General features: G+C 60.0%; 107 protein-coding genes and 1 riboswitch (2 of these 108 cut by a window edge). Of the genes, 42 read left to right on the top strand and 65 right to left on the bottom strand.

The window, feature by feature from the left end; translation table 11 throughout:
- From glgX to QP909_RS00790, 4 genes are all read left to right on the top strand, one after another.
- A protein-coding gene (gene glgX / locus QP909_RS00805) for a glycogen debranching protein GlgX (protein WP_284765788.1) crosses the window boundary here: on the top strand, positions 1 to 648 show its final stretch. 1,551 nt of this gene lie to the left of the window's left edge; the window shows 648 of its 2,199 coding nt (coding positions 1,552-2,199); its start codon lies beyond the left edge, outside the window; it ends in the stop codon at positions 646 to 648.
- 13 nt (positions 649 to 661) lie between these two features.
- Positions 662 to 1,993 (top strand): exonuclease domain-containing protein, encoded by a 1,332-nt coding sequence (locus QP909_RS00800; RefSeq protein ID WP_284765787.1) that lies wholly within the window; start codon positions 662 to 664, stop codon positions 1,991 to 1,993.
- Positions 1,994 to 2,073: 80 nt separating this feature from the next.
- Complete coding sequence (locus QP909_RS00795) at positions 2,074 to 2,691, top strand: hypothetical protein (protein WP_005328828.1); 618 nt, start codon at positions 2,074 to 2,076, stop codon at positions 2,689 to 2,691.
- A 10-nt stretch (positions 2,692 to 2,701) separates the two neighbouring features.
- Complete coding sequence (locus QP909_RS00790) at positions 2,702 to 3,700, top strand: GTP pyrophosphokinase (RefSeq protein ID WP_239228149.1); 999 nt, start codon at positions 2,702 to 2,704, stop codon at positions 3,698 to 3,700.
- Positions 3,701 to 3,722: 22 nt separating this feature from the next.
- On the opposite strand, the gene QP909_RS00785 is transcribed toward QP909_RS00790, so the two are convergent.
- From QP909_RS00785 to ilvA, 4 genes are read right to left on the bottom strand one after another with little or no spacing between them, the layout of a single operon-like run.
- The gene (locus QP909_RS00785; RefSeq protein WP_023021235.1) at positions 3,723 to 4,112 is read right to left on the bottom strand and encodes an RNA-binding S4 domain-containing protein; all 390 of its coding nucleotides are present in this window, start codon (positions 4,110 to 4,112) and stop codon (positions 3,723 to 3,725) included.
- Positions 4,113 to 4,352 (bottom strand): hypothetical protein, encoded by a 240-nt coding sequence (locus tag QP909_RS00780; protein ID WP_204608410.1) that lies wholly within the window; start codon positions 4,350 to 4,352, stop codon positions 4,113 to 4,115.
- Between the two features lie 2 nt (positions 4,353 to 4,354).
- On the bottom strand, positions 4,355 to 4,993 hold the full coding sequence (locus QP909_RS00775) for a YigZ family protein (protein WP_284765786.1): 639 nt from the start codon (positions 4,991 to 4,993) through the stop codon (positions 4,355 to 4,357).
- On the bottom strand, positions 4,993 to 6,261 hold the full coding sequence (gene ilvA / locus QP909_RS00770) for a threonine ammonia-lyase IlvA (protein ID WP_239277367.1): 1,269 nt from the start codon (positions 6,259 to 6,261) through the stop codon (positions 4,993 to 4,995). Before ilvA ends, QP909_RS00775 begins: the two co-directional genes overlap by 1 nt.
- Before the next feature lie 99 nt (positions 6,262 to 6,360).
- Between ilvA and QP909_RS00765 the strand changes: the two genes are divergently transcribed.
- Together QP909_RS00765 and QP909_RS00760 are read left to right on the top strand one after the other, a co-directional pair.
- Positions 6,361 to 8,226, top strand: coding sequence for a choice-of-anchor I family protein (locus QP909_RS00765; protein WP_284765785.1), 1,866 nt, complete (start codon positions 6,361 to 6,363; stop codon positions 8,224 to 8,226).
- A gap of 62 nt (positions 8,227 to 8,288) precedes the next feature.
- Positions 8,289 to 8,774: a hypothetical protein gene (locus QP909_RS00760; RefSeq protein WP_284765784.1), complete on the top strand. Its 486-nt coding sequence runs from the start codon at positions 8,289 to 8,291 to the stop codon at positions 8,772 to 8,774.
- A gap of 49 nt (positions 8,775 to 8,823) precedes the next feature.
- On the opposite strand, the gene QP909_RS00755 is transcribed toward QP909_RS00760, so the two are convergent.
- Positions 8,824 to 10,014, bottom strand: a complete 1,191-nt coding sequence (locus QP909_RS00755; RefSeq protein WP_284765783.1) for a cobalamin-independent methionine synthase II family protein — start codon at positions 10,012 to 10,014, stop codon at positions 8,824 to 8,826.
- A 72-nt stretch (positions 10,015 to 10,086) separates the two neighbouring features.
- A complete protein-coding gene (dnaE, locus tag QP909_RS00750) occupies positions 10,087 to 13,659 on the bottom strand; it encodes a DNA polymerase III subunit alpha (protein ID WP_239277363.1) in 3,573 nt (1,190 codons plus the stop codon).
- Positions 13,660 to 13,704: 45 nt separating this feature from the next.
- Between dnaE and rarD the strand changes: the two genes are divergently transcribed.
- Positions 13,705 to 14,556, top strand: a complete 852-nt coding sequence (gene rarD, locus QP909_RS00745; protein WP_040425232.1) for an EamA family transporter RarD — start codon at positions 13,705 to 13,707, stop codon at positions 14,554 to 14,556.
- Here the strand turns inward: rarD and QP909_RS00740 are convergent.
- From QP909_RS00740 to lspA, 5 genes are read right to left on the bottom strand one after another with little or no spacing between them, the layout of a single operon-like run.
- A complete protein-coding gene (locus QP909_RS00740; RefSeq protein ID WP_284765782.1) occupies positions 14,543 to 14,812 on the bottom strand; it encodes a permease in 270 nt (89 codons plus the stop codon). The genes rarD and QP909_RS00740 overlap by 14 nt on opposite strands.
- A 9-nt stretch (positions 14,813 to 14,821) precedes the next feature.
- Entirely contained in the window at positions 14,822 to 15,865 is a 1,044-nt protein-coding gene (locus QP909_RS00735; RefSeq protein ID WP_284765781.1) for an HNH endonuclease signature motif containing protein, read from the bottom strand.
- 60 nt (positions 15,866 to 15,925) lie between these two features.
- On the bottom strand, positions 15,926 to 16,462 hold the full coding sequence (locus QP909_RS00730; RefSeq protein WP_284765780.1) for a hypothetical protein: 537 nt from the start codon (positions 16,460 to 16,462) through the stop codon (positions 15,926 to 15,928).
- Positions 16,459 to 17,385 (bottom strand): RluA family pseudouridine synthase, encoded by a 927-nt coding sequence (locus QP909_RS00725; protein WP_284765779.1) that lies wholly within the window; start codon positions 17,383 to 17,385, stop codon positions 16,459 to 16,461. Before QP909_RS00725 ends, QP909_RS00730 begins: the two co-directional genes overlap by 4 nt.
- Entirely contained in the window at positions 17,378 to 17,869 is a 492-nt protein-coding gene (gene lspA, locus QP909_RS00720; protein ID WP_005324557.1) for a signal peptidase II, read from the bottom strand. Before lspA ends, QP909_RS00725 begins: the two co-directional genes overlap by 8 nt.
- 41 nt (positions 17,870 to 17,910) lie before the next feature.
- Here lspA and QP909_RS00715 point away from each other — a divergent pair, with 41 nt between their 5' ends.
- Positions 17,911 to 18,852, top strand: a complete 942-nt coding sequence (locus tag QP909_RS00715; RefSeq protein WP_284765778.1) for a hypothetical protein — start codon at positions 17,911 to 17,913, stop codon at positions 18,850 to 18,852.
- Here the strand turns inward: QP909_RS00715 and QP909_RS00710 are convergent, their stop codons facing one another.
- Positions 18,853 to 19,503, bottom strand: coding sequence for a WKL family lipoprotein (locus QP909_RS00710; protein ID WP_049377625.1), 651 nt, complete (start codon positions 19,501 to 19,503; stop codon positions 18,853 to 18,855).
- A 108-nt stretch (positions 19,504 to 19,611) separates the two neighbouring features.
- Here QP909_RS00710 and QP909_RS00705 point away from each other — a divergent pair, with 108 nt between their 5' ends.
- Positions 19,612 to 20,505 carry an asparaginase gene (locus QP909_RS00705; protein WP_284765777.1) on the top strand — a complete coding sequence of 298 codons (894 nt, stop codon included), beginning with the start codon at positions 19,612 to 19,614 and terminating at the stop codon, positions 20,503 to 20,505.
- Here the strand turns inward: QP909_RS00705 and QP909_RS00700 are convergent.
- On the bottom strand, positions 20,502 to 21,890 hold the full coding sequence (locus tag QP909_RS00700) for a DNA polymerase IV (RefSeq protein WP_284765776.1): 1,389 nt from the start codon (positions 21,888 to 21,890) through the stop codon (positions 20,502 to 20,504). The two genes, QP909_RS00705 and QP909_RS00700, sit on opposite strands and share 4 nt — an antisense overlap.
- 158 nt (positions 21,891 to 22,048) lie before the next feature.
- On the opposite strand from QP909_RS00700, the gene QP909_RS00695 reads away from it, so the two are divergent.
- The 6 genes from QP909_RS00695 (at position 22,049) to QP909_RS00670 (ending at position 28,319) form a co-directional block, all read left to right on the top strand.
- Entirely contained in the window at positions 22,049 to 23,029 is a 981-nt protein-coding gene (locus QP909_RS00695; RefSeq protein ID WP_284765775.1) for an ABC transporter ATP-binding protein, read from the top strand.
- A gap of 9 nt (positions 23,030 to 23,038) precedes the next feature.
- Positions 23,039 to 24,100 (top strand): ABC transporter substrate-binding protein, encoded by a 1,062-nt coding sequence (locus QP909_RS00690; RefSeq protein ID WP_150851776.1) that lies wholly within the window; start codon positions 23,039 to 23,041, stop codon positions 24,098 to 24,100.
- 3 nt (positions 24,101 to 24,103) lie between these two features.
- Complete coding sequence (locus QP909_RS00685) at positions 24,104 to 25,768, top strand: ABC transporter permease (protein WP_284765774.1); 1,665 nt, start codon at positions 24,104 to 24,106, stop codon at positions 25,766 to 25,768.
- The gene (locus tag QP909_RS00680; RefSeq protein WP_284765773.1) at positions 25,758 to 26,381 is read left to right on the top strand and encodes a metallophosphoesterase; all 624 of its coding nucleotides are present in this window, start codon (positions 25,758 to 25,760) and stop codon (positions 26,379 to 26,381) included. Before QP909_RS00685 ends, QP909_RS00680 begins: the two co-directional genes overlap by 11 nt.
- 64 nt (positions 26,382 to 26,445) lie before the next feature.
- Complete coding sequence (locus QP909_RS00675; protein ID WP_239278939.1) at positions 26,446 to 27,090, top strand: GntR family transcriptional regulator; 645 nt, start codon at positions 26,446 to 26,448, stop codon at positions 27,088 to 27,090.
- Complete coding sequence (locus tag QP909_RS00670; RefSeq protein ID WP_284765771.1) at positions 27,087 to 28,319, top strand: MFS transporter; 1,233 nt, start codon at positions 27,087 to 27,089, stop codon at positions 28,317 to 28,319. Before QP909_RS00675 ends, QP909_RS00670 begins: the two co-directional genes overlap by 4 nt.
- 71 nt (positions 28,320 to 28,390) lie before the next feature.
- Here QP909_RS00670 and ileS read toward each other — a convergent pair whose 3' ends face one another.
- Entirely contained in the window at positions 28,391 to 31,561 is a 3,171-nt protein-coding gene (ileS, locus tag QP909_RS00665; protein ID WP_284765770.1) for an isoleucine--tRNA ligase, read from the bottom strand.
- A 288-nt stretch (positions 31,562 to 31,849) separates the two neighbouring features.
- On the opposite strand from ileS, the gene QP909_RS00660 reads away from it, so the two are divergent.
- On the top strand, positions 31,850 to 32,851 hold the full coding sequence (locus QP909_RS00660; RefSeq protein WP_284765769.1) for an HNH endonuclease signature motif containing protein: 1,002 nt from the start codon (positions 31,850 to 31,852) through the stop codon (positions 32,849 to 32,851).
- A 75-nt stretch (positions 32,852 to 32,926) separates the two neighbouring features.
- Here the strand turns inward: QP909_RS00660 and QP909_RS00655 are convergent, their stop codons facing one another.
- The 21 genes from QP909_RS00655 to QP909_RS00555 form a co-directional block, all read right to left on the bottom strand.
- Positions 32,927 to 33,148, bottom strand: a complete 222-nt coding sequence (locus QP909_RS00655) for a hypothetical protein (protein ID WP_049377639.1) — start codon at positions 33,146 to 33,148, stop codon at positions 32,927 to 32,929.
- 99 nt (positions 33,149 to 33,247) lie between these two features.
- Positions 33,248 to 34,411, bottom strand: a complete 1,164-nt coding sequence (locus QP909_RS00650; protein ID WP_284765768.1) for a DivIVA domain-containing protein — start codon at positions 34,409 to 34,411, stop codon at positions 33,248 to 33,250.
- A 203-nt stretch (positions 34,412 to 34,614) separates the two neighbouring features.
- On the bottom strand, positions 34,615 to 34,908 hold the full coding sequence (locus QP909_RS00645; RefSeq protein WP_150850916.1) for a YggT family protein: 294 nt from the start codon (positions 34,906 to 34,908) through the stop codon (positions 34,615 to 34,617).
- A 76-nt stretch (positions 34,909 to 34,984) separates the two neighbouring features.
- Positions 34,985 to 35,437, bottom strand: coding sequence for a cell division protein SepF (locus tag QP909_RS00640; RefSeq protein WP_005328906.1), 453 nt, complete (start codon positions 35,435 to 35,437; stop codon positions 34,985 to 34,987).
- Positions 35,438 to 35,541: 104 nt separating this feature from the next.
- The gene (locus tag QP909_RS00635; protein ID WP_284765767.1) at positions 35,542 to 36,240 is read right to left on the bottom strand and encodes a YggS family pyridoxal phosphate-dependent enzyme; all 699 of its coding nucleotides are present in this window, start codon (positions 36,238 to 36,240) and stop codon (positions 35,542 to 35,544) included.
- Complete coding sequence (pgeF, locus tag QP909_RS00630; RefSeq protein WP_284765766.1) at positions 36,240 to 36,971, bottom strand: peptidoglycan editing factor PgeF; 732 nt, start codon at positions 36,969 to 36,971, stop codon at positions 36,240 to 36,242. Before pgeF ends, QP909_RS00635 begins: the two co-directional genes overlap by 1 nt.
- Before the next feature lie 24 nt (positions 36,972 to 36,995).
- Positions 36,996 to 38,315 (bottom strand): cell division protein FtsZ, encoded by a 1,320-nt coding sequence (gene ftsZ / locus QP909_RS00625; protein WP_284765765.1) that lies wholly within the window; start codon positions 38,313 to 38,315, stop codon positions 36,996 to 36,998.
- A 313-nt stretch (positions 38,316 to 38,628) separates the two neighbouring features.
- Complete coding sequence (locus QP909_RS00620) at positions 38,629 to 39,300, bottom strand: cell division protein FtsQ/DivIB (RefSeq protein ID WP_284765764.1); 672 nt, start codon at positions 39,298 to 39,300, stop codon at positions 38,629 to 38,631.
- Complete coding sequence (gene murC / locus QP909_RS00615; protein WP_225746725.1) at positions 39,300 to 40,763, bottom strand: UDP-N-acetylmuramate--L-alanine ligase; 1,464 nt, start codon at positions 40,761 to 40,763, stop codon at positions 39,300 to 39,302. The genes QP909_RS00620 and murC overlap by 1 nt, the downstream gene beginning before the upstream one ends.
- Positions 40,764 to 41,864, bottom strand: a complete 1,101-nt coding sequence (gene murG, locus QP909_RS00610; protein WP_284765763.1) for an undecaprenyldiphospho-muramoylpentapeptide beta-N-acetylglucosaminyltransferase — start codon at positions 41,862 to 41,864, stop codon at positions 40,764 to 40,766.
- Between the two features lie 23 nt (positions 41,865 to 41,887).
- Entirely contained in the window at positions 41,888 to 43,282 is a 1,395-nt protein-coding gene (locus QP909_RS00605) for an FtsW/RodA/SpoVE family cell cycle protein (RefSeq protein WP_284765762.1), read from the bottom strand.
- Between the two features lie 29 nt (positions 43,283 to 43,311).
- A complete protein-coding gene (gene murD / locus QP909_RS00600) occupies positions 43,312 to 44,703 on the bottom strand; it encodes a UDP-N-acetylmuramoyl-L-alanine--D-glutamate ligase (protein WP_284765761.1) in 1,392 nt (463 codons plus the stop codon).
- Positions 44,704 to 44,744: 41 nt separating this feature from the next.
- Entirely contained in the window at positions 44,745 to 45,851 is a 1,107-nt protein-coding gene (mraY, locus tag QP909_RS00595) for a phospho-N-acetylmuramoyl-pentapeptide-transferase (RefSeq protein ID WP_239278954.1), read from the bottom strand.
- 30 nt (positions 45,852 to 45,881) lie between these two features.
- On the bottom strand, positions 45,882 to 47,411 hold the full coding sequence (locus QP909_RS00590) for a UDP-N-acetylmuramoyl-tripeptide--D-alanyl-D-alanine ligase (RefSeq protein ID WP_284765760.1): 1,530 nt from the start codon (positions 47,409 to 47,411) through the stop codon (positions 45,882 to 45,884).
- Between the two features lie 2 nt (positions 47,412 to 47,413).
- A complete protein-coding gene (locus tag QP909_RS00585; RefSeq protein WP_284765759.1) occupies positions 47,414 to 48,949 on the bottom strand; it encodes a UDP-N-acetylmuramoyl-L-alanyl-D-glutamate--2,6-diaminopimelate ligase in 1,536 nt (511 codons plus the stop codon).
- 9 nt (positions 48,950 to 48,958) lie between these two features.
- Positions 48,959 to 50,830 (bottom strand): peptidoglycan D,D-transpeptidase FtsI family protein, encoded by a 1,872-nt coding sequence (locus QP909_RS00580; RefSeq protein WP_436232058.1) that lies wholly within the window; start codon positions 50,828 to 50,830, stop codon positions 48,959 to 48,961.
- Positions 50,831 to 51,025: 195 nt separating this feature from the next.
- Complete coding sequence (gene ftsL / locus QP909_RS00575) at positions 51,026 to 51,820, bottom strand: cell division protein FtsL (RefSeq protein ID WP_284765758.1); 795 nt, start codon at positions 51,818 to 51,820, stop codon at positions 51,026 to 51,028.
- A complete protein-coding gene (gene rsmH / locus QP909_RS00570; RefSeq protein ID WP_284765757.1) occupies positions 51,817 to 52,857 on the bottom strand; it encodes a 16S rRNA (cytosine(1402)-N(4))-methyltransferase RsmH in 1,041 nt (346 codons plus the stop codon). The genes ftsL and rsmH overlap by 4 nt, the downstream gene beginning before the upstream one ends.
- Before the next feature lie 158 nt (positions 52,858 to 53,015).
- Positions 53,016 to 53,450, bottom strand: a complete 435-nt coding sequence (gene mraZ / locus QP909_RS00565) for a division/cell wall cluster transcriptional repressor MraZ (RefSeq protein WP_005324499.1) — start codon at positions 53,448 to 53,450, stop codon at positions 53,016 to 53,018.
- Between the two features lie 450 nt (positions 53,451 to 53,900).
- The gene (locus QP909_RS00560; RefSeq protein WP_239278959.1) at positions 53,901 to 54,299 is read right to left on the bottom strand and encodes a DUF3040 domain-containing protein; all 399 of its coding nucleotides are present in this window, start codon (positions 54,297 to 54,299) and stop codon (positions 53,901 to 53,903) included.
- Between the two features lie 109 nt (positions 54,300 to 54,408).
- On the bottom strand, positions 54,409 to 54,840 hold the full coding sequence (locus QP909_RS00555) for an SAV_6107 family HEPN domain-containing protein (RefSeq protein ID WP_284765756.1): 432 nt from the start codon (positions 54,838 to 54,840) through the stop codon (positions 54,409 to 54,411).
- Positions 54,841 to 55,067: 227 nt separating this feature from the next.
- Here QP909_RS00555 and QP909_RS00550 point away from each other — a divergent pair, with 227 nt between their 5' ends.
- The 3 genes from QP909_RS00550 to QP909_RS00540 are packed head-to-tail and all read left to right on the top strand — an operon-like array spanning position 55,068 to position 58,251.
- Positions 55,068 to 55,622: a GNAT family N-acetyltransferase gene (locus QP909_RS00550; RefSeq protein ID WP_284765755.1), complete on the top strand. Its 555-nt coding sequence runs from the start codon at positions 55,068 to 55,070 to the stop codon at positions 55,620 to 55,622.
- A 50-nt stretch (positions 55,623 to 55,672) separates the two neighbouring features.
- On the top strand, positions 55,673 to 56,752 hold the full coding sequence (locus QP909_RS00545) for a polyprenyl synthetase family protein (protein ID WP_284765923.1): 1,080 nt from the start codon (positions 55,673 to 55,675) through the stop codon (positions 56,750 to 56,752).
- A gap of 8 nt (positions 56,753 to 56,760) precedes the next feature.
- Positions 56,761 to 58,251 carry an alpha-(1->6)-mannopyranosyltransferase A gene (locus tag QP909_RS00540; RefSeq protein ID WP_284765754.1) on the top strand — a complete coding sequence of 497 codons (1,491 nt, stop codon included), beginning with the start codon at positions 56,761 to 56,763 and terminating at the stop codon, positions 58,249 to 58,251.
- Here QP909_RS00540 and QP909_RS00535 read toward each other — a convergent pair.
- Positions 58,220 to 58,624 (bottom strand): Rv2175c family DNA-binding protein, encoded by a 405-nt coding sequence (locus QP909_RS00535; protein WP_080970387.1) that lies wholly within the window; start codon positions 58,622 to 58,624, stop codon positions 58,220 to 58,222. The two genes, QP909_RS00540 and QP909_RS00535, sit on opposite strands and share 32 nt — an antisense overlap.
- A 10-nt stretch (positions 58,625 to 58,634) precedes the next feature.
- On the opposite strand from QP909_RS00535, the gene QP909_RS00530 reads away from it, so the two are divergent.
- Positions 58,635 to 59,987 carry a protein kinase domain-containing protein gene (locus tag QP909_RS00530; RefSeq protein WP_284765753.1) on the top strand — a complete coding sequence of 451 codons (1,353 nt, stop codon included), beginning with the start codon at positions 58,635 to 58,637 and terminating at the stop codon, positions 59,985 to 59,987.
- Here QP909_RS00530 and QP909_RS00525 read toward each other — a convergent pair.
- Positions 59,984 to 61,372 carry a class II 3-deoxy-7-phosphoheptulonate synthase gene (locus tag QP909_RS00525; protein WP_225746712.1) on the bottom strand — a complete coding sequence of 463 codons (1,389 nt, stop codon included), beginning with the start codon at positions 61,370 to 61,372 and terminating at the stop codon, positions 59,984 to 59,986. The genes QP909_RS00530 and QP909_RS00525 overlap by 4 nt on opposite strands.
- A 44-nt stretch (positions 61,373 to 61,416) precedes the next feature.
- The gene (locus tag QP909_RS00520) at positions 61,417 to 61,926 is read right to left on the bottom strand and encodes a polyadenylate-specific 3'-exoribonuclease AS (protein WP_284765922.1); all 510 of its coding nucleotides are present in this window, start codon (positions 61,924 to 61,926) and stop codon (positions 61,417 to 61,419) included.
- Positions 61,927 to 62,000: 74 nt separating this feature from the next.
- On the opposite strand from QP909_RS00520, the gene QP909_RS00515 reads away from it, so the two are divergent.
- Positions 62,001 to 63,182 carry a glycosyltransferase 87 family protein gene (locus QP909_RS00515; RefSeq protein WP_284765752.1) on the top strand — a complete coding sequence of 394 codons (1,182 nt, stop codon included), beginning with the start codon at positions 62,001 to 62,003 and terminating at the stop codon, positions 63,180 to 63,182.
- On the opposite strand, the gene QP909_RS00510 is transcribed toward QP909_RS00515, so the two are convergent.
- The 12 genes from QP909_RS00510 to ctaC form a co-directional block, all read right to left on the bottom strand.
- Complete coding sequence (locus tag QP909_RS00510) at positions 63,088 to 64,182, bottom strand: acyltransferase family protein (protein WP_284765751.1); 1,095 nt, start codon at positions 64,180 to 64,182, stop codon at positions 63,088 to 63,090. The genes QP909_RS00515 and QP909_RS00510 overlap by 95 nt on opposite strands.
- Before the next feature lie 62 nt (positions 64,183 to 64,244).
- Positions 64,245 to 64,985, bottom strand: a complete 741-nt coding sequence (locus tag QP909_RS00505; protein ID WP_284765750.1) for a lysophospholipid acyltransferase family protein — start codon at positions 64,983 to 64,985, stop codon at positions 64,245 to 64,247.
- Between the two features lie 23 nt (positions 64,986 to 65,008).
- The gene (locus QP909_RS00500; protein ID WP_225746707.1) at positions 65,009 to 65,941 is read right to left on the bottom strand and encodes an ROK family protein; all 933 of its coding nucleotides are present in this window, start codon (positions 65,939 to 65,941) and stop codon (positions 65,009 to 65,011) included.
- Between the two features lie 38 nt (positions 65,942 to 65,979).
- Positions 65,980 to 67,083: a glycosyltransferase family 4 protein gene (locus QP909_RS00495; protein WP_284765749.1), complete on the bottom strand. Its 1,104-nt coding sequence runs from the start codon at positions 67,081 to 67,083 to the stop codon at positions 65,980 to 65,982.
- Complete coding sequence (locus QP909_RS00490; RefSeq protein WP_284765748.1) at positions 67,084 to 68,127, bottom strand: C40 family peptidase; 1,044 nt, start codon at positions 68,125 to 68,127, stop codon at positions 67,084 to 67,086.
- A gap of 114 nt (positions 68,128 to 68,241) precedes the next feature.
- A complete protein-coding gene (locus QP909_RS00485) occupies positions 68,242 to 68,871 on the bottom strand; it encodes a C40 family peptidase (RefSeq protein ID WP_284765747.1) in 630 nt (209 codons plus the stop codon).
- Between the two features lie 954 nt (positions 68,872 to 69,825).
- Positions 69,826 to 71,448, bottom strand: a complete 1,623-nt coding sequence (qcrB, locus tag QP909_RS00480; RefSeq protein ID WP_284765746.1) for a cytochrome bc1 complex cytochrome b subunit — start codon at positions 71,446 to 71,448, stop codon at positions 69,826 to 69,828.
- The gene (gene qcrA, locus QP909_RS00475) at positions 71,448 to 72,668 is read right to left on the bottom strand and encodes a cytochrome bc1 complex Rieske iron-sulfur subunit (protein ID WP_198491715.1); all 1,221 of its coding nucleotides are present in this window, start codon (positions 72,666 to 72,668) and stop codon (positions 71,448 to 71,450) included. The genes qcrB and qcrA overlap by 1 nt, the downstream gene beginning before the upstream one ends.
- Positions 72,665 to 73,552 carry a cytochrome bc1 complex diheme cytochrome c subunit gene (qcrC, locus tag QP909_RS00470; protein ID WP_225746703.1) on the bottom strand — a complete coding sequence of 296 codons (888 nt, stop codon included), beginning with the start codon at positions 73,550 to 73,552 and terminating at the stop codon, positions 72,665 to 72,667. Before qcrC ends, qcrA begins: the two co-directional genes overlap by 4 nt.
- Before the next feature lie 53 nt (positions 73,553 to 73,605).
- A complete protein-coding gene (gene ctaE, locus QP909_RS00465) occupies positions 73,606 to 74,217 on the bottom strand; it encodes an aa3-type cytochrome oxidase subunit III (protein ID WP_448341695.1) in 612 nt (203 codons plus the stop codon).
- 547 nt (positions 74,218 to 74,764) lie between these two features.
- Positions 74,765 to 75,196, bottom strand: coding sequence for an aa3-type cytochrome oxidase subunit IV (ctaF, locus tag QP909_RS00460; protein ID WP_005328946.1), 432 nt, complete (start codon positions 75,194 to 75,196; stop codon positions 74,765 to 74,767).
- Positions 75,197 to 75,215: 19 nt separating this feature from the next.
- Positions 75,216 to 76,289 (bottom strand): aa3-type cytochrome oxidase subunit II, encoded by a 1,074-nt coding sequence (ctaC, locus tag QP909_RS00455; protein WP_005324460.1) that lies wholly within the window; start codon positions 76,287 to 76,289, stop codon positions 75,216 to 75,218.
- A gap of 390 nt (positions 76,290 to 76,679) precedes the next feature.
- On the opposite strand from ctaC, the gene asnB reads away from it, so the two are divergent.
- Positions 76,680 to 78,602 carry an asparagine synthase (glutamine-hydrolyzing) gene (gene asnB, locus QP909_RS00450; RefSeq protein WP_284765745.1) on the top strand — a complete coding sequence of 641 codons (1,923 nt, stop codon included), beginning with the start codon at positions 76,680 to 76,682 and terminating at the stop codon, positions 78,600 to 78,602.
- A 64-nt stretch (positions 78,603 to 78,666) separates the two neighbouring features.
- Here asnB and QP909_RS00445 read toward each other — a convergent pair whose 3' ends face one another.
- Entirely contained in the window at positions 78,667 to 79,011 is a 345-nt protein-coding gene (locus QP909_RS00445) for a HesB/IscA family protein (RefSeq protein ID WP_005324455.1), read from the bottom strand.
- 141 nt (positions 79,012 to 79,152) lie between these two features.
- On the opposite strand from QP909_RS00445, the gene QP909_RS00440 reads away from it, so the two are divergent.
- Positions 79,153 to 79,845, top strand: a complete 693-nt coding sequence (locus QP909_RS00440; protein ID WP_284765744.1) for a DUF3043 domain-containing protein — start codon at positions 79,153 to 79,155, stop codon at positions 79,843 to 79,845.
- A gap of 11 nt (positions 79,846 to 79,856) precedes the next feature.
- Positions 79,857 to 80,651 carry a nicotinate-nucleotide--dimethylbenzimidazole phosphoribosyltransferase gene (locus tag QP909_RS00435; RefSeq protein WP_284765743.1) on the top strand — a complete coding sequence of 265 codons (795 nt, stop codon included), beginning with the start codon at positions 79,857 to 79,859 and terminating at the stop codon, positions 80,649 to 80,651.
- A 7-nt stretch (positions 80,652 to 80,658) separates the two neighbouring features.
- On the opposite strand, the gene QP909_RS00430 is transcribed toward QP909_RS00435, so the two are convergent.
- Positions 80,659 to 81,756: a branched-chain amino acid aminotransferase gene (locus QP909_RS00430; protein WP_502868548.1), complete on the bottom strand. Its 1,098-nt coding sequence runs from the start codon at positions 81,754 to 81,756 to the stop codon at positions 80,659 to 80,661.
- A gap of 104 nt (positions 81,757 to 81,860) precedes the next feature.
- On the opposite strand from QP909_RS00430, the gene QP909_RS00425 reads away from it, so the two are divergent.
- From QP909_RS00425 to thiC, 3 genes are all read left to right on the top strand, one after another.
- Entirely contained in the window at positions 81,861 to 83,348 is a 1,488-nt protein-coding gene (locus QP909_RS00425) for a leucyl aminopeptidase (RefSeq protein WP_284765741.1), read from the top strand.
- A 38-nt stretch (positions 83,349 to 83,386) separates the two neighbouring features.
- Complete coding sequence (locus tag QP909_RS00420; RefSeq protein WP_284765740.1) at positions 83,387 to 83,923, top strand: isochorismatase family protein; 537 nt, start codon at positions 83,387 to 83,389, stop codon at positions 83,921 to 83,923.
- A gap of 315 nt (positions 83,924 to 84,238) precedes the next feature.
- Positions 84,239 to 84,349: riboswitch (TPP riboswitch) on the top strand.
- Positions 84,348 to 86,129, top strand: a complete 1,782-nt coding sequence (gene thiC / locus QP909_RS00415) for a phosphomethylpyrimidine synthase ThiC (protein ID WP_284765739.1) — start codon at positions 84,348 to 84,350, stop codon at positions 86,127 to 86,129. Its footprint overlaps the riboswitch before it by 2 nt.
- On the opposite strand, the gene QP909_RS00410 is transcribed toward thiC, so the two are convergent.
- The gene (locus tag QP909_RS00410) at positions 86,121 to 86,531 is read right to left on the bottom strand and encodes an oxidoreductase (RefSeq protein WP_284765738.1); all 411 of its coding nucleotides are present in this window, start codon (positions 86,529 to 86,531) and stop codon (positions 86,121 to 86,123) included. The genes thiC and QP909_RS00410 overlap by 9 nt on opposite strands.
- A gap of 125 nt (positions 86,532 to 86,656) precedes the next feature.
- On the opposite strand from QP909_RS00410, the gene sucB reads away from it, so the two are divergent.
- From sucB to QP909_RS00375, 7 genes are all read left to right on the top strand, one after another.
- The gene (gene sucB / locus QP909_RS00405) at positions 86,657 to 88,702 is read left to right on the top strand and encodes a 2-oxoglutarate dehydrogenase, E2 component, dihydrolipoamide succinyltransferase (RefSeq protein ID WP_284765737.1); all 2,046 of its coding nucleotides are present in this window, start codon (positions 86,657 to 86,659) and stop codon (positions 88,700 to 88,702) included.
- A gap of 293 nt (positions 88,703 to 88,995) precedes the next feature.
- Positions 88,996 to 91,839 carry an aminomethyl-transferring glycine dehydrogenase gene (gene gcvP / locus QP909_RS00400; RefSeq protein ID WP_284765736.1) on the top strand — a complete coding sequence of 948 codons (2,844 nt, stop codon included), beginning with the start codon at positions 88,996 to 88,998 and terminating at the stop codon, positions 91,837 to 91,839.
- Between the two features lie 2 nt (positions 91,840 to 91,841).
- Positions 91,842 to 92,954 carry a glycine cleavage system aminomethyltransferase GcvT gene (gene gcvT, locus QP909_RS00395; protein ID WP_284765735.1) on the top strand — a complete coding sequence of 371 codons (1,113 nt, stop codon included), beginning with the start codon at positions 91,842 to 91,844 and terminating at the stop codon, positions 92,952 to 92,954.
- 36 nt (positions 92,955 to 92,990) lie between these two features.
- Entirely contained in the window at positions 92,991 to 93,383 is a 393-nt protein-coding gene (gene gcvH, locus QP909_RS00390) for a glycine cleavage system protein GcvH (RefSeq protein ID WP_005324433.1), read from the top strand.
- An 80-nt stretch (positions 93,384 to 93,463) separates the two neighbouring features.
- A complete protein-coding gene (gene lipB, locus QP909_RS00385) occupies positions 93,464 to 94,267 on the top strand; it encodes a lipoyl(octanoyl) transferase LipB (RefSeq protein ID WP_284765734.1) in 804 nt (267 codons plus the stop codon).
- A gap of 127 nt (positions 94,268 to 94,394) precedes the next feature.
- Positions 94,395 to 95,459, top strand: a complete 1,065-nt coding sequence (lipA, locus tag QP909_RS00380; protein WP_284765921.1) for a lipoyl synthase — start codon at positions 94,395 to 94,397, stop codon at positions 95,457 to 95,459.
- Positions 95,460 to 95,540: 81 nt separating this feature from the next.
- Complete coding sequence (locus QP909_RS00375; protein WP_239273549.1) at positions 95,541 to 96,326, top strand: DUF4191 domain-containing protein; 786 nt, start codon at positions 95,541 to 95,543, stop codon at positions 96,324 to 96,326.
- Positions 96,327 to 96,401: 75 nt separating this feature from the next.
- Here the strand turns inward: QP909_RS00375 and QP909_RS00370 are convergent, their stop codons facing one another.
- Positions 96,402 to 96,875, bottom strand: a complete 474-nt coding sequence (locus QP909_RS00370; RefSeq protein WP_049377713.1) for an RDD family protein — start codon at positions 96,873 to 96,875, stop codon at positions 96,402 to 96,404.
- Between the two features lie 118 nt (positions 96,876 to 96,993).
- Between QP909_RS00370 and glnA the strand changes: the two genes are divergently transcribed.
- The 5 genes from glnA to QP909_RS00345 all read left to right on the top strand — a co-directional run bounded on the left by glnA (position 96,994) and on the right by QP909_RS00345 (position 101,417).
- Positions 96,994 to 98,427, top strand: a complete 1,434-nt coding sequence (gene glnA, locus QP909_RS00365; RefSeq protein WP_284765733.1) for a type I glutamate--ammonia ligase — start codon at positions 96,994 to 96,996, stop codon at positions 98,425 to 98,427.
- Between the two features lie 337 nt (positions 98,428 to 98,764).
- Entirely contained in the window at positions 98,765 to 99,670 is a 906-nt protein-coding gene (locus tag QP909_RS00360; protein ID WP_284765732.1) for an Abi family protein, read from the top strand.
- 173 nt (positions 99,671 to 99,843) lie between these two features.
- A complete protein-coding gene (locus QP909_RS00355) occupies positions 99,844 to 100,815 on the top strand; it encodes a TDT family transporter (protein ID WP_284765731.1) in 972 nt (323 codons plus the stop codon).
- Between the two features lie 18 nt (positions 100,816 to 100,833).
- Entirely contained in the window at positions 100,834 to 101,043 is a 210-nt protein-coding gene (locus QP909_RS00350) for a hypothetical protein (protein WP_284765729.1), read from the top strand.
- Entirely contained in the window at positions 101,043 to 101,417 is a 375-nt protein-coding gene (locus QP909_RS00345) for a hypothetical protein (protein ID WP_284765728.1), read from the top strand. Before QP909_RS00350 ends, QP909_RS00345 begins: the two co-directional genes overlap by 1 nt.
- A gap of 2 nt (positions 101,418 to 101,419) precedes the next feature.
- Here the strand turns inward: QP909_RS00345 and QP909_RS00340 are convergent, their stop codons facing one another.
- The 4 genes from QP909_RS00340 to thrC are packed head-to-tail and all read right to left on the bottom strand — an operon-like array spanning position 101,420 to position 104,398.
- The gene (locus QP909_RS00340) at positions 101,420 to 101,965 is read right to left on the bottom strand and encodes an NUDIX hydrolase (RefSeq protein ID WP_284765727.1); all 546 of its coding nucleotides are present in this window, start codon (positions 101,963 to 101,965) and stop codon (positions 101,420 to 101,422) included.
- A gap of 29 nt (positions 101,966 to 101,994) precedes the next feature.
- Positions 101,995 to 102,795, bottom strand: a complete 801-nt coding sequence (locus tag QP909_RS00335) for a trypsin-like serine protease (RefSeq protein ID WP_284765726.1) — start codon at positions 102,793 to 102,795, stop codon at positions 101,995 to 101,997.
- 10 nt (positions 102,796 to 102,805) lie between these two features.
- Positions 102,806 to 102,952: a hypothetical protein gene (locus QP909_RS00330; protein WP_204608261.1), complete on the bottom strand. Its 147-nt coding sequence runs from the start codon at positions 102,950 to 102,952 to the stop codon at positions 102,806 to 102,808.
- 3 nt (positions 102,953 to 102,955) lie between these two features.
- Positions 102,956 to 104,398, bottom strand: coding sequence for a threonine synthase (gene thrC / locus QP909_RS00325; RefSeq protein WP_284765725.1), 1,443 nt, complete (start codon positions 104,396 to 104,398; stop codon positions 102,956 to 102,958).
- Positions 104,399 to 104,437: 39 nt separating this feature from the next.
- Between thrC and QP909_RS00320 the strand changes: the two genes are divergently transcribed.
- Positions 104,438 to 105,745, top strand: coding sequence for an MFS transporter (locus QP909_RS00320; protein ID WP_284765724.1), 1,308 nt, complete (start codon positions 104,438 to 104,440; stop codon positions 105,743 to 105,745).
- 14 nt (positions 105,746 to 105,759) lie between these two features.
- On the opposite strand, the gene QP909_RS00315 is transcribed toward QP909_RS00320, so the two are convergent.
- From QP909_RS00315 to QP909_RS00290, 6 genes are all read right to left on the bottom strand, one after another.
- Positions 105,760 to 106,467 (bottom strand): AAA family ATPase, encoded by a 708-nt coding sequence (locus tag QP909_RS00315; RefSeq protein ID WP_284765723.1) that lies wholly within the window; start codon positions 106,465 to 106,467, stop codon positions 105,760 to 105,762.
- A 10-nt stretch (positions 106,468 to 106,477) separates the two neighbouring features.
- The gene (locus QP909_RS00310; protein ID WP_284765722.1) at positions 106,478 to 106,696 is read right to left on the bottom strand and encodes a hypothetical protein; all 219 of its coding nucleotides are present in this window, start codon (positions 106,694 to 106,696) and stop codon (positions 106,478 to 106,480) included.
- A gap of 145 nt (positions 106,697 to 106,841) precedes the next feature.
- On the bottom strand, positions 106,842 to 107,291 hold the full coding sequence (locus QP909_RS00305; RefSeq protein ID WP_239279126.1) for a hypothetical protein: 450 nt from the start codon (positions 107,289 to 107,291) through the stop codon (positions 106,842 to 106,844).
- A gap of 10 nt (positions 107,292 to 107,301) precedes the next feature.
- Entirely contained in the window at positions 107,302 to 107,646 is a 345-nt protein-coding gene (locus tag QP909_RS00300) for a Cgl2226 family protein (RefSeq protein WP_284765721.1), read from the bottom strand.
- 97 nt (positions 107,647 to 107,743) lie between these two features.
- Entirely contained in the window at positions 107,744 to 110,815 is a 3,072-nt protein-coding gene (locus QP909_RS00295; protein WP_284765720.1) for a bifunctional [glutamine synthetase] adenylyltransferase/[glutamine synthetase]-adenylyl-L-tyrosine phosphorylase, read from the bottom strand.
- A gap of 7 nt (positions 110,816 to 110,822) precedes the next feature.
- Positions 110,823 to 112,160 (bottom strand): glutamine synthetase family protein, encoded by a 1,338-nt coding sequence (locus QP909_RS00290; protein WP_225746672.1) that lies wholly within the window; start codon positions 112,158 to 112,160, stop codon positions 110,823 to 110,825.
- Positions 112,161 to 112,352: 192 nt separating this feature from the next.
- Between QP909_RS00290 and QP909_RS00285 the strand changes: the two genes are divergently transcribed.
- Positions 112,353 to 113,411, top strand: coding sequence for a DUF2786 domain-containing protein (locus QP909_RS00285; protein WP_284765719.1), 1,059 nt, complete (start codon positions 112,353 to 112,355; stop codon positions 113,409 to 113,411).
- Between the two features lie 133 nt (positions 113,412 to 113,544).
- On the top strand, positions 113,545 to 115,272 hold the full coding sequence (locus QP909_RS00280; protein ID WP_284765718.1) for a CYTH and CHAD domain-containing protein: 1,728 nt from the start codon (positions 113,545 to 113,547) through the stop codon (positions 115,270 to 115,272).
- A gap of 59 nt (positions 115,273 to 115,331) precedes the next feature.
- Here QP909_RS00280 and QP909_RS00275 read toward each other — a convergent pair whose 3' ends face one another.
- Positions 115,332 to 115,343, bottom strand: partial view of a hypothetical protein gene (locus QP909_RS00275; RefSeq protein ID WP_284765717.1) — the end only. Its footprint extends 177 nt past the window's final position; 12 of the gene's 189 nt are visible here — the last part of the coding sequence; its start codon lies beyond the right edge, outside the window — the gene reads right to left on this strand; it ends in the stop codon at positions 115,332 to 115,334.

The raw sequence follows: 115,343 nt of genomic DNA, 5'->3' as shown, positions 1-115,343 counted from the left end.
AAGCTGCGCCGCCGCCAGACCCGCAACTTCCTGACCACTCTCCTGCTTTCCCAGGGCACTCCTATGCTCTCGCACGGCGATGAATTCGGCCGCACGCAGGACGGAAATAATAACGTCTACTGCCAGGACAACGAGCTGTCATGGATGGACTGGTCCATGCTGGAGGAAGAAAAATCCGCCGCGATGCTGGGCTTTACCAAGCGCGTGCTGTCTATTCGCAACCATCACCCCGTCTTCCGCCGCAAGCGTTTCCTCGCCGGCGGCCCGCTCGGCGCGGATGTGAAGGAACGCGATATCGCCTGGCTGGTTCCTTCGGGCCGCCTGATGACCCAGGACGACTGGGACCACGACTTCGGCCGCGCCCTTATGGTCTACCTCAATGGCAATGCCATCACGGAAACCACCTCCCGCGGCGAGCGCATCACCGATGATTCCTTCATCATGATTTTTAACTCCCACGACGGCGAAATCGAGTTCACCCTGCCCACCAAGGATCTCGGCGCTACGTGGCGGCTGATGGTCGATACCGCCGATTCCGGCGGTTACCCCGCGGAGGAAACCCTTATTGAGGCAGAGGGTACGATCACGGTGCAGCCGCGTTCAACGCTGATCTTGCGTCAGGTTGAACCGCCCGTTTTCGATTCCTAGAGAAAGGCCCCTCGTGTCATTTCCCGCGCACGGCGTACTCATCGATGTCACAGCGGATAAACTCGTGCTCCACCGCACCCTGCTGGCTACCAGCCTCGGTGCCCCCGCCACTGAAGATATCCCGCTTGAGTCCATCGACACCGTGCACGTGAGTGAACCGACCCCCACCGGCTTCGGCGCCCTAGACTTGGGCGCCGCCGGCACTATCGCCTTCGCCCCGCACCAAGACCCGCAGGCCGTCGCCCGCGCCATTTCCGCCGCACAGCGCGGCGAAGCACCCTCTTCCGCCGCCACCATCCCCGGCCTTGATTTCACTGCCGTGGACGTGGAAACGGCCAACGACAACTGGGGTTCTATCTGCCAAATAGGCGCGGTGCGCTTCCGCGATGGCCAGGAGACCGCCTCCCGGTCCTGGCTGTGCACCCCTCCACCAGGCCTCGAGCACTTCGCGGATATCAACGTCTCCATCCACGGCATTACCGCGGACGATGTGGAAGGGGCGCCGGCTTTTGCCGACGTCGCCAAGGAGCTCTTCGATTTCCTCGGCGGCGACGTGCTTGTCGCGCACAACGCCCAGTTTGATTCCACCGCACTGCGCTCCGGCCTGCTTACTGCTGGCGCCGAGGTGCCCACCGTGCCGCTGGCCTGCTCCCTCGCGCTGTCCCGCGATGCCTCCAAGGCCAAGGTCATTTCGGTACGCAACCATAAACTGCCCACCGTCGCCGCCCACCTGTCTGCGCCGGACTTCAGCCACCACGACGCCACCGAGGATGCCCGCGCGGCCGGCGAAATCATCGCCCGCTTGGCCGAGCGCTTCGGGCACACCGGCAGCATCCGCGACCTATTCACCGCACGCGAATTCACCTTGGGCCGCCTCGATTCCGAGGCCATCCTGCCTGTCTTACGTGCCCACACCGCCCCCACCTCCGGCGCGGATCTCGGCGCTGGGACCGACTTCCGCGACCAGACCCGTGCGGCCGGCTCCGCACAGAAGAAGTCCCGCGGGCCCGCCCCGTGGCAGTCCGTCGCCACCCCGGACACAATCCCAGAGCCCAACCCCGACGCCGACCCGGAAGGCGCACTCTACGGCCAACACGTCACCCTCACCGGCGATTTCGAGCCCTTTGATAAGGGCGTGCTGTGGCAGGGCATCGCCGAGCGTGGCGGCCAAGTGGCAAAGAACGTCACCAAAAAGTCCACCCTGCTCATCGTGGGCGAATGGGCCAAGAAAACCTCCAAGGAAAAGCGCGCGGAGGAGCTGCAGGCCAAGGGCCAAGAAATCGACATCTGGCCGGCCGATAAGCTCTTTGCTGAGCTGCAACTCGACGCCGAGCCGCCCTTCTAGGCCCACCCCGGGAACCAAACGGCGGTTTCTCCAGTCCAATAAAGGCGACCGCACCCTACCGCCACACTGGAGAAACCGCCGTGACCGTCGCCCTGCGCCCGCCTCGTCCCACCACCGCAAACCTTCTGCCTGCGCTCTTTGCCCGCTCGTGGCTGAAAGAACAGCGGCTTTCTGACGACGGCTTCTGCGACTCCCTCGCCACCATCCAGCTCTCCCCCAGCCTGTCCATGGCTCTGGTCTTTCCTGGCAAGCAGACCTTTCGCCGGCTCAGCCACCGTGGCCTCGCGGACATGGATATCTCCGCGCGCCGAGCATGGAACCACGCCTCCCATAACCTGCAGCGCGCCGCACTCGATTCGCAAGGGCTGCGCTTTTGGACCCGCCCCGCCGCCTGCGAGCTTCCTTCCGCCGCCCGTTTCGGTGGCTTGCAGGTCCGCTCCCACGGCGCACCGATTTCCTCCTGGATTGCCCACCCAGAGACCTTTACCGTGCTGGACAAGCACATGCGCCGCCTCCTGCGATCGCACTCCCTGACCTACCTGGTGCCGGACTCCGCCACGCTCTTTGCCTTTGCCCACCTGCCGGACACCTATGCCCGCCAGCTGGCCGCCGATGCCGTCGCGCGCGTGCCCCGCCATCGCACCGTGCTCCACCCACGCCCGCTAGTATGGTCTAACGGATTCCCGCGGGAGTTATGAAAGGAGCACCATGCCGGAAAGTAGGATGTCGCGGCTGAGCAATCAGTACCACGACTGGGCGCGCAGCCACCCCACCGCCGCGGTGGACTTCCGCACCGCCATCGAGGACCTCCTCAATGACGCCGGCATCATCTTCGACCGCGTCTCTACCCGCGTCAAAACCTGGCCCTCACTGAAGGCGAAGGCCAAAAAGCGCCGCGAGAACGGCGATTTTGTCTATCCCCAGCCCTGGCAAGAGATCCACGACGTCATGGGAGTGCGCGTCACCCTGTATCACTCCACCGCTATTCCAGAAGCGCTAGACGTTTTCGGTGAATCCTTTAAGGTTGAACGCTCCGTTGACAAAGCGGCCGAAACTCGCATCTCTGGTGGCTTTGGCTACGGCTCCCACCACCTGGTGCTTACCGTGACCGAAGATAGCGCGGCTGCAATGGAAGAGCTCGCCGCCTACGTGGGCTGGACCTTTGAGGTGCAAATTCGCACCGTCCTGCAGCACGCGTGGGCGGAGTTTGAGCACGATATCCGCTATAAGCAGGGACCGAACCCGCCCTCGCCGGAAGTTGACCGCCTGTTTACCCTGGCCGCGGGGCTTATCGAGCTTGCGGACCAGCAATTCGATGAAATCGCCGCGCTCAAGGCCCCCGATACAGAAACCGACAAGGACGTCGAGCTTACCGCCGAAACCTTGCCGGGCGTGCTCGCCATCATTTTGGGTAACCGCTTCCCGCTCTCACGCTCGGAGCACTACCGCTTCTTGGCGGAGCTCTTGGAGCAAAACGGCGTTCGCCACTTGGGCCAGCTTGAGCAGCTGCTGGATGACACCGCCATTGCCCACGTCCACGACGCCATGCGCTACCGCTTCCGCCCCGGCCAGGTGCGGCTTATCGACGACCTCCTGCTCAACAAATTCGGCAAGCAACACATCGAGGCCACCGCCGAATCCGGCGACCGCCCGGGCCGCAAGCGGCGGCTTACTGCGCGCCTGAAAGCGCTACGCGCCGCCCACTAGCCGCGCAGTATGTTTCGGTAACTTACCGGAAACCGCCGCGGAATTTCTCCATGTCGCGGCGTTCCTTCTTCGTCGGCCGACCGGCGCCGCGTGGGCGCACGGGAACCGACGGCATAAACTCCTTGGGCGGCGGCGGTGGCGCATGGTCCGTGTAGCAGGTGCGCGCGACGGGTGCGCCGACGCGCTTGGCGACGGTCGCTAAAACCTCGAGGTCATGCTCGTGGTGGTTGCGCCATACGCGCACGCGGTCGCCCGGCACTACCTGTTGGGAGGGCTTGACGGCCTCGCCATTGATCTTTACGTGCCCGGCGCGCACGGCGGTCGCGGCCGCAGACCGGGTTTTAAACATGCGAACGGCCCACACCCAGGCATCGATCCTGACGGGGCGGCCGCTAGGTTGCGGTGCCGGCATCTAGTACTGGTTGTGGTTCTCGTTGACGATCTTCTGGATCTTCAGCCAGTTATAGCCGCCACCTGCGACGGCAACGATGGCACCAAGTAGCATCCAGGCCCAGAAGTTAGCCGAAAGCACGCCGAGCACTACGCCCACACCGATGCCGCCGGCCACGCATACGACGGCGTTGCGGGAGTGCTTGCGCACCTGCTGCTTGCGCTGCGCAATGGGGTTATTCGGTCGCTGCTGCATAGTCATGGTCAGGATCCTACCTCAACCCACGCGCTGCCCGCCTCTGCCGCTTCGAGCTGGCCCTGCGAGATCGCTGCCAGCGTAGCTTCCAGCTCGTCCAGCCCGCCTGGGCGCACGGCCAGCGTAAAGGTCACCGCGGCCGCATACGCAGTATCGGTTATCTCATAACCTCGCCCGCGCAGGTCCGCCTCTACCCGCCCGGCCGTCGCATGTGGGCACTCCACGGCATAAAGCTCCCGGCGCGCCCTGGTTACCGACCGCACCTTCTCCATGGCCTCGCTCACCGCACCACCATAGGCATGCACCAGCCCGCCGGCGCCCAGCTTGATGCCGCCGAAGTAGCGCACGACTACCGCACACACATCGAGCATGCCGGAGCCCTTCACCACGTCTAGCATCGGCTTTCCGGCCGTACCGGAGGGCTCGCCATCATCAGAGGATCGCTCCACTGGGTTCGCGCCATCAACGTGATAGACATAGGCGGAGCAATGGTGGCGGGCGTCGGGAAAGCGGCTGCGGGCGGCGTCGATAAACGCGCGGGCCTCTTCCTCATTGGTAACGCGACCAATCAAGGTAATGAACCGGGAGCGCTTAATTTCAATTTCGTGTTCGACCTGGCCTACTGGGCGACGATAAGAATCTTGCATTAGGCCACGAGGAATTCGTACTCGGGGGTGCCGGGCTTGAGGTACTGCACCGAAATCTTGGATTCTCCCATGCGCTCTAGCAGGCCCTCGAGATCCTCGGCACGGCTAAGCTGCAGGCCCACCAGCGCAGCGCCCGTCTCGCGGTTATTGCGCTTGAGGTACTCAAAGAGCGTGATGTCATCGGTCGGGCCCAGAATCTCGTGCAAGAAATGGCGCAACTGGCCCGGCTCCTGCGGGAAATTCACCAAGAAATAATGCTTCAGGCCGCGGTGGACCAGGGAGCGTTCCATGATTTCGGCGTAGCGCAGCACATCGTTATTGCCGCCGGAAATTACGCACACCACCGTTGAGCCTGGTTCCAGGTCCAATTGGTGCAAGCCCGCCACCGACAGTGCGCCGGCTGGCTCCGCAATGATGCCCTCATTTTGATACAGGTTGAGCAAGTCCGTGCACACCGCGCCCTCGGATACGGTGTCGAAGCTCAGGCGCTCGCGATTGGCCTGCAAAATCTCATAGGGCAGCGCACCTAGGCGCTTGACGGCCGCGCCATCCACGAAGGGGTCGACCTCCTCCAGCGTCACCGGGCCGCCGTGGTCAAACGCCGCTCTTAGCGACGCCGCCCCCTCCGGCTCCATACCCACCACCCGGGTCTGCGGCGCCATATCCGCCACGTAGGAGGTAATGCCAGAAATCAGGCCGCCGCCTCCCACAGGAACGACGATGGTATCGAGCGACTTGCCCTTGGCTGAAAGCTGTGCCACAACCTCCGCCGCGACGGTGCCTTGTCCGGTGATGGTGTCGCGGGCGTCGAAGGGCTCGATGAAGGTGGCGTCGCGCTCGGCGGCGTCGGCATGCGCGGCGGCAGCTGCCTCATCGAAATTAGCGCCCACCACCACCAATTCCACCTGGTCGCCGCCATGGACCAGGATGCGGTCGCGCTTTTGCATCGGCGTGGGCTCCGGCACGAAAATCTTGCCGGCAATGCCCATCGTGCGGCAGGCATAGGCCACGCCCTGCGCATGATTGCCGGCCGACGCCGTAACAATTCCCCGGCCGCGCTCTTCCTGGGGAACATTCGACATACCGTTTAATGCGCCGCGAATCTTATAGGAACGCACGTCCTGCAGATCCTCGCGCTTGAGATAGACCTCGCAGCCCGTCTCGGCCGACAGCCGGGCGCAGTACTGCAGCGGAGTCGGGGCGATTTCCGAGCTAATCCGCGCCTGCGCCTGCTGGATATCGGATGCATGGATGGTCGAATCAGTCATGTCTTGACAGTCTACCCATTCACTGGAATTTCACTGTCCTTTAGTTGCACCGTTACCTCCATCAGCAATAGTGGACATAACCACAAGAAAGGAAAATTTATGCTCAAGCGCATCTCTCTCTGCGTTACCTCCTCCCTCGTCCTCGCCTGCGCCCCGGCCGCCCACGCCCACATCGTGGATAACGTGCTGGAACACTCCGCCCCCAACGCCGCACTACAGCTGACCCCCATCGGTTCCCATGAATCCGGCGTCCTGGGCAAATCCGCCGCCGAAATCGTCGCCTACCACGCTGCGTCCCAGCGCATCCTCACCGTCAATGCGCGCTCCGGCGAGGTCGATATCCTCGACGCCTCCGATCCCACCCAGCCGCGCAAGATCGGCGCCATCTCCGCCGGCGGGGACAAGGAGATCAACTCCGTGGCCGTGCGCCCCGATGGCCTGGCCGTCGCCGCGGTACAGCAGGCGGACAAAACCGACAACGGCGAGGCGCTGTTCTTCAATGCCGAAACCGGCGAGGAGCTTGGACGCGTAGGCGTTGGCGCCCTGCCCGATAACGTGCACCTCACTGCCGACGGCCGCCACGCGCTGGTAGCCAACGAGGGCGAGCCTTCCGACGCCCTCAACGCCGAGGGCACCGCCTACCTCAAGGACCCAGAGGGCTCCATTTCCGTCATCAGCCTGCCCGAGCACGTCGCGGCGCCCGCGCTTGGCGACGTCCGCACTGCCGACTTCACCGCCTTTGACACCGCCGACCTCGACCCTTCTATCCGTGTCTTTGGCCCCTCCGAGCACCATAACCAGCCTTCGCGGGACTTCGAGCCGGAATATATTTCTTCCGCGGGCGGCAAAGCCTATGCCACGCTGCAGGAAAACAACGCCATCGCGATCATCGATATCGAGTCCGCCACCGTGGAAAAGGTAATCCCCGCTCATATCGCGGACCACTCCCAAGTGCCGGTGGATCCGTCCAATAAGGATGACGTGGCGAAGCTGCGCACCATCCCGGTCAAGGGCCTGTCCATGCCGGACTCCATCGGCGCTTTCGAGGCAGAAGGTCAGACCTATTTCGCCACCGCCAACGAGGGCGATGCCCGCGAGTGGGGAGGCTATACCGACGAAGTAGAGCTCAAGGACCTAGTAAAGGACGGCAAGGTCTGCGACGGCCTCGAGCTCCCCGAGGGCATTGAGGATAAGAAGTTTGCCGGCAACCTCAAGCTCACCAACGCTTCTGGCTGGAACGAAGAAAAGGAGTGTTTCGACGGCCTGTATTCCTATGGTTCGCGCTCCTTTAGCATCTACGACGCCGAGGGCAACGTCGTCTTCGATTCCGGTGCGGACTTCGAGAACATCACCAAGGATATGCCCGGCCTGAACTTCAACGCTGATAACGAGGATCCGGATTTCGATGACCGCTCCGATAACAAGGGACCAGAGCCAGAAGCCTTGACCATCGGCAAGGTTGGCGAGCGCACCTACGCCTTCATCGGCGCGGAGCGCGTGGGCGGCATCTTTGTCTACGACATAACCACCCCCGCCGAGGCACAGTTTGTCACCTACGTCAATAATCGCGATTTCTCCGTTGGCTACGACGAGGACGATGTTGCTGCCACCACCCAGGCCGGCGATCTCGGACCAGAGGGCCTGGCCTTCGTTCCCGCTGCAGATTCCCCTAGCGATGACGCGCTCCTCATCGCCGGCAACGAGGTATCCGGCACCACCACCGTGTTTTCCGTCAAGGACCTGCTTGCCGACGCCTCCGATGACACCGATTCCCCCTCCACGTCGGCGGGTTCCACTGGAACCAGCAACGGCAGCAGCGGCAGCAGCGTCGCTGCCGGCGTGGGCATCGTGGCCGGTTTGGTAGGTCTTGGCGCACTGATTGGCGGGGCGCTGGGCTTCCTGCCGAAGACCGTCGACGAGTTCTATGCGCTGTTGCCGGCGCAGGTGCGCAAGCTTTTGCCATAGACCTTCCGGGATTTACCTGCTAAATTATTTGAGGCTAATACCTCTCACTCTAAAGGAGAACCATGCGCAACCGTCTCAGTACCTCGCTCATCGCCGCCACCGCCGTGGCAGCGGGCCTCGTTGCACCAGCTACCGCTTCTGCCGCAGAAGATAAGGCGAAGGAGATTTCGGCTGAATGCCAGGCCGAGGTCGATAAGGCGAAGGAAGAACACCTCAAGAAGATCGAGAGCGGCGAGCTCGGTTCTTCCGCCCGCACCCCGCAGGAGCTCATGCAGGGCCTGGCCAACGGCTACGGCTCCTCCGGAATGCCAAAGGAGCCGGACTGCGTAGCCCAGGAAGCAGAGGAGCACCAGATCGAGGCACTCAAGCGCCTACCTATCTGGGGTTCTTCCTCCCCAGAGAAGTTCCTCGAGGTCATGAGCTGGGTTACCGTGGCTGCCAGCCTCGTTGCTGCGCTGCTGCAGGCCTTCACCATGGTTGCCAAGGTGAACCCGGCTGTGCTGGAGCCGATGAAGAATGCCCTCAAGCAGCTGGGCGTGCGCTTCTAAGCACTGAATAATCTAGCCGCTCCGGAGCTCCGGAGCGGCTTTATGCGTTTTAGAAGAGTTCTCGGGTAGCAATCTCCGCGCCTTCGACCAAGGACTGCAGCTTCGCCCAAGCAATCTGGGGGTGCAGGCGGCCGCCCAGGCCGCAATCGGTCGACGCGATGACGTTTTCTGGGCCGACTACTTCAGCGAATTGGATGATGCGATCGGCCACGAGGCGCGGATGCTCTACCGCGTTGGTGGAGTGCGAGACCACGCCCGGGTAAATCACGGTGCCCTCCGGCAGCGCGTGGTCCTGCCACACGCGCCACTCATGCGCGTGGCGCGGCGAAGCGGCCTCGAAGGAGAATCCGCCGACCTCGGCACGCAGGATTTCCTCGACGATATCCGCAAAGGGCACGTCGGTAACGTGCGGACCGTGCCACGAGCCCCAGCAGATATGCAGGCGCGTTTGTTCCTTGGGCAGGCCAGCGATGGAATCATTGAGGACGCCGATGCGCTCGCGGATAAAACCGCGGAAGTCCTCGACCGACGGCTCCGGGTTGATTTGGTCCCAAGCCTCGGCCAGGTCGGGTGCGTCGAATTGCACAATAAGCCCAGCATCGGTGATGGCCTGGTATTCGGTGCGCATGGCACGGCCGACGTCGGCAAGCAGCTCATGCTCATCGTCGTAGTAGCGGTTGGTCAGGCGCGCTGCCGAGCCGGGCGAAAGGGCGGCGATGAAGCCGGGGGTGCCGGTTGGGAGGGCGTCGGCAAGCAGGCGAACATCGGCGGCAACCTCGTCCTGGCCGATGTAGGTTACAGGGCCGGTGAACTCTGGGTTCGCCACCTTGGCGCGGCCGGTGAAGATGCCAGAATCCGGATCATTATAGGCCTCGGAGAACAACGCGCGGTCGCGGCGATCAATAAACGACGTCAGCCGCGGCTCACCCGGCTTAGATCGCACCACCTCGGCCGATTCCCAGCGGTCGGTATCCGTCATCGTCAGCCCGCCCAGGCGGCTAAACGAATAGTTCCACCACGCGCCATAATCCACCGCGCCAGAGGTGATATGGCCGTACTCGCCCTCGTTAATAATATCGAGGCCGAGATCGAGCTGCCGCTTGACGACGTCCGCCACCGCAGCCTCCAAAATCCCCTGAAACTCCGCGGCCGGCAGCTCCCCGCGCTGCAGGTTGGCTTCCAACAGCTCCGGGGTGCGCGGCAGTGAGCCGACGTGGGTGGTACGAATCTTGTTCACCATCAGGTTTCCTCCATCGATATAGACTGTGCTGTCTAGATTAGTGGAGGGCGCCTGCCGCCGCCGAGTTTAAATTCAGCCTAAAATGCCCGCGCCCATGGTGGCCTTGAGGTCGCCCATGAGGTTGCCGGATCGCTCCACGCGCAGGTGGTCGCCGAGGATCATGGTGGTGGACTCGGAGCCGTCGACAAGCTCGAGGTACACGTCTGACTCGCCCTGGTTTTTGAGCAGGACCTGCTTGAGCCGGGCAATGTTTTCCATGGTGCACTGATCCGTGCGCAAAGTCAGGCGCAGCGGCAGGCCGGCGCCACCGCCAGGACCGAGGTCTGGGACGCGGATATCGGAGCAGAACAGCGAGCGGCGCTCATCGCGCACCTTGACGTTCACTCGCGCGAGGATGATATTGTCCTCGACAATCTGCGGGGCGACGAGCGAGTACACCTTGTTGAAGACCAGGATTTCCACCTGCGCGCCGTTGTGGTCTTCCACCGTGACAATGGCCCACGGCGAGCCATCGCGCTTGGAAAAGCGACGGTCCACGCCCGAAATGATGCCGCCGATGATGAGCTCTTGGCCGTTATGCACCTCGTCGTTGAGGATCTTGGTCAGCGGCGTATCCGTCTGCGCGGCCAGCGCCTCCTCGAAGCCATCGAGCGGGTGGCCGGAAACATATAGGCCCAGCATCTCGCGCTCGAGGGCAAGTTCGTGTTTGCGATCCCAGTTGTCTTCCGGGATATCCAAGGCAAAGGCGTTGGAAGCCGCGTCGTCCTCTCCTCCGCCGATTCCAGCGAAGAGATCGAACTGGCCCTTATCCGCGGCCTTCTTGGTGGTTTGCACCGCATCCACCGCGTCCTCGTGGATGAGCATGAGGCCCTTGCGCGGGTGATTCAAGTCATCGAAGGCGCCGGCCTTAATGAGCGCCTCTGTCACGCGCTTGGTGCAGGCGGCGAGCTCGATCTTGTCCAGGTAGTCACTAAACGAGGTAAACGCGCCCTTGTCGTGGCGGGATTTGATGATGGATTCCACCACTTCCGAGCCAACGTTGCGGATAGCGCCCATGCCGAAGCGGATATCCTCTCCCACCGCCTGGAAGTCCTCTTCGGACTCGTTGACGGACGGCGGCAGCACCTTGATGCCCAGGTGGCGGCAGTCCGACAGGTAAATGGCGGACTTATCCTTTTTATCGCCCACCGAGGTCAACAGCGCGGCCATGTACTCCGGTGCATAGTAGGCCTTGAGGTAGGCCGTCCAGAAGGACACCAAGCCGTAGCCCGCGGCGTGGGACTTATTAAACGCGTAGGACGCGAAGGGCTCGATGGTGCCCCACAGCGCATCCATGGCGGACTTGGAGTAGCCGTTTTCTTGCATACCGCCCCAGAACTTGTCGTACTGCTGCGCCAGCACCTCCGGCTTCTTCTTACCCATCGCCTTACGGAAGCCATCTGCCTCGCCGGCCGTGTAGTTGGCGACCTTTTGCGAGATACGCATGATCTGCTCCTGGTAGACGATGAGGCCGTAGGTCTCATCCAGGATTTCCTTGAGCGGCTCTTCCAACTCCGGGTGAATTGGAGTGATTTCCTTACGGCCGTTCTTGCGGTCCGCGTAGTCCCAGTGGGCGTTCACGCCCATCGGGCCCGGGCGGTAGAGCGCAAGGGAGGCCACAATATCCTTAAAGCCGGTCGGCTTCATGCGCTTGAGAAGCTCCTGCATGCCGCCGGAGTCGAGCTGGAAGACGCCCAGCGTATCGCCGCGTGAGAGCAGGTCATAGACCTTGGAGACCTTGGGGTCGTCAGCATGCAGCTGCTCTAGGTGGATTTCTTCGCCGCGGTTGCGCTTGATGTTTTCAATCGCATCGCCGATAACGGTGAGGTTGCGCAGGCCCAAAAAGTCCATCTTCAGCAGGCCGATGGCCTCGCAGGCCGGGTAATCCCAGCCGGTGATATAGGCACCGTCGGCCGGGCGCTTCCACATGGGGATGTGGTCCATGAGGCGAACCGAGGCCATAATCACCGCACAGGCGTGCACGCCTGCCTGCCTGACGACGCCCTCCAAACCCCGCGCCGTGTCATAAATCTTTTTCACATCTGGGTCAGATTCCACCATCTGGCGGACCTCGGCAGCCTCGGAGTAGCGCTCGTGGTCTGGGTCCGTGATGCCCTTGAGTGGAATGTCCTTGGCCATGATGGCAGGCGGCAGCGCGCCGTTGATGCGGTCGGCCATCTGGAAGCCGGGCTGGCCAAAGTGCACCTTGGCCGAGTCCTTAATGGCCTGCTTGGTCTTCACCGTGCCGAAGGTAATCACCTGCGCCACCTTGTCCTCACCCCAGCGCTCGGCCGCATAGGTAATCATTTCGCCGCGACGGCGGTCATCGAAGTCGATATCGATATCGGGTGCGGACGGGCGCTCTGGGTTCAAGAATCGCTCGAAGAGGAGATCGTGTTCCAGCGGGTCGATATTGGTAATGGTCAGCGCGTAGGCGACGAGCGCGCCGGCCGCCGAGCCACGGCCCGGCCCCACACGAATACCTACGGAGCGCGCATGCTTAATGAGCTCGGCCACGATGAGGAAGTAGGACGGGTAGCCTTTCATCTCGATAACAGAGATCTCATACTTGGCGCGCTCGATATACTCCTCCGGAACATCACGGCCGGGAAAGCGCGCTTGCAGGCCCTCCATCACCTCATGGGTGAGCCAGGAAGTTGGGGTGTGGCCCTCAGGGACGTCGGCGATAGGCATGCGATCGTGGGTGTGTTCTTCCCAGATTTCGCCGTAGTCTTGCACGCGCTCGGCAATCCACAGGGTGTTATCGCAGCCGTCTGGAATCATATCGTCCCAGGTCTCGCGCATCTGCGCGGCCGACTTAATGTAGTAGCCGGTGCCGCCGAACTTGAAGCGGTCCGGGTCCATGAAAGTTTTGCCAGTCTGCACGCACAGCATCGCCTCGTGCGCCGGCGCCTGGGACTCCAACACGTAGTGGCAGTCATTGGTCACCAGCGGCGGCAAGTCCAGCTTGCGTCCGATTTCTAGCAGGCCATCGCGCGTGCGCTTTTCGATGTCCAGCCCATGGTCCATCAACTCCAAAAAGAAGTTGTCCTTGCCGTAGATGTCCTGCCACATGGCCGCGGCCTCCAGCGCCTCGTTGAACTGGCCGAGGCGCAGGCGGGTCTGGACATCGCCAGAAGGGCAACCGGTGGTGGCGATGATGCCGTCGGCATGTTCGGCGATGAGCTCGGCGTCCATGCGCGGCCACTTGCCCAACTGACCCTCGTAGGAAGCAAGCGAGGACAAGGTAAAGAGATTGCGCAGGCCGGTGGCATTCTCCGCAATCATAGTTTGGTGGAGGTAGGCACCGGAGGCGGAGACGTCATCGCGCTTTTGATCCGGCGTGCCCCACAGCACGCGCTTTTTATTGAAGCGGGATTCGGGCGCCATATACGCCTCGATGCCGATGATGGGCTTGACGCCGGCGCCGGTCATGCGGCGGTAGAAGGCATCAGAGCCATACATATTGCCGTGGTCGGTCATGCCGACGGCCGGCATTTCTTGGCGGACCACCTCGTCTGCCAGCATATCGACCTTGGCCATGCCGTCCAGCATGGAAAACTCGGTGTGGTTGTGCAGGTGGACGAAGGAGGAGTTTTTGGCCATGCGGCTCATCATAGCGGGGCGGTCAAAATGGGCTATTATTTTGTGATGCTCTACACGCTCGCCGCCTACATTATGTGGGGATTTTTCCCCGCGTTCTTCCCTCTGTTGCTGCCGGCATCGCCGCTGGAAATCTTGGCTCACCGCGTGTTGTGGACCGCGGTTTTAGTCACCGGATTTTTGCTCCTCGGCGGCCGGTGGCGCGAAATGGCGCGCATGGACAAGCGCACGTGGGGTTGGCTTGCGGCCGCAGGTGTATTCATCACGGTTAATTGGGGTACCTACGTGGTGGCGATTAATAGCAACCACGTGGCCGATGCGGCGCTGGGGTATTTCATCAATCCCTTGGTGTCGGTCGCCCTCGGCATGGTGTTTTTGAAAGAGCGGCTCCGCCCGTGGCAGGCCGGCGCGGTGGGCGTTGCGGCCATCGCGGTGCTGTATTTGACGTTCTTTACCGGCCAGGCGCCGTACATTTCGCTGCTATTGGCGTTCAGCTTCGGCTTTTATGGGCTGCTCAAAAAGCAGGTTCGAGTGTCCTCGGCCGTCTCGGTCGCAGCGGAGGCGCTCGTGATGTCACCGTTGGCGGTGGGATACATCCTGTGGCTAGAAACAAGCGGCCAAGGCACGTTCGCCAGCGAGGGCGTCGGCCACGCGCTGCTTTTGGTCAGCGCCGGCTTGATCACCGCGCTGCCGCTACTCTGCTTTGCAGAGGGCGCACGGACGCTGCGCTTATCGACGATCGGAATGCTCCAATACCTCACCCCCATCATGCAGATGCTGTGGGCGCTCTTTGTCACCCACGAGCACTTTTCGACGCACCGCTGGATCGGCTTCGGCATCATCGGCGTGGCGGTGGCGATTTACGTCGCCGACTTGGTGCGCATGGCTAGGAGCGCTTAAGTTCCTCGCGGGCAGCGCGGGCCCGGCGACGCGCCGCCTGTTCCTCTTCTGCCCGCAGCGCCCAGCGCGGCATCACCACGACGAGAAAGATGCCATAGGCACATACGATCCCGGAAAACACCAGCGTCATCGAGGTGCCGCCGGTGACAAGGCTGATAAGAAGCGCGATGCCGGAAACCACCACCGCGACCCACGCGGCGATATAGCCAAATTTGTAGTTGGGCATCCACTGCGAAAAGGGCTGATGTGAGGACATAGGTCTAGCCTACGCGGTAGTCGTATTCGCAGGCCCGGTATCGACGAGGTCCGGTGGGGGCGGATCCCAAGGGTTGACCCAGCGCACGCCGCGGGCCGTGCGCTCGAAGCGCCCGTTGCGCGGCGGGCTGGTGCGATGGTCATCATTGCGGCCATTGTGGTAAGCACAGGCGGTGGTGAGGTTCTTCGCATTGGTCCATCCCCCGCCGGCCCAACTGAAAATGTGGTGGATCTGGCACTCATCGGCAGGCTTATGGCAGCCCTTGACCGGGCATGTGGGGTTTTCCGCCGCAGCCATCATGAACTGCTTCCAGGTAGCCCCACGGCGCATGCGGTACAGGTTCACAGGGCCCTCTACGGGGTGGAGCAGGGTGACAAATCCCTCCTCGGCAAGCGCGCGCTGGGCCAATTCGGAGCCCGTAATCTGCGCGCCATTGGTCATGGTCAGCACTACATCGTCGCTGCCATGGGCCACGCCAACCAACTTATCCAGCGGCACCACCACGTTGGTGCGCACGGTGGAGGTGGCGGCACTGGTGCCGGTGCGGAAGAAGGAGGCGACGTCGGCAAGCGAGCCGGCATGCTGGTGCAACTCGGCGATGAGTGCGGACGGCCCAGTGATGGACAGCGTCCAGGGTTTGCCGGCGGCGCGGCGCCGCAGCCGCACCCCCGGCTTGGGTTCGCGCGGCGCGCGCATCTCGCGCAGCTTCTTGCGAGCACGCCTTTCCATCTCCCGCGTATCGCACGCAATATGGGTGAGCTCGGCGCGCAGGGCCCAGGCGCGGGCTTGCGTGGGCGCGCGCCGGGCATGCTTTTCGATGACCTCCAGCGTCGACAGCGAATGCCGGTTGCGGCGGGCCCCGTCCACCGCGCGGCGTTGGCGGCGGCGAAAGTTGGTGGTGCCGAAGTAGACCTGCGCGAGCTGTGCTACAGATTCTGCTGCAGCATCGGGCATGCCGGCGGCGATAAGGTCCGCGGCGGAGGCATCGGCGGCCTCGGCGAGGATATCCATCGCCGAGTTGAGTGCCGCTATATAGGCCCGAATGTGTTCCATGCCCTCGATGCTAAAAGCGCTGGGCGGCCACCGCGCGCCATAGGGCCCAGGAGGGCGATATTAGCTGGGAGGGCGGATGGCGAAGCTGCCCCAGGCGGCGTCCGCGGGTGCGGGTTCGACGGCGGCGACGGAGGGGGTGGAGGCGACGTCGGCAAGCTGGGCGCCCGACCCCCACACCACTGCCGCGCTCACCGCGGTGGGACGCTGCCCATAGGAGGCATCGATGCGGTCGAAAGCGCGTTGGATGACCGCGGCCCGGTCCTCGCCGGCGGTGGGTTCGGGCACGTCGATGGGGGCGGTGGAACCGATAAGGATGGCGTCCATGCGCGGGGCTGCGGCAACGGCGGCCGCGGCGGCTACGGGCGGCAGGTCCTCGTCAAAGGTGACAAGGGCGTAGGCAGGCGCGTCCGGAATGTCGCTACCGGATACGCGCGCAATATACTCCGCTCGCGATTCCCCATCCGGGCCGAGCTGGTCTCCTTGCACCTGCGAAGAAGCCTGGGTCCCTAGGGCGCCAAAAAGCGCGAGCGCGGCCAAGAAAAGCACCGCAAGCACCGCCAAGGCCGCTAGCCGACGCCGCCGGTAGACCTTCCTCATCCCCGCAGAACCTCCAAAGCGTGCTCGAGATCGGCCGGGTACGGCGCTTCAATCTCGAACCACTTGCCGGTGCCGGGGTGAGTAAAGCCGAGTTTTACCGCGTGCAGCCACTGGCGCTCGAGCCTAAGACGCTTAGCCAGGTTCGGATCCGAGCCGTACATCGGATCGCCCACGCACGGGTGGCCGGTGGCGGACATGTGCACGCGGATCTGGTGGGTGCGGCCGGTCTCTAGGTGCACCTCGATGAGGCTGGCCTCGCGGAAGGCCTCGATGAGGCTGTAATGGGTGACGGCCGCTTTGCCGTCGTCAAGCACGGCGAATTTCCAGCCCGACTTGGGGTGACGGCCGATAGGCGCATCGACGGTACCCTCGATGGGATCCGGCAGGCCCTGCACCACGGCGTGGTAGGTCTTTTTTACGCTGCGGTACTTAAAGGCATGCTTGAGCGCGGAATAAGCGCGCTCCGAAGAAGCCACGACCATCACGCCTGACGTGCCCACATCGAGGCGGTGCACGATGCCCTGGCGCTCGGTCGGCCCGGACGAAGCCACGGTATAACCGGCCGCGCGCAGCCCACCAATCACCGTCGGCCCGTCCCAACCCACGCTGGGGTGCGCGGCCACGCCCACCGGCTTATGCACGCAGATGATATCGGCATCGCTGTAGAGCACGTCCATGCCCTCGACCAGCTCTTCGCGCGGCAGCAACGGTTTTTCTGGCTCCGGCAAAAGCACCGAAACCACGTTGCCGGAGGTCAACCGCTCGGACTTGCCCAGCTCCTGGGAATCGATGGTCACGTTGCCCTCGGCGCACAGCTGCGCGGTGGCGCTGCGGGAAAGGCCAAGGAGCTTGGCTAGGGCGGCGTCGGCACGCATGCCTTCTAGGCCTTCAGGAATGGGGAAGCTGCGCATCTGCCTATTCATGCTCGGCCTTCCTTTCTTCCAGCACCATGGCGATGATGAACAGCACCACGCCGCAGGTAATGGCCGCGTCCGCAATATTGAACACGGCGAAAGAGCCGACCGAAATATAGTCCACCACGTGGCCAAACCAGAAGCCGGGGGCGCGGAAGATGCGGTCGGCGAAATTACCCAGCGCGCCACCGGCGATGAGCGCTAGGCCCACCGCCTGGCCGGAGTGGGTAATGCGCGGGGCAGCAATGGCCACACCGAGCACAAAGACCAGCTGAATGGTGGTAAAAAGCCACGTCGAGCCCTCCCCGCCCATGGAAAAGGCGGCGCCAGGGTTAAAAAGCAGGGTAAACCGGAACCAATCCCCAATAACCGGCAGGGGCTCGCCCTCCGTAAGGATGGAGAGCATTATTTGTTTCACGGCTTGGTCCACCAGCGCCACGGCGATGACAACCGCGGCGATAAGTCCTGTCTTGCTCCTTCGTTTTTGACTCACCCGCTCTATTCTAAACGGGAGCGTCCGGTATTTTGGTAAGCGTGTTTCGAGTCAAAGTTTTTGCAGCCCTGACCACAGCCGCCGTAGCGCTTACGGCGTGTTCCTATGAAAAGCCGGGACCCGCGGTAGAACAGCCCGTGGGCCTGACTATCGACGCCCCACGCGTCACCGTGGACAATCCCGGCACCGGGGAGAAAAAGCTCCTGGAATACCGCGATATCGACTCCACGCAGGACGTGAACTACCGCGTTACCGAGGGTTTTTCGCAGGACCTGCTCAAAAAGTCCGCGGCCGAGAAGTTTCAGGCCTCCGACGTCGAATCCACCACCACTACCCTGCCGCTATCGGCCAAGGTAGATAAGGCTAGCGAGGACGTCGAAGACCAGCTGCCGGCTACCCGCAATGCCTTCGTCACGGCTGGTGCGCCGGAAACTTCTGGCGACACCGACGTCTCCTCGGCCGAGGGATTTCAATTTGGCTGGCGCGGCCAAAATACCGGCCAGATGAATTCCTTGCGCCTTGCCGCACCCCAGGAGGCCACGGATGAAGCCCGTGGCTCCGTGGAACAGGCAATTATGAAGCTGACGGCCCTGCCCGTGGTTTTCCCCACCGAGGAGGTAGGCAAGGGAGCGAGCTGGACGGTGGATTCGCGCGTTACCGGCGAGTCCACCCTGCTGCAGACCACGCGCTATACGGTCGCTTCCATCGAGGGCGACCAGGTCAAGCTCAACGTAGAGGTAGAACAGCGGCCGTCGCTAGGCGCACTGTCCTTTGAGGGCCAGGCCCAGGGCACGGAGTTGGAGGACAAGGAGCTCAAGGTTGTGGACTCCAGCACCCAATCCAAGGGCAACATCACGGTAGACCTGAGCAAGCCGCTGCCCGTGGGCGGTAACGTGTCTTTCGACACGAAGGTCATTTATGGCGCCGCCGGCTCGGAGCTGCGCGTGGTGCAGTCGAGCCTGACGGAGCTGAACTTTTCCTAGTTACTCGGCCGGGGCTTCTACTGGGGCCTCAGCTGGCGCCTGCTCGGCGCCGGCAGCCGGGGCGTCGCCTTCAGCCGGGGCAGCGTCGCCCTCGGCCGGTGCCGGGGCGGGTGCGGAGGCACCGGCGCCGGTATCTGCACACATTTCTGGAACCTGCTCCGGCGGCACGGTGTTTTGGATGAGCGTGCAAGCCCACGCCTTGGAAAGCTTCCAGGTGCCATCTTCGTACACGAACTCCACCTGGTCAGCGGTCTGCTGCTGGCCATCAGCGGTGGTGAAGTTCACGGTGGTCAGCACGGACTGCGGGTCATAGCCCGGAAGCACAGGATCGACGACCTCGAACTCGGCGCCGGATTCCTGCTTGGACTGTGCCATGGTGTCAAAGATTTCCGGTGCGGTCTCGCCGCCCTGCACGGTGGCGGTCTTTTCCTGCTCAGAAGCGTTCGGATCCGTGGCCTTGGCCAGGATGGCATTGAGATCCGCCGGGGACGGCAGCGCTGGGGCGGCGGAATCGCCGTCGGAAGAGGCGGATTCCTGCGCCTCGGTGTTGGTGGCGGCGGTATCGTCCTGCTCGTCGTCGGAAGAGCAGGCGGCCAGGGCGGTGGCCGCGGTCAGTGCGAGGCACGCGGCGCTAAACTTGCGGAATTTCACTTCTAACTCCTCACGTCTGGGTTCTAAACTCCCATCAGTTTACAGCTGCACCAGCTTTTTCCGGGCTGCGCCCGCCGCGTGGGCGGAGATTTCTTTAACCTTGAGTGCATGACCCAACTTGCTTTGATCGCCACCGGCGGCACGATCGCGTGCACCACCGTGGCCGATGGTTCCCTGGTTCCCACCATCTCCGGCGCAGACCTTGCCGCTGAAATCGACGCCGAGGTAGTGGAATTTCGCCAGCTCGATTCGTCCTCTATTACTTTGGCGGACCTCGATGAGCTCATTGCAGTAGTCAACGAGCACACCGCGCGCGAGGATATCGGTGGCGTGATCATCACCCATGGCACCGACTCCATGGAGGAAACCGCGCTGGCGTTGGAGACTTTCTGTGCAGGGGCAAAACCCATCGTGCTTACGGGCGCGCAGCGCGCCTACGATCACCCCGCGGCCGACGGCCCCACCAATCTGCGCGCTGCCCGCGAGCTTGCGGCCAGCGGGCGCCCTGGGGTTTTCCTCTGCTTTGGCGGGGAGACCATCCCGGCGCGCGGTGCGCGCAAGCGGCACACCAGTGACCTGCGCGGGTTTGAGTCGCTGCCCGTTCCTGGCACCACCCCGCGTTTGAATCCTGCCCCGCTGGCGTCGCAGCGTATCGAGATCATCCCCGCCTATCCGGGAGCGGGGCGCCTGCTGGTCGACGCCGCCGTAAACTCCCCCGCCTCCGGCCTCATTGTGGAGGCCATGGGCTCGGGAAACATGGGCGAGGAGATGGGCCGCGCGCTTGCCGACGCCCTCCACGCCGGCCTCCCCGTCATCATTTCTACCCGCACACCCTATGGCCCGACGGCGCTGGCTTACGGTGGCGACGGCGGTGGCGCGAGCCTGGGCAAACGTGGCGCCATCAACGCCGGATGGTTCCGCCCGAGCCAAGCGCGAATCCTGCTCGCGGCGGCGCTGGCCACCGGTACCGATCCGGCGGAGCTTTTTGCTCAGGAGGGCTAGTCCTCGCTGGTCAGCCAGTCTTGCCAATCCAGTGAGTCGAGCGGGTCTGCTGGCACGAGCGCGGGATCATTAGCCGCGAAGGATTTGGTGCGGCCGGGACCCGTGGCGCGGGTTTCAAAGCGCACGCTGACTACCCCGTGGCCGGCACCTTGAATCCAACCGTGGCCGTAATCGGGGTGGAAGACGTCTTGCGTTGCGTGCCACTGGTTATCGGTTTCTTCCTCCACCGTCACCGTAGTCGCTGGAATAGCCGGTGTTGCGTCGTCGCTCACCCCAGTTTCATAGTCCGTGTCTGCCGGTGCAGGGCGCACGATTTCGCGATCTAGCTCCGGAAAAAGCACGTCTTGGCGAGCGGTCTCCAGCCCGGAATAGCTCACCCCTACCAGGCGGATGGGCCCCAGCTCATCGGGATAGCGGGCGAGCTTGAAGGCGGCGGCGGTGAGCACGGCGGCGTCGTCAGTCGCATAAGGCAAGGTGGTCGAGCGCGATTCGATATGAAAATCCGCCATGCGCAGCTTTACTGTTACCGTCCGTGCGCCGCGCCCATCCTTAAGCAGCCGGCGGTGCGCGCCCTCCGCAGCCCGGGCGATGGCTGCATCGACCTCGGGGGTGGTCTGCAGATCCTTCGGGTAGGTGTGCTCGGTAGAAATCTGTTTAGAGATAGCGCGCGGTGCCACCTCACGGTCATCAATGCCGCGGGCCAGCTGCCACAGCTGCAGCCCAACCACGCTGCCGATGGAAATCTCTACTTCCTTGCGCGTCATCGCCGCCAGCTGCCCAATGGTCTCGACGCCGATGGACTTGAGCTTCGCGCCGGTCACCGGGCCGACTCCCCACAGCTTGTTCACCGCAAGGGGGTGCAGCATTTCTAGCTGGCGCTCCGCCGGAATAACAAAGGTGCCGTCGGGCTTCGCCTCGCCGGAGCCAATCTTGGCAAATTGTTTGCCCGAGCCCGCCCCAATGGAGCACGGCAGACCCGTTTCTTCCCGAATGAGCGCGCGCAGCTCATCCGCCCAGCGCTTGACCTCCTCCGCGCTCGCCCCTTCCAGGGCGGCGGGTTCCATAAAGGCTTCATCGATAGAAAGCTGCTCGATGACCTCCACGTGTTGCGCGATGATGCCAAATACGCGCCGCGAGGCTGCTGAATAGACTGCCCGGCGCGGCTGCACCACCACCGCGCGAAGTCCAACAAGCTGCTGCGCGCGGTACATCGGCATGGCCGAATGCGCGCCGTACTCGCGCGCCTCATAGGAGGCGCCGGCCACCACGCCGCGCCCACTGGTGCCTCCCACCAAAACGGGACGCCCCTGCAGCGTAGGCCGGGTCAGCTGCTCGACGGAGGCGAAAAACGCGTCCATGTCGATATGTAAAACCCAGCGTTGCATGCGGCCCAGTCTAATAGGCGCACCTCCACATGCACTCCTGGGTGTTTGCGTGCCGTTAATTAAAGCTTTTATTTCTTTCCATCTTCACGTCACCCACATGCAATATTGCGACCTTATCTTTTTCAAGGTTATTTCTTGAAGAAAGTATTTCGCTGATTATGAACTCACCCCACGTCATCTTGCGCGGCGTTAAGCGCGAATTCGCCGATAATACGGGCCTCCACGAGACCGATCTAAGCATCAACCGCGGTGAATTCATCTCTATTCTGGGCCCCTCCGGCTGCGGTAAGTCCACCCTGTTGCGCTGCATCGCCGGGTTGGAAACTCCTGATGCGGGCACCATTGCCATTGGTGAGAGAGAGGTTTATGGTCCGCGGACCAATGTGGCCGTCAACAAGCGCCGGCTGTCTATGGTCTTCCAAGACCTCGCACTGTGGCCGCACATGACGGTGGAAAAGAACATCGAGTTTCCGCTGACAACCCCAGGCAATAAGGTGGCGGCAGGCCAGCGGTCCGAGAAGGTGCGCGCCTGCATGGACATGGTGGGCATCACCAGCAAAGCGAAGGCGCGGCCAAACCAGCTCTCCGGCGGCCAACAGCAACGCGTCGCCATCGCCCGTGCGTTGGTTTCGAATCCGGACCTCCTGCTCATGGATGAGCCACTGTCCGCCCTCGACGCCGCGCTGCGCGTGCAAATCCGCGCCGAGCTCACCCAGCTGGCACAGGAGCTGGGGCTGACGGTCATCTACGTCACGCACGACCAAGCCGAGGCACTTGCCATGTCGGATCGCGTCGTGGTTATGAATCAAGGCCACATCGAACAATTCGCGGATCCGGTCACCCTTTATGAACAGCCGGCCACCGATTTCATCGCTGGCTTTGTAGGCACCATGAACCGCCACCCACAGCTGCCCAGCGTACGTCCAGAAAATCTCACCGTCACCACTGCGGAGGAGGACACCGGCGCCTCCCCGCGCCGGGTCGAGGCGCAGGTTCTTGGCGCTCACTACATCGGTGGGCGCTACAAGTTGCGCTGCGACGTCCCCGGGGCGGAGGAACCCTGGGTGACGTATTCACCGCATCGCTTCACTCGCGGCGAGACCGTCTACCTCAACTATCCATCTTCTCTTTCTGCATAGGAGCCACACATGTTTACCAAGAAGTTCACCGCCACCATCGCCACCACCGCTGCTGGTGCGCTCGCCTTGACCGGTTGCGGATCCGTCGAGGACAGCGCCGATACCGCCACCGACCAGTCCACCTCTTCTGCCGAAAAGTGGCAGGCACCTGAAGGCCTGTCCGGCGAGGTGGATTACTACTCGGCTAACCCGCAGGGGCTTACCGACGCCCTCGTGGAGGCCTTCGAAGAAAAGACCGACGTCCACGTAAACGTCTTTGCCGATACCACCGGCAAGATCACCGCCAAGCTCAAGGCCGAGGAAGCCAACCCGCAGGCTGACGTGGTCTACCTCGCCTCCTGGGCGGCAGCTAGCAAGCAGGAAAAGTCCGGCGCCCTTGAAAAGTACACGCCGGAGGGAGCGGACAAGATTGAGTCCAAGTGGGCGTCGGAAAGCGGGGCGTTTACCGGCCGCGATGGTTCGGCCCTAGCGCTGGTAACCAACACCAACGTCGTGGACGAGGCCCCGAAGGACTGGGAAGATCTCACCGATGAAAAGTACAAGGACCAAATCATCATGCCGGACCCGCGCGAATCCGGTACCGCAGCCGACCTCATCGCGGCCATGGTAGACCAGTGGGGCGAGGAGAAGACCTGGGATCTCTTTGACAAGCTCTTTGACAACGGCATGATCGTCCAAGGCGCCAATGGCCCAGCGCTGGACCAGGTCACCTCCGGCTCGCGCGGCATTGTCCTCGGCGGCGTTGACTACTCCGCATACTCCGCGCAGAAGAAGGGCGAGCCGCTCGAGGTTGCTATCCCAACCTCCGGCACCACGGTTACCCCGCGCCCAGTCATGATCCTCAAGTCCTCCGATAACAAGGAAGCCGCAGAGGCATTCGTGGACTTCATGTTCTCCGATGAGGCACAGGAGATCTCGGCCTCCAAGAACATGATCCCGGCCAATAAGGACATCGCTCCAAAGAATGGCCCGAAGCTGGATGAGATTAAGACCCTCAACGATGACCTCGATGGCCTGGTTTCTCAGTCCAAGGACATCAAGGAAACCTTTGCCAAGCGCTACCTGAAGTAACCAATGAGCTCCACCACCACTCCCCAACGTCGCCTTGGGATCTACGGGGTCCTTCTCATCTTACTCGCCCTCGTCGCCGCGCCGCTAGCCTCCGTGCTGGTCAACGCGGCCGTGGGCTACCACGATGAGCCCTCAGCCCTAGGCAGCATTGTCCAACCGGGCATGCTGCACATCCTTGGCAATACCGTCCTGCTCTCCGTGCTGGTCGTGGCTTTTGCCACGCTCATGGCCGCGCCGCTCGCCTTCCTCCGTTCGTGGACGCGGTTTAGCAGGGCCAATTGGATCGAGATCGTCATCATGATCCCGTTTATGACCCCACCCTTTGCGGCAGCGATGGCGTGGATGGATTTCACCCGCCGCGGTGGTGTGGCCGAGATGCTGCTCGGCCACGGCGCCGGCAAGCTCGCCCACGATGCCATCTACTCGGTGTGGGGAATGGCCTTCATCATGGCCGCGGAGCTCTTTCCATTCTTGTACCTCATCCTGCGCACCTGCCTGAATTCCATTCCGGCGTCCACGCTGGAGATGGCACAGATAGCCGGCGCGAGCCGCTGGCAACAAGCCGTGCGCATCATCGCTCCGAACATAATCGGCCCCTTTTCCCTCGGCGCGCTGATTATCTTCATTAAGGCCGCCGGCGAGTTTGGCACCCCAGTCACGCTTGGCAACGCCATTGGCTACAAGGTGCTCGTCTCCTCCATCTATGAAGACGTCACCATCGACCCCCTCGATTTTTCCAGCGCCGCTGCCTCCTCGTCGGTGCTCTTTGCCATCGGCGTGGCCGCCTGGGCTTTCCAACAATGGATTTCACGCCGCGACCTCTCCGGCGGTGGCCGAGTAAGCCGCCCCGTACGTATCCGCCTCGGCTCGGTCGGCACCATCTTCGGCGCTGTGGTGACCGCAACAATCTTCATGGCCGCGGTGGTCATCCCCTACCTTTCCATCACCTTGGCCGCGATGACCATTCTGCGCTCGGCCCCGCCTACGCCTAATAACCTGACCTTCGATTACTTTTCCATCGTTTTGCAGATGCCCACCGCTCAAGAGGCACTTGTTCGCTCCATCGGACTAGGCGCCCTTGGCGCGACCACCGCGGTTGCTCTCGGCGTCCTCGTCACGGTGCTCACCCGCCGCCAAAGCACCATTGCCGCAAAATTCAGCGATTTCTTGGCCATCGCCCCCGACACCGTACCCGGCATTGTCCTGGCCATTGGATTTATTTTGCTGTGGAACTCTCCCTGGCTGCCATGGTCGCCCTACGGCACTATGGGCATGCTAGTTATGGCCTTCACCGTGCTCTTTTTGCCCATGGCCATCCAAAACATCAAGGCTTCAGCAGAGTCCGTCTCCCCTACCGTCTACGAGGCCGCTGCTATTTCCGGCTCCTCCACTCTGCATACCTTTGGGCGCATTACCCTGCCCTTGCTTGCCCCTGGCATCTTCGCTGGCTGGCTCCTCGCCTTCTTCGTAGGCATCCGCGAGCTGGTCATGTCCTCACTCATTCGCCCGAGCCAAGTCAACCTCTTGGCTCCGTGGATCATGAACCAATTCGATCAAGGCCACCGTGCCGAGGCTATGGCTATGACGCTCATCGGCGTCGGAACCTCCACCGTTGTCTTGGTAGCTATCACCTGGTGGCAAAACCGGAAGGCCGCACATGCCCGCTAGCATTTTTGTCTTTGCCGATCTGCACCTAGGCCGCCCGGGCGCCCCTGGGCTGGACTGGGCCCTGCAAGAACTCGAAGTTGCCGCCAATAGTGGAGCCACGGCGTGCGTGTGCTTGGGCGATATCATCGACCGCAACGCTGAGGCGTCCGAATTCGTGCCCCAGGCCCGCGCCGTAATGGCCCACGCTGCCACACTGTTCGGCGAGGTCCACTTCATTTCTGGCAACCACGATACCCACCACAACCTGGACTTTCCGCCCGAGGTCACGGTCCACGGCACGCAGGTGCATACCTTTCATATAGGAAACACCACGGTTCTAACCGCAGCGGTGGCCACCGATCCGGACCCGCGCCGCCTCCAGTTTCCTCCCCGCCGCAGCGACGGCCCCGTCCTCGGCCTCCTACATTCTTCCGTCACCGGTGAGTTTTCTAAAGGCACCTGCCTGCCGCTGTCCGTGGCTGAGCTACAGGCCTGCGAGGCCGATGCCTGGATCCTTGGGCACGTCCACACCCCGCACACGCTTGCCGACGCCCCCTTCATCGGCTGGGTCGGCATGGGCCACGGCTTACTCTTCGCCCCTGATACGTGCCACGTCACACGTTTGCCTAACTAGATTCGTTCCCCACAAATACCCTCATATTCTTGCTTGCATGCAAGCTTGCATGCAAGATGGACGCATGTCCAATGAACGAATGCAGCCCGCCGCGGAGCGCGCCTATGACTTCGTCAAAGAGAAGATCATCGACGGCTCTTTCGAGCCCTCGCAGATGCTTTCCGAGGCCTCCCTGGCTACCGAAATGGGAATTAGCCGCACCCCAATGCACGAGGCTTTCCTGCGCCTAGAGGTCGAAGGCTTTCTACAGCTCTACCCCAGGCGGGGTGCGCTCATCGTGCCGATCAGCCCGCAAGAAATCCGCGAGGTCTATGAGGCACGCTTGCTTGTAGATAGGCACTGCGCCGAAAAGATCTGCGCAATGTCTGATGCCGAGCGCGCGGACATCGCTGATCAGCTAGATGCGACCATCGCGGAGCAAGATACTGCGTTGGATAGCGCGGACCTGCATACCTATACACATCTTGATGCGCGTTTCCACCAGATCATCATGGATGGCGGTGCCAATACCCTGCTGGCCGGGCTGGGTCACCAGCTGCGCGAACGCCAGCAGCGTTTTACCGCCACGGCCATTGGCCGCAACGTAGCCCGCGCCCGCACCTTCGTAGATCAGCACCGCACGCTTGCCGATGCCCTCCGCACCGGCGACCTCGACGCCTACCTTTCCGCATTGGACACCCACCTAACCAACTCGAGGAATCAACTATGACCGAAAAGTTTGCCAAACACTCATGGTTTCCCGTCGCTGGCAGCATGGTCGCTGTCGCGTGGGGCGGCAATGAGTTCACCCCTCTCCTAGTGATGTACCGCGAGGAGTCGCACTTCTCGCAGGTTACCGTCAATGGTCTTTTGGCCGCCTATGTGCTCGGCATCGTGCCGGCGTTGCTCATTTCTGGCCCGCTTTCGGACTACATTGGCCGCCGCCCCACTATGCTGCCTGCCGCACCGCTGTCACTGTTGGGTTCTTTCCTCTTATCCATCGCGCCGAACGAGCCGCTCGTCATCGCCGTGGGCCGCATCATGTGTGGCTTGGCATTGGGCATCGTCATGGCGGTTGGCTCCACGTGGGTGGCAGAGCTCATTACCCGCGCTGGCGGTGATCCTGCTGCCGGCCCGCGCCACGCCTCCCTGTGCCTGACCTTAGGCTTCCTCATCGGTGCCGGCCTCGCATCGGTGCTGGCCCAATGGGGTCCGTGGCCGACCCACTTGGCGTATATCCTGCACATCCTCCTCACCGTCGCCACCGCTATCTGGCTGATGAAGACCCCGGAAACCCGCCCGCCGCGGGGCGCTACGGTAAAAGACACCTTCCTTGACCTGAGCATCCGCGATATGCTGCGCATGCTACACATCCCCTCCGCAGCACACCGCCGCTTCGTGCGCATTGTTCTGCCGGTCGCCCCGTGGGTCTTCGGCTGCGCTGGCGCCGCCTATGCCCTCCTGCCCCAGCTTTTGTCCAAGTCCGCCGGCGATGCCCCCATCGCTTTCTCGGGCCTCATGACCGTTATCACCTTGGGCTGCGGCGTTGGCATCCAGATGCTCGGCAAGATCATCGATACCAGCCGCTCCGCCCGCGCTTCCGCAGTTGCCATGGGCGTTATCACTGTGGGCACCATCCTCGGCGCGGTTGCCTCCCATACTCGCTCCCTGCCGCTCGGAATCGCCGGCGCAGCGGTCATGGGCGCAGGCTACGGCCTCGCCCTTGTCGCCGGGCTCTCCGAGGTCCAGCGCATCGCCCGTGCCGAAGAACTCGCCGGCCTCACCGCCGTCTACTACTCGGTGTCCTATACCGGCTTCTTTATCCCCATGGCCTTCAGCGCACTCGCGCCGCTGCTCGGCTTTACCACCCTATTCCTCATTGGCGCCGTGCTCGCACTGTGCTGCCTCGTTAACGTGGTCCTCGGTTGGCGCTCGCACCTGCCCGGCCCGGTCCGTTAAGTCCTATCACTCATAAATAATTGCCCAGCCGCACTGGCTGGGCAATTATTTTTTAGGTGGCAACGTACGCGCTACTGCTTAACGACAGTAGCGCTAACCCCCTTCACCACCTCGTGCACATCCGCACCATCGAGCGCCTCGGTGGTCACCTGGAAATCGGTGGCGAGCACTTCACCGGCGATGTGGTCGGCGTGACGCTCCGCCCAGGCCTTCTTCTCCTCGGGAACAGAGAGTACGGCCGCGATGCGGTCCGAGACCTCGAACCCAGAAGCCTTGCGGGCATCCTGAAGGCCGCGGATAACGTCCGCCGCCCAACCTTCGGCCTCGAGTTCTTCGGTCACCTCGGTATCGAGTACTACCAGGCCGTCAAGGCCTTCGATACGCGCGGTCGACTTCGGATTCGCTGCCTGCAGACGCTCGGTGTACTCATCCGGGCCAAGCACAATATCACCGTCCACTACAACCTCTTCGCCGCGGCGCTCGTAGTTGCCCGCCTTGAGGTTCTTGATGGCGCGCTGCACGTCCTTGCCCAAGCGAGGGCCGGCGACCTTCGCGTTGCAGACAACCTGGAAGGTGCCTACCGAATCGACGTCGTCAGTAAGCTCAACTTCCTTGACATTGACCTCGTCGCGGATGATATCGGCAAAGTCCGCCAGGCGCTGCGCCCCTTCAAGGGCCACCGTCAGCTTCGGCAGCGGCAAGCGGTTGCGCAGCTTATTGGACTTGCGCACCGAAGACGCTGCCGAGGCCACCGCGCGGGTCGCATCCATCGCAGAGACGAGACCTGCATCGGACGGGTAGTCCGCAGCCTGCGGGTAATCCGCCAGGTGCACCGAACGCTCACCGGTAAGCCCGCGGTAGATTACCTCCGCCACGTGCGGTAGCAGCGGTGCCACCACGCGAGTCACGGTCTCCAGCACGGTGTACAAGGTATTAAACGCCTCAGGATGGGCGTCCTCGCCCTCCCAGAAACGATCGCGCGAGCGGCGCACGTACCAGTTGGTCAGGACGTCGGCAAACAGGCGCACCTCTTCGGTTGCCGTGGCGATATCGGTATCGGCAAGTGCCGCGTTGACATTGGCCACCACATCGTGGGTCTTAGCCAAGATATAGCGGTCCAAAACATGCGTGGAGCTGGTGTCGAACTTTGCTTCCTTTTCTGCGTAGAGCTGCAGGAAGGTGTAGGCATTCCAGATAGGCAGGATAGCCTGGCGCACGCCCTCGCGAATGCCCTGCTCGGTGACGATGAGGTTGCCTCCGCGCAGGATAGGCGAAGACATCAGGAACCAGCGCATGGCATCCGAGCCATCGCGATCAAAGACCTCGTTGACGTTTGGATAGTTGCCCTTGGACTTAGACATTTTAAGGCCATCGTTGCCCAGCACGATGCCATGGGCCACGACCTTCTTATACGCCGGGCGATCAAAAAGCGCGGTGGACAGTGCGTGCATCACATAGAACCAACCACGCGTCTGACCGGAGTACTCCACAATGAAGTCGGACGGCGAATGGGTTTCAAACCATTCCTTATTCTCGAATGGGTAGTGCTTTTGCGCAAACGGCATCGAGCCGGACTCAAACCAGCAATCCAGCACGTCTGGCACGCGGCGCATCATCGACTTACCGGTCGGATCATCCGGGTTCGGGCGCACCAACTCGTCGATGTGCGGACGGTGCAGCGACTCCGGACGGACACCGAAATCGCGCTCCAGCTCATCCAAGGAGCCGTAGACATCCATGCGCGGATAATTGTCATCATCAGACATCCACACCGGGATAGGCGCACCCCAGTAGCGGGTACGAGAGATATTCCAATCGCGTGCACCCTCGAGCCACTTGCCAAACTGGCCATCCCGGATATGCTCCGGCAGCCACTCAATTTCCTTGTGGTTAAGCTCCACCATGCGATCGCGGAACTCGGTCACCTTCACGAACCAGGCCGGCAGCGCCATGTAGATAAGCGGCTCGCCCGAGCGCCACGAGTGCGGATAAGAGTGCTCGATGGTCACGTGGCGCACCACTCGCCCAGCAGCCTTCAAGTCCTTGATGATGTCCTTATTCGCATCAAAGACGAGCTGGCCCTCATAAGGCGGAACCTGCGAGGTGAACTTGCCATCCTCATCCACCGGGATAACCAGCTCGATGTCGTACTGGTTGGTGGTATTCATATCGTCTTCACCAAACGCAGGAGCCTGGTGTACCACACCGGTGCCGTCCTCAGTGGTGACGTAATCAGCGATCAAGACCTGGTAGGCATTGCGCAGATCCGGGAAGAAGCCGAAGATAGGCTCATAGGTAAAGCCCTCGAGTTGCGCGCCGGTAAAGGACTCCAGTACCTCGGCCTCACCCAGTTCCTTCTCCAAGGTGGACAGCAGGTTTTCCGCCATGATGAAGGTACGGCCAGCGAAATCACCCTCCGTAGCTTTAAAGAGCACGTAAGAAACCTCGGGGTGAACCGCCAGAGCCTCGTTCGAAGGCAAGGTCCAGGGGGTGGTGGTCCAGGCGAGGAAGGAGGCGTCGGCAAGCGCAGGGTGCTCCGCCAACGTCTTTTCTGCCGCGCTTCCCTCGCGCGCGCCCTTCACTGGGAAGGTAACCGTCAGGGTCGGATCCTGGCGCATCTTATAAGAATCATCCAGGCGGGTCTCCTGGTTGGACAAAGAAGTGTGCTCCGCCCAGGAGTACGGAAGAACTCGGAAGCCCTTGTAGATGAGGCCCTTGTCATAAAGCTCCTTGAACGCCCACATGACCGATTCCATGTAGTTGATATCCATGGTCTTGTAGCCGTTTTCAAAGTCCACCCAGCGTGCCTGGCGGTTGACGTACTCTTCCCACTCGTCGGTGTACTCCAGCACGGATTTAGCGCAGTATTCATTGAACTTTTCCAAGCCCATGTCCTCGATCTGCGCCTTTTCAGTGATACCCAGCTGCTTTTCCGCCTCCAGCTCGGCGGGCAAGCCATGGGTATCCCAGCCGAAGACGCGAGGAACGAAATTGCCAGCCATCGTGCGATAGCGCGGGACGATATCCTTCACATAACCGGTCAGCAGGTGGCCATAGTGCGGCAAACCATTGGCAAATGGAGGACCATCATAGAAGATGTACTCTGGGCAGTCCTTGGTCTTTTCTAGCGAAGCCTGGAAGGTATCATCCTGCTTCCAGTACTTCTGGACTTCCTCTTCCATATCTGGGAAGCGGCTGGAGCCGCCAGTCATGTCGACCTTGGGGTAAATCTTTTTCGCCATAATTATCCTTCACTCTTAACACGGTGCAGGGACGCGCCAATAAGGCTCGCGGTACCACCCTGCTTGAGCCCGCAGGCTCCGCTTCGTTTCGGTGAAGGAGTTGACGGTCCCACCCGTTCAGTTCTACTGGGCCACACTGGCTGTTCTTCTGAATTGCTCCCCGGTGATGGCCGGATCACTGCGTGTAGGGCACAGTATAGCGCCCCAGAATCTTCGTGCACAACAAGTTATCCACAGGCTAAAAATTTTCCCTTGTGGGGGCTTGCGCGGGGAAATAAATTGTGAGTCGTGAACGCGCTAGATACTTACCTCGCAGCCATGGCACCCGGGATGGACATCGTCCTCGGGTGCGCAGGCATGTCCGAGGAGGACCTCTGCGCGCGAGGTGCCGCTGAAAAGACGGCCCGCGAGTTGGCATTGCTAAAAGAGGCGTACTGCGGCACGACCAAGTTCACGAGGAAGCGTCGTCGTGCTATCGAAGGTGCTCAGCACAACGGGCATTCCATCGTAGCCTTATCCATCATTGAAAAGTATGCTCGCAAGATGCCCACGCTTTTCGACGCCTGGGTCCTCCGCGAACAACTGTGCACCACCAAGGCCACAGCAGCGGCACTGGAAAAGCTGGCCCAATCCAAAGTCCCGAAGAAAAAGCGCAAGGTGAAGCCTGGTGTACGCATCATCAGACGCAAGGATGCGCCGTGGACGCTAGCGATCGACGGCTCGTCTTCGTTTATTGCGGATCTCCACGCGGCGGTGGAAAACCAGGATAGGAAGCCGTTAGATGTAGTGGAAGATACGTTTTTCGGAGGAGATACGGCGCAACGAAGCACGGTGGTAACCAATGTCATCGTGCGGCTGGAGGACTACGTGCGCATCGTCAACGGTGATGGCGAGGAAATCACCTTGCAGATGACCAACGGAGCAACGCTTACGGGAGCGCAGTATGTGCGCCGCACCTTGAAGGAGCATGGGCTCATTACCCTGGTGAGCCCCTATGAAGGCGCGGTGAACCTGTACCGCACGGAGCGCTTCGCCAATGCCAAGCAGCGGTTGATGGCGGGTGCGGAAAATCCGGTATGCCCATGGCCGCGCTGCGCTAAGCCTGCCGACGAATGCCAAATTCACCATCTGGAGCCGTGGTTGCACGGTGGATTGACCAATATCGCAAACTTATCCACAGCTTGCGCGTACCACAATGGCGCCAACGATGACGATCCCAACGCCCCGCCGCTGCGCGGGCGACTTGCCCGAACGAACGGACAGATTCGGTGGCAACCGCCCGACTGCTAGAACCCGACTGCGAAATAAGGCGCCTCGTGCGCCTTATTGGCATGCCTGCTACCGAAGGCTTGGGGTCTCGCGGCGTTAGTCCTCGCGAAAGGCTGCGCGCAAAGCCTCCTGCTCAGGCGATTCAGTTGCCTGGGCTTTGTCAGCGCGATGCTTATGTGCCCAGTCCAGGATGAAACACACAAGTCCGAGTCCAGCAGCGGCAAAAACGATATACAACGACCAATCGGCTCCCGAGATAACGAAGTTGACCAAGGCCACGAATGCCACGAGGGCGAGAACTAAAGCGGCAACGAGCACAATGGTTCCTTTCGGTAGGAGCGGGCTAAGACACTACGATCTAAAACAACAATAGCGCCCCCGCCGCGGTGGCGGGGGCGCTAAGAAGAACGGGGTGGCTTAGTTGTTGCCAGCCTCGCCGTTCGGTGCGGCGGTGCCGCGGGTAGCCAGCTCTTCCAGCTGAGACTCCAGCAGGGTCTTCAGGCGAGTACGGTACTCACGCTCGAAGGTGCGCAGCTCGGAGATGCGAGCCTCCAGTGCGGTCTGCTGCTGCTTGACGGTGTTCATAACCTCGGTGTGCTTGCGCTCGGCATCGGCCTGCAGCGAAGCAGCCTTCTCCTCTGCCTGGCGGATTTGCGCCTCTGCGCGGGAGGAGGCATCAGACTCGGTCTGCTTTGCCTTGGCCTCAGCGTCAGATACCAGCTTCTTGGAGCGGGAATCAGCATCCTGCAGCTGGGCGTCGTACTTCTTCTGGGCGTCGGCAAGCTGCGCCTTGGAGCGAGCATCAGCATCGGTCAGCTGCTTCTCGGCGGCAGTGCGTGCCTCGGACAGCATGGACTCGGACTCTGCACGAGCCTCAGAGGTCAGGCGATCTGCCATCTCCTGTGCCAGACCCAGAACGCGGGCAGCCTGCATGTGGGTTTCTGGGGTAGCCAGGCCATCGGCGGTCTGAGCAGCACCAGCGCCTGCGATACCCGCAGCCGCTGCACCAGCCTTGGAAGAACCAGCTGCAGAAGCGGACTTCTTCAGCTCGTCGTTTTCCTTCTTGGAGGCCTCGAGTTCCTTCTTAGCCTGTGCTGCCTCCGCGCGGGCTGCCTCTGCATCCTTCTTCGCCTGAGCAGCCTCCTCGCGGGCTGCCTTCAGGTCTGCAGAAGAGGAAGCAACAGCGGAGCCAGACGCCTGCGCCTTAGAAGCCTCAGCCTGGGCAGCCTTAACCTGCTCCTGTGCCTTCTTGGTTTCTTCCTTGGCACGGGAAACCTCGGACTTGGAGTCCGCCAGCTTGGTTTCGTACTCGGCGCGCAGCTTGGCCTCAATCTCCTTGCGCAGCGCAGCCTCATCGGTACGGGCGGAAGCCGCAGTTGCGGTACCAGCAGCACCCGCCTTGGCCTGGGAGTTCAGATCGCTAACCTGCGCCTGCAGGTCTTCGTTCTCATCCTGCAGCTGGGCAAGGGCGTCCTCTACGAGGTCGAGGAACTGATCCACCTCGTCTTCGTTGTAGCCGCGCTTGCCAATTGGCGGCTTGCTGAACGCGACGTTGTGAACATCAGCTGGTGACAGTGGCATGTCTTCTCTTCCCCTTCAGGTTGGTACAACCCCGGAGCTTCCAGGGCCTTAGGAGTGCGGTTCAGGTCTAACTAAACCTTCCCCACAAAGGTACATGTGGTTCATAATACGGGTTATCGCGATTTATCGTAACCAAACGCCCACAATAATCGACGCCCCGCCGAGTCTCAACGTTTACCACAGGTTTCGAGGCGACGGGGGTGCTAAGTCAGGAAAATTATCCGCAAGATCATTGTGAGTATCGAGAGCAAGACGAACAGCACAAGCACCGATACATCAAGCGCTACGCCACCCATTTGCAGTGGCGGAATCAGGCGGCGCAACGCCTTGACCGGCGGATCCGTAATTACAAACAGAGGCTCCGCTACAACCATGAACCAGCGTGGAGGGTTGAACTGCCGCGAGAAGGACTGGATCATCTCAATAATGATGCGGGCGATAAGCACCCACGTGTAGATCCGCACGAGCAGGATAAGAATAATTCCGAGTTGTGTCACAATAACCGAGCCTATCGAATAAACCCCCGCAGATGCCCAATCGGCACCCCACGGGGGCTAAGTGAGACCTGCTGCTTTAGCGCAGGCCTGCGGCGCGCTCGAGCTCGTGCTTTGCAATGTCCGCAGACTTAGGCACGATGGAAAAGACCTTGCGCTCGGTGTCCATACCCTTGGTGAGGTTGAGCATACGACCCTCTAGGCCGAAGCAGAGGCCGGCAGCGAAGTCGATGAAGCGCTTGGCGGTGGCCTTTTCGGCGTCAGTCAACTCGAAAACAACGGCATCGCCGTCGCGGAAGGGCTCGCCTACCTTGGCGGCATCATTGAAAGACGTCAGCGAGATGGCCACGATGGTCGGAACGAATTCCTCCTGCGCTGGGGCCGGCTCATAGGACTGCGGGGCGCGGCGAGGCGCGTAGGCCGAGGAGCTATTTTCGGAGTAACGCGGCTCCTCGTTGTAGTAGGCATCGTCCTCTTCGATGTCCACCGGGCCCAGCCCGAAGAAATCCTTCGTCTTATCAATGAATGACATTTTTGGGTCTCCCTCTGACCTAAATTTGTACAAGTCTAAACGCGTAAAATGTGTCTGGTGTGACTCATGTGATTTACGCCGTGAAATGCGCTTTTGCGATGTTTTTAACCTACTGGCCGCGGCCCCATGATACTGGTTCCGACACGCACGATATCACTGCCCGCAGCAATTGCCTCGGCCATGTCCGCACTCATGCCAGCAGAGAATTTCAACGGTCGATTCAGCTCAGAGGATAAGCGATCTACCTCTCCGCGGACGTTTCGGAATACCTCGCCAGCATCGGCGTCGAGAGGCGGAACGACCATGAGTCCCGCAAGTTCTAGGTGCTGCGCGTCTTCTACGGCACGCACGAGCTCATCGAGCGCCTCAGGAGAAACACCGCCGCGAGCACCATCACCGTCGGCGGAGACTTGGATAAATACCGGCAAATTGCTTTCGCGCTCGCCTCGTTCCTTAGCTAAGGAAAGTCCCCGCTCCAGCGCGTGGGCGAGCTTGAGGGAATCAAGCGAATGGACGCTGGCCGCCCATCGGGCTACATGGTTGGCTTTCTTGGTCTGGACTTGGCCAATCATGTGGAAACGCAGCTGCGGCAGCTCAGCGGCCTTGGCACGGGCCTCTTGTTCCCGGTTTTCGGCGACATCGGTAACCCCTAAATCTGCCAGCAGGGCAATATCCGCAGCTGGGTGAAATTTCGTCACCGGCAACAGCTGCGGTGGTTTTCGCCCTGACTGCGCTGCTAGCCGTTCAATCTCGGCACGGGTAGCCGCTAGGTTTTGGTCTAGCTGTGCCTTTCGGTCTGACATTACTTAGCCTCCAACCAAATTAGTCCAGCCTGGCGGCCGGTGACGCCTTCGCGTCGATAGGAAAAGAAGTCTTCGTCTTCGATGGTGCAGCGCGGGTCGGATTCAATCGCGGTGATACCTAGTCCCATAAGCTGGCGAATCAGCCCTGCGCGCACATCGATGCCCCACGTGCCCTTCGACGTCCGTGTCTTGGAGCCGGGCAAGCGACGCTCGACGTCAGTGGCCATTTCCTCGGGCACTTCATAGTTCTTTCCCGAAGCAGCCGGCCCCATAACCACCTGAATGCGCTCGGGCTGTGCGCCAAGCTTCTGCATTTCGCGCACGGTATTGACCACAATGCCGTTGCGGGCGCCAAGGCGGCCGGCGTGGGCGGCGGCGATGACGCCAGCGGCGACGTCGACAAGCAGTACCGGCGTGCAATCCGCAACAAGGACGCCCAAGCCCAAACGGCGCTGGGTGGTGACAATTGCGTCTGTGGCTGGCACGGGCTCGTGCTGTGGACCATCGACGACGGTGACGGTATTGGTGTGAAGCTGTTCCATCCACACGATGTCGTCCAGACCGGTCACGCGCTTCAGGCGCTCGCGGTTAGCGGCAACCGCGGCGGGGTCATCGCCGACGTGATGCCCCAAGTTAAAGGAATCGTATGGAATAGCAGACGCCCCGCCAGCACGGCTAGTAAAAACCATGCGGACGGGGCGGGTGGTGCGATGTTCCTCGTTTACTGGCATGCACACCAGCGTAGCGCTTTGCGCTTAGCGCATGAAGGAAGGCACGTCCAGATCGTCGTCACCGTCATCGTCACGACGCTGGGACGGGCGGGACAAACGGTAGTCATCGCGGCGCTCCTCGCGGGAGAAACGGTCAGAGTTGGTGAACAGACCGCTAGATTCTGGGCGACGCTCCTCGGCAGGGCGCTGCGGGGTGTAGCGCTCTCGCTCCTGGCCGGCGCGCGGTTCGTAGGAGTGGCGCGGGGAGTAGTCATCCTGTACCGGCTGAGCAGCGGCAGGCTGCGCCGGTGCCGGGGTGACAGGCTCTGCGGTCTCGCGCTGGCGATTGTCAAAAAGGGAGCCCGGCTTGCGCTGTTCCTGCTCAGGCTGCTGCTGCGCAGCGGCCTGGGTCATATTCGCCTCGGCATCAAAACCGGTGGCAATGATGGTGATGCGGATTTCATCGCCCAGGGTGTCATCGATGATGGTACCGAAGATGAGGTTGACGTCTTCGTCAGCGCGCTCTTCCACCATGGAGGCGGCGGCGTTTACTTCGTGCAGGCCGAGATCGGAGCCGCCGGCGATGGACAGCAGCACACCCTTGGCACCTTCCATCGTGGATTCCAACAGCGGGGAGTTAATGGCTTGCTCAGCAGCGGTCATGGCGCGGTTATCACCGCGGGCGGAACCGATGCCCATGAGCGCAGAACCGGCATCGGACATGACGGAGCGAACGTCCGCAAAGTCGACGTTGATCATGCCCGGAATGGTGATCAGGTTGGTAATACCCTGCACACCATTGTGCAGCACCTCATCGGCAGCGCGGAAAGCCTCGACGATGGAAAGCTCTTCCCCACCGAGCTGCATCAGGCGGTCATTCGGGATAACGATGAGGGTATCGCAGACCTCGCGCAGCTCCTCAATACCGGCCATGGCCTGGCGGGTACGGCGAGCGCCTTCAAACTTAAACGGACGGGTGACAACACCGACGGTCAGCGCACCCATCTTCTTCGCGATAGACGCCACGACCGGAGCAGCACCGGTGCCGGTGCCGCCACCCTCGCCGGCAGTCACGAAGACCATATCGGAGCCCTCTAGGGCGTCTTCAATTTCGGACTTGTGATCTTCTGCGGAGGTCTTTCCTACCTCAGGGTTAGCGCCGGCACCGAGGCCGCGGGTGGCCTCACGGCCAATGTCGAGTTTGGTGTCTGCATCGGAGAAGATAAGGGCCTGGGAGTCGGTGTTGATGGCGACGAACTGAACACCCTTGAGGCCTTCTTCGATCATGCGGTTGACGGCGTTGACGCCGCCGCCGCCGACGCCGACGACCTTGATATCCGCGAGATTGTTATTGGAAGAGATCATGTGAGTAGGTCTCACCTTTCGCTACTTTAAGTCTGCACGTGCATTAAACGAGGAATGTAATGCGGTCCGCCGAAGGCGAATCGCGTTCCTTTCCATCTTTAACGACAGCGGTGTAATTTTCACGCACATTTTCCGCGTGTCGAGACCCTCAAGTTCCACTTTAGGGTTTCTCACCTGCGGTTTTATAAGTCACACCCGTATCATCCGCCCCATGGTTCAGGCACTAAAAAGAGCCCGTGCAGCGCACACGCCTAAGCGGTGCTGCACGGGCCCACAAGAGCGATAAAAAGCACCTGCGGGGGCACCCGTCGCCCTATCCGCGTGTGGTGACCAACTCAGGGTTGGAAATATTCCACTCGCGGCCTTCCATCTTCAACACTGTGGCAAAGGCATGCGCCTTGTCCTCATCGTTGGAATCGCTGGCACCCCAGAAGACGCGCCGGCCATCTTTAGTGGTGAAAGTCAGCGAGTACTCGCCCGCTACTTCGAGCTTTGCTACTTGGTTGCGGACATCGTCGGAAAGCGCTGCGATCGCCCGCACGGCATCCTGAGTTTGCGGGGAGCCACTATCGACGGAGCCGGTCACCTCAACCGCGCCCGCCGGAGGCTCAGCGGAGGTAAATTCCTCGCCTTTATCATCGATCAGGAAGGGCTTGTCATCGCGTTTTACAAACGCCACGGCCTTGTGCTCGGACACGTTGATGGTCAAGGTCGAAGGGAAATCGCGAGAGACTGTCACCGAATCGACCCAGTCCAATCCAGCAACGCCGGAAGCTGCCTCGCGCGCGTTCACGCGTAGCAAATTTTCACCCTCCGGAACCCCGGAGGCTTCCTCCACCTGTGCGGGATCGAGTTGGTGGACACCTTCCACCTGAAAATTGCGTACCTTCAGGACGGGAACTGTCCACATCACGGCGGCCGCTATGAGGGCCACAGCGACAATTGCGGCGATGACCCCAGCGATGAGCTTTGCGGATACACGCACTAGCTTGCCCGCAATTCATCGAGGATTTCTGCTGCCACCATGGTTACCGAGCCAGCACCAATGGTCAGCACCACATCGCCCGGCTCCACCACCGACACGACGTCGCGGGCAGCGGCGGAAAAATCCGGCTCGAAGATGACCTGCATATCAGCGGGCATCTTATCGGTAATGATGCGAGAGGTAATTCCCTCCACGGGCTGTTCGCGAGCGCCGTAGATGTCGAGTACCACGGCGGCGTCGGCAAGCGAGAGTGCCTGGGCAAACTCGGCGTCGAATTCCATGGTGCGCGAGTACAGGTGCGGCTGGAAGCAGGCAATGACGCGCCCGCCGTGGCCTTCCGCCTCAACCTTGGCGCGCGCGGCCCGCAGCACCGCCGCAACCTCGGTGGGATGGTGGGCATAATCATCAAAGACGCGCACGGGTTTGCCCTGCTTGTCGACGCTCCCCCGGTACTCAAAGCGCCGGCGCACACCGCCAAAATCAGCCAATCCCTCGGCGATAGCGGCCGGGGTGCCGCCGGAGAGCACGCCGGCGATCAAGGCACCCATGGAATTGAGCACCATGTGGTGGCCTGGGATCTGCAGCTCGTAGCGCACGGTTTCAGAAACGCCAGGAAGGTCGAGCTTGACGATGGTCTCCATGCCTTCCGCGGTGGTCTCTTCGCGGACCAACTCGGCGGCCAGTGGCACAGTAGAGGTAAAAGACTTCTCCGGCGAGCCGTAGGCCACGACGTTGATGCCGCGCTCCAGCGCCCGCTCGCCAGCCCGGGCAGCGTGCTCGTCTTCGGCGCACACAACGAGGTAGCCGGTCTCCGGGGTGACCAAATCAGCAAAGTCATCGAAGACTTGGAAATAGGCTTCCTCGCTGTGGAAGAAGTCGAGGTGGTCGGGCTCGATAGTCGTGAGCACCGCGATGTCAGGGCTATAGCGCAGCAGGGAGGCATCAGATTCATCGGCCTCGGCGACGAAAGCTTCCCCGGAGCCACCGTGGGCATTGGTGCCCGCGCGGTTGAGCTGGCCGCCGATGGCGAAGGAGGGATCAAGACCCGCATGTTGCATCGCGCTCACGGCCATCGACGTGGTGGAGGTTTTGCCATGGGTGCCAGCCAGCAACACCTGCTTGTGGCCTTCCATCAAGGCGGCGAGCAGATCGGAGCGGCGAATTACCGGGATATCGTTGTCCTTTGCGGCTACCAGCTCGGGGTTGTCTTGGGGGATGGCGGCAAAAGAAGTAACGACGACGGTGGGCAGTTCACCAGACAGTCGCAGGTTATCCGCGGCGTGGCCGATGGCGACCTTGGCACCCATGGTGCGCAGCACCTCAACCGGGGTGGAGTCTTTGACATCGGAGCCTGTGACTACTCCGCCGCGAGCGGCGAGGATTCGTGCGAGCCCTGACATGCCGGAACCACCAATGCCGATGAGGTGGACGCGGCGCAGATCGTAGTGTGCGGGATCAGTCATTTACTTATCCTTCCTTCCAGCGGCGTCTTCGGCCTCGGATACGCGGGCGGCGATGCGGTCTGCGATGGAATTTGCCACGTCTCCGGCGCTGGCATGGGCGGCGGCGTGCGTCATCGACTCGAGGCGTTGCGGGTCATCGAGAATGCCGCGTACCTCGGAGATGAGTCGCTCTGCGGTCAGCTCCGCGTCCGGAATCTGGATGGCGGCGCCTGCCTCGACCACGTCGCGGGAATTGAGCGCCTGTTCACCATTGCCGTGCGGCAGCGGAACGTAAATGGCCGGAAGGCCTGCGGCGGATACTTCGGCAACGGTCATGGCGCCGGAGCGGCACACGACGAGGTCGGCTACCGCAAGTGCGGAGCCCATGTCCTCGATATACGGCAGTGCGGCGTAGTTCGGGTGTTCTGCGGGCGGATCATTCTTCTTGCCATAGGCGTGCAGTAGCTGGAAGTCCTGTGCCAGGTCCTCCACCGCTCCAGCAACAGCGCGGTTGATGCTGGCCGCGCCTTGGGACCCGCCGGTGATAAGAATGGTGGGAAGCGCGGCCAGGTTCCACTTGGTGCGCGCGTCTGCAGCGAGGTTGCCATTCGGGTCCTCCGCCAGGCTCGGGCGAACGGGAATGCCAACGACCTCGCCCGGCATGCCAGAATCCGGGTGAGCGTTGAGTCCTATGCCACCCATCTTCACGCCGAGCTTATTGGCCATTCCAGCCAAGGCATTGGTCTCGAGAACATAAAAGGGGATGCCGAGGGATCGCGCAGCGATATAGGCCGGCCCGGCCACGTAGCCGCCGGTGCCAAAGACGACATCCGCCTCGACGTCCTTGAGTACCTGCTTGGCCTCTCCCACCGCGCGGGAGAGGTTGAACGGTAGCTTGAAGAGCTGCGCGTTGACCTTGCGCGGGATTGGCACGGGGGTAATCAGGCTAAGGTCCACGCCGCGGGCGGGAATGATATCGCGCTCGAGGCCCTTTTCGGTACCGAGAGCGGTGATACGTGCGCCGTGGCGCTCGCGCAAAGCTTCGCCCACGGCGAGGGCGGGTTCAATGTGTCCGGCGGTGCCGCCACCTGCGATGACGACGGAAATAGGCGTGGAATTCATAGCCTAAAGGCTACCAGCGCCACCTAGCGATAGCGGCGCTCGGCGCGCGGATAGCGGCGGCCGCTTCCGGTCACGGGGCGGCCAAAGCGCTCCTCGCGCACGCGGGACCGCGGTTCCTGCGGACGAGCGTGACGGCCCTTCTTCTTCGGCTTCGGCACCGGTTGCGGCTCGCCGATGAAAAGGAGGCGGTCGAACAGCGGGCGGCCAAAGTTCTGCATGGCGGAAATCTGCATCGGCTCATGACGCGCCACGTTGCACAGGATGCCCATCGAGCCGATCGTGATGATAGCCGCGGTACCGCCGGCGGAAATCATGGGCAGCTGAATACCGGTCACCGGCAGCAGGCCAATGACGTAGCCGATATTCACGAAGGCCTGCGTGACCACACCGATAGTCAGCGTGGCAGCGAGCAGGGACTGGAACTGGTTCTGCGCGCGCATCGCGGTGCGCAGGCCGACATAGCCCAACGCGGCGAAGAGCACGATGACGAGCGCACCGCCCCACCAGCCGAGTTCCTCACCCACGATGGCGAAAATAAAGTCATTTTTCGCCTCAGGCAGGTAGAACCACTTGGCACGGGATTGGCCAATGCCAACGCCCCAGAAGCCGCCGTCGGCAAGCGAGAGAAAGCCCTGATAGGACTGGAAACCCGTACCTTGAGTATCGGAGATATTGCCTACTAGGGCGTCGAAATAGGTGTGGAAGCGGTTGGAGCGGAAGCCGCCAGAAAGGAAGATAAACAGCAAACCACACACGGCTGCGACGCCGATGGTCGCCGGAACGCGCCAGTCGACACCCGCGAAAATCAGGGTGAAGACAACCACGAGGGCAAAGGACAAAGCCATACCCAAGTCGCCCTGAAAGACGATGAGCAAGAACATAACGCCGGCAATGAGGGAGTACATCATGAAGGGATCCGTCACCTTCATGGATTTGTGCTCCTTATCCGCCAATACGGTGGCACCAAACATGCCTACCGCGATGCGGGCAAGCTCCGAGGGCTGCAGGGAGAACGGTCCCAAATAAATCCAGGACTGGGAACCTACCTCTTCACGGCCGGTACCCACGCCGGGGATCAGCACCGCGATGAGCAAAATGATGGACAAACCCACAATCCACGGCACGCACTTGCGCAGGGTATGCGGCGACACTTTGAGACCAAACCAAAAGGCAACGAGGCCCAGGAACACCATCACGCACTGGCGCAATGCCTGGTTCCATACTCCGCCGTCCTCGGTCAGGGAAGTGGCCATGGAGGAAGAAAAGACCATGAGCACGCCGATGCCCACGAGGAAAAAGATGATTAGGCGCAGCAGCTGGTAATCAAGGCCTGCTTCCTGGCGGGCTCGCTCGCGCAGCTCGCGAACGCGGTCGCCAAAACTCTTGGAGCGCGGGCGCTGCTGGGAGGTGGCCGTCATGTGTTCTCCTGATCCTTAAATCTATAGCTCTAGTTACGGGTAAGTTCCCGCGCGGCCGCGGCGAATACATCACCGCGTTGAGCCATGCCGGTATACATATCCAACGATGCCGCAGCTGGCGCCAAAAGAACGGTATCCCCGGCGTCGGCGTGTTGCAGTGCAGCCTCCACCGCAGCATTCATGGCTGCACAAGGCTCCTGCGTCTCGATGACGTCCACCAGGGCATGCGGCGCGTGCGCCGCGAGGGCCCGGGCTACCTCTTCCCTATCCACGCCTAGGACTACCGCGGCCTTGATGTGGGCGGCGTGCTTGGCGACGAGCCCGTCTACCTCCGCGCCCTTCAACTGCCCGCCGGCAATCCAGACCACGGAGTTGAGCCCCTTGAGCGCCGCATCCGCCGCGTGCGGGTTGGTGGCCTTGGAATTATCGATGAACGTAATGCCGGAATGCTCATGGACCACAGCGCCGCGGTGCCCGGCGACGGTATATGCGGCCAACCCCTGCGCAATGGATTCCGGGGTGGCGCCTGCCAGACGCGCGACGCTGGCTGCGGCCGCAGCATCCAGAACTCCTGCCAGGCCGGCGGGCTCAATGCCCTCTGCGGACGCGAGATCCTCACGCTTCCCGTCAAGCCGCGAGACAAGACGGCCGGCACTTACGCCCACCTCTCCCTGTGTAGGTTCAGCGGCAGTAAAACGGAAGAGGTCTGCGGTATCCGCGGCGTAGCGGACCGCCTCGGAGTCATCCTTGCCCACCACGGCAACCTCACCAGAGAGCACCTTGGCCTTCGCTCGGGCATAGGCATCGAACGATCCATGCCAATCCAGGTGGTCATCAGCCAAATTCAGTAGCACGCCCACATCCGGGCGCAGGTGGCTGGACCAATGCAACTGGAAAGAAGATAGCTCGGCGCAGAGAACGTCGACGCGAGGGGTGGCAGTGAGGGCGTCGAAAAGCGAAACGCCGATATTGCCCACCGCCAGTGCGCGCTTGCCGGTGCGCTTGGCATCTGCCTGCATAATCTGGGCCAACATACCCGTAGTGGTGGTTTTGCCGTTGGTTCCGGTAACTACCAGCCAGGTACGCGGCGCGCCGAAGACACCCGCACGATCCAGGCGATACGCGAGCTCCACGTCGCCGATGACCTCTACCCCAGCGTCCTGGAGGGCGACCAACAAGGGCGAATCGGGACGCCAGCCCGGCGAAGTAACCGCAAGGTCAAAATCGCCTTGGGCGGCAGAATCGACGGAGACGGTTGCTACCCCGTACTCCTCCGCCAATTCCGCCAGCGCGGTCTGGTTGGAATCTGCCACGGTGGTATCCACCCCGAGGCTTGCCAGCATAGCGACGCAACCGCGCCCCGATACTCCCGCCCCGGCCACGAGCACTCGCCCGCGCAACGAGGATGGCAACTCGGTCATCTCTATTCCTCTTTCCTCGATAAAGCTAAAAGGCGTGAGTCTTAGGAGGCAAAGCCGACGGCAGACAGCCAGTCGCCGTAGAAGATGCATACGCCGGCAATAGCGGCCATGGCGCTCAGCAGCCAGAAGCGGGTAACCACGGCGGTCTCAGCCCAGCCACCATTTTCAAAGTGGTGGTGGATGGGCGCCATGCGGAAAAAGCGCTTTCCGGTGCTGCGGAAGACGATGATCTGGATAACGACGGAGACCGTCTCAATCACGAAGATAGCGCCGATGATGATCATGAGCAGCTCGGTGCGAGTGGTCACCGATAGGCCGGCGACGAGGCCACCGAGTGCTAGCGAACCGGTATCGCCCATGAAGATCTTTGCCGGTGCGGCATTCCACCACAAAAAGCCCAAGCAACCGCCCAGACCAGCTGCAGCCAGCACGGCCAAGTCGAGCGGATCGCGAACCTCATAGCACCCTGCCGCTGGCGACACGGCGCAAGAGTTGCGGAACTGCCAGAAGGAAATCAGAGCATAGGCGCCCATCACCATCGCGGTAGTGCCCGCGGCCAAGCCGTCGAGTCCGTCGGTGAGGTTTACGGCGTTTGACCACGCAGCAATGAGTAGGTAGAGAAAGACCAAGAAAACAATGGTCCCGATGACCGCGCCGCCCACGGCGATGTCGAAGGTATCAAAATCGCGGACGAAGGAAAGGTTGGTAGACGCTGGGGTCAATCCATGTGCATCTGGGAACTGCAGCGCCAGGATGCCGAAGATGAGCGCCACGGCCAGCTGACCTACCAGCTTGGCGGTCTTGTTCAGGCCGAGGTTGCGCTTCTTAAATAGCTTGATGAAGTCATCGGCAAAACCCAGCCCGCCCAGGCCCATCGTGAGGAAGTAGACCAAAAGACCGGAGGGGCTAAAACCACCGTTACCGGTCACGCGGGCGTAAATTCCCACCACGAGGTAGGCCACGGTGATGGCCAGCAAAATCGCCAGTCCGCCCATGGTGGGGGTGCCGCGCTTGCGCAGGTGCAGCTGCGGTCCGTCCTCGCGGATTTCTTGTCCCTTGCCTACCCCGGAAAAGTAGCGCACCAACATGGGAGTGGTAAAGATCGCGACGAGGAAGCTGAGGATGCCCGCGATAATGATCTGAGTCATTGCTAAAGGTCTTTCTCCTTGTACTGAGGACTAACGGCGATTGAGCTGTTCTGCCACGCGCCACAGGCGCTGGGCATTCGATGACTTGATGAGGACTACATCTTTGGCCTCGCGCCCCGTCCAATCTTCGATGCCGGCAGGCGCTACCCTAATGATGTCTTCGACCGCCGCCGCAGCGGCGTCAACATCCGGGCTGATAGTAGTATTTATACCCCGCGCCTGTGCGGCCTCAACCATGGCCCTCATATTCTCGTTTTCTCCCACGGCCACGAGGTGGTCAACGTGGTATTTGGAAAGCACTTCTCCCAATGCACGGTGGGCGGCCACTGCTTCCCCGCCGAGCTCGCCCATCTCACCGAGCACGGCAATGGCGCGGGCATCCGGTCGGGCGGCCGAGGTATAGGCCAGCGCCGCAATGGCCGCGTGCATGGAATCGGGGTTGGCGTTATAGGAATCGTCGATGGTGGTTACTCCATCGCGGCGGGTACGCACGTCCATGCGGTGTTCAGAGGCATTCTGGTGCCCGGATAGCGCGTTAGCTACCACCTGCGGGTCCATGCCCGATTCGATGGCAGCCGCGGCCGCTGCCAAAGCGTTAGAGACCTGGTGCTTGCCAAAGACCTGCAGCTTTACCGGAAGCGGGTCCGTTCCCGGCGCATGCAGCACAAACGAGGGGCGGGCGACGTCATCGAGCTGGATATCACTGGCGTAGTACTGGGCGTCGGAAGCCGGCGGCTTATTGGCCGAGTAGTAGACGACCTTGGCCGAAGTGCGCGGCGCCATGCCGGCGACGAAGGGATCATCGGCATTGAGTACGGCGACGCCGCCCTCAGCGGCCGAGGGCAATGCTTCCACGAGCTCGCCTTTGGCTTGGGCGATATTCTCGCGTGAGCCGAACTCACCCAGGTGAGCGGTACCAACGTTGAGTACCACGCCGACGGTGGGCGCGGTAATGGTGGTCAGGTGGCGAATATGTCCGATGCCGCGGGCAGACATTTCGGCAACCAGGAAGCGAGTGTGTTCATCGCAGCGCAACGCGGTATACGGCAGGCCGACCTCGTTATTAAAGGAGCCGGGAGGAGCGACGGTGTCACCCTCAGCGCGGAAAATCGTGGCCAGTAGGTCCTTGGTGGAGGTCTTTCCGGCCGAGCCGGTTACGCCCACGATGTCTAGGCCTTGCTCGGCGGTCAAGCGGCGGGTGACCTCCCGCGCAATATCGGATAACGCCTGCACCACCGCGGCGGCCGAGCCGTCCTCGTCGTGGGCATAGATATCCGCGTTGGCGGCATCACCGGTAACGCGGCCTTGGGGCTTGACGACGACCGCCGGAACCCCCACCGGCCGCGCAGCCAGCACCGCCACTGCGCCCTGCTCGATGGCCTTTGCTGCATAATCATGGCCATCCACACGGGCACCGGGCAAGGCAAGGAAGAGCCCACCCTTAGTTACCTTGCGGGAATCGAATTCGATGAACCCGGTAACGCGCTGGTCTGGGTCAGACACGCAATCGAGGCTGCCCCCGGTGATTTCGGCAATATCGGCAATAGAAAGTGGAATCATGTCTACTCCTTCGCATTCCCAAGGGTATCGCGGTGCGGGGTTCCGGCCAGCTTTTCCTCGATGGCGCGGGCCATTTCCTCGCGGTCATCAAAGTGCAAGGTTGTGCCGTTCACGAGCTGTCCCACTTCGTGGCCCTTGCCTACGACGATGACGGCATCGCCCGGCTCGGCCCAATCGACGACCTCATCGATGGCACGGGCGCGGGAGCCTACCTCGCGGATATCGCCCTCCGGGGAGGCGTCACGTGCGCCCGCCATCACCGCCGCGCGAATGGTGGCAGGGTCCTCGGAGCGCGGGTTGTCATCGGTAACCACGGTAAGGTCAGCGCGGCTGGCTGCGGCTGCGCCCATGATGGGGCGCTTGGAGCTATCACGGTCTCCGCCGGCGCCGACGACAATGCCGACGCGGCCTTTGGTTCCCTCCAGCTGGCCGCGCAGGGTGTCGAGCACCGCAGCGATGGCCGCTGGCTTATGTGCGTAGTCCACCACGGCCACAAAGTCTTGGCCGCGGTCGATGCGCTCCATACGGCCAGGGACTGCGACCTTCTCCACGCCCGACAAGAACTCCGCTGGGTCCTCTCCTACCGCGGCGGCCATGCCGAGCGCCAAGCAAGCATTGGCGATATTGAACTCGCCAGGCAGCGGCAGCCGGAAGGTGAATTCGGCGCCGTCATAATTCAGGGCTACCTCCTGGGCACCGGTGGCCTCAGTGGCGGTTTGGCGTGCGCTGATCGTGGCCGAAGCGCCCCGGGTGGCAACCGTAGTGACTTTGTGGCCCGCGCTCTTGGCGACGCCGCGCATGCGCTCGCCCCACTCATCGTCGATGCAGAGGACGGCACGCTCGGCCGCCTGTTCCCCAGCGAAGAGCTTCGCCTTAGCCTGGAAGTAGTCCTCCATGGTGGGGTGAAAATCGAGGTGGTCTTGGCTCAGGTTCGTAAACCCGCCTACCGCAAACCGAGTTCCGCGCACGCGTCCCAGCTCCAGCGCATGCGAGGATACTTCCATCACCACATGGGTAACGCCCTCGTTCTTCATGCGCGCGAAAAGCTCTTGTAGGGTCGGTGCCTCAGGCGTAGTGAGCGACGTAGGGACCGGCGTGCGGTTGATTCGGGTACCGGTGGTCCCGATTAGGCCCACGGAATGCCCGGCGTGGAGCAGGCCGGCCTCCAGCAGGTAGCTGGTGGTGGTCTTGCCGGAGGTGCCGGTAACGCCGATGACCGTGAGGTCGCGGGTGGGGTGTCCATAAATCTCGGCGGAAATTGGGCCGAGCACGGCACGAATATCCTCCACCACCACAATGGGGCGGGTCTCTTGGGCCTCGGTAAGCAGGTCGAGCCCAGCGGCGTCGGTAAGCACAGCTGCAGCCCTGGTATCGCGAGCGAACTGCGCGCCGTGTACGCGCGTGCCCGGCAGGGCGGCAAAGAGCGCGCCTTCCGGCAAACGGGAAGAATCCAGCCCGCACGCGGAGACCTCCACGGAGGCATCACCTATGACGCGCCCACCAGAAAGCTGGGCGAGAGTATCCAAAGAAACGGTCATACTAAGCTCCTATTGTGCCCGCAGGGTCAGCCGCGGTGCTGGTTTCGAAGTCGGAATATTGTCACGATTAAGTAGCCACGAGGCGATATCGCGGAAGATAGGTGCTGCCGACTGGCCGCCGCCTCCATTGTCCTCCACGCCGGATTTGGGCTCATCTAGCATCACCGCAACGACGAAGCGCGGATCATCGGCCGGCGCGATGCCGGCGAAGGTGATCCAATAGGCGGAATTCGAATACGCCCCGGTATTTGGGTCCACCTTCTGGGCCGTACCGGTCTTGCCGGAAAGCTGATAGCCCTTAAGCTGCGCATTGCCGGCCGTACCGTTTTGCAGGCCGGCATCATCGTCTTGGAAGACGGCGCGGAACATATCCACCGTGGTTTTGGCGGTTTCCGGGCTTACCACCTGGTTCTTTTCCGGTTCCTCTAGCTTTTCGTCCTTGCCGTCCGGCCCCTTGACCGAGTCAATGATGCGCGGCTCGATCCGTTCGCCGCCGTTGGCCAATGCTTGGTACACGCTGGCCATCTGCAACGTGGTCCACGACTGGCCCTGACCAATAGGCAGGTTAGCGAAGGTGCCACCGGACCATTGCTCCAAGTCTGGCACGCTACCGGCCGATTCGTTTGGCAGCTCAATGCCGGTGGTATTGCCCAACCCAAACTTCTTGAGGTACTCGGCGTACTTTTCTTGACCCAATTTATCGGCGATCATCAAGGTGCCGACGTTGGAGGACTTACCAAAGATGCCGGTGGTGGTATACGGCTCGGTGCCGTGTTCCCAGGCATCGTTGACCGTCACGCCCGCCATATCGATGGAGCCGGGGACCTGGTGCACCTCATCCGGGGTGGTCACGCCCTCCTGCAGTGCAGCAGCCGCGGTAACCACCTTGGCTACAGAACCCGGCTCATAAGGATGGGAGACGCTGCGGTTTTCAAAGTCCTTGCCCTCATCAAGCTGATCCTCAACATTCTTATTGGGATCCACGGTATCGGTATTGGCCATGGCAAGGACCTGGCCGGTTGCAGCATCGAGGACCACTGCTTCCGCACCAGAGGCCTTGGAATTGGCCTTGGCCTTCTCCAGCTTCTGCTGAACGTAGGTCTGCAGGTCCAAATCCAGAGTAAGGGTGACGTCGCGGCCATCAACGGTATCCACGACGTCACGCAGCGTGCCCGGGATCACTTGGCCATCCGCGGATACGTCCTCGGTGGACTGGCCGTCAATGCCAGTGAGTTCCGTATCGCGCGCGGCCTCGAAACCGAACTGGCCATGGCCGTCCATCGATACCTTGCCCACAACGTTTTCGCCAATGGCACCGTTGGGGTATTGGCGGATGTCTTGGCGGTCCGCTGCCACTCCGTGGTACTTATTGGCGATCTCTACGGCAACATCCGGATCGACATTGCGAACCAGTACCTCATACTGGGTATCGGCTTTGAGCTTATTGAGGATATCGTCCTTATCCACCTTGGAGGTCGAGGCGCCGGAATCCTCAATCAGCTTCGGGATTCCCTCAGACATGTCCTTGAGGGTCTCCTCCATCTTCTTGGTGAGGAAGCTATCCAGCTTCTTATCATCCATGCCTTCGGTCGAGCCATCATTTTGGGCCTCGATCTCGGCCTTGTCTTTTAGCTCATCGCGCAGGCGGGTCGGCGAGACGGTCAAGGAACGAGACTTCATCGTGTAGGCCAAGCGCTGGCCATCGCGGTCTAAGATCTCTCCCCTGCGGGCCGGCTCGATATAGACGCGCTCGCGCTGGGTGACGGCTTTGGCGGAAAGGTCCGGGCCCCACACAAGCTGTACCCAGGCCAAGCGGCCGGCAAGGACGACCATCGCCACGAGCACCACGGATACGATGATGCGCAGGCGTTTGCGCATCATCTTCTTTTGCGGCACCGCGGAGCTGGCAGAGCGGCGCGGGCGGCGCCTAGCCTTACTTGGCGTAGTCACAGTCCAGTGTCACCTTCCCTATTTCCGCCACAATTTCTTGCGTGTATTGATTGTGCCCTACAAAAGTGAGAATGCCCGCGCCACCACGCGCGAGCATCATCTTTTTCACCGATTATTCTTCCCTAGCTACTCGGCGCGGCTGGCATACGGCGCACGGGCCGGAAGGTTAGGTCGCGCATTGTCCTGGGCGGCACCGGCATCGCCGGTCTCACGATCCGAATTACGGTCGGCATCGCCACCATTGCTGGTGCGCTGCTGTCCCTGTGGCACGGCATTGAGGGAATCCGACATCCCCTCCGTATCCTTTGGGTCGCTGGAAGCCTGGCCTGGGCGGATTGGTTCACCGTTGACATCAATGAGCTTTTCGGTATCCGGGGTGCCTTCGCGCTTGTCGACGATCTTTCCATCGCCGCCAACTTCCGCAATACCCGGCTGCTTAGGAATGGCCATTCCCATTTCGTCCGCGCGGCGCGCAATATCAGCCGAGGAGCTGAGATTCTCCGCATCGCGGTTGAGGGTCTCAATCTGGTTATCCAGTTGGGATTCCTGCACGGTGAGCTGCTGGATGGCAAAGGTTTGCTTGGTAGACAGACCAGACAGCCACATGGCCAAGGCCACACCGACGATAAGCAGGGTGAGGGAAATGACGCCCAACCGGGTAAGGAGCCCGTTCTTCTTCGTTTGCGGCTGCAGCTGGCGTCCGCGGAAGCTCACTACTTGCTTCGAACCTAGGCGCTTCGTGCTGCGGTGCGGCACGCGAGTGCGGCTCGGAGCACGCTTAGTGCTGGGACGCTCGCGCAGCGCCGTCGGGGCTCCGGTATCGATTCCGGTGGTGAAGTCTCGGCTGGCGCCCATGGTGCGAGTGGCCTCTCTGTCGCGGCTGTCAGTCTTTAGGTGGTTGCGGCGTGGGATGGTGCTCATTGCCTGCCTCCCGGCGGTAGAAATTCTGGCATTCCCTCGAGTCTTTCGATGGCACGAACACGCACCGACGCAGCTCGCGAATTTTCCACAATTTCCTCTTCAGAGGCCTTTTCCGCCCCGCGCGTAACGATCTTGAACTTCGGCGCGGTGCCCGGCAGCTCCATCGGCAATCCAGCCGGCGTCTTGGAAGTGGTCAGTTCTTTGAAGGCTGCTTTAACGATGCGGTCTTCCAAAGATTGGTAGCTCATGAATACGGCACGGCCACCTTCTGAAAGCGCCTGGGTTATGACCGGCAGGACATTTTCGATAGCCTCCAACTCGCGATTGACCTCAACCCGCAGCGCCTGGAAGGTGCGCTTGGCGGGGTGCCCTCCGGTACGGCGGGTCGCAGCGGGAATGACATCATATAGCAGCTCAACGAGCCGCGCGGAGTTCTCGAAAGGCTCCTTGTCGCGCTCTTTCAACACGGCGGAGGCAATTTTTCCCGCGAAACGCTCATCACCATAGGTTTTGAGGACGCGAGCCAAGTCACCGTGCGAATAGGTATTGAGTACATCCGCCGCAGTGATCCCCTGCGAAGGATCCATGCGCATATCTAGCGGCGCATCCGCTTTATAGGCAAACCCGCGGTCAGCTTGGTCTAGCTGCATCGAGGAAACACCAAGGTCAAAGAGCGCGCCGGCAATGCCTACGGTGCGGGCCGAATCAAAGATATCGCCCTCCCCTTCCGCGATGGCGCTGCCCAGCTCATCGAATCGTGCATTAACGCCGACGAAGCGATCGCCGTAGGGCGCAAGACGTTCGGATGCATTGCGCAACGCCTGCTTATCGCGGTCAACACCAATAACCCGCACCTCGGGGAAAGATTCCAGGAAGTAGCGAGTGTGACCGCCGGCGCCCAAGGTGGCGTCGACAAGCACGGCCTTATCCCCCGCCGCCTCTACCTGGGGGCGCAGGAGATCGGCCATGCGCTCGCGCATGACTGGCACGTGGCCGTGGTTATCCGCCACGTCATAATTAAGGTCTTTAGTAGCCATGTCTCCCCGCAACCCCCTTTCTCAAATTCCCTGACTTCCAGTGGTGGAAAGCATGCGAGTGCGTATAGGGCCCTGTCCGAGGCAGGTTTCTGATATCGGGGAAGTACACCAGAATCATCCGCCTCGGACAGAGTCCTTACACGCACTCTTGTGCAGGCTTAGAGCAAGCCCGCCAGTACGTCATCGGCATCTGCTGCCGAATAAGCATCTTCAGTTTGCGACTGGTACTCAGCCCACGCGGCTGCGTCCCAAATTTCGAGAAAGTCCACAGAGCCAACCACAACGCACTCCTTAGACAAGTTCGCATATTCCCGATGCCCCGCGGACAACGTAATGCGCCCATGCCCGTCCGGCCGCTGTTCGTCCGCACTTGCTGCCAAGTTACGGATGAAAGCACGTGCTTCTGGGTTGGTTCGAGAAACTGCCGCAGCCTTCCGCGCGCGTGCCGCAAATTCCTCCCGCGGGTACACGGCCAGCGAGTGGTCCTGCCCCTTGGTGACCATGAGGCCACCCGCGAGTTCATCGCGAAACTTTGCCGGAAGCGTAAGACGTCCCTTGTCATCGAGCTTCGGAGTGTAGGTTCCGAGAAACATCCCGGCGTCCACCTTCCTTACTCGAAAACTCCGGATTCTCTTACTTCAGAATCGAGACCCTTGAGCCCCTCTTTCCTCCGCTGCGCCCCACTCTACCCCACTTTCCCCCACCTAACCCACTTAAAGCGGCGTGTCCCTCAGATAGCTCTCGATTACGTGCAGCTAGATAATGGTTTTTCCAGTGGGAAGAAATCCCGCGAAAGGCCTTGACAGCTCACTACAACCACCCCACTCACCCCACCCGTAACACCAATATAATGCGCCCCACTCCACCCACCGACCCCATATGCTGTGTTATCGAGGACTTTTATCTAACACCATGGGGCAACTACCCCACGATTACCCACCCAGCGCCTCATCCGTGGGGCAAAGTGGGGAATTTTGGCGAGATACAAAAATGCCCCGGTTGACCCTCACTGGGCCAACCGGGGCGAACTAAATTAAAAAGCGCTAACGCTCCTCAAAGCGGCGACGGAAGTTTTCCTCCAACTTGCCGCTGACTCCACCACTGCGGGACGCGGACTTCTTTGCACGAGCGCTGGAATAATGGCCCTGGGCAGAATGCCCAGATCCATCTCCGCGCAGCATCCACACACCTGCGGCAAACATCACCAAAAAGCCCGCGATAGAAAGCACGATAAACCACAGGCTTTGCTGCGCGAGAGCGACACCGCCGACAAGCATGCAAAGGCCAACGACAACGAGCGCTACGCCTCGGAGGGTTACCGCACCGCCGGATCCGCCGAACGACGTAGGCTCAGAAACGGAAGCGCCAAACTTAGGATCGTCAGCAAGTAACGATTCCTCAATTTCACGGAGCGTACGCTGCTCCTGCTCAGAAAGGGACACTGTTCCTCCAACTAGGGATTGAGCTTCGGGCGGTAATAGTTCTACCTATACTAACGCCCAGAATAATCAGTATGTTCCCCAAAAGGTAGTGAGCGCCCCCACGGAGTGATTACGCAGCAAAAGTGCCGAAAGTAGTCCCTGTCTCACTTTCATCCAAAAATTGTGCGGCATGCTGCATGAGACCATAAACATATTCCTCGCTCGGCGCTTCATCCAGCCCCGAAGACACGCGCGCACGAGTCCGCGAATATCCCTTAAAGGATTCAGCCCACCGTTTGCCTTCCACACCGACGAGCGCTAACCGATCCCATGCACTGGAGGGAAGGCGGCGGCGCCGAGCCACTACAGATGCAGCTACACGTGCGCCAGCAGTACGGAGAGCCGATTGGTACGCCACCTCTAAGGCTTGATCGAATCGCCCCTCAGCCGCATAACCTCGCGCGGCGTCTAATAATTCTCGTGCCTGAAAGAGGAACCGTGCCCGCTTGCCACCTTCTCGCCCAAGAGAATGGGTACGCGTTGCCGAAATAATCTGTGCCATTGCCTCTGTCCTTAACTAAATAAATAACGTCGTTGAACTGCCCCTGACCCTAAGCAAGCCGCTAGACATTTCACCCCCGAGCATAGTTCACCTGTTCGATTTAAGCAACGTTAATAGCTGGCCACACGCTTTTTCCAGCCTTCTTGTTCGATTTACTTTTGTGAATTTCGAAGAACATAGCGAGCCCTGCTTTCCCTCCGCCACAGACTTCTGGTGTCATAGGAAGAGTGAGCTTTGAAATTCGCCGCCTAACCCCGCCGGAATTCTCCCTGCTAGCCCCACAGTTGGTTGAGATTTACATCGAGGCAATGCACTACAATCCCGCAATCTTGCATAGCCGCATCTCAAGCTGGCGAAATGACGTGACCCGCCCCGGATTCAGCGCGCAGATTGTCACCCATGAAAATGGCATCGTCGGCGTAGCCTATGGGTTCTTAGGCTCCCCAGATAGCTGGTGGGACGCTGAACTTCGCCGCGGGCTCCGCCTACAAGGCGGGCCCACCGAAGAGCAGTGGGGCATTGTGCGCAACTACTTTGAGCTGGCTGAGATCCACGTCTTGCCGCAGTACCAGGGGCACGGCCTAGGCAGAAAGCTTTTGGAAGGATTGCTGTGGAATGCCCCGGCGCGCTATGCGCTGTTGTCCACACCCGAGGTGCCGAACGAGGATAACGGTGCCTTCCGCCTTTATAGAGCCGTCGGCTTCTTCGATGTCCTCCGTGATCATCTCTACCCCGCCGATTCCCGCCCCTTTGCCATATTGGGCGCGAGCCTGCCGCTGTAAACCTCTGTTATTTCTTGCGCAGCCTAGCCGGTATCGTGTGGGGTGTGACTATGCAGAATATTCCTGAGCTTGCGGACATCCCCGGTGCGGTGCGCGAGGAACTCGCCACCTTTCTTGATCAACGCCGAGAGCAGGTGGCCAAAATTGGCGCCCCGGTAACCAAGGCCGTGAACTTTTTGGAATCCTTCGTGCTTGACGGCGGCAAGCGAGTGCGACCTACCTATGCCTGGGCGGGCTATCTTGCTGCAGGTCGAGGAGAAGAAGACCCCGCGGCCATGCTCCGCGCGGCCGCCTCTTTGGAGTTTATCCAGGCCTGCGCCCTTATCCACGATGACATTATCGATGCTTCCAATACCCGTCGCGGCAATCCTACGGTGCACCGGGGCGTCGAAAAGCTGCACCGCGAATCGGAGTACCTAGGGGATCCAGAGTTCTTCGGCACCTCCGTAGCAATCTTGGTGGGCGATTTAGCGCTGGTGTATGCAGAGGACATGTTCCAAGATTCCGGCCTGAGTGCGGCCGCTTTGCACCGTGCCCGCAGCCCGTGGCGCGGCATGCGCACTGAGGTTATCGGCGGACAACTCTTAGATATTTCTTTGGAGGCGGCAGGTTCCGAATCAGTAGAGCTTGCCAATTCCGTCAACCGCTATAAGACGGCCGCTTATACCATTGAACGCCCGCTGCACTTGGGCGCCGCCATCGCCGGTGCGAGCGAGGAACTTATCGCAGCCTTCCGCGGCTATGGGCACGATATTGGCATTGCCTACCAGTTGCGTGACGATCAGCTGGGTGTTTTTGGCGATCCCGCGGTGACCGGCAAACCTGCCGGTGATGACCTGCGCGAAGGCAAGCGAACCGAACTTCTAGCGCTAGCGCTCCAGCGCGCGGATGAGTCTGATCCACAAGCTGCTGCTACCTTGCGCAAGCTCATTGGCCGCACCTCAGATCCCCAGGAGCTATCGCGCTTGGCCCAGATCATCGCTGATTCGGGCGCACCAGAAGAAATTGAGCGCCGCATCGATGCCCTAACGCAATCGGGCTTGCAGCAGCTGCGCGCCGCACAGGTGGATCCCGCGGTGACCGAAACCCTAGAGCAGTTGGCTATCAAGGCCACTGCTCGCCGCAAGTAGGTTGTGCCGTGGCAAAGACGTACTCTTTTCCCATTCCACGCGCGCTGCCGCTAGGGCTATCTGCCTCCTGCATTTTGCTGCTCGCGTCCTTTTCTGGCGGCGCCACCCGCAACCGTGGCGGACTCCTCGAAGCATTAAATATTGGCTTCTTGTCCTATGGGCACGGGCGCAATCTCGGCCTCGCGCTGTACTGGGTGGGTATTTTCCTCTTAGCCGCGGCGTGGGTGTTAGCTGGGCGCACCATCATTCGCCCGCAGCTCAAAAATCCTCTGCCTGAGGGCGGCTTGCGGGACATCCAGCGCATCCTCATCGCCTGGGTAGCTCCCCTTTTATTAGCCGGGCCATTGGCCTCACGCGATGTGTATTCCTACCTCATGCAAGGTGCTATGGTTCGCGATGGCTTCGATCCGTATACCGAAGGTGCCGCCGTTAACCCCGGACCCTTCCTCCTTGAGGTATCTCAAGATTGGCGCAATACCACCACGCCTTATGGTCCCCTTCACCTGTGGATAGGAGAACTGGTCACCAGCCTGGTAGGCGATAACGTCACTGCCGGCGTGGTGATCTATAAGGTTCTTTCTCTGCTCGGGTTTATTACCATCGCCTGGTCAATTCCCCGCATCGCCCGCAAACTCGGTGCGGATCCTGCGGTAGCACTGTGGCTTGGTGTAGCTAATCCAGTTATTATCTTGCACCTCATCGGCGGCATGCATAATGAGTCACTCATGGTAGGGCTCGTGTCTATCGGCCTGCTAGCGGCATTGCATAAGCGCTTCCACGCCGCCCTCATCCTCGTGGGCACGGCCGTGGCTATGAAGGCAACTGCGGTTATTGCGGCACCGTTTATCGTATGGATGATGCTCCACCACTATGCCCCCAAGGGCTCTAGTAAGTGGCGGCAACTTACCGTCTTTGTTTTATCTGGCATCGCCGCAGTGGCAGAGATCATCGCCGCAGTAGCCCTCATCACGTGGGTTTCCGGCACGTCGTGGGGCTGGCTATCGCAGGTAAGCGGCAATTCTAAGGTAATTAACCCGCTGGCGGGCCCTACATTGGCCACCGATGTTATCTTCCCAGCGGTCCAAATATTTATGCCGGATGCCTCCTATAACGCCATATTGGCCGTACTGCGCAGCATCGCAATGGCCTGCATGCTCATTGGGCTGGTGACGGTGTGGTGGCTTTGCCGCAAGAACAACCGCGACGCTGTTATGGGCACCGCGGCCGCATACCAAGTTGCCTTTGTTTTCAATGCCGTGACCCTGCCGTGGTACTACGCCTCTATCTTTACCCTGATGGGTACTTTCCGGCCGCCGCTCTGGCTCATCAAATTCACCACCGGCGTGGCCCTGTTTATCGGCGTCTCGTTCTCTGGCGATGGCAATCACCAGCTCTACAACTGGTTCTGGGTCATCGGCATGATTGTGGTGGCATGGTTTGCCACCCAGTGGATCTTTGAAGACGTGCCTAAAAAGCGGCAGCCTGCGCGCGCCGAATAACCTCGCGGGCAAGGTGACCGTGCAGGGCATCGATCGGGCGGCCCGGCAGCGAGTCATCCTCGGTAAAGAGATGCTTGAAGATTTCGTCGTCCTTATAGCCGCCGTCTGTCAACACGGTAATTGCCGCAGTTACGTGCTTGGCAATAACGCCCTTGTCGTTGAAGAAGGCTAGCGGCACGCGCTTTCCTTCTGGGGAATCCCAGGCAATAAACTTTCGGTCCTGCAGCAGGTCATAAGCGCGGGTGATGGGCAGGTCTAGCTTTTCTGCCACCTGCTGCATGCTGAGCAGTTCTTCGTTTGCGAGCAAGGAATCGAGGGATTTTTCTTGGTTAGTCACGTTCTCTACTTTAACGCGGGCTAGATGATCAGCCATACTGGGAAGCATGACTAGGTTGGAAATTGGTGACGTTCTGGAGAACCGTTACCGGATCGATCGCCCCATTGCCCGCGGTGGCATGTCTACCGTCTATCGCTGCGTGGACATGCGGCTGGGGCGAGCGGTCGCGGCCAAGGTCATGGACGAGCGCTATTCCGATGACCCGGTCTTTATCAAGCGTTTTTCTCGCGAGGCTCGCGCCATGGCCCGCCTGCAGCATCCCAATCTCGTAGCTATTCACGATTTTTCCGCTGACGGCGAGCCCATTTATCTCATCATGGAGCTCATCGATGGCGGTACGCTGCGCGAGCTATTGGCTGAGGGTGGCCCCTTTCCAGTGCAGGCGGCCGCCTCTACCCTGCGCAATGTTCTGCGCGGCTTGGAAGAGGTGCATTCAACCGGGCTCATCCACCGCGACATCAAGCCCGATAATGTGCTTATTACCTCCCACCACCGGGTAAAGGTGGGCGATTTTGGGCTGGTGCGTGCCACCAATGCCGAGGCTACCTCGGACATGATTGTGGGCACCGTGTCCTATCTCGCGCCGGAGCAGGTCACAGGCGAAGAAATTACACCGGCCTCGGACGTGTATTCAGCCGGCATTGTCCTCTTCGAGCTTCTTACCGGCACCGTTCCATTCTCGGGGGATACTCCCCTAGCGCATGCCACGGCCCGTTTGGATTCCGACGTCCCCGCGCCGTCCTCGCGGATTTCTGGGGTGCCCAAGCTTGTCGACGCCCTCGTGGCCACCGCCACTGCCCGCGACCCTCGCGAGCGCTTCGCCGACGCCGGAGAATTCCTCGAGGCGCTCGATGATGTTTGCCGAGAGCTCGATCTTCCGGACGTGACCATCCCCGTGCCAAGGAACGCTGCCGCGGCACGCACGGCACAAGCACCCACGGATTTTTCTGGCACTGGAGCCACGGAAATTTTCGAACCCACCCGCAGCATTCCACAGGGTGAAACGGAGCATCTCGACGGTGGCCCGACTGAAGTCATCCCACCGCAGCGCCTTAGCTTTGAGACGAAACTGGATTTGCCGCAGGCCGGGGCCGCTCCAGAACCGGAGCCGCAATCATTGTCACGCCCCCAGGCACAGCCGTATTCCGCGTCCGAGCCCCCACTCAAACCATTTGCGTCGGCAGCTGCCTCTGCGCCTGCACCGGTACCTGCTCCTGCCCCCGAGCAGCCGGTCCAGAGCGCGCATGAAGAACCCGCCGAGCGTCCGCTGACCAACCGCAATCCGCTGTCACTAGTGCTGTACTTAGTAGTGGTCGCGATTGCGGTGGGCGCAGTGGCTATCGGCGGGTGGTGGTTCGGCTCCTCGCTCTACGGCACGACGCCGCACCTGTGGATTTAGTTACGTAGCATCTCCGCGATAAGGAAGGAGAGCTCGAGCGACTGCTGCGTATTAAGGCGCGGATCCACGGCCGACTCGTAGCGGCCCGGCAGATCCACGTCGGTGATATCCTCGGCGCCGCCCAAGCACTCGGTGACGTCTTCACCGGTGAACTCAAGGTGTACGCCACCCGGGTGGGTACCCAGTTCGCGGTGAACCTCAAAGAAGCCTTGGACCTCATCCACGATCTTGTCAAAGTGGCGAGTCTTGTAGCCATTAGAAGCGGTGAAGGTATTGCCGTGCATCGGATCGGACTGCCATACCACCTTGTGGCCGGAGTCTTCCACTGCCTTGACAATGGCAGGCAGAACCGTGCGCACCTTATCGTGTCCCATGCGCGAAATCATGGTCAGGCGGCCTGGCTCGCGATTCGGGTCCAGCCTTTCCGCGTACTCCACGGCCTGCTCCGGGGTGACGCCCGGCCCCAGCTTGATGCCCACTGGGTTACCAATCATCGCCGCAAAGTTCACGTGGAAATCTTCGATGCCACGAGTGCGCTCACCAATCCATACCTGGTGTGCGGAGAGATCGTAGAGCTTGGTATCGCCGTTATTGTCCTGGCCCAAGCGCAGCATGGAGCGCTCGTAATCTTTCAGCAAAGCCTCGTGCGAGCAGTAGATATCGGCCGAACGCAGGGTGTCATCGTGCACGCCACAGGCATTCATGAAGTTCAAGCCGTTTTCAATCTCCCGGGCCAAGTCCTGGTAGCGGGCACCAGCGCGGGACTTGCGCACGAACTCGCGGTTCCACTCATGCAGGCGGTAAAGATCCGCAGTGCCGGAAGAGGTCAAAGAACGCACGAGGTTCATTGCCGCCGAAGAGTTCGCGTAAGCGCGGATCATTCGGGCCGGGTCGTGGCGACGAGCCTCATCGGTCGGCTCCACGCCATTGACAATGTCACCGCGGTAATTCAACAAACCATTGGAGTCCGTATCGGAAGAACGTGGCTTGGCGTACTGGCCGGCGATGCGTCCGAGTTTAACCACGGGCACGGATGCGCCGTAGGTCAACACCACGGCCATCTGCAGCAGCGTTTTCACATTGCCACGGATATGCGGCTCAGTATTGGACTCAAAGGTTTCCGCGCAATCGCCACCCTGCAGCAAAAATGCGTTACCCAAGGCAACGTCTGCCAGCTTCTTCTTGAGCGCCTCGATCTCGGGCGCAACCACGATGGGCGGCACGGACTCGAGAATCTTGCGCACGTTATCGGCCTGGGAAGTATCCCAGCTGGGCTGCTGCTTTGCGTCACGCTTGATGACGTCCTGGAAAACCTCTTCGATGCCGGCGGGCAATGGCGGGAGGTCTGGGAGAACGCCTTGCGGAATATCTACTGTCCAACTCACACTGCTATTTAACCATCAAGCGCCTATCGCGCGTTAGTTAAATTCTAGATATTAATTCTATTGCCTTTAGACAGCGGAAGCACCTGGGCGCAGGCACGGAACTTGGCGAGGTTATGGCGGGCGTCGACAAGCGCATCGTGATTGCCCTTAGGGACAGCCGGCAGGCTGGGACGCCCCGCAAACTCCCAGTACTGCTTCAGCTCGCGGGTATAGCGTGGCATGCGTTTAGGCAGTCCGGCCATATCGCCCCACAGCTGCGCCAAAACCACATGATCATAAGCGCCCACCCACGCCCACAGCTCTATTGGGGTTGAGCTCTGGGTCAGGAACTCGAAGACCTCCGTGCGAATGGTCGCAAGAGGTTTCCATACTGGGTCCCGCAGGCTAGGCAGCTTGGCCAATACATTGTCTTTGACCCAAGAATTGGCCTTGGCCGGATCAAAATCCGTAGACACGGCGTAGTATTCGCTGCCATTCTCACCGACGATGCCGATGGAGACCAATTCAATGGTTTGTCCATCTTCAATAAATTCGGTGTCATAGAAGTAGCGCACGTCTCCCAAGCCTAGCGCCGCCTAGTCTGCGGCGATAAATTGGCCCCTTAAAGAGACGGTTGTACACTTCTGGCGTGAAGAAATCTTTGTGGTTTACTGCTTTGCCCTTGTGCCTCTCTGTCCTCGTGGCCCTCTGGTGGCTCATTGATATTCCGGAGCTTTTCTCCGGCCATTTTTCCACGTATTACCACATTGACCTGGACGTTTACCGCGAAGGCGGGGCCGGCTTTGGCAGCGACCTCTACGCCAAGGACTATCTCGTCGGCAGCAATCGCGATGTCTCTCTTCCCTTCACCTATCCGCCCTTTGCGGCGCTGCTTTTTGCCCCACTGAGCTGGATTCCCCTCACCGCAGCGAGCATCCTCGTATCTGTCGCCTCCTTACTTGCCCTGTGGGTCTGCGTTGCCCTGGTCCTGCGCTCTCTTGGCTGCCCTGGCTGGGCAGGCTGGGCGCTTCTGGCGGCGATGCTTACTGAACCGATTACGGAGACCTTTAGCTTCGGGCAGGTCAACATCCTGCTCACCGCACTTGTAGTAGCGGATATTCTCTGGCTGCGCCCCGGACGCGGCAGGGGCGTGCTTACCGGTATCGCAATGGCAATCAAGCTCACCCCTGCGGTATTCCTTGCCGTATTTTTCGTCCGCCGCGAATGGCGCGCTTTTTTCAGCGCCCTGGGTTCCTTTCTGGCAGCTGGACTCATCGCCTTCGCCTGTAATCCACATAGCTCCATCCAGTACTGGAGCGAAACACTGCGCGATTCCAACCGCATCGGTGGACTTGCCTATAGCTCCAACCAATCTCTGCGCGGTTTGTTTAGCCGCCTAGTCCCCGAACACGCTGAAAAGCTGTGGCTCGTGGCCGTTGTCCTCGTCGTCGCCATCGTGTGGTTTGCCATGGAGCGTCTCTCCCACGGGAACCAGGCGGTACTCATGCTACTGGCCGCTTCAGTATCGCTCCTGTGCTCGCCCGTGTCATGGTCACACCACTTCACCTGGCTAGTATTGGCGGGCGTGCTGCTAGTGGCGCAGCGCCACTGGGCGCTCGGTGCGCTGACATGGCTGGCGCTTTTCGCCCGCGGGCATTGGCTTGTCCCCCATGCCAATGACCAAGAGCTGGACTGGGCATGGTGGCAGCACATCGTGGGCAATGACTACGCCATCGTTACCGCTCTGCTGGTTCTTTGCTCGCTACCATTGGCTCTACGACGGGCCGGCGTTTATCAATCCGCGGCGGAACCAGCGTCCAGCCAAGGATAGGAACCTTCCCGAGCGCCCAAAGCGCTACCGATGCCGCAGCGGAGTAGAAGAAGCACATTCCGATCCAGAACCAGGTATTTTCCAGCGGCCACTGGCCAGCAAGGCTCACCACGTAATCGCGGTGGGCCATGAAGAAGCCGTACCCCAGCGTCATGCCGATTGGGTGGGCCAAGTAAATGGGCAGGGTATGCCGGCCCACGAACTTTACAACAGTGGACAGAGCCGGAATATGGCTAATAAGGACAGCACCAACGATGCCCGCTGGGGTTTCAAGCGTCTGCTCCGCAAAGCGAATCAGTAGGTCTAGATCGCCTCGGCCAAGAAAATCCCCGCCTGGCAGTGGCCACTGCACCGCTACCTCGCCTTCGACGGCATTCCAGGTGTGCCGGATGGTAAGTCCCGCGATGTAGCTAATGATTGCCACACCATATGCCCACATAGAGGCCTTGCGGAAGGTGCCTTTGAAGGGTGCTTCGGCGGCGTCGGCAAACCGCGTAATAGGCCCGCGAAGGTAGGCCGCACCGACGAAGATGGGCAAGAACATGATTGCCTTGCCAATAAAGAAGTAATGATCCTGCCAGGCTATAAGCAGCAACGGCGCAAAGCTCAGACTTATACCCGCCCACGAGGGCAACCTGCGCACGGCCCACAAAAATATATTGAAAAAGATGAGCGCGTGAATGAACCACGCCATGGTATGACCCAACAGGAGGTTATAGAGCAGATCAGAAAGCTGCAGATACGGATCACCAAATACCCAGTGATACTCGATGCGCTTAGTCCACAGCTCAACGGTCATCCACACCGTATAGGGCACGAGGAAGAACCACAGGCGGCGTGTAAAAAGCTCGCTGAATGAATAGCGAAAGATCTTGGTAGAGAAATAGCCGGATACGAGGAAAAACAAGGGCAGGCGAAGGGGATCCAGCCACATGTTTAGGTCAGCCAACCACGTTAGCTCACCTTCCGGAACCACCAGCGTGACGTGCAAGAGCACCACGCCGATAATGGATACGCCTTTAGCGGTATCTGGCCAAGCTAAGCGGGCCTTGGGAATAGTGATTACCTCCCCTTGTATTCAGCGCCGGCGGGGTAACCATGGCCGGCTTTGAGCGAAGCCTTCACATCGGAGGCGTACACATCAACATAAGGCTTATCGCTCAGCTCGGCCAAATTGCGCATCACAAAGTCGGTGAAGGCGCGGATAGTCTCATGCTCGGCCGGATTCATCCCGCGCTCCTTGGCCCACTCATGCGGCCAGATGGGGTCTCCTACCCGCACGCCAACCTTGAAAGGACGGGGAATCCACGAGCCAATGGGATTGGCCTTGCGCGAATTGATCATCGCGATGGGAAATACTGGCTGATTAGTCTCCATGGCGATGCGCGCCATGCCGGTGCGTCCCCTGTACACGCGGCCATCTGGGGAACGAGTTCCTTCCGGATAGATACCGAAGAGATCGCCACGGGACAAAATGCCTTCTGCGGTTTCCACGATGGCGTCGCCAGCGTCCTCGCTATCGCGCTCGATGGGGACCTGGCCTACCGAGGTAAAGAACCACTTTTGCAGGCTACCAACAAGGCCAGGAGTGGTGAAGTATTCTGACTTAGCCGGAAACGTGATCTGGCGCGGGCACACCAAAGGAAAGAAGAAGGAATCCATAACCGCCTGGTGATTCGACACCAAAATCGCAGGGCCCTCAGCGGGGATTTTCTCGATGCCCTCGGTCCACGGGCGATTCCATACTCGCAGGGCGGGTCCGAAGAAGATGTGCTTAAAAGCCCAGTACCACTTGTTTTTCATCGCCAGGTCGTCCTTTGTTAGTTTTAACGGCCGCTGCGGGCCAAATCGGCTACGCCAATCATACCCGCTGCCGACCCTAATTCTGCGGTGGCAACACGTGCGAGGGGGCGATGCCCTGCCCCGACAATGTCCTGTCCCATGGCTTGGGCAGCGCCCTCGAGGTAGAGGTCCGCATCTTGGGATACGCCGCCGCCGAGCACGATGAGCTCCGGATCCAAAACATCAGCAACAATGGATAGGCCCTGGCCCAGCCACCGACTGAAGTCTTCCATCACCGCGACGGCAAGCGGATCTCCACGCCGCGCGGCCTGGGTAATTTCCTTGCCTGTGGGATCAGCCGGCAGCGAGGTCTCATAGCTTCCACGCAGATCAGCGCAGGTATCCGGCAACGCGGTACCGGAGGCATAGCGTTCCAAGCAGCCTCGCTTGCCGCAGGAGCACTGCCGACCATTGGGGACCACCACGATATGCCCAAATTCTGGGGCGGTACCAAACGCACCGCGGTAGATGGTGTCATGCGTCATCAACGTCGCGCCAATTCCTGTTCCTACCGCAAAGAAAACCCAATCCTCTGCTCCGCGGCCAGCTCCAAAGCACCACTCACCCCACGCGGCGGAATTGGCATCATGCTCCAAACGCACGTGCATACCGAGCTTCTGCGAAAGCGATTCTCGGACGTTGGCGTGCCGCCAGGGAAGGTGCGGGGCGAAGCGCACTACCTCACACGTAGGATCCAAAAATCCCGCCAAGGCGAGGCCGACGGCGTCCACCTCATAGTCGGCGCGCAGCTCATCGACGATGCCCACAATGTCCGCTTCCAGCTGCTCGACGTCCATGGAAGTGGGAACCGTGCGGCTCGCGAGGATCTCACCCTCCCGAGTGATCACTCCGCCGCGCACGTTGGTGCCACCGACGTCGAAGCCGATAGTCAGATCGGCGGAGTTCTTCTTAAGCATGCATAACAGAATATACCGACAACCGGGTTAGGGTCACATCAAGACATCAGCTGCCGCAATCGCTGCCCCATTATCCGCCACGTCCAATTCTCTTCCACATGGCGACGCCCCGCCTGCCCCATGTGAAGCCTACGCTGCGGGTCGGCCAAAAGAGCTTTCAACGCTTCAGCTAGTTCCGGCACAGAGGCGCCCTTGACGACGACTCCCGTCTCCCCCGTCACCGTCTCTGGTGCACCACCGGAGTCTCCGGCGACAACTGGCAGGCCGCACGCTTGCGCCTCCAAATAGACGATTCCCAAGCCCTCGACGTCAAGCCCTCCGCCGCGAGTGCGTGCCGGCATGGCAAAAACATCCGCTGCGTGCAATGCAGCCTCAATGCTTTCCGCTTCCTGAATCACTGAGTCTGGACAGTAGATTTCCGCCAATTGTTCTAAAGCCGCGCGGTAGCGTCCGCGCCCAATAAGTAGGAGCTGTGCATCCGGAAATTCTTCACGCACGAGAGGCATAGCGCGTAGAAGCTGATCCTGCCCCTTACGTGGAACGAACCGCGAAATGCAGACGATGGTCGGCCCGCTGACTCCGAACTCTGCCTTTGCCGATGCACGTTGCTCCGGCGTGGCTGGAGAAAGGCCCTCCACACTCACTCCGGAAGGCAGGTGCTCCCAGCACGGGTTCGGTCCAAATGGTCGACGCAACCGACGCAGGGTGTAGTCGGAGATATAGGTAATCACATCAGCATAGTCACCAATGCGGCGCAGGCACTGCCGAGCAACGGGCACCATTGACCACCCCACTTCGTGCCCGTGCGTCGTAGCTACTACACGGGTCGCCCCCGCCTCTTTTGCGGCCTTGCCCATCAAAGCAAGGGGCGCGGCTGCACCAAACCAGACGATGTCAATATTTTCTGTGCGGATGATCTCCTGCATCCGACGAACCGTGGCAGGCGTCGGCAACATCACGCGGCGAGGCCAGCGGATGACCTTATAGTCCACCGCGGCATCGAATTCCGCCGGCGATTCCTGGGTAGAGGCGAAGACCACGACATCGCGCGGATTTAGGGTTGCTACGAAATCGCGCAGGTAAGACTGAATCCCGCCAATCTTGGGCGGGAAGTCATTAGTTACCAGCAGAACGCGGGCCACTTAGTACCGCGCCGTTCCGGTAATCGGCATGGACTTTAGCGGTACCACCTGAACAGGCACGCCATAGGTAGAGGCATGGACTACCTGGCCATTACCGATGTACATGCCCACGTGAGTTACTCCCGGGTAATAGCCCACGATATCGCCCGGCTGTAGGTCTTCCAGTGGTACCGACGTGCCACCGGCAATCTGCGCCTGCGATGTACGCGGAATGGACTTGCCAATCTGCTGATACGCCCAGAACATCAATCCAGAGCAGTCGAACTGATCGGGTCCAGCCGCACCCCAGCCATATGGGGCGCCCAGCTTCGACAAGGCAGCAGAGGCAGCACCGTCAGCTACATCACCCAGATCCATATCCGGCTTATCAGATCCGCCGAATTGGCCTTCCCAGGCCTCGCGCTGCTGTTCATCGAGAGCGTCCACCTGCTTTTCGATGTCCTTTTGCTGCTTTTCCAGCTCCTCCTTTTCCTTGAGAAGCTCCTCGCGCTGCTCTTCCAGCGCCTTCTTTTCCTCACGTACCTTGGTGGCGACGTCGGCAGCCTTATGCTTTTCCTCTTCCGCCGTGGAAGCGGCATTAGCCTTGGCATCGAGGGTGCGCTGGGCCTTGCGGGACAGCGCGCCGAGGTAGCCCATGCGCTCTACGGCATCGGAAGGATCTTCTGCAGCCAAAGCTCCAGACACTGCCGAACGGGAATCACCGCGGTAGCGCGACTGTGCGATGCCATTGACACGGTCCTGCTGGGTGGAAACGTCGCCCTTCGCATCATCCGCACGTGTTTGTGCTTCAGCGGCAGCCTGCTCAGATTCAGCGACCTCAGCCTGCTTTTCCTCGAGCTTGACCTCGAGCTCTTTTACTTCTTCGTTCTTGGCAGAAACCTTGCGCGCGACTTCGCCAACGCGCTCTACCAAGGCGTCTACATCTTCAGTGGCGCCCTCCTGTTGCGGAGCCGCCTCCTGCGCAACAACCTGCGAAATCCCAGAAACCGACGTAACAGCAAGTGCCGCTGCAAGTGCAGCTGCAGGAAGTACTCGTTTAGACACGTAAGGACCCTTAGACTAAGAAAGTTTTAAAAATCGTACTAACTATAGCGGGTTTTACCCCCTGATGCACGACAAAGCCCTCCCCGCGAAGGGGAGGGCAAGATCCGCTGCTTCTTAGAAGCGAACTGCGGAGTGAATCGGCATGTAGTTCAGGTCGCGCTCCTGAACCGGGACGCCGGAGTTAAGGGCGTCGATGATGGTGCCGTGGCCGGTGTAGATACCAACGTGGGAAGCACCACCGTAGTAAGCGATGATGTCACCCGGCTGCAGCTGATCCAGGGATACCGGGGTACCGGCGGCAGCCTGTGCCTGAGAGGTACGCGGGATCTGCTTGCCAGCCTGAGCGTATGCCCAGCTGGTCAGACCGGAGCAGTCGAAAGCGTTCGGGCCAGCGGCGCCGTATACGTACGGAGAACCGATGACGGAGCGGGCTGCTGCCAGTGCCTTCTGGCCAACGGTCTGCTGTGCCGGGGCGGCTTGCTTGTGGCCAGCTGCTGCGTAGTTGGTGTTCTGCTGGTTAGAAACCTGCCCCAGGGACGGAACGTAGCGGTCAATGTTCGGAACCTGGTCAATGTTCGGGACGTTTTCCAGGCCTGCTACCTCAAAGCGGTAGTCGGTATTAGGTACGACGACCTCTGCTGCCTGTGCGACGCCCGGTGCGACGACGGCGGCGGTTGCAGCCAGTGCTGCAGTAGATGCGATGCGACGGGTGTTCTTAATGCCCTGACGACGGTGCTGTGCCATGAGTAAAACTCCAAATCTTCCTGCGCGCCTACTTCCCTCATAGAGGAAGCTCTGACCCTAGGGGACTAGCGTTCGTTGGGAATCCGTTCCTTTAGGATTTCCTCCACTCGGCCCCTCAGTAGGAAGGGCCAGATGCGGCGCTGTAATTCTTCTGTTTAGATTGAGCACCTTTTCGGGCGGTAACTCAATGTCTCGAATAGGTTACGAAATCATCACAAGCAATGTCCATTCGCGACACCAAAATAACGTTTGTTATCGCTTCGTTACCTTCCGTTGACCTTGCCGAGATTTAACCTCCATATGGATGCTAGCACCCGCCAGAATCCACCGCCTCGAGGCCACAAGCTGCACAAATGACAGCGGATGTCGGGCATCCGACCAAGAAGTGCCCTCACTAAGAGTAAGCTTAACAATTAACACTTTTCTAATTTGTGACTTTCAACACTACGACATTTTGACAGTCCCTCCTCCCCCTCGATGTCACTCCTTTAACGCACGTCTAGAGTCTCGCTTTCATCACGACGGCGCCCCGCTTTGCCACCTTTCCTTGCGGTCGTTTTAGCTAAACCGCTTCTTGAAGCCCCAAAGGCACTAAACCGACGAGCGCAGCGTACCTCTAGACAATAAAGCCTTTCGGCATTCACACCCACCTGAGCCCACGCACTAGGCTCCTGAAACAGTAAAGCGCGACAAAACCGCAAACTATCGACAATCCGCGCACCAGAACATGTACTAAACCGGCTGCACAACAAGCTCCAGCAGTTCTTCGGATGCTTCTAGATTCATAAATACTTACAGGCACGCAACAGCTCCCCTTCAACAACTCCTGTAGCAGCCAAAAGGATGAGGACTGGGGCCGGAATCTATCTGTACATACGCAAACCGCCCTTGCTCCTTCAGCAGGAGCAAGGGCGGTTCTGTGAGCGCGTTTCGAGTAATCCTCAGGAAAAGCGGCTAAATGCGGCCGTTTTCCTCGTCCTCACGGCGGTTAGCCTCGTTGAGGCGGCGGAACATCTCCGCTTCCTCGTCGTGGTTATCCGAGTGGATTTCGTGTACTCGGTGCATGAGGGCCGAATCATCAGGGCTGAAGGTGCCCTGGGTCTCGGAATCAGCGAGTCCGAGGTGGTTCAGCTGCTTCGGCACCTGAGCGCCTGCATACTCGAGCGGAACCGGGTGGCCTTCGGCATCAACCGGGCCGAGCGGCTGGTGAACCTCGATGAAGGCACCATTCGGCATCTGCTTAATGACGCCGGTTTCAATACCGTGCTCGAGAACCTCCCGGTCAGAGCGCTGCAAACCAACGCAAATGCGGTAGGTCATGAAGTACGCAATCGGAGGAAGCACGATGAGGCCGATACGACCAACCCAGGTCATAGCGTTCAGCGAAATCTGGAAGAAGTGTGCCACGTGGTCGTTACCACCGGACAGGGTGACCAGCAGGAAGAACACGATGGCAGCAGCGCCGATAGCGGAGCGGGTAGGAACATCGCGCGGACGCTGCAGCAGGTTGTGGTGTGCATCGTCACCGGTGAACTTCTTCTCCAAGAACGGGTACGCCATTAGCAGGACGACCATGAGGCCACACAGCAGAGCTACCCAGAACGCGGAAGGAATGGTGTAGTTGCCGATGTAGAGTTCCCAAGCCGGCATGACACGGGCAACACCGTCAGTCCACAGCATGTAAATATCTGGCTGGGAACCAGCAGAAACTTGGGATGGATTATAAGGTCCAAGCAGCCAGATGGCGTTAATGGTCAGCAGACCAGACATCAGCGCCAGTACGCCAGCCACCATCATGCCCATACCAATGGCCTTGGTGGCGAAGACCGGCATAATGCGGACGCCAACGACGTTGTTCTCCGCACGGCCCGGTCCAGGGAACTGGGTGTGCTTCTGGAACCAAACCATAATCAGGTGGGCTGCAATCAGGCCAAGGATGATGCCCGGAATAACCAGAACGTGCAAGATGTAGAAACGATCCAGCATCAGGTCGGACGGGAAGTCACCGCTAAAGATTGCCCAGTGCAGCCAGGTGCCGATAATCGGCAGACCCAGGATGATGGCGGACATGATTCGCAGACCAACACCGGAAAGCAGGTCATCCGGCAGGGAGTAACCAAGGAAGCCCTCGATCATGCCCAGCAGAATAAGTGCGCAACCGATAATCCAGTTTGCTTCACGCGGACGACGGAACGCGCCGGTGAAGAAGATACGCAGCATGTGCGCAACCATGGACATCATGAACAGCAGAGCTGCCCAGTGGTGCATCTGGCGCACGAACAAGCCACCACGAACTTCAAAAGAGATATCCAGCGCGGTGGCGTATGCGCGGGACATTTCTACACCATTAAGCGGTGCATAGGTGCCGTCGTAAATGACCTTGGTGATGGAAGGGTCGAAGAACAGCGCCAGGTAGATACCGGTCAGTACAAGAATGATGAAGCTGTATAGCGCCATCTCACCAAGCATGAAGGACCAGTGGGTCGGAAAGACCTTGTTCAGCTGAGTCCTCAACACGCCGGCGGCGCTATAGCGCTCATCCATGTTGTTGCCCATTTGGGCGAGTTTATTGCTCATTATGACTTACGCTCCCAGAATGCCGGGCCGACAGGCTCAATGAAGTTGCCCTGTGCAACGAGGTAGCCCTCGTCATCCACCGTGATAGGCAGCTGTGGCAGTGCGCGGGCAGCCGGGCCGAAGACCGGCTTACCGTACTGCAAAGCGTCGAACTGCGACTGGTGGCACGGGCACAGGATTCGGTTGGTCTGAGCCTCATACAGAGAGGTCGGGCAACCGATGTGGGTACAGATCTTGGAGTAGGCGTAGTAATCACCGTGGTGGAAGTCTTCCTGACCTTCGCGCTCGATTGCCTTCTGAGCGTCGTTGTGACGCAGGCGAATCAGCATGACCGCATTGCGGTTGCCGTGAATCGAGTGCATGTGGTGCTCGTAGACATCGCGCTCGGCATCGTACTTGTCGCCATCGTTGACGTCTTCTTCTGCCAGCGGGAAGACGGTTTCCATACCGCCTGCCGCTAGATCCTCTGGACGCACGCGAACCAAGCGGGTTACACCCTTGGTGCTGTAGTGTTCACCAGTTTCACCAGAGTGCTTCTCGGCAATAGTACCGGTGTCGCGGGCGAGGTAAAGCTTGACGCCTTCATTGTGCAGGGTCCAACCGGAAGTCCACAGGGTGCCGTCGCCGGCATAATTCATGTTGTGGCGTACCTTCCAAGGGTTTTTGATTGCGCCGCCGAGCGGAGCAATCACGGTTAGACCAAACAGAACGCCGGCGCCGCCCAGCAGACCCTGAACGGTCTTGCGACGACCCAGAGTCGAGGTCTTCCAAGAGTCGTTCAGTAGAGCGGTCAGGGTACGGCGGTCAACCTCTTCGGACGGACCGTCGTGACGACGCTGAACGGAAATCTCCTCTGGGAGAATCTTCTTAACGTACTGAACAATGGCAATGCCCAAGCCGCAAATTGCGAGGGCAGCAGTAATACCCAGCAGAGGGGTGTAAAGAGTGTGCCAAATGTGGCCCTCCTCCCCTAGCTGCTTGTACTGCCACGGCCAGAACAGGTAAACGCCGAGGAATCCAAGGCCGCCAATGACGGACAGGAACAACCAGATAGCAACGTTACGTCCAGCGCGCTTTTCAGCTGGGTCACCTTCGACTGGGAAGCGCTCCTTACGGAACGCAACGGTGACGTCGTCGAGCTCGGTACCAAGAGCAGCGAGTTCATCGTTACTCATCTTGTCGAGCTCAGCGTTAGTGTAATTCTTCTTCACATTGCTCATGAGCGCGATCCAATCCACATAGCGGCAGCGCAGAGGGCGCTAATGCCGATGATCCACATTGCCAGGCCTTCCGCTACTGGGCCGAGACCACCAAGGTCCCAACCTGCTGGGGAAGGAGTTTCCTTTGCAGACTTGAGGTAGGCAATGATGTCCTTCTTCTCGTCTGCGGTCAGCTGGCGGTCAGAGAACTTAGGCATGTTCTGCGGGCCGGTCAGCATTGCCTGGTAGATTTCCTGCTCACTTGCCGGAGCCAGCTCCGGAGCGAACTTACCGGAAGACAGTGCGCCGCCCTGGCCGGTGAAGTTGTGGCAGGATGCGCAGTTCATGCGGAAGAGCTCGGAGCCCTTCGCTATGTCTTCTGCCTGGATTTCGCCGTTGTAGTTAGCACCACGCAGCGATTCCTGGGCAACGCTTCCGTCGTCGTTGTAGACAATGTCAGCGCCGCCACCGTTAGCTGCAACATATGCAGCCAACGCCAGAGTCTGCTGCTCAGTGTAGCGGGGAGCCTTGCGCTCTGCCTGTGCGTCGTTAGACATCATCGGCATACGGCCGGAGTGCACCTGGAAGTACACGGAACCAGCACCGACACCAACGAGGGACGGACCGCGACCTTCGATGCCCTGCAGATTGGCACCGTGGCAGGTGATACAAGCGGTGTCATAGATGTCCTTACCCTCTTGGACGAGGGCTTGGTCATCTTTTTCCGCCGTGGCGACCTGTGCATCCGGGGTCAAGGCAGAAGCCAAGACGCCCGCACCGGACAGGCCAATCGCCAAAGCGAAGCCACCGGCAAGGGTGCGCTTCGCCTTGCGGCGACGGCGGGTCTTCTTAGCCGCCGCAGTGGTCTGCTCCACTGCCACGGACTGCGAATTGTTATCCATCATTTTCCTTTAGATAACTCGAACACGGGAGGACTGTTTGGGGATCTTGGCCAGTGCTACTGAACCAAGTAAATAACGGTGAAAACGCCGATCCACACAACGTCAACGAAGTGCCAGTAGTAGGACACTGCCATTGCTGCGGTCGCCTGTGCCGGCGTGAACTTGGACTTAGCAACGCGCGCGAGAATGATTGCAAAAGAAATCAGGCCCGCGGTCACGTGCGCAGCGTGGAAGCCGGTGATGATGTAGAACACCGAGCCAAAGACGCTGGCCTGGACAGTCACACCTGCGTGAATCAACTCGGCCCACTCGAACGCCATGATGCCCAAGAACACAACGCCCAGTACCAGCGTCACGGTGTACCAGAGTCGAAGCTTGTAAACGTCACCCCTTTCTGCGGCAAACACGCCGAACTGCGAGGTCACAGAAGAAGAAATCAGCACTGCCGTAATGAGGAAACCCATGGGCAGGTTGATATGGGCGGTGTGCTCCGCCCAATCGCCTTCCTGACCGTTTGCTCGCGAGGTAAACCACATCGCGAACAGTCCGGCAAAGAACATCAATTCCTGAGACAGGAACACGATGGTGCCCACGCTGACCATATTGGGTCGGTTCAGCGAGGCAGCACGTGGTGCTGTCATACCTTGGTTAGAAACTACGCTCGTCACAGTGGCTATTATGGCTGTTCTGAGCGCTAAAGTCACCTCGATTCCCCCCGCTTTCTCTATTCGTTTTTGATGCTTCATCCAGCGAACGTTCAGCTCGTGAGGGCCAAAAACAATATTCCTCCAAACGGGAACTTTTTACCCCGCTTTCCGACGCCCCATTGATGCAGGTGACACCACCAGCTGGGCCCTACCCTGAAATTCCTAAGCACCCCAGACGCCTGCGGCCCACACTTGTCGATGCGCCAATTAGCGCACCCGATCCCAGCCATCCAGAGAGATAAATCACATTCCACGGGCCCCCTAAACGCCCAGCTTTACAACTTTCGAACGACCCCCGCTAAAATCGGCTTCTACGTGCCAGAATGCAGAAGAAGACTAGTCGACAATACGTCACACAGTCAGGTGTCACTCCCCCACCGGCAAAACTTTTCAGAAATCTCGGGAACTTTATGACGCGACAGACGACGCTGGATCGCCAAAGCCCTCCTAGCCATGATGGCTAGGAGGGCGGAGAAGTTTTAGGCAGGGATTCCTTTACATCGAGGAATTAGTGTTTTTCCTTCGGTAGGCCGTACTGCAGGGACAGGCCGGTGCAGGCCGCGATGAGGCAGACAGCGCCGAGGGCAATCAGCCAGAAGTAGAGGAAAATGATTCCCAAGCCGAGGAGGCCAATGGCGCCAGTCATAGCCAGCGGCCAGATGGAGCCTGGGGAGAAGAAACCAAGGATACCAGCGGCATCTTCAGTTTCTGCCTCTTCCCAATCTTCTGGCAGGACGTCACTGCGGTCATCAGTGAAGTGAAGGTAAGCACCCAGCATCATGCACAGCAGGAAGGCGAGGAACATGCCCACGATGCCAACCCACTCGGCACCGTAGAGGTAGCCGTCGTCCTTAACGAAGGTGACGCCGAAGATATAGACAATCAGCGAGACAAGAAGGTACGTCGCGATTGAGTAAAAGACTTTCGATGTTGCACGCATTGTGTTGTGTCCTTATCTCTTATGCCGCGGTGTTTACGTAGTTGTCGCCCTTAGCGGTGTCACGCTCGCCGGAGAACGGGTGGGTGGTTACCGCGTATGGGTCCTGGCCGATTTCTTCCAGAGCTTCCGCGTTGGTGGCTTCTGGGTTGTCCTCGCGGAACTTCAGGTAGGTGTTGAAGTCCTCCGGAGAGACAACGCGGATTTCAAAGTTCATCATCGAGTGGTAAGTACCGCACATCTCAGCACAACGGCCAACGAATGCGCCCTGCTTCTCAATCTTTTCCACCTGGAAGCTACGCTCCTGAGCGTTTGCCTCTGGGTGCGCATAGACGTCGCGCTTGAACAAGAACTCCGGTACCCAGAATGCGTGTGACACGTCGCCGGAAGCGAGTCGGAACTCAATCGCAGTATCGGAAGGAAGAACCAGAACCGGAACCTCTTCGGTGGTACCGACGGTCTCAATCTTGTTGTAGTTCAGGTAGGAAAGGTCGCCCATGGACTTGCCGTGGATTGGGTTCGGGTTGTCCACACCCTCAGGGTCGTGAGCAGTCTTCTCTGCCTCAGCCTGACGCTCCTTGTCGGCACCGTCGTAGTTCTCACCATTGACATGGTTCTCGGCGTAACCAAACTTCCAGTTCCACTGGAACGCGGTGACGTCAACGACAACCTTCGGATCCTTATCCAAGGCAGTGACCTTCTGCTGAGTCTGAACGGTGAAGAAGAACAGGCCCATAATGATGAGGATCGGGACGATGGTCAGAACCATCTCCAGCGGAACGTTGTACTGGATCTGGCGCGGGAACTCGCCCTTGCCATCTTTCTTCGCCTTCTTCGCGCTCCAGCGGAAGATTGCGGTGAGGAACAGGCCCCACATAATAAAACCAACGATCCATGCGGCAACCCAGACCCAAATCCAGAAGTTGTACATGGCCTCTGCCTCAGGAGTAATACCCTTCGGCCAACCGAATCCAAGGAGGTTCTCTACAGCAGTTGGTGCCTGAACGTCACAACCTGCCAGAGCGAGTCCACCCAGGGCAAGTGCGCCAGCTACGCCCGCCTTGCGGGCAAAGGTGCGCTTATTACGCTGTCCCACGTGTGTTCTGCCTTTCTGTCCACACAAAACTTCTCGAATACTCACAGAGCACTCTTACCCAATCAGAATAGAGGATAATTGCCAGATTCCCAGCCTGTTTAAAGGCACAAAAGGGCACCTAGTGTGCTCATTTCATATTCTCCTTCTGGTAGGTTACCGCCCCACCTGCACAATGTTCCAACCGCACCCCCAGTATCCATAGGCTTCGTGTGCGCCAATTCACAGGATTCTCGTGGAGCCATCATCCGAAAGTTCGCACCCCTATCGGGGAAGCTAATTCCAAGGCAGTCGGCAGGTTTCCTTAAGCCGTGGCGTGTTCTGGTTTCACGCTCTCTAGCCGTAAAGTGGGTGACTAGCAATAGACGCTTATATATAAGGAGCAATCTTTACATGTGCGGACTTCTTGGCATGCTCGCCGCCACAGGCAACGTAGATAAGTACGTTGATGCGCTGGAACGATCCCTGCCCTGCATGCGCCACCGCGGTCCAGACGCCGCCGGCACGTGGCATGACGGCGATGCCGCCTTCGGCTTCAATCGTCTGTCCATTATTGACTTGGAGCATTCCCATCAGCCCCTCCGCTGGGGCCCGAAGGACCAGCCTGACCGCTACGCCATGACCTTTAATGGTGAAATCTACAACTACGTAGAGCTACGCGAGGAGCTCACCGGTCTCGGCTACACCTTCCACACCGAGGGTGATGGCGAGCCCATTGTGGTGGGCTACCACCACTGGGGCAAGGATGTGGTTAACCACCTGCGCGGCATGTTTGGCATCGTCATCTGGGATACTCACACCAAGACGATGTTTGCTGCTCGTGACCAATTTGGCATCAAGCCGCTGTATTACGCCACTACCGAGGCGGGCACTGTCTTCGCTTCCGAGATGAAGTGCATCCTTGAAATGGCAGACGAGATTGGTCTAGAACTCAACCTTGACCGACGCGCCATTGAACACTATGTGGACCTGCAGTATGTCCCGGAGCCAGAATCTCTCCACGCGAATATTCGCCGTGTTGAATCCGGCTGCACTGTCACTCTTCGCCCGGGCGAAGATGTCGTCTCCGAGCGGTACTTCAAGCCCCGTTTCCCTGTGCAGCAGGTAAAGCAAGGCGAAGAGCAGCAGCTGTTTAACCGCATTGCAGAGGCGCTCGAAGATTCCGTCGCTAAGCACATGCGTGCCGACGTCACCGTGGGTTCCTTCCTATCTGGCGGCATTGACTCCACCGCTATTGCCACACTGGCCAAGCGCCACAACCCAGATCTACTGACCTTTACCACCGGCTTCGAGCGCGAGGGATATTCTGAGGTCGATGTCGCGGCAGAGTCTGCGGAAGCTATTGGTGTGGAGCACATCGTCAAGATTGTATCCCCTGAAGAATATGCCGAGTCCATCCCGAAGATCATGTGGTACCTGGACAATCCGGTGGCCGATCCCTCGCTGGTACCGCTCTACTTTGTGGCGCAGGAGGCCCGCAAACACGTCAAGGTAGTTCTCTCCGGCGAGGGCGCAGACGAGCTCTTTGGCGGCTACACCATTTACAAGGAACCACTGTCCCTCGCCCCATTTGAGAAGATTCCGTCCCCACTGCGTCGCGGTCTGGGCAAGCTCTCCCAGGTTCTACCGGAGGGCATGAAGGGCAAGTCACTGCTTAATCGCGGCTCGATGACGATGGAAGAGCGCTACTACGGCAACGCTCGTTCCTTCGACTTTGAGCAGATGCAGCGCGTTATCCCGTGGGCAAAGCGAGAATGGGACCACCGCGAGGTTACCGCCCCCATCTACGCCCAGTCCGAGGACTTTGATCCGGTTGCCCGCATGCAGCACTTGGATCTATTCACTTGGATGCGCGGTGACATCCTGGTCAAGGCCGATAAGATCAATATGGCCAACTCGCTGGAGCTGCGCGTGCCCTTCTTGGACAAGGAAGTCTTCAAGGTTGCCGAATCCATCCCTTATGACCTGAAGATTTCGCACGGCACCACCAAGTACGCCCTGCGCAAGGCCATGGAGCAGATCGTCCCGGCGCATGTTCTGCATCGCAAGAAGCTGGGCTTCCCAGTGCCGATGCGCCACTGGCTGGCCGGCGATGAGCTTTATGGCTGGGCCCAGGACACCATCAATGAATCCCAGACCGAGGACATCTTTAATAAGAAGGAAGTTCTCGAGATGCTCAAGGAGCACCGCGATGGCGTTTCTGATCACTCCCGCCGCTTGTGGACCGTGCTGTCCTTTATGATCTGGCACGGCATCTTTGTGGAAAAGCGCATCGATCCGCAGATCGAGCAGCGCGACTACCCAGTCAAGCTCTAAGAGCCTTCCACGCAGAAAAGAGGGTGGGTGCCAGTGGCACCCACCCTCTTTTCTGTCCTTCTATTTAGTTGAAGGAATCGCCACAAGCGCAAGAGCCGGTGGCATTCGGGTTATCAATGGTGAATCCCTGGGACTCGATGGTGTCAGCGAAGTCAATCTTGGCACCGGTCAGGTAGGGAACGGACATCTTGTCCACAACGAGGTTTACGCCGCCTACCTGATCAACCTTGTCACCGTCCAAGGTGCGGTCATCAAAGTAGAGCTGGTAGCGCAGGCCAGCGCAGCCACCAGGCTGGACGGCAATGCGCAGAGAGAGATCGTCGCGGCCTTCCTGATCAAGCAGCGCCTTTGCCTTTGCGGCTGCTGCTTCAGTCAGAATGACGCCGGTTGCGGAAGCTGGAGCGGTCATCACTTCTCCTCAATAAGTATTGGATTCGTTGCCACTACCCTACCCGGTTAGTTCAGGTGGGAAAAGGTAGCCCATACCTACAACACCATCTGGGCCGGGCCTATTCCCCTATTCACACCTAAACCTTGTAGTGTGAGGAACGTGAAACTCCCGTGGCAAAAAGATGACAAGACCTCCACTGAGCCTGCTCCTGTACAGGACAAAGCTCAGGCAGAAGTTCAGGAAGTGCCCCAGCGCAAGGGCTACACCCCACCGAAGGGTCGTCCTACGCCAAAGCGCGCAGAGCAAGAGATTGCGCGCGGCGTAAAGCGCGATCCAAACGGCATGTCCGAAGCACAGCGCTACCAGCATCGCAAGGACATGAAGAAGTCCATGAGCAAGGACGAGTGGAAGGAATATAAGAAGAAGGAGCGCCAAGAGCGCCAGCAGGCCAACCGCGAGCAGCAGGCCCGCATGGCAGAGGGCGATCCGCGCTTCCTCCCCGCCCGCGACCAGGGTGAAGTGCGCGCCTATGTGCGCGATTGGGTGGATGCCCGCCGCAGCCTGAGCAACTGGGTCATGCCGATGGCCCTGGTGCTCATCGTGGTCATGTTCTTGACCTACGCGGTACCCAGCATTGCAACAATCATCAACGCGGTAGCGATGGTTATCCTCGTTATCTTCGCCATCGAGGGCGTCATTTTGGCCCGCCGCTGCAATAATGCCGTGCGCGCCAAGTTCCCCGGCACGACCGAAGCCGGCTTTAGCCTTGGTTTTTATGCGTATTCTCGCGCCAGCCAGCCGCGCAAGTGGCGCATCCCGCGCCCCCGCGTGGAGCTCGGCGCTGACGTTTAAGGGGACTACTCATGGCCATTCCGCAGCCCGATAAGCAGGCACATACCGCACAGGACGCACAGCTCGCCCCTTGGGGGCGCCTGACCGACGCCGCTCAATGGCTGGCTGCTTGCCAAGGCGCGGCACCTGCCCATGAGCCGCGGCGCGTGCGGGCCGTGATTTTCGCGGATCAAGAGACCTCGCTTTCGGCCGCTGAGACCGCTGCGCGTCGCGCCGAGGCCGGGCTGAATGTAGTCACCGTGACGGATTATTCCCAGGCCTACAGCCTTGGAGCCGCAACAGCGGATGCGGAAATTGATGCCGGGGCTGACCTACTGATTCCCGGCGGCGAAGAGCTCGCCCGAGTACCGGCCGTGGTAATGGCAACTATGACACAGACGGAGCCGGTAGTGATCGTCGGCAAGCAGCGCAGCGTGGAAGGCTGGAAGCGCGAGGTCTGCGCTATCCGGGACGCTATGTTTCGCGCCCGTAACCTCGAAGGCATGGAGCTGGTTGAATCATGCCAGTCCACGGTGCTAGCAGCCACGGTGGGGTTCCTTGCCCGAGCCGCGGAGCGCCGTACGCCCCTGCTTATCGATGCCCCCTTGACCGCCACCGCCGCGCTCCTTGCCGAGCGCGATAACCCCGGCGTGAAAGAATGGCTTTTCGCCACCACGCTGTCCACTGCCCCTGCGCATAAGTTGGCACTGGAAAAGCTGGGGCTCCACCCCCTGCTTGAACTGGGAATGGAGCCACAACCTGCGCTAGGCGCGCTCGCGGCGCTGCCACTGCTGCTGACCGGAGTGGAGATCGCTGCAGACGCCTAACCGGGGACTACTTCACTAGGGTATGGAGCCAACCGTGGGTATCCTCCACTGCGCCGCGCTGGATACCGGTGAGGCGCTCGCGCAGGGCCATGGTGATCTCCCCCGCTTCATTGCCATTGACATGGAAGTCGGCAGAGTCTCCCAACACGTGACCCACCGGCGTAATAACCGCGGCAGTGCCACAAGCAAAGGCCTCTGACATAGCGCCGGATTCGGCATCGCGCTGCCACTCTTCGGCAGTAATGCGGCGCTCGGTGACCTTGTAGCCCACATCCTGTGCTACCTGCAATAGGGATTCGCGGGTAATGCCGGGCAGCAAAGAGCCCGATAGTTCTGGTGTAACAATCTCCGCGCTATCACCAGAGCCATACACAAACATCAGGTTCATTCCGCCCATCTCCTCGATGTAGCGGCGCTCAATAGCATCCAACCAGACAACCTGGTCACACCCCTTTTCATCCGCCTGGGCCTGCGCCAAGAGCGAGCCTGCATAGTTGCCCGCAAACTTGGCCGCGCCGGTGCCGCCAGGGGCTGCGCGCACGTAGTCAGTGGATAGCCACACCGAAACCGGCTTGATTCCGCCGCTGAAGTAGGAACCCGCTGGGGAGGCAATGAGCACGTAGCGGTAGGAATTGGCGGGGTGAACGCCCAAGGAGACCTCGGTGGAGATCATAAACGGGCGCAGGTACAGCGCTGCTTCCCCGCCGGCTTCTGGTACCCAGTTCTGATCCACCTCAACCAATTGGCGCAGGGACTCAATAAACTCCTCCTGCGGAAGCTCCGGCATAGCCAATCGCTCAGCGGAGTTAATAAAGCGCTGCGCATTGTGGTCCGGCCGGAAAGTAGCGATAGAACCATCCGGCTGGCGGTAGGCCTTGATACCCTCAAAGATCGCCTGGCCATAATGGAATACGTTGCTGGCCGGGTCCATACTCATCGGACCGTACGGGCACACCTGAGCATTGTGCCACCCCTTTTCTTCGGTCCAGTCAATGGTTACCATGTGGTCTGTAAAGTGCTTGCCAAAGCCGGGGTAGGCGAGGATGTCGCTCAATTCTTCCGCGGACGTGGGGTTATCGGTACGAGTAATCGTGTAATCAAGCATGCCCACAATCTACCCCTTTATCTATAGCGAGGCAGGAATAAGTTCATCGCCGCGCGGTACAGTGGTGGGAAGATTGATAAGCCTTTCCACAAAGGAGGAGACAAATGGCACAGTCCGATCTACCAGCACGCGGCCACTTTCCCCAGGTAAAGCTGGGAAAGAAGGTTCCTAAGAAGGCGGAAGCTCTACTTATCGCCGCTTTCGAGGGCGAAGGCGGCCTCGAGCTGCCAGGCACCGATCTGCTTGGGGGCGCGGCGCTGCGCTCCACTTATGAAGCACTGGTGGCCGTAGGGGCCTCTGGCAAGGCCGGTGAGGTCACGCGCGTGCCGGCCCCATCCAAGGCGGGCGTAGCATCCATCATCGCCGTTGGCTTGGGCGATGCGGAAGAAGTTGACGATGAGACGCTGCGCCGCGCTGCCGGCCAAGCCGCCCGCTCTATCACCAAGGTGGGGGCCGTAGCCACCTCCCTGGGCGATTTTGGAATCACCCCAGTGGTAGAAGGCCTTATCCTCGGCGGCTATAAGTATTCTGGCCTGCGCTCCGAGTCGGCCGCGGAGACCACCACTTACACCGTGGTGGCGGAGAAGTCCGCTCAAAAGGAGTTCGACAGCGCCAAGATTACCGCCGAGTCCGTCCTCATCGCCCGCGACCTCGTCAATACCCCTTCCAATCTGCTCTATCCAGAAACCTACGCCGCGTTCCTGTCTGCCCAAGCGGCAGAGGCCGGCCTTGAGGTAGAGGTCTTGGATGAAAAGGCGCTGGAAAAGCAGGGCTTTGGTGGCATCATGGCCGTCGGCCGCGGATCCGCCCGCCCGCCGCGCTTGGTCCGCTTGAGCTGGAAGCCAAAGAAAGCCAAGCGACACGTCGCTTTGGTGGGCAAGGGCATTACCTTTGATACCGGCGGAATTTCCCTGAAGCCGGGCGCCAAGATGTGGGACATGATTTCTGACATGGGCGGTTCCGCTGCAATGGCCGCAGCCATCATCGCCGCAGCAAAGCTGAACCTGAAGGTGGGCATCACCGCTACCCTGCCACTGGCGGAAAACATGCCGGGCAGCGATGCTACCCGCCCGGGTGACGTCATCACCCACTACGGCGGCATTACCTCCGAGGTTCTCAACACTGACGCGGAGGGCCGCCTCGTGCTTGCCGACGCCATTGCGCGCGCCAGCGAGGACAACCCCGATTACCTCATCGAAACCGCTACCTTGACCGGCGCCCAGATGGTCGCCTTGGGTGAGCGCACCGCCGGTGTAATGGGCTCGGAAGAATTCCGCGATCGCATGGCCGAGATCGGCCGCGAGGTGGGCGAGAAGGCTTGGGCCATGCCGCTCCTGGAAGAACACGAAGAATCAGTGAAATCCGCCAGCGCCGATATCCGCAATATCAACGCCAAGCGTGAGGGCGGCATGGAATACGCCGGCACCTACCTCCAGCACTTCGTGGGCGAGGGAATCGAATGGGCCCATATCGATGTGGCTGGCCCTTCCTTCAACACCACGGGCGCTTATGGATACACCCCGAAGATGGGCACCGGCGTGCCCACCCGCACGGTGGTTGCCGCTCTGCGCGAGATTGCTGAATTAAAGTAGCACCACAACAGGCTTTGTGCGTTTAGAATCCTAGAAGCATGAAGCCTGCTCTAATCATCGTTGACGTACAACATGACTTCTGCCCCGGCGGCGCCTTAGGCACCGAGCGGGGCAATGAGGTCGCTGCAAAAATCGCTACCCTGCAACGGGACTACGAAACCGTCGTAGCCACGCAGGATTGGCATATCGATCCGGGTTCTCACTTTTCTAAGGACCCGGATTTTGTCGATTCTTGGCCAGTGCACTGCGTAGCCGACTCCCACGGGGCGGCCATGCATGAGGCCATCGGGCCGGCGCAAGCCTACTTCCGCAAGGGCGAATATACCGCCGCCTATTCCGGATTCGAGGGCGCTGCGAACGGCACCTTGCTCGCTGACTGGTTGCGCGAGCGCCACATAGACGCCGTGGATATCGTGGGCATTGCCACCGATCACTGCGTGCGTGCCACGGCCGCCGACGCCCTTAAAGAGGGCTTTACCGTCCGCGTACTGCGTGAGTATTGCTCCCCCGTTGATGATGCCCGTGGCGAGACTGCGTTGCAGGAATTGGCAGCTGCCGGCGCCACCATCTGCTAAACACATGAAAACGCCTACGGCCCTCGAACCGAATCTGGTCCGAGGGCCGCTGGCGTCTCTCTACAAGGTGTTTCCATCTATCGGCTAAAGCAGCCGCCCTCTGGAAACGGGAGGGGTTCTCTCTATCTCTCTCGCATGCGCTCTCTCAAACGCATGAATTAAGTATGGAATACCGATATTGGATATGGATGGAAAGATCCTGGAAGTTTCCTGTCGAAGGATGCCACTAAGGCTCCTCTACCTCACCTCGACAATTGCGTCTCCACCCAAACGGCGAAAGACCTGCGCTGCGCGAGACGATTGTTATAGGGTGATCTGCGTCCCCACGGGTGCCCGAGCACGGGCTGAGAGTGCGTTAAAGCTGCGCATAGACCGTTCGAACCTGTTTGGTTAATACCTACGAAGGAAGAGAGGAGCGCTTGCCATGACGGCTGCCCCAGAAAACCACCCTAAGCATTCCTATTCCCCCATTCACCACGACGGTCTAGAAGTTCCAGAGACCGAAATCCAACTGGATGATTCCCCACAAGGTCCCAATGAGCCCTTCCGCGTCTACCGCACGCGTGGGCCAGAATGCGCACCTGAAGTGGGGCTACCGGCCCTGCGCAGCGAGTGGATTAGCGAGCGCGCAGATACCAAAGAGTACGCCGGTCGCGGCCGCGAGCTGGCTGACGATGGACGTGCCGCACAGCGCCGCGGGGCGTCTTCCCAAGAGTGGAAAGGCTCTAAGCGCACGCCGCTAAAGGCTCAGCCCGGGCGCCGCGTAACCCAAATGCACTACGCCCGCCAAGGAATCATCACCCGCGAAATGGAATTCGTAGCACTGCGTGAGCACTGCGATCCGGAATTCGTTCGCGCTGAGGTAGCTCGCGGCCGCGCCATTATCCCTAATAATGTCAACCACCCCGAGTCTGAGCCCATGATCATTGGGCGAAAATTTCTCACCAAAATCAACGCCAATATTGGTAACTCCGCGGTTACCTCCTCCATCGAGGAAGAAGTGTCCAAACTGCGCTGGGCTACCCAGTGGGGCGCGGACACCGTAATGGATCTTTCCACTGGTGACGATATCCACACCACCCGCGAGTGGATTCTGCGCAATTCCCCAGTTCCCATTGGCACCGTGCCTATTTACCAAGCATTGGAAAAGGTCAATGGTGTGGCAGAGGATCTGAACTGGGAAATCTTCCGCGATACCGTCATCGAGCAATGCGAACAGGGTGTGGACTATATGACCATTCACGCCGGTGTGCTCTTGGCGTATGTACCGCTAGCAAGCAATCGCGTGACCGGCATTGTCAGCCGCGGTGGCTCCATCATGGCGGGATGGTGCCTTGCTCACCACAAAGAGTCATTTCTGTACGAGCACTTCGATGAGCTATGCGAGATTTTCGCTCAATACGATGTCGCATTTTCGCTTGGCGACGGCCTGCGCCCCGGCAGCCTTGCCGATGCCAACGACGCTGCCCAATTTGCAGAGCTAAAGACTATTGGCGAACTTACCCGCCGCGCCTGGGAGTATGACGTCCAAGTCATGGTGGAAGGCCCCGGACACGTGCCGCTCAACATGATTCAAGAAAACAACGAACTCGAACAGGACTGGGCTTCAGATGCCCCCTTCTATACCCTCGGCCCTCTAGTTACCGATATCGCCCCTGGCTATGATCACATCACTTCCGCCATCGGTGCCGCCCATATCGCAATGGGTGGTACGGCCATGTTGTGCTATGTCACGCCGAAGGAGCACTTGGGACTGCCCAACCGCGATGATGTAAAAACTGGTGTCATTACTTATAAGATTGCGGCGCACTCAGCGGACGTTGCCAAGGGACATCCAGGCGCCCGCGCATGGGACGATGCCATGAGCAAGGCGCGCTTTGAATTTCGCTGGAATGACCAATTTGCGCTCTCCCTCGATCCAGAGACCGCTCAGGCCTATCACGATGAAACGTTGCCTGCTGAGCCAGCAAAGACCGCACACTTTTGTTCCATGTGTGGGCCGAAATTCTGCTCCATGCGCATTAGCCAAGACATCCGCGAGATGTTCGGCGGGCAAATGGCAGAGTTGGGCATGCCGACGCTGGGCGACCAGGTCCGTGCGGCAGCCCACGGCTCAGCACCAGAGGAAGGTATGCAGGAAAAATCCGCTGAATTCCGCCGCAACGGGTCTCAAATTTATTTACGCGAGGATGCTGACCTAGCTTAGCTCTCGCCCTGTATCGGGATTTTCGCCGCGCTCAAATCGGGCGCGGCGTTGCCTTTGTTCTTCCCTTTTGCGCAAGATGCGCTGCCTTTCCATGCGATCGCGCATACGCTGCGGATAGCCGGTTTCTTCCACGTCATAAATATCGCAGCTCAAAAGTTTGGCCACCGCATCAATTCCTTTCGGCCCGCCAATACGGCGCCGGATAAAATCGCCGTGTTCATCCACAACGACAACGGACATCTCATTGACTACCGTTTCCGGCTCCACAAAGGCTTCTACAAAAGCCTTTCCGGCGGCCCATTGTTGCAAATCCTGCGCGTCTTCCGGGCGGACCGTCTCCCCCGGTCCGCGGGGTGGTCGCAGCGACGATCTGGACTTATTGCGGCGGAAAGGGTTGAACATAATTGCCTAGCTTACCCGGAAGGAGGGTAGTTACTAACCCCACATCTGCACGAGGGTGAGCAACACGCTGTAAGATTGTCGGGTAGCGATAGAACACTTCCAACTTTCGAGGAGTCTTATAACTCATGGCGAACTCCGTTGAGATGCCCGAGCTGGGCGAATCCGTAACCGAAGGCACCATCACGCAGTGGCTCAAGTCCGTCGGCGATACCGTCGAGGTAGACGAACCATTGCTCGAGGTCTCCACCGATAAGGTCGATACCGAAATCCCCTCCCCCGTAGCCGGCACCATTATTGAAATTAAGGCTGACGAGGATGACACCATCGAGGTTGGCGAGGTCATCGCCATCATCGGTGACGAGGATGAGGCAGGCTCCGCATCCAACGACTCCTCCGCTGATAAGAGCGAGGAAGAAGCAGAAGAAGCTAAGGAAGAGCCGAAGGCTGACTCCTCCAACGGCGGCTCCGGCGACGCAGCCGACGTGGAAATGCCAGAACTCGGCGAGTCCGTCACCGAAGGCACCATCACGCAGTGGCTCAAGTCCGTTGGCGACACCGTCGAGGTAGACGAGCCACTGCTCGAGGTCTCCACCGACAAGGTCGACACCGAAATTCCTTCCCCAGTAGCAGGCACCCTGGTAGAAATCCTCGCAGACGAGGACGACACCATCGAGGTCGGCGAAGTCATCGCCCGCATCGGCGACGAAAACGCCACCGCATCCTCCTCCGAGGCCAAGCCAGAGCCACAGGAAGAAAAGAAGGAAGAGCCCAAGGCAGAAGAAAAGGAAGAGCCAAAGGCTGACTCCTCCAACAGCGGCTCCGGCGACGCAGCCGACGTGGAAATGCCAGAACTCGGCGAGTCCGTCACCGAAGGCACCATCACGCAGTGGCTCAAGTCCGTAGGCGACACCGTCGAGGTAGACGAGCCACTGCTCGAGGTCTCCACCGACAAGGTCGACACCGAAATTCCTTCCCCAGTAGCAGGCACCCTGGTAGAAATCCTCGCAGACGAGGACGACACCATCGAGGTCGGCGAAGTCATCGCCCGCATCGGCGACGAAAACGCCACCGCATCCTCCTCCGAGGCCAAGCCAGAGCCACAGGAAGAAAAGAAGGAAGAGCCCAAGGCAGAAGAAAAGGAAGAGAAGAAGCCAGAACCGAAGGCTGAGGAGAAGAAGGAGTCCAAGCAGGATTCCTCCCTGAACACCTCCGCCAAGGTAAACAATGGCGATAACGTTCCTTATGTCACCCCGCTGGTACGCAAGCTGGCTGAAAAGCACGGCGTAGACCTCAACACCGTTGAGGGCACCGGCGTGGGCGGCCGTATCCGCAAGCAGGACGTGCTCGCCGCTGCTGGCGAGGGCGATGCACCTGCCAAGTCTGGCGCACAGTCCGATAACTCCCCACGCGCACGTTGGTCCACCAAGTCCGTGGATCCGGCCAAGCAGGAGCTCATCGGCACCACCCAGAAGGTCAACCGCATCCGCGAAATCACCGCCGCCAAGATGGTCGAGGCGCTGCAGATTTCCGCGCAGCTTACCCACGTCCAGGAAGTCGACATGACTGCCATCTGGGATATGCGCAAGAAGAACAAGCAGGCGTTCATCGACAAGCACGGTGCCAACCTGTCCTTCCTGCCATTCATCGTGAAGGCTACCGCCGAGGCTCTGGTCTCCCACCCGAACGTCAATGCGTCCTACAACCCAGAGACCAAGGAGATGACTTATCACTCGGACGTCAACATCGCTATCGCCGTTGACACCCCGAAGGGTCTGCTCACCCCGGTCATCCACAAGGCACAGGACATGACCCTGCCGCAGATCGCTCAGCAGATTGCAGAGCTGGCTGATAAGGCCCGCAATAACAAGCTGAAGCCGAACGATCTCACCGGTGCTACCTTCACCGTGACCAACATCGGTTCCGAGGGCGCCATGCTCGATACCCCGATCTTGGTTCCGCCACAGGCCGGCATCCTGGGCACCGCGGCTATCGAAAAGCGCCCAGTCGTTGTCAACGAGAACGGCCAGGACGCCATCGCCATCCGCCAGATGTGCTACCTGCCATTCACCTACGATCACCAGGTAGTTGACGGTGCGGACGCAGGCCGCTTCATCACCACCATCAAGGATCGCCTGCAGACCGCAGACTTCCAGGCAGACCTCGAAGTCTAAAGGTTCTATCGCCGCTTAAAGCCTCTTAGCCCCACCGCGGGGCTAAGAGGCTTTAGCTATGTCTGGGGTGCCAAGTGGGGGTGATGGATCCACAATCACCGGACTAATCCATCATCTTTTATTCGAGGTGTTGAGGGTGCCTTGCCCCTAAGCCCATGGTGAGCGCACTAGGCGCAGCCCTATACAGTGACGCGGCGCATAAAAGTTCCCAAAGGGGGATCGGCTCACCCATTGTTAAACATATAATTGGGGCGGTTACAGCCACTGTCCCCCTATTAAGGAGTCTCACTGACATGGAATTCATCTCCCGCCACCTAGGGCCGGATTCTACGGAGCAGGCCACCATGCTTGCGAAGGTAGGCTACGACAGCGTGGACGCGCTGGTCGATGCCGCCATTCCGTCAAAGATCCGCGCCGCAGAACTGCCTCAGCTTCCTGAGGCACTCTCGGAAGATGAGGCGCAGGCTACATTGCGGGAGTACGCCAACCAGAACACCGTGCTGAAGTCCTTCTACGGACAAGGCTTTTCTGACACCCTCACTCCCGCGGTCATCCGCCGCGGTTTATTGGAAGATGCGGGATGGTACACCGCCTACACCCCGTATCAGCCAGAGATCTCCCAGGGTCGTCTGGAAGCGCTGCTGAACTTCCAGACCATGATTGAGTCCCTGACCGGTCTGCCCATCGCGAATGCATCCTTGCTGGATGAGGCCTCTGCCACCGCGGAAGCCGTGGGGCTTATGTCCCGCGCGGTCAAGAAGGGGCGCCGCGTGGTGCTGGATTCTCGTCTGCACCCGCAGGTGCTTACCGTCGCCGCGGAGCGCGCCCGCGCGATTGACCTCGAGGTAGAAATCGTAGACCTGCGCGAAGGCCTCGTGGGCGAGGATCTCATCGGCGCAGTAATCGCCTACACCGGTACCGAGGGCGATATCTTTGATCCCTCCACCGTCATCGAGGAGGTGCACACCCGCGGCGCACTGGCTACCGTCGCCACTGACCCGCTTTCGCTGCTCCTGCTGGAGGCACCTGGCTCGCTGGGCGCCGATATTGTGCTCGGTTCTTCCCAGCGCTTTGGCGTTCCGCTCTTCTTCGGCGGCCCGCACGCGGCCTACATGGCGGTCACGGAAAAGCTGAAGCGCCAGATGCCTGGCCGCATCGTAGGCGTGTCCAAGGACGCGGATGGACGCCCCGCTTACCGCCTGGCACTGCAGACCCGCGAGCAGCACATTCGCCGCGAACGCGCCACCTCTAATATCTGTACCGCGCAGGCGCTACTGGCCAACGTCGCCTCCATGTACGCCGTCTACCACGGCCCGCAAGGTCTCAAAGCCATTGCCCAGCGCGTCCACGCGCTCGCTTCCTCCTTTGCGCAGTCCGTTAAGGACGCCGGAAAGCAACTAGTGTCCGAGGACTTCTTCGACACCGTTACCGTCGCCGGCGTAGACGCCGCCACCATCAAAGCTGACCTCCAGAAGGAGGGCTACCTCGTGCGCACCATCGGCGAGGACAAGGTATCGGTGTCCTTTGGTGAGTCGGCGACCAAGGAGGACGTCGCCAAGCTCGCCCAAGCCTTCGGCGCCGAATCTGCTGAGGCTGACTTCGCCCTGCCGGAGAACCTGCAGCGTGGCGAGGAGCCACTCCAGCACGAGATCTTCAACCGCATCCATTCCGAGACCCAGATGCTGCGCTACCTGCGCAAGCTGGCCGATAAGGACTTGGCGCTCGACCGCACCATGATTCCGCTGGGCTCCTGCACCATGAAGCTCAACCCCACCGCCGCCATGGAGCCGATTTCCTGGCCGGAGTTTGCAGGCATCCACCCCTACGCACCAGAGGAAACGACCGCCGGTTGGCGCGCCTTGGTAGAAGAGATTGAGGGCTGGCTGGCCGAGGTCACTGGTTATGCCAAGGTCTCCATCCAGCCCAATGCCGGTTCCCAGGGCGAGCTGGCGGGTCTTTTGGCCATCCGCCGCTACCACGTGGCCAACGGCGATAACGAGCGCGATGTAGTGCTCATTCCAGCCTCCGCGCACGGGACCAATGCGGCTTCGGCAACGCTGGCCAACCTGCGCGTTGTTGTGGTGAAGACCGCCGAGGACGGCTCTATTGACCTGGCGGATTTGGATGAGAAGATTGCCAAGCACGGCAACCACATCGCCGGCATCATGGTGACCTACCCGTCCACTCACGGTGTCTTTGATCCGGAGGTCCGCGACGTATGCGATAAGGTCCACGCTGTGGGCGGCCAGGTCTACATCGACGGTGCGAATATGAACGCGCTGACCGGCTGGGCCCGCCCAGGCCAGTTCGGCGGCGATGTTTCCCACCTCAACCTGCACAAGACCTTTACCATTCCGCATGGCGGTGGCGGCCCAGGCGTGGGCCCGGTCGCAGTGGCCGAGCACCTCATCCCCTTCCTGCCCACCAACGCCGCGGATCCGCAGCTGGATGCCACCATCGCTACCCCGGTAGGTCAGGGCGTGCCAATTACCAATACCAAGTACGGCTCAGCGGGTGTGCTGCCGATTTCCTGGGCATACCTAGCTATGACCGGTGCGCAGGGACTGGCCCAGGCCTCCGCCCACGCCATTTTGGGCGCGAACTACCTGGCCAAGTCCTTGGAAGATTCCTTCCCTGTGCTCTACACCGGCAACGCTGGCTTGGTGGCGCACGAGTGCATCCTGGATCTGCGCGCGCTTACCGACGCCTCCGGGGTCACCGCAGCCGACGTAGCCAAGCGCCTCGTGGACTTTGGTTTCCACGCCCCCACCCTTGCCTTCCCTGTGGCCGGAACCCTCATGGTCGAGCCCACCGAGTCTGAAGACCTGGGCGAGCTGGACCGCTTCATTGAGGCTATGCGCACCATTCGCGCCGAGATCCAAGAGATCATCGACGGCGAGGTGTCCTACGAAGGCTCCGTTATCCACCACGCACCATTTACCGCGGAGTCCATCGGCTCCGATACGTGGGAGTTCGCCTTCAGCCGCGAAAAGGCAGCGTGGCCCGTGAAATCCCTGCGCCACAGCTACAAGTACTTCCCGCCGGTGCGCCGCATCGACGAGGCCTACGGCGACCGCAACCTGGTCTGCAGCTGCCCACCACCAGAAGCTTTCGACATCGACGATTCTGAGGAGTAACCATGACCGAACTACTCACCTCCCCGCTTCATGCCGAGCACGAAAAGCTCGGCGCCACTTTCACGGCCTTCGGCCCGTGGAACATGCCCTTGAAGTACCAGAACGAGCTGGATGAGCACCGCGCGGTGCGCGGCACCGCTGGCCTCTTTGACCTGTCCCACATGGGCGAAATCTGGGTCAACGGCGCCGACGCCGGCGCGTTCTTGTCCTATGCCTTCATCTCCAACTTCGAGCCCCTCAAGGTAGGCAAGGCCAAGTACTCCATGATTACCGCTGAGGACGGCGGCATCATCGATGACCTGATTACCTACCGCTTTGAAGAGGACAAATTCCTCGTCGTCCCGAATGCCGGCAACGCCGATACCGTATGGGACGAGCTCAATAAGCGCGCCGAGGGCTTCGATGTTTCCCTGAAGAACGAGTCCCGTGACGTCGCCATGATCGCCGTCCAGGGCCCTAAGGCCGCAGAAATCCTCGTCCCGCTGGTAGAAGACAATAAGCAGGACGAGGTATATAACCTCGGCTACTACGCCGCCACCATGGGCAAGGTAGCGCGCACCTTCGCCATTATCGCGCGCACCGGCTACACCGGTGAGGACGGCTTCGAGCTCATCGTGTATAACTCCGATGCCCCGCAGCTGTGGGAAGAACTCCTCAAGGCCGGTGCGGAATACGACCTCAAGCCGTGCGGTCTTGCCGCCCGCGATTCCCTGCGCCTCGAGGCCGGCATGCCGCTCTACGGCAACGAGCTCTCTCGCGATATCACCCCGGTAGAGGCGGGCATGGCGCGTGCCTTTGCCAAGAAGGAGGCCGATTTCGTCGGCGCCGAGGTCATCCGCCAGCGCGCCGCCGAAGGCCCACAGGTGGCTATCACCGGTCTCACCTCCACGCAGCGCCGCGCCGCGCGCGCCGGAGCCGAAGTATTCGTGGGAGACAAGAAGGTCGGAACGGTCACCTCCGGCCAGCCTTCCCCCACCCTGGGACACCCAGTTGCCATCGCGCTGCTGGAAACCAGCGCCGAACTCGAGCCCGGCGCCGAAGTCGAAGTAGAGATCCGCGGCAAGCGCTATCCTTTTGAAGTAACCGCGTTGCCGTTCTACAAGCGCGATAAGTAAACACTTTCTCAACCAGCCCGAAAGGACTACATCACCATGGCTACCCTTCCACAAGATTTCTCCTACTCCGAAGACCACGAGTGGGTCAACGCCACCGCTGACGCCGTCGCAGGCGCTACCGTGCGCATCGGCATTACCTCCGTCGCTGCCGATCGCCTGGGCGAGGTTGTCTTTGCCGAGCTACCGGAGGTGGGCGATACCGTCACCGCCGGCGAGTCCTGCGGCGAAGTCGAATCCACCAAGTCCGTCTCTGACCTCTACTCCCCTGTCACCGGCACCGTCAAGGCCGTCAACGAGGCCGTGCACGATGACTACGCGGTCATCAACAACGATCCGTTTGGTGAGGGCTGGCTCTTCGAGGTCGAGGTAGATGAGGCAGGCGAGCTCATGGATGCCGCCGCCTACGCATCCGCTAACGGCCTAGACTAATTCGGCCCCACGCGGGAGGGTGTGCCACGCGCATCCTCCCGCTTTGCTTTGCCCACCGCACCAGAGGAAACTTTGAGGCTATGACTGCACCACGCGATCCTTTCTTCCCCGCCGAGCGCTCTATCCGCGCCTCCGATAAGCCACTAGAGGTCCGTTTCCTGGGCCGGATGGACTACCAGGAGGCGTGGGATTACCAGGCCGAGGTAGCGGCCGCCCGTGCCAAGGGCGAGCAGGGCGACGTGGTGCTCGTGGTCGAGCATCCCAATATCTATACCGCCGGCAAGCGCACCCAGCCAGAGGATATGCCGGATAATGGCCTGCCTGTTATCACCGTGGACCGCGGCGGGCGCATTACCTGGCATGGCGAGGGCCAGTTGGTCATCTACCCCATTATCAAGCTGGCAGAGCCTGTCGACGTCGTCGACTATGTCCGCCGCTTGGAGGAAGCCACCATCCAGACGGTTCGCCAGATGGGGGTGCCCACCGCTGGGCGCATCGATGGCCGCTCGGGTGTCTGGGTCCCCTCCACCACCCAGGCCAAGGATCCGGCTGCCCCGAAGCGCGACCGCAAAATTGCCGCGCTGGGCATCCGTATTACCCGCGGGGTGACCATGCACGGCTTGGCGCTCAATTGCTGCAATACGCTGGAATACTACGACCACATCGTGGCCTGCGGCATCGACGACGCCGACGTGACCACTCTGTCCTTAGAACTGGGCCACCAAGTCAGCCTCGAGGACGCCACCCAGCCGCTGTTGCAAGCGCTGGACGACGCCCTCTCGGGCCGCCTCATTGTTGCTGACCACACCTTCGGCTCAGCCCCGGATCCCACGAAGCTGGCCAATGAAAGGGCACGGGAGAGGCGTCGGCAAGCGCGGCACTAGCCCTCGTTCGGGGCTGGCGCGGAATAGGATGTGACCCTGCCGACTTATACCTAGAAGAGCTATTAGCCATCACCACCATCAACCGATAAAGTGAGTTTTTGTGACTGTAAAGCCTGAAGGACGCAAGATGCTCCGCATTGAAAAGAAGAATGCGGAGTCACCCATCGAACAAAAGCCACGCTGGATTCGCAACCAGGTCCGCACTGGTCCGGGCTACGAGGACATGAAGTCCCGCGTGGCCGGCGCATCCCTGCACACCGTGTGCCAAGAGGCAGGCTGCCCGAATATCCACGAGTGTTGGGAATCCCGCGAGGCTACGTTCCTTATCGGTGGCGATAAATGCACCCGCCGCTGCGACTTCTGCGATATTGCCACCGGCAAGCCGGAAGAACTCGACCGCGACGAGCCGCGCCGCGTGGCCGAAAACATCCAGGAGATGGACCTTAACTACACCACCATTACCGGCGTTACCCGCGACGATCTCCCGGATGAGGGCGCATGGCTCTACGCCGAGGTCGTGCGCAAGATTCACGAGCTTAACCCGCATACCGGCGTGGAAAACCTCACCCCGGATTTCTCCGGCAAGCCGGACCTGCTCGAGGAGGTCTTCGAGGCCAAGCCGGAGGTCTTTGCCCACAACCTGGAAACCGTGCCGCGCATCTTTAAGCGCATCCGCCCGGCCTTCCGCTACGAGCGTTCCCTGGACGTTATCCGCCAGGCCCACGACTATGGCCTGATTACCAAGTCCAACCTGATCCTGGGCATGGGCGAGACCGAGGATGAGGTCGAAGAAGCATTGCGTGACCTGCGCTCTGCCGGCTGCGATATCATCACCATCACCCAGTACCTGCGCCCCGGCCCGCGCTTCCACCCAATTGAGCGCTGGGTGCGCCCAGAGGAATTCGTCGCCCACTCCAAGCTGGCCAAGGAGCTCGGCTTCGGCGGCGTCATGTCCGGCCCTCTGGTGCGCTCGTCCTACCGCGCCGGCCGCCTCTACGTGCAGGCCATGGAAAAGCGCGGCTTCGAGCTGCCAGAAAACCTCAAGCACCTGGCCGAGACCTCCCAGGGTGCCACCGCCCAAGAGGCCTCCACCCTGCTGGAGAAGTACGGCCCCTCGGAAGAGACTCCTGTGACCACCCGCATGGCCAAGACCCCGGCTAATGCGAATTCGGCGGCGGCCACCATCCGCTAAACCGAACGTTTTCATAACGGCCTGCGCTTTTCGCGTGGGCCGTTTTAACATTTATGCCCGTTGACCTTTAAAGTAGGAGCCATGGCGAAAGATGACAAGGCAGCACTAAAGGCTGCAAAGAAGCAAGAACGCGCGGCCAAGCGCCAGCAGCGTAAGCAAACCTGGTCCCAGATGTGGCAAGCATTCAATATGCAGCGCAAGCAGGATAAGGCGCTTATCCCCATCATGCTGGGTGCCTTCCTGGGCATGGGCTTGCTCTTCTTCCTCATTGGCCTGCTTTTTAGCGGCCAGTGGTTCATGCTCATCCTCGGCTTGGGCATCGGCGCGCTGCTCGCCATGTTCCTCTTTACCCGCCGCCTTGAGCGCGATATGTACAAGCGCGTAGAAGACCAGCCGGGCGCTGCCGGCTGGGCGCTGGAGCAGCAGCTGCGCAATACCGTGGGCATCGTGTGGTCCGTAAAGACCGGTGTGGCCGCCACCCGCCAACAGGATCTTATCCACCGCGTCATCGGCAACGCCGGCGTCATCTTCGTTTGCGAGGGCAATAAGAACCGCGTACGCCCCACCTTGAACCAGCTTAAGAAGCGTGTAGACAAGATCGCCGGCGGCGTTCCCATCTACGAGATCTTCGTGGGCAACGGCGAGGACGAGGTTCCCGTATCCAAGCTGCGCAATAAGGTCATGAAGCTGCCGCGCAACTTCAATAAGAACGAAACCTACGACAACATCCGCCGCATCGAGGCCATGGATTCCATGCCGGGTACCACCCCGGGCATGCCCAAGGGCCCAATGCCCCACCAGGCCCAGAACATGGCCGGCATGAACCGCCGCATGCGCCGCGCCCAGCAGCGCAAGAAGAATAAATAAGCGCCTAAAGCTAATCCCTGCTACACCGTCGACGGCGTAGCAGGGATTTTCTTATGCCCAGAAAAGTCGGGCACCTTAGGAGCGAATGACGATGGTGCCGGTGGCGCGGTCGTGCATGCCGCGTCCATCCGCATCAACCATGGCCGCTGGGAACAGCACACCGGTGAGCACCGTGCGCAGCGCCGCGCGCCATAGGCCCACGCGGGCACCGGGGACGTCGAGTCGCGCCACGCCCATCCCCAGCAGCAGCATGCCGGGGGTGCGGGCAAAGAGCCAGCCACACACAATGCCCATGATGACCCACAGGGCGTAGCCCAAGAAAGCCACACCGCCGAGTTCCGTAGTAAACATGTGGATGAGGTTGGCGATGAGCATGCACACGATCCAGTCAATCGCCACAGCGCCGGCGCGGCGACCAACGGGGGCCAGTGATCCCGGCCCGGACTCCGGAAGGCCGAGCTTTTCGCCCGGCCAGCGGCCGGGGCCTTCCATGTCATCGTATTCGCCCGGAATATTCGGCCCGTCGAGCCACGTACGCTTATCTGCCATGCTCACCAATCTAGCGGGCACAAAGTGAGATGTGAAACGAGGGGAATCGCGATGCCAACGGTGGGAACCTAGTAGGCTATAGAGAGACAATTCACCGGTCAACAACGAGGAGACAAACGTGTCTTTCGAGACAGTGCAGGACATCGTCCAATTTATTAAGGACGAGGACGTAAAGTTCGTCGATATCCGCTTTACGGACGTCCCAGGCACCGAGCACCACTTTTCCATCCCAGCAGATGAGTTCACCGTAGAAGATGCCGAAAATGGCCTTGCCTTCGACGGCTCCTCAATCCGCGGATTCACCACCATTGATGAGTCCGATATGACCCTGCTGCCGGATCCAGCCACCGCGCATATCGATCCGTTCCGCACGGCCAAGACCCTGAACATCAAATTCTTCGTCCACGACCCATTTACCTTTGAGCCTTTCTCCCGCGACCCGCGCAACATCGCGCGCAAGGCGGAAGAGTACCTGCAGTCCACCGGCATTGCCGATACTTGCAACTTCGGCGCTGAGGCCGAGTTCTACCTCTTTGACTCCGTGCGCTTTGGCACCGACGTCCAGCACGGCTTCTACGAGGTTGACTCCGATGAAGGCTGGTGGAATCGCGATAGCGAGACCAACTTCGACGGCACCCCGAACACCGGCTACAAGACCCGCCTGAAGGGCGGCTACTTCCCCACCGCGCCGTATGACAAGCACGGTGAGGTACGCGACGCCATGGTAGAGAACCTGCAAAAGGTTGGCTTCCAAATCGAGCGCTTCCACCACGAGGTCGGCGCCGGCCAGAATGAGATCAACTACCGCTTCAACTCCATGTTGCACGCGGGCGATGACATTCAGACCTTCAAGTACGTGATTAAGCAGACCGCGGCGCAGTGGGGCAAGACCGCAACCTTCATGCCCAAGCCGCTGGCCGGCGATAATGGTTCCGGTATGCACGCCCACATGTCCCTATGGAAGGACGGCAAGCCTCTCTTCCACGACGAGGCTGGCTACGCAGGCCTTTCCGATATCGCCCGCTACTACATCGGTGGCATCCTCCACCACGCTGGTGCCGTTCTTGCGTTCACCAACCCGACGCTGAACTCCTACCACCGCTTGGTGCCGGGCTTCGAGGCCCCGATTAACTTGGTGTACTCCCAGCGCAACCGCTCGGCTGCCATCCGTATCCCGATTACCGGTTCCAACCCGAAGGCCAAGCGCATCGAGTTCCGCGCACCGGACCCATCCGGCAACCCTTACTTGGGCTTTGCCGCCATGATGATGGCCGGCATCGACGGCGTAAAGAACCGCATCGAGCCGCACGCTCCAGTTGATAAGGACCTCTACGAGCTGCCGCCAGCAGAGGCTGAGTCCATCCCGCAGGCGCCGACCTCCCTCGAGGCTTCCCTGAAGGCCCTGCAGGAGGACATGGACTTCCTCACCGAAGGCGATGTCTTCACCGAAGACCTCATCGAGACCTACATCAACTACAAGTACGAGAACGAGATCAACCCGGTCCGCCTGCGTCCTACCCCGCAGGAATTTGAAATGTACTACGACTGCTAGAGCTGCGCTTGCCGACGCCCCCTCTCGCCACCGGCTTTCCGCCTTCCTAGGCTCCCTAATTGCTGAGTGCCGATTGGGGGCTTTGCAGATCTATGTGCACTTTGGCTTCAGAAGTTTTGCACCCAACATTGACAAGCGTCCTTGGTTCTTGGCGGTGCCCCACTCCTTGTTGTTTGACTATCGCAGCGTTTTCAAATGCATGGCACTTGAGCAAAACCTTGCGCAAATGATTACTAAGATTGCGCATTTTGAGCTATACTTTAGTCAATCGATACCCCCTCCAAGCTTCCCATAGGAACAGCTCAATATGAGAGGGGGGCTTTGCTATTCTGAAGCAATGAACCGCAGGAAGAAGTTCCTTAGCATTGAAGAGCAAGTCAGTTTAATTCAACGCCGTGGGTTAATTCTTCCTTCCGAAAAATCTGCTAAAGATTTCCTTGAGCGTCAAAACTATTACCGCTTTTCGGGCTACATGCGGTACTTCCAAGAAAACTTAGCCGGTGACGAAGCCAAATTCTTTCCTGGCACCCAGTGGGATGAAATAGTTAATATCTACCGGTTGGACTTCGAACTTCGTTCTCTCCTACTCCGCGGGCTCCAAGAAGCAGAGCTTGCAGCCAGGACGGCCTTTGCTCTCAGCGAAGGTGAAATCCATTCTCCTTATGAGAAGTATCTTCAGCCCACTGCGTACCGGCGCCCACCAAATCCGGCCATGCCGCCCACACACGATCTAATTATCAGTGAGCTCAAGCGGTCTAAGGAACCATACCTCCATAAATACCAAAAGGACTCAGGGGCCGACACTGAAAGGTGGGTTTACGATGTTCCAATTTGGGTGGCAGTCGAGGCATTGTCCTTTGGTACGTTGTCGAAAGCAATAAGCTTCCGAAACGATGACAACCGAGTTTACGCAAAGACTTGTTCCATTCTTGGCGTAAAGAAACAATACTTAGCGCGCCAATTGCGCTCTTTTACCTTCGTGAGAAATAAATGCGCTCACTCAGCTCGGTTATGGAACAGTTTCGTTTTGGACCAACCTTCAGTTTCTAGTGCTACGAAACGGCGTGCTGAGAAAGTTTTAGGTCGAAATTATGGCGAGAACTCACTACTGGCAGTAATTGTAGCCCTTGATAACTTTCTCTTTCTTACTAATTCGTGGGTTGGATTTTTGGATGAGTATATAGAGCTGGTCAAACGAACTCCGGCTTTCCACCAAGGTATAGCGAATCCTCATCATTCATAGCCCTCTTGGTGCATGAACACACAATGGTATTCTGGGCCCTTTTCATGCGACCCCGGCCACATATCCTTAAAGTCTTGACCCCTGCCCCTAATTCAGCGCCAGTTGAGAGTTCTCACCAGTAAAAACGACAACAGAATTCTGATAACCCGACCGAAAGAAATTAACATGTGGGTGTGACTGATAGATTCCGCCAACTCCCGGCCCCTGGCCCCGCGTGGGGAGGCAGCCTCATGGGCACCTCCATCGTTTCGCGCCTGCTCGTGGAAGAAGGATTGATGATCTTGGCCGGCATTTTTGCCGCCATCGCGTGCGTCATCTTTGTCGTTCTCACCGCGGGCTTCTTGCGCTACCGCCATCCTAGTTTTGAGCGCACCACTATGGCGGAGTGGTCGATGTTTTTCATCGGAATCTTGGCGCTCGGTGCCGCGCTTTCCGGTCTGACGGATATCCCTACCTTCCGTCTCGTGGGCTTTTGGATCGGTGGTCCGGTTACCGTTATTACGTGGGCTATCCAGCTCACGCGCTTTGATGGCGAACCGAGGTTCACTTGGGGCTTGCCACTGGTCGGCCCTATGATTTCGGCTTCCGTTTCCGGTTGGCTGGCTAATGATTACGGCCCGCTCTACCACGTGATGGGTACGGTATTTTTCTTCATGTCCCTGGTGACGGCGGTGCCCACCTTCGCCCGCGTGTATTGGGCCGCATGGCACGGCAAGGTGGATTTCACCGGCGCGAAATCGGCCACCGCATGGGTTCCGCTAGGCGTGGTGGGCCAGTCCACCACGGCAATGCAGATCCTCTTCCCCGGCCCGGTCTCCATCTATTACGGCGTTACGGCGCTTATTATCGCCATTCCGCTGTCCATCTACGCGATGTTTACCTTCTATCCCAATGTGGCACGGTGGGTTCCGTACTCCCCGGCGTGGTGGTCCTGCACGTTCCCGCCGGGCACTGTGAGCATGGGCGGCCACCAGCTGGCATTGGTCAATGGCTCCGAGCTTATCGACGCCATTGCGCTCACCATCCCCGTCCTCCTCACCGCCCACTGGATGCTGTGCTCCACCCGCTTCCTCAGCTGGGTGTGGGAAGGAAAGAAGGAAACCGGCCCTGAAGAACCACTCATTAAGACGGGGCCAGAAAGGTAATAAGGAGGCTAAGCCACTATGCGAGACGCCAGCTTTGAACGAGGCAAGCGCCGCACACACCGCCGCACGCGTGAGGCCCGACCGCGGCGCGAGCACTGGAGCAGGGAATACGCAATCTATGCGGAAGATTCCTGGGGCATAGATGACTTGGGCCCCGAAGGCGGCGAGAATTCCGTGCGCGCCTATTCCGGTGGACGCGCAGATGGTAACCGTCGCCGGCGCCGCTGATGCATAATAGCTCCCCTATCACCTTCATCGCCTGGGATCGCGCCAACCTGGCTGCGGTGAGAGACGTACTCGCTGGCTTGCAGCGAGGCGGCATCTATCTGCGCCGCGGCCACCTGCTGATGGAGACGTCGTGGCTTGGCTCAGGCGCGCGGGACTTCTACGCCACGGCCTGGCGCTGGGGCGCGCAAGACTGCCCGCTCTTCTATGACTTAGCCCGGCGCGGCAAGCTCTTGCTTACTATCAGCGATACCGTGATTTCCTGCGGCAGCAAAGACGACATTGCCGATGCGCGCGATGGCATTGCACAAGTACTCATCGCCGCCCAGGATCCGCAGCAGTTGTGCGGGCTGCTTGCCGACGCCGCAGAAGACTAGCCCTACAGTCCCGGTTGCTCGCTGCGCTTCATCCAGCCCATGCGCGGGGCAAAACCGCGGGGATGTTTCATCTGCGCTACGGCGTCGGCAATCATGAGGCGGTGGCGGCGCGACACGCTATCGGGAAGCTTTGCCACGGAGAACCACCCTGCCTCGGTATTTTCTTCATCGCTGATGACCGGCTCTGCACCATCTGCTACTGATACGCGCAGCGCCGTTCCCATAAAGGTGCACTCATCACCGTTGGGGTAGGTCACTGGCCCGGACTGCCCCACGCCCAAAAGGGCTTCCACCTTGGCGTCGAGCCCCACTTCCTCTTTGACTTCTCGCAGCGCGGTGGTGGTAATTTCCTCGCCTGGCTCGCAGATTCCTTCCACCGGGGTCCACGCACCGTTATCGGAACGCTTTACTAGGAGCACGGAGGGGACTTCCCAGAGCGCGGCGTCTGCCGGAACATCGCGGATGATGATGGCGCTGCAGGCTGGCACAAAGATCTGATCGTGGCCAATCTTTTCGCGCAGCTGAACAATAAAATCTGGAGTCGGCATGCCACCTAGCGTAGACCAGTGCGGCGCACTTAGGCCATGGGTCCCAAAACCTTTTTAGCGAGAAGCTGGATATCGGTGGCCAACGTGAAAGATAGTTCCATGTCCGTCGGGGTGGTTTGGCAGGTGTGGCCCTCTTCGAGGCGCTGCGTCGTTCCGGAAACCACGCCCACGATGGTTTGTTTTCCTTCTACTTCGCCATACACCGGGCCACCGGAGTCACCATTGGTGCTGCATACGCGCGCCCTAGCGGCAAGCGAATCCCGCTGGAGTCCCTCCGAGTTCAGCTGCGCCATCTCTGCATCGTGGGAAAGCGTGCCGCAGGTCTCATCGGTCATGCGGCCAAGCTTGCACACCTGATGCGGCAGGTGTGCCAGGGAGGTGGCGACGCTATTGTCTACCGCCCCGGGGACGTAGTACTCAGCGCTGCCGGTGATCTCGATAAAGGCCACATCGAGGTCGTGGCTGTCTTCGGAATAGAAATCAGAGTAGATGACCTCGCCAATAGGTTCGGCGGGGTAGCTAAAGTCGCCGTCGGCGGTTCCAGCCCAGACCTTATCGCCGGGTTTGCCGCAATGGGAAGCGGTAACGGCGATCGTGCGGGCGTCGGCAAGCGTAAATGACCATGCCGCGGTACAAGACTGGTAGTTGAAGTAGGCACCCGGCCGCGGTTCATCGCCGGAGAGATCCAAGGCGGTGCCCGGCGCGAGCGGCGCCGTGGCCGGAGAATAGGACTCATTGGGAATGAGGTTTTTGTACGACAGCGCGGAGAAACTCGGTTCTTCCCCACCCCGCACCGGGCTGCAGGCTGCAAGGAACGCGGCCGCGCACACTACAAAGACGCTAGTTGCTCTCCGCGTCCGCATCCCCGGCGTTGTCCTTGTTCTCTTCTTCCGCATCCATCTCCGCCTGGGCTTTGAGATCGCGGATGAATTTTTCCGGATCAAACTCGGTGTAGTGTTCCGGGCCGGCAAAATTTTCTAGGGCCATGGTCTAAACCTCCGTTTTCTGAATCGACGTGGTGATGTAATCCTTGACCGCCGCGGCATCATTAGGCAAGTCCTTGACGTGCCGCTCAGCATCGAGGATGCCAGCAAAGCGCTCGGGCGGCTCAGGGGCAGAGCCGATGGCTTCCGTGATGGTCTCGGCAAACTTCACCGGCAGCGCGGTCTCCAGACACACGATGGGCGTTTCTACGCCCTCGCGCTGTGCGCCACAAGCCACCTTGATGCCGTCGGCCGTGTGCGGATCCGCCAGGTAATCAAAGCGCTCGTGTACGTCCTTGATGGTGGCTAGGCGATCGGCATGGCTGGAGGAACCGGACAGGAAACCATAGTCCTCGCGGGCAGCAGCAATCTTATCGTGGTCGAGGCTAAAGCCGCCCTCTTTCACCTTGGTGCCGAATAGCTCCGCGGTTTCGGCTGCATCGCGGCCGAGCAAGTCGAACGCAAAGCGCTCAAAATTCGAGGCGCGCGAGATATCCATGGACGGCGAAGAGGTTGCCATGGTCTCTGCGGCTGGACGCGGCCGGTAGTTTCCGGTGCGGAAGAACTCATCCAGCACATCATTTTCATTGGTAGCCACGATAAGACGATCAATGGGAAGGCCCATCTGGCGAGCGATGTGGCCGGCACAGATATCGCCAAAGTTACCGGTGGGAACGCTAAAGGAAACTTTCTGATCGGCAGTTTCGGTGACCTTGAGCCAGCAGGAAATGTAGTAGACCACCTGGGCCATCAGCCGTGCCCAGTTAATGGAATTGACCGCGCCAATGCGGTAGGCGGCCTTAAATTCAGCGTCTCCCGATACCGCCTTGACCACATCCTGGCAATCATCGAAAACGCCATCTAGAGCGATGTTGAAGATATTCGGGTCATCCAGCCCAAACATCTGCGCCTGCTGGAAGGCCGTCATTCGGCCGACCGGGGTGAGCATAAAGACGCGAATGCCGTGGCGCCCGCGCATCGCATACTCTGCAGAGGACCCCGTATCGCCGGAAGTGGCGCCCAGAATATTGAGGGTCTCACCGCGGCGGGCGAGCTCGTATTCAAAGAGCTCACCCAAAAGCTGCATGGCCATGTCCTTAAATGCTGCAGTAGGTCCTTCGGATAAATGGCCGATGAAAAGGCCCTCACCTAGTTCGGTGACGGGAACGATTTCCGGGTCCGCAAACTTGGGGCTGGTGTAGGCGCGCGCGGCGATATCCTCGATGTCTTGCGATGGAATATCGTCAATGAAAAGCTTAAGTACCTCGGCCGCAAGCGCCGCGTAGCCTTTGTCCGCTAGGAGCCTGCGCCATGAATTTAAAGTGGCGGAATCTAGCTGTGGGTAGCTCTCAGGCAGGTATAAACCGCCATCGGGGGCAAGCCCGCCGAGGAGAATATCTGTAAAAGATGCGGGCTGACGGGCGGTATCGCGGGTCGAAATGTACTTCACACAAAAGAATCTTAGTAGTTAAGGCGTAAGGTATCAGCCATGTCGCATCCGAATCCCCGAGAAGTCATTACCACTCAGGCTTTAGGCATTTGGGTAGCCGCCATGGCGGTCTACCTCGTAGCGATTACCGGCCGTACCTCTTTTGGTGTGGCCGGTTTGGATGCCATTGAGCGCTTCGATGTCGATGCCGGCCGTATCGCGGTCTTTACCTCTGTGCAGTTGGGCGTGTATGCCCTAGCCCAAATCCCCACCGGCATCTTGATTGATAAATTTGGCCCGCGCCTACTCCTCGTGGTCGGCGCCGTCATTATGGGCATTGGCCAAGTGGTACTGGGCTTTACCACCAGCTATGGCGTAGCCATTGCCGCGCGCGTTCTCATCGGCGCGGGCGATGCCACGGCATTTCTCTCCGTGATGCGCATCCTGCCCTATTGGTTCCCACTGCACCGCACCCCCATGTTCACCCAGGTGACGTCGTCGTTGGGGCAAATGGGTCAGTTCATTTCCGCGGTGCCCTTCCTGTGGTTGCTGGGTGCGGCCGGATGGACCGCTGCCTTCGTTACCCTTGGCGCGGTAGGCATCTTGGTAGCCATCGCCGCCATCGTGGCGGTGGCAGACTCACCAGAAAAGTTGGGCATTATTCCCACGGAGAAGGAACCACCCAACTCGCAGGCCACCAGCATCCCCGCCCGCTTGAAAACGGTATTCCGCTCCCCGGTGGCCTGGCAGGCTTACTTCATCCACTACATCGGCATGCTCCCGCTCATCGTCTTTGTCATGCTCTGGGGCATGCCCATGATGACCCAAGGCATGGAGATGTCCAAGGCCAAGTCCAGCCTGGTTCTCACCTTGCTGGCGGTATTCTTGGTCATCGTCGGCCCCTTGCACGGCAAAATTTCCTCCCGCGCGCAGCATGTCCGCCCGTGGCTTAGCCTCGGGTTCGTAGCAATTCACGTACTGACCTGGCTGATTTTCTTTACCTTTGGGACCGACAGCGGTGTGGTCGCAATTTTGGTGGTGTCCTTCGTTACCGCGCTGTGCACGCCGACGGCTAACTATGGCTTCGATATCGTGCGTGAGCGCATGGACCGCTCGGTGGTGGCCACAGCCACGGGCTTGGGAAATATGGGCGGGTTTACCTCCGGCATGTTGGGCGCGCAGCTCTTCGGAATGGTGTTGGACCACTCCTCCGACGCCCCTGATTACTCCATGCCGGATTTCACTGCCGCGGCGGCTGCGGTGCTAGCCGTTTGGGTAGTAGGCATGATTGGTGTGGTCATCACCCACTTCCTTCGCCGTCGCGCGGGCGAAGACGGGCCTTCTGTCACCATCGTGGAGGTTTCCTAGAAACTCTCGGTTGATTACTCTGGGTTGAGGATAAAGCGAATGGTCCCCTCGGGGTCCGCCAAAAGTTCCCGGGTCGCCGCCACGGCTTCCGCTTCGTCGAAGGCGATGCGCTCAAAGCCAGTATCGTTGAGCTCCACAATGTCCGCACCAGGGCAGGCCAGAAGAATCGGCGAGTGCGTGGCAATAATGACCTGTGCGCCGCGGTCAACCGCTTGGGCGATTTCCCCTACGAGGGCCAGTTGCCGGATAACGGACATCCCAGATTCTGGCTCATCCAGGATGTACACACCTTGGCCATTAATGTGCTCATAGAGCAGGTCAAAGACGGATTGCCCGTGCGAGCGGCGGGACAAATCCACGTTCTGAGAAAGAGTCGAACGGCCGCCCCGTTCGGCCGCTGAATCCCCACGCTCAATCAAGTACTCGTGCTTTTCGGCGCGCAGGAAATAGGCACGCTGGATCACTTCCTCCGTATCGCAGCGAATGGGGCTGCGAGGAACGATTTCATCTGGGTCATCCATGCGGCCGCCCGCAGGTGAACAGCCCAAATCACTAGCTACGCCAGCGAGCAAGCTCGATTTGCCAATGCCGTTTTCACCTACGAAGACGGTGACAGGGCTTCGCAGCTTGAAGCTGCCCAAATCAACTAAGTAGTCGAAGACGGGCAGCTCGGCGCGGTAGTCATCGGGCTTAAACTTCAGGCTTAGGGCATCAACCAGCATGGGCCCTAGGTTAATTCAGTTCATCGAGTACGCGCAGCGCATCTTCTTGCGCTGCCGCCGCGCCAAAGTTTTTCAGGTGGTCGCCTAAGTCGCCGGCCGGAACTGATTGGGCGATGGTATCGGCCGGCACGGTATTGACAGCATAGGCCACCCCTACCCCGCCGGTGATGGGGATGGCAATGGCGGCGAGTACTCCCGCCGCGGTCGACAGCGTGGTCTTGAAAGTCATAGTCTCCTCCAGAGGCTTCGGCACCGAGCACCGTGCCCGTTACCAATTTGTGATGTTTTACCTTAGGAAGAATTACTGCCAAGGCCATGCCGCCTAGCTGCGGGTTGCCTGAATTTTCGCGCCCAGTTCGCGAGGAAATAAAGGGCTAGTTTGCCGGGTAGCTCTCGGCTACGATGCCATCGCTAGCCGGCATCACAAGGCCTCGCTCAAATGCTACGAGGACTGCCTTTTCATCGGATTCGCTGATGTCACCAGACTCCACCGCACTGTTGAGCTCGCGCTCGAGGTAGACGCGCACATCGGATTTGCCGTTTTCAGTCTGGGTAATATCCCGCGGGACGGAATTGAGCGGGATGCCCAGCGCCTTCGCCAAGGAGGTCACGCGGTTGGCGTCGGTGGAATCATCGCCTTTGATAGCACCATTGACCTGTGCGGGCATGTCTTCTTGGACTACGCCACCAGCCACGGCCTCGCCCACCGTCTTCGTCCCCTTGGGGGGATTATCGCGGTTGGTGGCCCACACCCCGACAGCGATGGCCACGATGACGGCCACGGCTACAAAGGCCCACAGGTAGATGAGCTTATGTCGATACACTCCGCTGATTTTAGCCATGGTAACCAGCGCTATCGCCGAAGGAACCGTAGTCATTGCCGCGAGGGTTCTCGCCGCGATCATTGAGGGCGTCGATGATGGAGCGGATGGTGGCCTCCCCTATGCGGTCGGCGCGCCCCCACGAGCGAGGGGCCTGGCGAGAATTGTGTGGTGCTGATTCTGGGCGCGGCGGCGCTGGCTTGTCCTCCCGGGGCGTGGAGACCTCGATGGTCAAGGTGGTGCCATCAAGGTGGAGGGCGTCACCATCGCGCACGCCCGCGGCACGCGCTGCAGAAAGCAGCGCGGATAGTTCGCTCACCGTGGCGTTGTCCACATCGAGTTGCAGCTTAAAAGACATAACTAGCCAGTCCTTTCTTGTTCCCATCCCACTTTAGAGCCCGAAAGTGCAAAAAGTAAGGCCGTGGTGCGCGCATCGGGGACTTTCAAGGCTAACTCTAAGAATGCTCGAAGGATTCCTCCTCGCCCCAGAAGACCTCATCTACAACCTTCCGGGCATGGCGGGTAAGTTTCAGATAGTTTTCTAGAAACCCTTGGTTATCCTCCGGCGGCCAGCCAGCGGCACCGGCTACTTGGGCCAGCTGCGGACCGGGCCCGGGCAACTGGTCGACGCGCTTGCCGCGCACGAGCACCAGTGCATTGCGGGCGTCGGTAGCCATAAGCCAGGCTTCGCGCAGGTCCGAGACCTGCTCGGCAGAGAGGATTGCGTTTTCCTCCAAGGCGTCGAGCACGCGCAGTGTGGACGGATCGTGCAGTTGGGCATACTCGTGAGCATGCATCATGGTCAGGAGCTGTACGGTCCATTCAATATCTGAGAGCGCACCGCGCCCCAGCTTGGTATGAGTATTGCGGTCCGCGCCGCGCGGCAGGCGCTCATTGTCCACGCGCGCCTTCATGCGCCGGATATCGCGAATGGTCGAGGCGCTCGCGCCGCCTTCAGGGTAGCGGAAGCTATCGACCATGGACATAAATCGCTCGCCTACTTCCCTATCGCCAGCCACGAAGGCCGCGCGCAACAAAGCCTGCAGCTCCCAAGATTCGCCCCACTCGCGGTAGTAACGCTCATAGGAGGAGATGGTGCGTGCCACCGCACCAGAGCGGCCCTCTGGGCGTAGGCCCAAATCGACGTCCAGTGGCGGGTCGCCCGAAGGCTTAGACAGGCGGCGCCGAAGCTTATCGACGATCCCGATGGCCCACTTCACGGCTTCCCCTTCCGCACCAGAGTCACCGGCCGGTTCGCTAGGTTCTGCTACGACGAGCACATCCGCATCTGAGCCAAATCCCAGCTCCATGCCTCCCAAACGGCCCATGCCAATGACGGCGATGCGCGCTGGCGGCTCAGCGTCCTCGTTAGCCAGGCGCCACGCACGCACCTCGGCGCGAAGTGCAGCCTCAAGGACAGCATCCCAAATTGTGGAAAGCTCGTGACACACCTGCTTGACCGGCATGAAGCCCAGCAAATCCGCACTGGCGATGCGGGCCAGCTCGACTCGGCGCAACGAGCGCGCCACCGCCACCGCTTTATCCGGGTCGGCGTGGCGCTTGCTGGAATTGACCAGCGCCTTGGAAACCTGTTCGGGCTTGGTTTCTAGCAGTTTGGGGCCAGTGGCGCCGTCGGAAAGCTGCTTAACCGAATCCGGCGCGCTAATAATCAGATCAGAAGTAAACGGCGAGGTACCCAAAATGTGCATGAGCCGCTGGCCCACAATTCCTTCATCGCGCAGCATGCGCAAGAACCATGACCTATCGTTCGCGGCCTCCGAGAGCTTGCGATAGTTCAACAGACCCATATCGGGGTCTGCGGTATCAGCCAGCCATTCCATCAAGGTAGGCAGCAAAATCGCCTGGATGCGTGCCTTGCGCGAGGTTCCCGCCGCCAAGGAGGTCAGGTGCTCGAATGCGCGGTCGGGGTGGTTATAGCCCAACGCGGCCAGCTGCAGCTTGGCGGCCTCCGGCGAAAGCTTGAGCTCATCGGCGGACATGGTGACCACGGAATTAAGCAGCGGCCGGTAGAATAGGCGCGAGTGCAGCTCGGAGATCCGCAGACGGATTCGGCGCAGGTGCGATAGCATGCGCTCGGCCGCCGACTTGGTGCCCTGCGGATAAAAGCCGGCGATGCGCGCCAGCCACTTCATCCCCTCTTCATCGTCCTTTTCCGGCAGCGTGTGCGTGCGGCGGAAGCGCTCCAATTGCAGACGGTGCTCAAGCAGGCGCAAAAACTCATAGGCTTCAATGAGCTGGGTGCCGTCCTCCCGGCCGACGTACCCCGCTGAAATCAGCGCTTCCAGCGCCTCCACCGTGGAAAGCGCGCGCAGCGTCTCATCAGAGCGACCATGCACCAACTGCAAGAGCTGGACAGCAAATTCGATATCGCGCAGGCCGCCCACGCCTAGCTTCAGCTCGCGGTGTTTGAGCTCTGCGGGAACATTGGCCAGCACACGGCGGCGCATGGCCTGTACGTCCTCAACAAAAGACTCGCGCTGCGACGCCGTCCACACCATCGGGCGAATCTGGTCCAAATAGTCCTGGCCTAGTGGGAGGTAGCCCGTCATAGCGCGCGCTTTAAGGAGCGCCTGGAATTCCCACGTCTCCGCCCATCGCTTGTAGTAGGCCACGTGGGATTCCAAAGTGCGCACCAACGCACCCGACTTTCCCTCCGGGCGCAGGTTGGCATCCACCTCGAAAAAGGTGGTGGATCCAATGCGATTAAACTCCGCCGCCAGCCGCGTGGCCCTAGGGGTTGCCTCGCTGCCAACGAAGATGACGTCCACATCGGAGATATAGTTCAGCTCGCCTGCGCCACACTTGCCCATTGCCATGACTGCCAGTTGTGCATCCAAGGGGTCATCACCGTAGATGGTGCGCACGCTGCAGGCAAGGGAGGCGGTTAGGGCGGCGTCGGCAAGCGCGGTGGTCAGCGCCGTAATCTGGCGGAATCCTACCTCCGGCTGCAGCCTGGACTGGCCCTTGCGCGAATGGAAGGTGCCCGCCACATCGCAGGCGGCAATGCGCATCATCAAAGTGCGGTAGGTCGTGCGCAGCGCCTTCTTATGCTCACCCTCGCCAGCGCGGTAAGTGCCCGCCGCACTCAAGTCCTCGCGCGCCGGATCGGGCCGGTCCAAGTCCTGAGCAAAGTCCGCAGGCTGGGCATCGACGGCCCCAAGCAAGCTTTGCAGCATCTCTTCGGGCTGCGGAAGGGGTTTTTCTAATTCTCGCCACAGTTCAGGGTGTGCCGCGAGGTGATCGCCAAAGGCGGTCGACGCCCCCAGCAAGGCGAAGAGGCGCACACGCAAAGTTTCATTGGACCGCACGGCATCATCTAGCTCTGGGGCTTGTTCATAGATGCGGATCAGATTATTGAGAGCCAGGTCTGGATCCCCCACGGCAGCGAGGGTCCACAACAGATCGGCTGATTCCGGATTCTTCCACCCCAGCTGCTCAATATCCTGCGCAGCATGCGGGCGGGTAAGACCTAGTGTGGCCGGTGAAGGCACAGCAGCAGGACGCATTTTTCTCCTAGAAATTCAGGTTATTGCGCAGCTCAAAGGTGGTGATTTGGCTCTGATAGTGATGCCACTCATCCCACTTGGAGCGCAGGAAGAATTCAAAGACATGCTCGCCCAGGACTTCTGCCATGAACTCGGATTTTTCAAATTCTCGCAAGGCCTGATCCAGGCTGGTGGGTAGATCCTTATAGCCCATTGCCCGGCGCTCGCGGCGGGTGAGCTGGTGGACATCGTCTTCGGCCGGTTCATCGAGCTCGTAGCCCTCGCGGATGCCTCGCAGGCCTGCTGCTAGTAGCACCGCATAGCCCAGGTAGGGGTTCATCGAGGCATCAATGGAGCGGATTTCTACCCGGCGCGATTCTTCCTTGGTAAGCCGGTAGGTGGGAACGCGGACCAGCGCGGAGCGATTCGATACTCCCCAGGTGGCTGCGCCCGGCGCCTCGTTGCCGAACATCAGGCGCTTATAAGAATTGGTCCATTGATTCACAATCGCGGACATCTCCGTAGAGTGCTCCAAGATGCCGGCGATGAACTGGCGGCCGGTCTGGGACAAAGAGAATTCATCATCCGGATCGTGGAAAGCATTGGATTGGCCTTCAAAAAGGCTCAAGTGGGTGTGCATGCCAGAGCCCGGCAGGTGCTCGAAGGGCTTGGGCATAAAGGTGGCGCGCACGTTGGAGTTGGTGGCCACCTGCTTGATCACGTGACGGAAGGTCATGATGTTATCGGCCATGGTGAGCACGTCCGCATGGCGCAGATCAATTTCTTGCTGGCCCGGCGCGGTTTCGTGGTGGCTAAACTCCGTGGCGATTCCCAGCGATTCCAGCGCTAGCATTGCCTTCCTGCGGAAAAGCGGGGCGGTATCGTGCGTTGCTTGGTCGAAGTAACCGCCATTATCCGTCGGTACCAAGTCTGTGAGTTCGCGGCCGCGCTCGAAAAGATAGAACTCGATTTCAGGCGAAGCCATGCAGGTAAATCCATCGTTGGCGGCCTCGGTGACCTGGCGGCGCAGGATATGGCGCGGGTCCACCATGGAGGGCTGGCCGTCTGGCTGTGCGATATCGCAAAACATGCGGGCCGATTGCAGGTCCGGCTCATCCATATCAAAGGGCAGAATCTGGAAGGTGGAGGGATCTGGCAGGGCGATGGTGTCAGACTCAGAAATGCGAGAAAAGCCCTCTACGGAAGAACCATCAAAGCCAACACCTTCTTCAAAGGCCGATTCCAATTCGGACGGGCTCATGACCACGGATTTAAGGGCGCCCAGAATATCCGTAAACCACAGGCGGATAAAGCGGATATCGCGTTCCTCAACGGTGCGCAAGACAAATTCGTGTTGGCTATTCATGCTTTAGACCTTACCGGCTCTCCCCCGAGGGATGTGCAGTTCATGCGACAGTTTTTCCGGGGCGAAATGTGCAGGTCGCAAGAGTATCTAGGGGGTGGCCAGTGGGGGATTTTCCGGCAGGAGCCAGCTCCAGCGCATGCTTTGCTAAGTGGGCAAGCGAACACACGTACACCTCTTAAAGGACGAATCTTTATGACCACCCACTGCGATGACCTTTCTGCTCACGTAATCGAACGCCTCGTCACCGCCGCACAACAAGGCTGGGCGCCGGCGGACTTAGAACACGTCTTAGGCCCGCACGCCTACCCGATTATTTACCGTGCAAGCCCCCATGTGCCGGCACGAATTACCTCCCCTGCGCTGCGCAAAGCATGGCTACAGATGGCCCCTCCGCAGGAAAACTTCATTCCCCGCGATAAGTTGCGCGCCATTATTAAAGAGCTCATTCACCTACCGAAGCTGCGCGATACCGAGCTTTTAGCCTCCGGCGAATCCTTGCGGGAGGACGGGCTCAGCGATAAGCAACGCAAAATCCGCGAGAAGGTTCTAGGCCTTTTACGGAAAGCGGAATCTACCAGCTTTGAGGATGAGGCCGAGGTTCTCATTTCTAAGGCGCAGTCCCTGCAGCAGAAGTATCGCATCGAAGACCTGCTTACTTCCGAGCTGCCTCATCTCATTTCCCACCGCGTGCACATCCACCCGCCGTATATCAAGCACCAGGCTTCCCTATTAAGCACCATCTCTGACGCCAATGGATGCACCACTCTCCTGATTCATGACAAGGGTTTAGCCTGTGTGATTGGCGCTCCTGCCGACGCCGCCCATTGCGCCGACCTTTTTGCCTCCCTCAACCGTCAATGCGATTGGTTCATGCGCAATGGTGACGGCGCAGAAATTGCCCGCGCTACGGGCTCTACCGCCGCTTATCGCCGTAGCTTCCGGCTCTCTTATGCCGCCCGCATCGGTGAACTGCTCACTCAAGCAAATGAGGATGGAATCGCAGATAACCTGCGGGAATCCCAGTACTGCTCACACCATGCAGAGACTGTAGCTACCCAAACCCTTCCGGCGTTGCAGGCGCGCACCGATCATGCCATCGACACTCGCAATCGTCTTTTCCCCAACCTGACGGAAATGTCGCTTTCCATGAACAGCATGCACGGCATTAACGATGGCATTGCCGCTGCCGATAAATCTCACTTTGGCGGCGATGCTTCCGGGATCGGTTCGGTTCCAGAAATTACGCAGTAATTTTGCCCTGCTCAAGGCCATTCTTCCCTCCCGTTCCCTGCTAGCGAACGGGGGCGAGGAGCGACACCGAAACGAATGCTTAACGGGTAGGATCACCGGTGAGATATTGGTCTAGAAAGTAAAAGGTACGTGAATGTCTACACAGTCTTTTCTCGAAGTTGAAGCGAAATTCTCCGTAGCCGAGTCCACTCAGCTCCCTGAACTGACCCGCCTCGAGGGAGTTGACCACGTTGCAGACACGCGCCACCACGCGCTTTCTGCCATCTACTACGACACCGAAGACCTCCGCCTCACCCATGCAAAGGTCACCCTCCGCCGTCGCACCGGTGGTAATGATGATGGCTGGCATATCAAGATTCCTAGCGAGGCTGGCCGCACTGAAATCCACGCCGAGCTGGAAGAACCTGTAGATGGCCGCTACGAAGTACCTGAGGAGCTTCTCCACCAGGTCCGCTCCATTATCCGCCACAACGAACTCACCCCGATTGCTCAAGTAGACAACAAGCGCACCGAGATGGTCCTAGCGGATGCCGACAATAAACCGGTAGCAGAATTCTGCGATGACCACGTCACCGCCTTTTCCTTCCTTCCAGGTGGCCAGCAGCAGTCGTGGCGCGAGTGGGAAGTAGAGCTCGCCGGTGAGCTTCCTGGCACTGAGGAAGGTACGCAAATCATTCGCCGTGCCACTTCCTTGCTTATCGGTGCCGGTGCGCGCGTTTCTTCCTCCCCATCCAAGCTGAAATCCGCTTTGGGCGATTCTTACGCCAATGCCCCGCTGCCTCCAGCCCTGGTATCGCCGGATGTGGACCCAGACTCCCCTGCCGCGGCCGTCATCACCGCACTCCAAGCCAACCGCGACAAACTAGTTGATTATGACCCGCGCGTGCGCCGCGATGAGTGGGACTCGGTTCACCAGATGCGTGTCGCCACCCGCGAACTGCGCAGCCACCTGCAGACCTTCCATGGCATCGTTGTCGGCCCAGAAATCGACAAGATCGAAGCCGAGCTCAAGGAGCTTGCCGGCATTTTGGGCGTTGCTCGAGATGCGGAAGTTGTAGAAGAGCGCTGGCAGAAGCTGCTGGAGTCCGAAGATTCTGACACCTTGGATGACTCCACCCGCGAGCACATTGCGCAGGATATGGGAAACGCCTACCGCCGCGCGCACCGCCGCGTTATCGCAGCCCTGGATTCCGAGCGTTACCTCGAATTGCTGGAATCCCTGGACCGTCTTCTCGCTGATCCACCAACGGCCGATAAGCAACAAGAGTCCGCTCCGGTAGCTAGCGAAGCGGAGGAGCCGTCCTCTGCGGAAGAGGACGCCGCTACCCCTACCGAATCCAGCGAGGACAGCGCGCCTGCTGCGGACAAGTCCGAGCACAAGCCGGAGGAAAAGAAGTCCAAGGCCAAGTCCGCCGACATGGATACCGTGATGGCGCAGCACCTTGAAAAGGCCTATAACAAGCTGGTCAAACGCCATAAGAAGGCCGTGGAGAACTGGGATAACCAGGAATTGTCCCTGCACGAGCGCGAGGATTATTTCCACGATATGCGCAAGGCAGCAAAGAAGCTGCGCTATGCAGCTGAAGCAGCTGGTTCTGCTACCAACCTCAAGACCAAGCGTCTCTACAAAGCCTGCAAGCAGATGCAGTCGGTGCTCGGTGACTTCCAGGATTCCGTGACCTCGCGCGATAAGCTGCTCGAGCTGGCAGGGTCCGCTCGCCGCCGTGGGGAAAATACCTTTGGCTACGGCCTGCTTTACCAGCGCGAGCGAACCATTGGCCTAAAGGCCCTTGATGATTACGCCGAGTCTTTCAAAGACATCAAGGCCGCGTTTAAGCCGCTGCGCAAGAAACTAAAGTAGCCGCGCTCCCCGGGTAGGTGCCGGGAAACACGGCTTTAAAAGAGATGGCTGGGAGTTAGTTACTTCCAGCC

This window comes from Corynebacterium sp. MSK195 (genome assembly GCF_030228885.1).
Taxonomy (GTDB): Bacteria; Actinomycetota; Actinomycetes; order Mycobacteriales; family Mycobacteriaceae; genus Corynebacterium.
Note: the sequence above shows the minus strand (reverse complement) of the source record. Positions and strands in the feature narration are given on the sequence as shown.

Coding starts and splice junctions, on each gene's coding strand:
- QP909_RS00425 (WP_284765741.1), top strand. CDS start 81,861: ATGGCACAGTCCGATCTACCAGCACGCGGCCACTTTCCCCAGGTAAAG.
- QP909_RS00505 (WP_284765750.1), bottom strand. CDS start 64,985: ATGAAAAACAAGTGGTACTGGGCTTTTAAGCACATCTTCTTCGGACCC.
- QP909_RS00780 (WP_204608410.1), bottom strand. CDS start 4,352: ATGACTATGCAGCAGCGACCGAATAACCCCATTGCGCAGCGCAAGCAG.
- QP909_RS00695 (WP_284765775.1), top strand. CDS start 22,049: ATGAACTCACCCCACGTCATCTTGCGCGGCGTTAAGCGCGAATTCGCC.
- QP909_RS00330 (WP_204608261.1), bottom strand. CDS start 102,952: ATGGCCCTAGAAAATTTTGCCGGCCCGGAACACTACACCGAGTTTGAT.
- gcvP (WP_284765736.1), top strand. CDS start 88,996: ATGGAATTCATCTCCCGCCACCTAGGGCCGGATTCTACGGAGCAGGCC.
- QP909_RS00700 (WP_284765776.1), bottom strand. CDS start 21,890: ATGCAACGCTGGGTTTTACATATCGACATGGACGCGTTTTTCGCCTCC.
- QP909_RS00315 (WP_284765723.1), bottom strand. CDS start 106,467: ATGCTGGTTGATGCCCTAAGCCTGAAGTTTAAGCCCGATGACTACCGC.
- QP909_RS00785 (WP_023021235.1), bottom strand. CDS start 4,112: ATGCCGGCACCGCAACCTAGCGGCCGCCCCGTCAGGATCGATGCCTGG.
- QP909_RS00360 (WP_284765732.1), top strand. CDS start 98,765: ATGAACCGCAGGAAGAAGTTCCTTAGCATTGAAGAGCAAGTCAGTTTA.
- QP909_RS00590 (WP_284765760.1), bottom strand. CDS start 47,411: ATGATTCCACTTTCTATTGCCGATATTGCCGAAATCACCGGGGGCAGC.
- qcrB (WP_284765746.1), bottom strand. CDS start 71,448: ATGAGCAATAAACTCGCCCAAATGGGCAACAACATGGATGAGCGCTAT.
- qcrC (WP_225746703.1), bottom strand. CDS start 73,552: ATGATGGATAACAATTCGCAGTCCGTGGCAGTGGAGCAGACCACTGCG.
- QP909_RS00765 (WP_284765785.1), top strand. CDS start 6,361: ATGCTCAAGCGCATCTCTCTCTGCGTTACCTCCTCCCTCGTCCTCGCC.
- QP909_RS00690 (WP_150851776.1), top strand. CDS start 23,039: ATGTTTACCAAGAAGTTCACCGCCACCATCGCCACCACCGCTGCTGGT.
- QP909_RS00580 (WP_436232058.1), bottom strand. CDS start 50,830: ATGATGCGCAAACGCCTGCGCATCATCGTATCCGTGGTGCTCGTGGCG.
- QP909_RS00280 (WP_284765718.1), top strand. CDS start 113,545: ATGTCTACACAGTCTTTTCTCGAAGTTGAAGCGAAATTCTCCGTAGCC.
- QP909_RS00500 (WP_225746707.1), bottom strand. CDS start 65,941: ATGCTTAAGAAGAACTCCGCCGATCTGACTATCGGCTTCGACGTCGGT.
- QP909_RS00555 (WP_284765756.1), bottom strand. CDS start 54,840: ATGGCACAGATTATTTCGGCAACGCGTACCCATTCTCTTGGGCGAGAA.
- QP909_RS00680 (WP_284765773.1), top strand. CDS start 25,758: ATGCCCGCTAGCATTTTTGTCTTTGCCGATCTGCACCTAGGCCGCCCG.
- QP909_RS00375 (WP_239273549.1), top strand. CDS start 95,541: ATGGCGAAAGATGACAAGGCAGCACTAAAGGCTGCAAAGAAGCAAGAA.
- QP909_RS00635 (WP_284765767.1), bottom strand. CDS start 36,240: ATGTCAGACCGAAAGGCACAGCTAGACCAAAACCTAGCGGCTACCCGT.
- gcvT (WP_284765735.1), top strand. CDS start 91,842: ATGACCGAACTACTCACCTCCCCGCTTCATGCCGAGCACGAAAAGCTC.
- lipB (WP_284765734.1), top strand. CDS start 93,464: ATGACTGCACCACGCGATCCTTTCTTCCCCGCCGAGCGCTCTATCCGC.
- pgeF (WP_284765766.1), bottom strand. CDS start 36,971: ATGCCAGTAAACGAGGAACATCGCACCACCCGCCCCGTCCGCATGGTT.
- QP909_RS00285 (WP_284765719.1), top strand. CDS start 112,353: ATGACCACCCACTGCGATGACCTTTCTGCTCACGTAATCGAACGCCTC.
- qcrA (WP_198491715.1), bottom strand. CDS start 72,668: ATGAGCAATGTGAAGAAGAATTACACTAACGCTGAGCTCGACAAGATG.
- QP909_RS00350 (WP_284765729.1), top strand. CDS start 100,834: ATGCGAGACGCCAGCTTTGAACGAGGCAAGCGCCGCACACACCGCCGC.
- QP909_RS00430 (WP_502868548.1), bottom strand. CDS start 81,756: ATGCTTGATTACACGATTACTCGTACCGATAACCCCACGTCCGCGGAA.
- QP909_RS00775 (WP_284765786.1), bottom strand. CDS start 4,993: ATGCAAGATTCTTATCGTCGCCCAGTAGGCCAGGTCGAACACGAAATT.
- rarD (WP_040425232.1), top strand. CDS start 13,705: ATGCTCTACACGCTCGCCGCCTACATTATGTGGGGATTTTTCCCCGCG.
- gcvH (WP_005324433.1), top strand. CDS start 92,991: ATGGCTACCCTTCCACAAGATTTCTCCTACTCCGAAGACCACGAGTGG.
- QP909_RS00320 (WP_284765724.1), top strand. CDS start 104,438: ATGTCGCATCCGAATCCCCGAGAAGTCATTACCACTCAGGCTTTAGGC.
- QP909_RS00735 (WP_284765781.1), bottom strand. CDS start 15,865: ATGGAACACATTCGGGCCTATATAGCGGCACTCAACTCGGCGATGGAT.
- dnaE (WP_239277363.1), bottom strand. CDS start 13,659: ATGGCCAAAAACTCCTCCTTCGTCCACCTGCACAACCACACCGAGTTT.
- murG (WP_284765763.1), bottom strand. CDS start 41,864: ATGAATTCCACGCCTATTTCCGTCGTCATCGCAGGTGGCGGCACCGCC.
- QP909_RS00295 (WP_284765720.1), bottom strand. CDS start 110,815: ATGCGTCCTGCTGCTGTGCCTTCACCGGCCACACTAGGTCTTACCCGC.
- QP909_RS00605 (WP_284765762.1), bottom strand. CDS start 43,282: ATGACGGCCACCTCCCAGCAGCGCCCGCGCTCCAAGAGTTTTGGCGAC.
- sucB (WP_284765737.1), top strand. CDS start 86,657: ATGGCGAACTCCGTTGAGATGCCCGAGCTGGGCGAATCCGTAACCGAA.
- QP909_RS00535 (WP_080970387.1), bottom strand. CDS start 58,624: ATGGCTGATCATCTAGCCCGCGTTAAAGTAGAGAACGTGACTAACCAA.
- QP909_RS00530 (WP_284765753.1), top strand. CDS start 58,635: ATGACTAGGTTGGAAATTGGTGACGTTCTGGAGAACCGTTACCGGATC.
- QP909_RS00650 (WP_284765768.1), bottom strand. CDS start 34,411: ATGCCACTGTCACCAGCTGATGTTCACAACGTCGCGTTCAGCAAGCCG.
- ctaF (WP_005328946.1), bottom strand. CDS start 75,196: ATGCGTGCAACATCGAAAGTCTTTTACTCAATCGCGACGTACCTTCTT.
- mraZ (WP_005324499.1), bottom strand. CDS start 53,450: ATGTTTCTCGGAACCTACACTCCGAAGCTCGATGACAAGGGACGTCTT.
- QP909_RS00445 (WP_005324455.1), bottom strand. CDS start 79,011: ATGACCGCTCCAGCTTCCGCAACCGGCGTCATTCTGACTGAAGCAGCA.
- rsmH (WP_284765757.1), bottom strand. CDS start 52,857: ATGGCTACTAAAGACCTTAATTATGACGTGGCGGATAACCACGGCCAC.
- QP909_RS00685 (WP_284765774.1), top strand. CDS start 24,104: ATGAGCTCCACCACCACTCCCCAACGTCGCCTTGGGATCTACGGGGTC.
- QP909_RS00675 (WP_239278939.1), top strand. CDS start 26,446: ATGTCCAATGAACGAATGCAGCCCGCCGCGGAGCGCGCCTATGACTTC.
- ftsL (WP_284765758.1), bottom strand. CDS start 51,820: ATGAGCACCATCCCACGCCGCAACCACCTAAAGACTGACAGCCGCGAC.
- QP909_RS00410 (WP_284765738.1), bottom strand. CDS start 86,531: ATGTTCAACCCTTTCCGCCGCAATAAGTCCAGATCGTCGCTGCGACCA.
- QP909_RS00790 (WP_239228149.1), top strand. CDS start 2,702: ATGCCGGAAAGTAGGATGTCGCGGCTGAGCAATCAGTACCACGACTGG.
- QP909_RS00705 (WP_284765777.1), top strand. CDS start 19,612: ATGACCCAACTTGCTTTGATCGCCACCGGCGGCACGATCGCGTGCACC.
- asnB (WP_284765745.1), top strand. CDS start 76,680: ATGTGCGGACTTCTTGGCATGCTCGCCGCCACAGGCAACGTAGATAAG.
- ftsZ (WP_284765765.1), bottom strand. CDS start 38,315: ATGATCTCTTCCAATAACAATCTCGCGGATATCAAGGTCGTCGGCGTC.
- QP909_RS00760 (WP_284765784.1), top strand. CDS start 8,289: ATGCGCAACCGTCTCAGTACCTCGCTCATCGCCGCCACCGCCGTGGCA.
- QP909_RS00310 (WP_284765722.1), bottom strand. CDS start 106,696: ATGACTTTCAAGACCACGCTGTCGACCGCGGCGGGAGTACTCGCCGCC.
- QP909_RS00300 (WP_284765721.1), bottom strand. CDS start 107,646: ATGTCTTTTAAGCTGCAACTCGATGTGGACAACGCCACGGTGAGCGAA.
- QP909_RS00755 (WP_284765783.1), bottom strand. CDS start 10,014: ATGGTGAACAAGATTCGTACCACCCACGTCGGCTCACTGCCGCGCACC.
- thiC (WP_284765739.1), top strand. CDS start 84,348: ATGACGGCTGCCCCAGAAAACCACCCTAAGCATTCCTATTCCCCCATT.
- QP909_RS00420 (WP_284765740.1), top strand. CDS start 83,387: ATGAAGCCTGCTCTAATCATCGTTGACGTACAACATGACTTCTGCCCC.
- lipA (WP_284765921.1), top strand. CDS start 94,395: ATGCTCCGCATTGAAAAGAAGAATGCGGAGTCACCCATCGAACAAAAG.
- ilvA (WP_239277367.1), bottom strand. CDS start 6,261: ATGACTGATTCGACCATCCATGCATCCGATATCCAGCAGGCGCAGGCG.
- QP909_RS00290 (WP_225746672.1), bottom strand. CDS start 112,160: ATGAATAGCCAACACGAATTTGTCTTGCGCACCGTTGAGGAACGCGAT.
- QP909_RS00485 (WP_284765747.1), bottom strand. CDS start 68,871: ATGGCACAGCACCGTCGTCAGGGCATTAAGAACACCCGTCGCATCGCA.
- QP909_RS00345 (WP_284765728.1), top strand. CDS start 101,043: ATGCATAATAGCTCCCCTATCACCTTCATCGCCTGGGATCGCGCCAAC.
- ileS (WP_284765770.1), bottom strand. CDS start 31,561: ATGGCGAAAAAGATTTACCCCAAGGTCGACATGACTGGCGGCTCCAGC.
- QP909_RS00725 (WP_284765779.1), bottom strand. CDS start 17,385: ATGAATAGGCAGATGCGCAGCTTCCCCATTCCTGAAGGCCTAGAAGGC.
- murD (WP_284765761.1), bottom strand. CDS start 44,703: ATGACCGAGTTGCCATCCTCGTTGCGCGGGCGAGTGCTCGTGGCCGGG.
- QP909_RS00640 (WP_005328906.1), bottom strand. CDS start 35,437: ATGTCATTCATTGATAAGACGAAGGATTTCTTCGGGCTGGGCCCGGTG.
- QP909_RS00435 (WP_284765743.1), top strand. CDS start 79,857: ATGGCCATTCCGCAGCCCGATAAGCAGGCACATACCGCACAGGACGCA.
- QP909_RS00585 (WP_284765759.1), bottom strand. CDS start 48,949: ATGACCGTTTCTTTGGATACTCTCGCCCAGCTTTCTGGTGGGCGCGTC.
- QP909_RS00340 (WP_284765727.1), bottom strand. CDS start 101,965: ATGCCGACTCCAGATTTTATTGTTCAGCTGCGCGAAAAGATTGGCCAC.
- mraY (WP_239278954.1), bottom strand. CDS start 45,851: ATGACTCAGATCATTATCGCGGGCATCCTCAGCTTCCTCGTCGCGATC.
- murC (WP_225746725.1), bottom strand. CDS start 40,763: ATGACTGATCCCGCACACTACGATCTGCGCCGCGTCCACCTCATCGGC.
- QP909_RS00730 (WP_284765780.1), bottom strand. CDS start 16,462: ATGAGGAAGGTCTACCGGCGGCGTCGGCTAGCGGCCTTGGCGGTGCTT.
- QP909_RS00670 (WP_284765771.1), top strand. CDS start 27,087: ATGACCGAAAAGTTTGCCAAACACTCATGGTTTCCCGTCGCTGGCAGC.
- QP909_RS00545 (WP_284765923.1), top strand. CDS start 55,673: ATGCAGAATATTCCTGAGCTTGCGGACATCCCCGGTGCGGTGCGCGAG.
- QP909_RS00740 (WP_284765782.1), bottom strand. CDS start 14,812: ATGTCCTCACATCAGCCCTTTTCGCAGTGGATGCCCAACTACAAATTT.
- QP909_RS00370 (WP_049377713.1), bottom strand. CDS start 96,875: ATGGCAGATAAGCGTACGTGGCTCGACGGGCCGAATATTCCGGGCGAA.